This is a genomic window from Methylobacterium sp. Leaf104 (assembly GCF_001422885.1).
GTDB lineage: Bacteria > Pseudomonadota > Alphaproteobacteria > Rhizobiales > Beijerinckiaceae > Methylobacterium.
In genome coordinates, this window is the sequence record NZ_LMMZ01000040.1 from 57225 (window position 1) to 166287 (window position 109063).

A 109063-nucleotide genomic window follows, 5' to 3' on the forward strand; every position below is an offset into this window, starting at 1 on the left:
ACGACGGGACGGATGCCCGGCTGTTCCGTCCGGTGACGGGGTGAGATCGGCCTCGCTCATGGTCCTGAGATTTGCGGTCCGCGAAGCCAAGGGGCTCGTGACGGTACGGATCTTCGGAATACGCGCCGGTACGGACCCGGTGCTCCCGACGGTCGGGGTCTGCTCACGAGGATTGACAGCCGGACGCCCCCGCTTCGTCCTGCGGGCCAAATCTGCGAGGGCGACGACGATCGATGAAGACCATTCTCTACGTCCGGGTGTCCACCGGCGACCAGACCATCGCGCACCAGCAGGCCCAGGCGGTGGCGGCGGGCTTTGCCATCGACGAGGTGGTGGCCGATGACGGCGTGTCGGGACTGAGCATCGGCCTGCGCGAGCGACCGCAGGGGCGCCGGCTGTTCGATCTCCTGCGCCGGGGCGACGTCCTGGTGGTGCGCTGGGTCGACCGCCTCGGCCGCAACTACGCGGACGTCTGCGATACGCTGCGGGAGATGATGCGGCGCGGCGTCGTGGTGCGCACGGTCATCCATCGGCTCACCTTCGACGGCGCCGCCGCGGACCCGATGCAGCAGGCCGTGCGCGACGCGCTCATCGGCTTCATGGCGGCGACCGCTCAGGCCCAGGCGGAAGCCATGCGGGAGGCGCAGAAGGCCGGAATCGCCCAGGCGCGGGCGCGCAGCGATGCCTATCGCGGACGCAAGCCGAGCTTCAGCCGGGCGCAGTACGAGGCCGTGCGTGTCGCCCTCGGCGAAGGCCGGGGCATCTCCGCGATCGCCGCCGCGACAGGCCTCAGCCGGCAGACTATCTACCGCCTCCGCGACAACGCCGCGGAGGCGGAGGCGGCGCTGGCGCGCTGGGCCTGACGCCCGGGCGGGTGGGAGCGTCGAACGCGGCTTGGGTGCTGCTTCGTATGGTCGCCTCCCGTGCGCGGCCGCATGGGCTAGTCTGGCGGGCCTGGCCGATGCGGGATGACCATGGGCGCCGCCACTCTCCTCGGGCTGACCACGCTGGCGTTCCTGGCGCCGCTTCCGCCCGAGCGGTTCCATCCGCCGGAGCCGCCGCCTCGCGGCGTCGGCTGGGCGGTCTGCGCCGTGGTCGCCCTCCTGCTCGTGGTCACGGTGGTGCCCCTCAGCCTCGCGCTCGCCGACAAGTGGGCCATGGACGCGCATGTGGCCGAGTGCCGCGCCGCGGGCGGCCGCTTCGTGCCGGTCGCCTCGGTCAACGGGCGGGCCTATCGCTGCGACCAGCCGGAGCGTCCCCGCTCCTGACGGGGCACCCGAAGTTCAGAAATCCGCGTGGATGCGGGTGCCGAAGAAATCGGCCGGCCCGCGGTCGCGGTTGTAGGCCGGGTTCGCCACGTGCTGGTAATTGACCGACAGGGTCAGGGCCTTGTTCAAGGCGAAGGCGTAGTAGGCCTCGACCGCGCGCTCGGGCGCGTAGTTGAGCTGGCCGTCGCCGATGAGGAGGCCAACGCCGCCATTGGCGAAGAAGGCACGGTGACTGGGCGAGATCGCGTTCATCGAGGTGCCGAGGCCCACCGTGTCGCCGGGCCGACCCCAGGCGGTGCCCTTGAGCGACACGCCACCGGAGACGGAGCGGTCGATGTCGGTGAAGGACAGGCTCTCGGTGCGGCCGTCATTGGCGCTGAACCGGGCGAAGACGCCGAGGTCCGGCGTCACCGCCTGTTCGAGGTTCAGGTAGAAGCCGGTCTTGCGCCGCGCGGCCCGGGTGGCGGCGGCCGCGTCGTTGATGTCGCCGAACACCCCGGCCTGGGTCAGCGACACCACCTCGCGGAAATCGGCGGTGTTGCCGACATTGGTGAAGAAGCCGAGGCGCAGCTTGCCGGGCTGGTCGAGGCCCGGCAGCACGTGGCGCTCCTCGAACTCGATGGTGGTGCCCGCCCGCCGGAACACGCGCGGGTCGAGGACGTCGCTGGAGGGCTCCTTCGGCACCTGGGTGTAGGCGGCGCGGATGGCGAATTCGGCGCGGTTGTACTCGACCATCACGCCCTGGGTGAAGCCGGGCAGGTTGGCCGGGAAATCGTAGGCGCCCGAGGCCCAGATGCCCCAGTTCATGAAGTCGACCCGCGGGTCGTGCGCGTAGACGTTGCCGTCGAAATAGTCGCCGAGCGCGAACTTGCCCGCCACCACGGTGATCCGCTCGATGTCCCGCCGGGTCGCGACCTGGTTCGGGCCGTCCGGCACGTCCTCGGTCTCGCCGCCGAGGCCGAAGGTCTGGCGCACGAAGTAGCGGTTGGAGCGCAGCTTCGGGAACGGCGCGCCCGCCTTCTGCGCCTCGCCGTTGACGAAGCCGGCGACGCCGAGGGTCCGGCTCAGGCCGAAGCCCTGGGAGAATTCCGGGTTGTAGTAGAGTTCCGTGCCCTCGAAGAGCTTGAGCCCCAGGAAGGCGGTGGCGGTGGTGGTCGACTGGACCTGGCGGCCGATCAGGCTCGCCGGGCCGGTATAGGGCGCGCGGAAGCCCGGCACGCCCTGCGCGATGAAGGTGGTCTGGCCGTGGAGCGAGAAGCGGTCGCCGAAGCCGCCGCCGGGATCGTGCGGGGCGGCCTCGTCGGCCTCGGGCGGTAGCACGAAGCCGTTCGGATGCCAGGACAGGCGCGCCATCATCTGGTGCGAGGTGAAGGAATCCTGCCGCGTCGTCACCGGGCCGAGGCCCGGGATCGTGCCGAGGTCGAAGCGGCCGCTGCCGCCGAGGTCGAGGTAGCGGTAGTCGATCCCGAGGGCGAGGCTCTCGGTCACGGCGAACTGCACGCCGGCCCCCAGGGTGAAGCCGAGCGCGGAGAGGTCGCGCCGGGCGGCGGTGACGAGCCCGGTGCCGGGGTCGGGATAGCTCGCCAGGATGCGGGCATTGGCGCCCGCGAGCCCGAAGCTCGCATAGACCAGCGACCGCTCGAAAGCGTAGCCGAAACGCCCGCGCAGGGTGCCGTAGACGTCCGTCTTGGCCCGGATCAGGCCGAGGCCCGGATCGCCGTCGCCGACGAAGCCGGGCGTGGGCAGGAGCACGGGCCGTTTCAGGTTCGCACCCGCGACATCGGCCTCGATCCCGTAGAGCCAGGGGCCGGTCTGCCAGTTGTAGCCGCCGAACAGGCCGCCGACGGCGGTCGTCGCGTTGCGGCCGAGGTCCGACCGCCCGGTGGCGTCGCCCGTCCTGAACGCCCGGACCGGGCGACCGCCGACCGTGGTATCGCGAAAACCGTAGGCCCCGTAGGAATTGCCGGCGCTGCCTTCGATGCCGAGGTACGGGCCGGACCAGTCGACGAAGGCGGGCCCCGCGGGCGCGGGCCGGGACGGGGCGAGATCGGCGGCCTGCGCACCGGACACGGATGTCAGGGTGAGCAGGACGATGCTGGCGCCCAGCCCGCGGCTGTGTCCGCCGCGCCCATCGCGATCCGGTCTCGTCATGTCGCCCCCGAGCCTCCGTTCCGAAGACGCGGTATAGACGATGCTATAACTGTGACAATATGGTTTAATCCGAGCCTGCCCTGGATCGGCGCGACTGTTGCTCAAACAGCGCAAGCGCGGGTCCGCGGGGCGCGCACGGGTCCGTCCGGTGATCCGGGAGGCCATACCGGCGGGAAGCGGACCTTACGGCCGAGCCCGGTTCCTAGCCGGAATCTGCGAAGGCTCGATGACCGTCGCGACGCCCCCCATTTGGGGGATGCCGGGCCTCGGCGCACGGTTTAGCCTGAGCATCTCCAAGGTTTCGGACCGTCTCGGCCCGCGGGGCATCGCTCCAGCGGGCCGCTTTTTTGGTCGCGGCGACGGACGGCCCGGGCGCCGTCAGGCGTCGCCCGTCTCGATCTTCTCGATCAAGGCGGTCAATTCGCCGATCCGCAGGCGGAGACCTTCCCGGGTGCTCTCGTCCATGTCGCGCAGGGCGTAGCCGTCCTCGAACTGGCGCTTCTCCGTCTGCGCATCCTGTCCGAGCGCGGCGAGGTCCCGCATCAGGCGCTCGCGCTCGGCGAAGTACTGGGTCTTCCGGTCATCGGTCGTGGGCATGGTCGTTCCCTGGCGGATGGCGCGCGGCGCGTCCCGATCGCCTGACGGGGCAGGCTCGGCGGGGAAACGCGAACCTTCGGCCCGGAGTTCAGGCGGAGCGATCCGGAACCATAGCGCCGCCCGGCCGTTGCACCGGCGACCCAAGCTCGATGACCTCATACCCGCCCGGCTCCCGCCGCGGCGGGTTTTTTTCGCGTCGTTCCGCGCGATCGGCGTTGCCTTCCGCTCTCGGAGCGCCGGAACTCGTCACGTATTCTTGATCGAACGACTTGGCGGGATCGGAGGCCGATCTTGGCTGGAGAAAAGATCAGCGTGGATTGAGCAAGTAAATATAATTCTGGATTCTCGCTCTGCAGCGCAAATTGTGAGCACCGAGGAATCCTTAGCCAGCCTTTAAGCTTCCGATTCGTAGCATGACCACGAAATCACTTCGGAGATCTCCCGTGGCTCTGCTCGCGCGCTTCAGCATCATCACCAAACTGATCGCTGTGGTCAGTCTGATCGGGATCATCGTCAGCGGCTGCCTCTGGTACGCCACCACCCAGATGACGATGATCGACGGCGCCTACAGCCGCTTCATCTCCCACGACACCAAGGCGATCGCGGACCTGCGCACGGTCAACCGGCTGGTCTTCACGATGAGCTACTTCAACTTCCGCAACATCGCCGAGACCAGCCCCGGCGAGATGCAGCGGACCGACAAGGGGTTCGAGGAGGCCAGCGAGCGCCTGAACAAGGTCCTGGCGGAGCTGCGGGACGCGGCGCCCAGCTTCGGGCCGCGCATCGACGTGCTGAAGCAGAAGGTCAACCGCTTCATCGCCGACAGCTCCGAGGCGCGGACCCTGGCGAGCAGCGGCCTGAAGGCCGAGGCCGTCGCCCTGCTGCACCAGACCGTCGACCCGACCTTCGACGCCATGGTGGCGGAGGGAAGCGCCCTCGGCCGGGACATCCGCACCTTCGTCGACGACGGCGCGCGCGACCTCGCCGCGATGACGGAGCGGACCCGGACCAACACCCTGCTTCTCGGCGGCCTCGGCCTCCTCGCCGGCCTGGCGGCGGCCGGGCTCGTCGCCGTGTTCGGCATCACCCGGCCGATCGGCCAACTCGTCGAGGCCCTGCGCCGGATGGCACGCGGGGACAGCGATGCGGTGATCCTCGGGCGCGACCGGCGCGACGAGGTCGGTGCCGTGGGCCGCGCCGTGGAGGAGATCCGCGCCCTCGTCGCCCGCAAGGCTTCGGAGGAGGCCGAGCGCCGGCAGATCGCGGACACCGCGGCGGCGGCGGAGCGTCAGCGTACCATGCACGAGCTCGCCGACGGCTTCGAGGCGGCGGTCGGCTCGATCATCGCCACCGTCTCGGCCTCGGCCGGCGCGCTGCAGGTCACCGCCGAGGCGATGAGCACCAACGCGGCCCGCACCACCGACCGGTCGGTGACGGTGGCGGCCGCCGCCGAGGAGGCCGCCTCCAACGTCAACACCGTGGCGGCCGCGGCCGAGGAGCTCGGCTCGTCGGTGCAGGAGATCGGCCGGCAGGTCGACGGCTCGGCGAACCTCGCCCTGCGGGCGGTGGAGGAGGCGGCCCAGACCGCCGGGCTCGTTCAGGACCTCAGCTCCGCCGCCGCGCGGATCGGCGACGTCGTCGCGCTCATCACCACCATCGCGGGCCAGACGAACCTGCTGGCGCTCAACGCCACCATCGAGGCGGCCCGGGCCGGCGAGGCGGGGCGTGGCTTCGCGGTCGTCGCCGCCGAGGTCAAGGAACTCGCCAACCAGACCACGCGCGCGACCCACGAGATCGAGGAGCAGATCGGTCGCATCCAGGCCTCGACGGCGCAGGCGGTGGGGGCGATCCGCACCATCAGCGGCCGGATCGGCGAGATCAGCCAGGTGACGACGACGATCGCGGCGGCGGTGGAGGAGCAGGGTTCGGCCACCCAGGAGATCGTCCGCAACGTCGGCCAGGCCGCCGGCGGCACCAGCGAGGTCACCGAGAACATCTCGGGCGTGGCCCGCGCGGCCGAGGAGACCGGCGCCGCCGCCCGTCAGGTGCTGGTGTCGGCCTCGGATCTGACCGCCCAGTCGGAGCATCTCACCCTGCAGGTCACGCGCTTCCTGGAGACGGTCCGGGCGGCGTGAGGGCGTGGCCCGGCGTCGCGTGGCGCGAGGGCGGCCGGCTCACGGCCCGCGAGCCGGCGAGCAGGAAGCGCCAGGGCGTCTCCACCGCGCGGGAGATCCCGATCCGGCGATCGGCGATCCAGGCGGGCGCCGTTACGGGGGCGGTGAGCGCGAAGGGCGGCGCGTCGAGGGCCAGACCGTCCATCGCGAGGGTGACGGCGAGCGCCTGGCACAGGCGTCCGGGCCCGGCGCAGAGCCGGCGCGGATCGGACAGCCCGCGCCGCGCCGCCATCGTCTCGATCCCGTGGCGGGGCTCCAGCGCCCGGATCAGCACTGCGCTGCCCGGCTCGCAGACGAGGTTCAGGCACCAGTGCATGCCGTAGGAGCGGTAGACGTAGGCGTGCCCCGCCGGCCCGAACATGCTGGCATTGCGCCGGGTCGGGCCGTTGACGCTGTGCGAGGCCGGGTCGCCGCGATCGTAGGCCTCGGTCTCGACGATGGTCCCGCCGACCCCGTCCACGCGCAGGTCGCAGCCGATCAGGGCGACGGCCACGTCCGCTGCCGGGCGGGCGAAGAAGCCGGCCGGGAGGGACGTGCCGACGGGGTCGCCGGCCAGGCTCAAGGGGTGGGCGCGCCCTTCGCGCCCTTCGCGTCGCGCAGGTCGGCGCGGGCGCGCTCCAGCCCCTCGGGGCCGAGGTCGAGGGCGAGCCGGACCGCCCGCTCGACATAGGCCTGCGGCGTCAGGCCGGACGCCTTCGCGGCCCGCGACACCTCCAGGCCGAGGCCGAGATCGAGGGGAATCGCGCTCGTGCGCGCCGGAGCCGGCTCGGCCGCGGCGGGCGCGGTCGCCAGGGCCGCCTGGGACACGGCCGGGGCGGCGGCCGCGCGCAGGGCGGCGGTGCCGGTGAGCGGTGCCGGTCCGGTCTCCGGACGCGGCGGAAGGCCGAGGGCCTCGCGCCGCCCCTGCGCCGCCAGGCGGTCGGCGCGCTCGTTGCCGGCCTCGCCCGCATGGCCCCGCACCCAGGTCCAGCGCACGTCGCGCCGCGCCGCCAGGGCATCGAGCTCCTGCATCAGCTCGACGTTCTTCACCGGGCCGGTGGCGGTGCGCCAGCCCTTGGCCTTCCAGCCCCGCATCCACTCGGTCACCGACTTGATGACGTACTGGCTGTCGCAGCGCATCTCGATCTGCGCGCCCTCGGGGAAGTGGCGCAGGGCGTTGATCGCGGCCGTCAGCTCCATGCGGTTGTTGGTGGTGGCCCGGTCGCCGCCGCAGCGCTCGATCCGGCCGCTCTCGGCCTCGATCACCACGCCCCAGCCGCCGGGGCCGGGATTGGGATCGCATCCGCCGTCGGCATAGACGATGGTTCGCATGGGGCTCGCTTCGACCTGTTCACGACGGGCCGCCTCCGGGGAGAGGCGGCGCCGGGGCATCCGGGCGCCGCCCATAGCACGGGCGCGGGGCCCTCGGGCACCCGCCTCAGGCGCGGGCCGGATCGATGCGGTAGCGGATCGGCTTGAAGCTGTTGTTGTTCGATTGCAGGGCCGAGCAGGCGGTCAGCCCGATCACGAGGTCGCATTCCGCCTGGAAGGTGACGTGGTCGCCCGCCCGGCTCAGAGGAGGCTCGACCTTGAGCTCCCCCGTGCCGCCGTCGACGGTGACGTTCATGAACACGTTGAAGGCCACCGGGATCCGGTCCGGCACGACGCCGTAGGGCGCCAGCGCCGCCGCGAGGTTGCCGAAGCAGCCCCGGTGCGGATGGGTGTCGCCGTAGATGATCCGGAAGGTGTCGGCCGAGCACGGGGTGAGCAGGAAATCGTGCCGGCCCACCGTGTCCGCGACGATGCGCAGGAGCACGTTCGAGCGGTTGGAATAGATCGGGTCGCCCGTGGTGAGATAGATCCGGCTGGCATAGTCCAGGGTCCGGCCCGACGAGATCACCTCGTCGAGATCGCCGCGCACGAAGGCGAGGAGGTCGGCCACCTGCTCGCCCTCTGGGTCGATCACGGTGAGGCGTTCGCCCCTGTCGAGGGTGAAGGCGACGCCGGAGCGGGGCGCTATCTCGTGCAGGGTCGATGCGAGGGGGCTGGTCTCAGGCGGCATCCTGGGCCTCCGGCGCACGGCCCCGGAACGGGCAGACCCAGTCGGCCCCGACGGCGCGGCCGCTGTACTGGCGCGCCTCGGAGGCGTCGCCGTGCCGGGCCAGCATCGGGTTGATCGAGCCGGCGAGCGCCTCGTCGCGGGACAGGATCGCGCTGCGCAACTTCTCATAGCGGCCTTCCGCGCGCAGCTGCTCGAACTGGGCGCGCAGGTTGAAGACCAGGACCGGATGCGGGAAGCGCCGGGCGGGGCGGCTCGCGCCGGGATGCATGCCGACGACGAAGAACGCCTCGCCGCCGAAGGATAGCGAGAAGTGCGGATCGTTCGGATCGGCCTCGACGCGCGCGTCGTAGCGCTGGCCCAGGAACGCGTCCTTGTCCGACAGGGACTGCACGCGGTTCCAGAGGTGGCGCTCGAAGGCCTCCTCGCCGAGATCCGTCGGATCTTCGAAGATGACGGCGAAGCTCTGGAACAGGTCGGGCTTGGCGCGGTAGCGGCAGATGAAGGCGAGGAGCGCCGGATAGAGCCGGGGATCGTCCCAGCTCGACGCGATGCTGCGCGCCACGACGATCTTCATCTGGCCCTTGGAGAGGGCGGATTTCGCGCCGACGCAGGGGAAGGGCTGGCTTCGGATGAAGTCCTGGAACTGCACGGCCAGGGGATGGCCGCTGTCGTCGGTGGGGAGATGCATGGCGACTCGACGCTGACAGCACCCGGAACGCAGGGTGCCCGAGGTGAACCGGACCCGGATGGCCGGGTTCCGTTCGCGCGACGGCATGGCACCCCTGCGCCACAGCTTCGGGCGGGAGGGTGGCACAGGCTCCGCGCAGAACCTTTGCCGGCGCCGGGCATTGAACCGGCGATGCCGAGACGGGACCCGACCACGATGACGACCCAGCCATGACCGTCCGACAGGGGGCCGCCCGGTTCGCGAAGGGCAGCTTGCGGGCGCTGCGCCTGCTGGCCAAGCCCGTCCGCCGCTCCCAGGGCCGCGCCGGAACGGTGGTGGAGACCTATCGGGGCTACGGCTCGCGCGACGAGGTCTTCCTCATCGGACGGGTCTTCCGCCAGTCGCAACGGGCGGCCAACGCCCCCGACGAGGGTTGGGCGGCCGAACTGCGCGACATCCGGCGCCGCATCACCCGCCGCAAGGTGGCGGGCGCGGTTCTCACCGCGCGCTTCTTCGGCTGCGAGGAACAGGTCGTCACCGACCGGGACGGCTACTTCCGCGTCCACCTGCGGCCGAACCTGCCCGCGCCCCCGCAGGCCTCCTGGCACAGCATGGAGCTCGACCTGGCCGGCCCCGAGCCGGTGCGGGCGAAGGGGCAGGTGTTCATTCCCTCGGCCGATTGTCGGCGGGTGGTGATCAGCGACATCGACGACACGGTCATGCGCACGGGCGTCGCCAACAAGGTGAAGATGCTGTGGCGCCTGTTCGTGGAGGATGCCGAGAACCGCGTCGCCTTCCCGGGCGCCGCCGCCCTGTACCGGGCGCTCTATGCCGGTCCGTGCGGGTCGGAGGGCAACCCGATGCTCTACGTCTCGCGGGCGCCCTGGGGCCTCTACGACATGCTCAGCGAGTTCTTCGTCATGCACCGGATTCCCGTCGGGCCGGTGCTGTTCCTGCGGGAATGGGGCCTGTCCTGGACGAGCCCGCTGCCGCGCCGGGCCGAGGATCACAAGCGCCACCTCATCGACCACATGCTGGCGCTCTACCACGACCTGCCCTTCGTCCTCATCGGCGACAGCGGCCAGCACGATCCCGAGGTCTATGCGGAAATCGTCGCCGCCCATCCGGGCCGGGTGGCGGCGGTCTACATCCGCAACGTCTCGCGGGACGCGGGGCGGCTGGAGGAGATCGCCAAGCTCGCGGAGGCGGTGGAGGCCGCCGGCAGCAGCCTGGTTCTGGCCGCCGACAGCCTCGCCATGGCCGAGCACGCCGCCGAGCAGGGCCTGATCGCCCGCTCCGCCATGGCCGAGGTGGCGCGGGAATACGGCACCGTGCCGGAGACGCGCCGGCATGCCGGCCGCACCCGCGCCCGCGCCCTGCGCAAGGTGCTCGACGGCGCGGGTCCGACGCCGCCCAACGTCATCGTCGAGCCGGGCCGGTCCGACCCGCCGGCCTGAGCCTGGGTGGAGCCACACAACCTCGGATGTGGCTTCGAAGCCGCCCGGCACAGCCGCTCGGAGCGGCCCATGCGCCGTGCCTGCCTATACGCACGGCATTCTGCCCATGCCGTTTGCAATTTAGGCCTCGCCCTATAAGATCTCTCTGGTATACCAGAGTTGTCAGCCTGCATTTTCAGCGTTCGCCCGCCACATGGGCGCCGCGCGAGCGAGGGCAGAGGAATGTCCAACACCGCCGGTCCCGACCGCCGAGCCGACACCGTGTCCGGCTTCCGCCTGTTCCGGCCGATCCTGGCCGGCGCCACCCTGCGCGAGCGCCTGATCGGCTGCCTCGGGGCCCTCATCGGCATCGCCCTGACGGGTCTGGTGAGCGGCTGGATGGTCGGGCAGGGTCCGCACATCCCGCTCATCGTGGCGCCCATGGGGGCGACGGCGGTGCTCCTCTTCGCGGTGCCGGCGAGTCCCCTCGCTCAGCCCTGGCCGATCATCGGCGGCAACACGATCTCGGCCCTGATCGGCGTCACCGCCGCCCACTTCATCCCGAACCCGGTGCTGGCGATCGGGGTCGGCGTCTCGATCGCCATCGCGGTGATGTCCTTCACCCGCTGCCTGCACCCGCCGGGCGGGGCCGCGGCGCTCACCGCGCTCATCGGCGGGCCGGCCATCTCCTCCTCCGGCTTCCTGTTCCCGTTCGTGCCGGTCTGCCTGAACTCCATCATCCTGGTCAGCCTCGGCATCGCCTTCCACCGGATCTCCGGGCGCAAGTATCCGCACGTGCCGGCGCCGCCTCCGGCCAGCCCGCACGGGACGACCGACCTGCCGGCTCCGATCCGGGTCGGCTTCAACGCTCGCGACGTCGACGCGGCGCTTCTCAATCTTCACGAGACCCTCGACATCGACCGCAGCGACCTCGACCGGCTGCTGCGGGAGGTCGAGAGCCAGGCTCTCGTGCGGGCGCATGGCAGCCTGGATTGCAAGGCCGTGATGTCCCGCGACGTGATCACGATCGGCCTGAACGAGCCCCTGACGCGGGCGCGCGACCTGCTCCTCCGGCACAACATCCGCACCCTGCCGGTGGTGGACGCGGCGGGTCGGCTCGCCGGGACCCTGGGCCTGCGCGAACTCGCCCTGCGCGGAGAGGGCGACATCGCGCAGGTGATGTCGGAGGCGCGCACGGCCAAGGCGGCCGAGCCCGTGGTCAGCCTCGTGGAGCCCCTGACCAACGGCCGCACCCATGCGGTGGTGGTGACGGGCGAGAATGACACGATCCTCGGCATCATCACCCAGACCGACCTGCTCGCGGTGCTGACGCGCCTCGTCTCCAACAAGGCCTTCGACCCGAGCGCCGCCGAGGCCTCCTGAATCGAGGGGCCGGCGGCGCATCGCCCGGCCCGTGGCGCGGTAGTTGCTAGGCAGCGTGCTCCCTCGCACCGTAGCCCCACGGGTTCGAGCCGATGCACGACGCGCCGATTCTCCTCCACCTCCTCTACGCGACCTTGATGGTCGCGAGCATGATGCTGACCTGGCAGGTCCATCGGATGCTCGGGCGGGGCTGACCCCGCTTCGGACGCCGTCCAACCGGTCACCACCCCGCTCCCAGCCGCGTTGACGAGGACCGGCTCGGTTTCGCCGAGCCCGATCTCAGCCGGTACGCGAGCATGGGAGGGGAGAGGTGGGTGACGCCTTCACAGCATCGGAGACCTCCCGGCCGACCGGGTCCGACTGGCCGGCCATCCGGCAATGGCGTCGGGCGATGCGGGCCGAGCTCATCGCGCGGCGACAGCGCATCGACTCACGGGACCGAACCTCCTGGAGCGACCGGATCACCGAACGGCTGAAAGCGCTCCTCGCCGGGCGGACGAAGCCGCTGATCGGCTTCTCCTGGCCGTTCCGCGGCGAGTACGATGCCCGGGCCTTCCTGACAGGCCTTCAGGGGCAGGGCGTGCGTCTGGCCCTCCCTGTCGTGATCGCCAAGGCGGAGCCGCTCCAGTTTCGCGAATGGCGGCCGGGCATCGCCATGGCGCGCGGCGTCTGGGACATCCCGATCCCGGCGCAGGGCGATCCGGTCCTGCCGGACATCCTCCTCGCGCCGCTGGTGGGGTTCGACGGGCGCAACTATCGTCTCGGCTACGGCGGCGGCTACTATGATCGGACCATCGCGGCCATGCCGGCCAAGCCCCTCAGCATCGGGGTGGGCTTCAGCCTGTCGCGCCTCGCGAGCATCCATCCCCAGGCCCACGATCTGCCGATGGACCTGATCGTCACGGAGACGGACCCGGACTGACGAGGGAAACACCGCATGAGCCGCCTCGCGCGTGACCCCAACCTGCTCGCCGAACTGCCCGACGCTTCGGGGAGCGAGGTCTTCACCGAACTCCTCTCCCGGCCCGGATGCCGGATCGAGCGCATCGTCTCGCAGGGTCAGGTCACGCCCCCGGACCAGCCCTATCGGCAAGCCCATGACGAGTGGGTCCTGCTCCTGGCCGGTGCGGCGCGCGTCGCACTGGCGGGCGCGGAGACGGCGCTGGCGCCGGGCGACACCCTGTTCATCCCGGCCGGGACCGAGCACCGGGTCACCTTCACCGATCCCGCCCGGCCGACGGTCTGGCTCGCCGTCCATCTGGGCGAGATCGATCCGCCTGCGGGCGGGTAGGAGCTCAGATCGCGGCGGCCGGGTCGCCCCCGAGGGGGTTGCCCGCATCTTCGTTGCGTTCGTCCGCCGCGTGGCGCGCCCGGCGCGAGCGACCGCCCCGGTCGAGGAGCGAGCGGCCGAGTGCCCGGAAGGGGGCGGTCAGGCGGCGTGCGTCGTCGGCGCGCTCCATGAAGCGCTCGCCGTTGCGGATCTCCTTGTCGAGGCGCGCCATGGTGCGGGCCAGTGCCGGATCGTCGTCGTCGAGCCAGACCTCCACCGTGCGGGCGAAGGCGATGACCACGCCCTGGAGCTTGAGGCGACCCAGCGGTCCCTCGGTGTTGATGCCGGCGGCGGCCAGCATGAAGCGGTGCGAGTTCAGCGCGACCCCGTTCAGCGCCAGCATCGAGAGCGGATCGCCGCGCAGGGCGTAGGAGATCCGGCGCAGGGCGTCCTTGTAGGGCGTCATCGCGTCGAGGCGGCGCATCAGGACGTCGAACAGGCGCTCGCGGGTCGGCTCGTCGGCCAGATCCGCGTTGTCGCCCTCCAGAACCTTGCGGTCGATGAGGCGCGACAGGCCTCCGAGCACCGCCCCCTTGGACGGGAACAGGTCGCGGAATTCGGCGAGCGACAGGCCCGCCTCCCGGGCGATGTCGCCGACCTCGATGTCGTTCCACGGCTGCTCGGCGGCGAGCCGCATCAGCGCCTCGACGGCGGCCTCGCGCGGGGGCAGCTTCCTTTCCGGCGAGGCGACCGCCACCGGCAGAGTGTCGGCGGAATCCGTCTCGGTCCTGTGTGTCTCGGGCTCGTGTGTCTCGGGCTTGGGAGAGCCGGGGCGTTTGGCCATGGTCGTGCGATCCTCGTCCAATCAGGCCTTCATGTAGGGTCGGGCCGCCGGATCGTCAGGGCCGGTTCAGCCCGCGAGGGCTCCGGCGCGGCGCCGCGCCGCGTCCACGGCCTCGCGCATCAGGTCCGGAAGGCCGCCGCTGCGCATCAGCACGGCCAGCGCCTCGGCGGTGGTGCCGCCCGGCGAGGTCACGTCCCGGCGCAGGAGTGCCGCGTCGCGGGGATTGGCCTCGAGCAGCGCGGCGGCCCCCGCGACGGTGGACCGGGCGAGGCGCGCGGCCATGTCCGCGGGCAGGCCGGCGGCGACGCCCGCCTCAGCCATCGCCTCGGCCAGGAGGAAGACGTAGGCCGGGCCGGAGCCCGAGACGGCGGTCAGGGCGTCGATCAGCGCCTCGTCGTCGAGCCATTCCACGAGGCCGACGCTGGCGAGGAGCGCATGGGCCTGCGCCCGCTGCCCGTCATCGACCTCCGCGCTGGCCACGGCGCCGGTGGCGCCCCGTCCGATGCTGGCCGGGAGGTTCGGCATCGCCCGCACGATGGCGCCGGCGCCGGGCAGGCGGTCGCGCAGGTTGGCGATGGTCTTGCCCGCCAGGATCGACACCACCAGGGTCCGAGGCCCGACGAGCGGCGCCAGCGCGGGCGCCGCACCCTCGAGCCCCTGCGGCTTCATGGCCAGCACCAGGGTCTCGGAGCGTGCGGGCGCGGCCGGGTTCAGGGCGAGCCCGCGCGCCGCGCAGAGCGCCCGCATCTCCGGCGAGGGCTGGGGATCGAGGATGGTGGTGCGGTCCGGATCGAGGCCGCCCGCCAGCCAGCCGGCGAGCATGGCGCCCCCCATCTTGCCCGCCCCCACCAGGGTGAGGGAGGCGGGGAGGGCGGAGACGGGCTGCGCGCTCACGCCTCGCCTTCGGTCTCGAACAGCACCGCGTCGAGGGCCTCGCGGGCGGACTTGCCGGCCCAGAGCACGAACTGGAAGGCCTGATAGTAGCGCTCGCAGGCATCGACCGCCGATTTCAGCATCATCGTGCACTGGCCCTGGGTCGGGGCCGCGCCGCCGGTCAGCAGCAGCGAGTGGCGGAACATCACCACGTTGTCGGTGGACCAGAGGTCGAAATGGCCGACCCAGAGCTGCTCGTTGACCAGCGAGACCAGCGTCAGGATCTCGGTGCGGCGGCGCTCGGGCACCTTGAGGTCGAAGGCGGAGGCGACGTGCAGCGCCTCCACGTCCTCGATCCAGGTGAAGGCCACGTGATAGTCGGCCCAGCGCCCGGCCACGGAGACCGACATCTCGTCGGTCTCGGCCCGGTCGAAGATCCAGTCGCGCAGCGACGCGAGGCGCTCGACGATGTCCAGCGGATGCTCGTGCCGATCGTGATCTTCGATGTGGAGTTGGGTCATGGCGGTCCAGTGTGTCGATCTTCGAAAGATCGGCGAAGTCGTTGTGAAACTCGATTCCGAGACCGATGGCACCCTGTTCCGGACTTGCGCCGCACACACCCGGACGGGGTGCTGGCCGGCGGCGATTCTGTTCGGTTCAGGGCGCTTCGGGTCGGGAGCGAATCAGGTCATGACCCACTATAGACCGTGCTGGACTCGCGTTTCAAAGCGGCCCGCGAAGCCGGTGAACAGGAAAGCGACCGTCCACCGTTCCTTCCTGTGCACAAGCGTGGCGGGGCTGGAGCACCCGCGAATCAACCTGGAATCAGATCGCCTCGCTGGCTCCGGCCACGGGTTCGGTGCCGTGTTTCGCCTCGAGCGCGGTGACCCGGGCGGCCAGCGCGTCGTTCTGGACGCGGAGCGCCGAGACGAGGTCGCGCAGCACGTCGAGCTCCTCCCGGGAGGCGATGTCCATGTCGCGGATCAGGCGCTCGACCTGGGCCTTGAACACCGTCTCCGCCTCGCGGCGCACGCCCTGCGCGGCTCCGGCGGCGTCGGTCATCAGGCGGGCGAAATCGTCGAACAGCCGGTTCGAGCCTTGCATCGTCGTCTCCCGGAGCATTGAGGCCGCCATCCGTCCGTGACGGCCACGAGACCGGCGCCTTCGGTCCCGACATAAGAATCCCCGCGCGCTCCGGCAATCCGCGCCGAGGCGTCGGTGTCCGCAAGATGTCCCGGGCAAGATGTCCCGGGCAAGATGTCCCGGACAGGATGTTTCCGTTGATGTCCGGCGGCGGGGCGCGAAACAGCCATTTACAATTCCCTGCCGCGCCGGCCCTTCGAACTCCGCGCACCCGGGCGCATAGTCGCGCGTTGAGAGATCCGCACAGGGTCCGGGCCGCCGTCCCGGATGCGGAGGGAGCCGCGATGCTCGGGACCATGACGCAGACGACCACGACCCATCCGCACATTCTCCTCGTGGAGGACGACCGCGAGATCAGCGCCCTCGTCGCCCGTTACCTGCGCGCCAACGAGTGCCGGGTCAGCCTCGCCGGGGACGGCGCGGCCATGGACAAGGTGCTGGCCGATGCGCGGGTCGACCTCGTCGTGCTCGACCTGATGCTCCCGGGCGAGGACGGCCTCAGCCTGTGCCGGCGCCTGCGCGCCACGTCCCGCATCCCGATCCTGATGCTCACCGCCAAGGCCGAGGAGATCGACCGGATCATCGGGCTCGAGATCGGCGCCGACGACTATCTCGGCAAGCCCTTCAATCCGCGCGAACTCCTGGCGCGCATCCGCGCCATCCTGCGGCGGGGCTCCGGCACGGAGACCGAGGCGGAGGAGGGTGTGCGCCGCCTGCATTTCCTCGGCTGGACCCTCGACGTCTCCCTGCGCCAGCTCCTGAGCCCGGAGGATGCGCGCATCGCCATCACGGGGGCGGAGTTCGACCTGCTGCACGCCCTCTGCCTGCGTCCCGGCCGGGTGCTCTCCCGCGACCAGCTCCTCGACCTGACGCAGGGGCGCGCGGCCGGCCCGTTCGAGCGCAGCATCGACGTCCTGATCAGCCGCATCCGCCAGAAGATCGAGCAGGACCCGCGCAGCCCCGAGATCATCCGCACCATCCGCTCCGGCGGCTACCTGTTCACGCCCGAGGTCACCCGCACATGAGGACCCGCTGGAGCCGCCTGCGCGCCCTGCTGCCGTCGAGCGTCGCCGGGCAGATCGCCCTGCTCATCGTCGCCGCCGTGGTGCTGGCGCACGCCATGGCGACGCTGGCCTTCTTCACCCTGCGCGAGCCGTGGCGACCCGACGATCATCCCGGCGTCGCCGCCAACCGCCTCGCGACGGTGGCCCGCCTCCTCGACGGCGCCAGCCCGGCCGACCGTCCGGCGCTCCTCGCCAACGCCGCCCGGATGCTGCCGACCCTGCGGATCGAGCCCTGGGAGGAGACCGATGCCGGGACCGCCGCGCCCGAGCCGGCGGGCGACGACCGGATCGGCGACCATTTCGTGGTCCAGCGCCTGCGCGACGGCTTCGGCCGCCCCCTCGCCATCACCGACCTGTGGGGGGCCAGGCGGCCGGCGGATGCGCCCGCGGGCGTGCGCGTCGGCATCGCGACCCCGGACGGCGCGCGGCTCTCTGCCGTGGTGCCCGACGACGACCGCCCGCCGATGCGCCAGGGCGCCATCATCTTCACCTTCGTGTTCCTGGGAGTGGCCGTCTCGCTGATCTGCCTCTGGGCTACCCGGGCGCTCACCGCGCCCCTGGCGCGCCTCGCCGAGGCGGCGGACGCCTTCGGCACCCGCATGAACCTGGTGGACCTGCCCGAGAACGGTCCGCGGGAGGTCGTCACCCTGTCCCGGGCCCTCGACCGGATGCGCGCCCGCGTGCGCCGCCTCGTCGACGACCGCACCCAGATGCTCGCCGCGATCAGCCACGACCTGCGCACGCCGATCACCCGCCTGCGCCTGCGGGCCGAGTTCATCGAGGACGAGCACGCACGGACCATGACCCTGCGCGACCTCGACCAGATGAACGGCCTCGTGGAGGCGGCCCTGTCCTTCGTGCGCGACGGCCACGGCCCGGAGGGCGGTGCCAGGACCCTGGTCGATCTCGCCTCCGTGGTGCAGACCGTCGCGGACGAGTTCGCCGATATCGGCGCCGATGTCGGGGTCGCCGAGACCCGCCACATCCTGGTCCAGGCCCGGCCGGACGAGCTGCAGCGCGCGATCGTGAACCTCGTCGACAATGCGGTGAAGTACGGCGGCGCGGCGCGGCTCACGGTGACCCAGACCGAGCGCGGCGTCGCCGTGGAGGTGAGCGACGACGGTCCCGGCATCCCCGAGGCGGAGCGGGACGCGATGCTCCAGCCCTTCGTGCGCGGCGACCGGGCGCGCAACCTCGACACCGCCAGCGGCTTCGGCCTCGGGCTCTCGATCGTCCACGCCATCGTGGATTCGCACGAGGGCCGCTTCACCCTGCGCAACCGGACGCCGCGCGGCCTGACCGCGCGGATCGAGCTGCCGCGGGCCGTCGCGGCCCCGGCGAACCCGCCGCCCGTTGCGAGCGACACGGGCCACCGCGCCGCCGCCGAGTAGGGGGCGACGACGCGAAAAAGGCCCGGACCTCGCGGGCCGGGCCTTACTCCGATGCCGACGCGTCGCGCCGGCTCACCTCACCCCGTCAGGGCGTCAGCAGCGCGGACCGCCCGAGGTCTGGCCGTATTGCTGGACCGGGAAGTTCTGCTGGTTGGCGTTGCCCTGGCTCGCCGAATTGCCCGCGCAGCGACCCGGAACCGGGACGTCGTAGGAGCGGATCGAGCCCGTCGTGATGTCGTCGTAGACCGAGGCCGGCACATCGCCATAGGCCGGCACGACGCGGTCGCGCGCGAAGCTTCCGGTCGCCGGGGCCGCAACGGCAAGAACAGTCGCGGCAACGAGGGCGGAAAGACGATGTTTCATCGAAAGACGATCACTCCAATGTGAGACCGGGACTGTCTATCCCTGCGTCTCGACTGCGATGAGAGTGAAATGGGCAGCGCCCTACGCGGACGACGTGCCGCCGCGCACGCGGCCATGCGGCATGGGTTTCGAGGAACGCGAAGCCTCAGAACTCCATGTCGAGTTCCTCGATCTCCTCGGGCTCCCGTGCCGCCTCGGCCGCCCATTCCTCCATCAGCGGCCAGGCCAGGATGGTGTCGCGATAGGCCTCGGCCCGCCGCGGCAGGCTGACATCGTAGGTGCGGAAGCGCGTGCAGACGGGAGCGAACATCGCGTCGGCGAGGCTCGGGGTCTCGCCGAACAGGAACGGGCCGTCGTAGCGCCCCAGGCACTCGTCGACGATGGTGACGACCCGGTCGATGTCGCCCCGCGCGCCGTTGAAGATCTTGAAGTTGCTGTGGCGCGCCTTGAGGTTCATCGGCAGGGCCGAGCGCAGGTTGATGAAGCCGCCATGCATCTCCCCCGAGATCGAGCGGCAATGAGCCCGGGCCACGGCGTTTTGCGGCAGGAACCCGGCGTCCGGCCGGATCTCGTTGAGGTACTGAGCGATGGCGAGGGTGTCCCAGACGATGATCTCGCCATGGACGAGCCGGGGAACGAGGAACGAGGGCGACAGGTGCAGCAGTTCCGCCCGGGTGGAGGCGTCGTTTCCCGAGAGGAGTTCCGTCTCGAAGTCGAGCCCGGCCATGCGGCAGACCAGCCAGCCCCGCAGCGACCACGACGAATAATTCCGGCTCGAAATCGTCAGCGTTGCCGCAGGCATCGTGGACCTCCCTGGTATTTCCTCGCCAACACGTGATCCAAGACTCGTGCCGCCGGGGCAAGCCAAGATGCAGGATGTTTCCACTCGCCCCAGCTGCCGCTCGGCCGACACGGGAGCTTTTTCCCAGCACGGAGGTTGACCTTTCACAGTCACGACCTGCGGCGACACGATGCTCACCTGTTATTCCGATGCCACGCGCGACATTTCCCACATGATGCATCAGCACAACAGCCCCGGGATATCACACGATAAGGCCGTTGCGTCCGGGCCTCGCCTGCCGCAGCCTAGTTTTCCATCGTCGGCGGCGCAGCCGTCTCGCCCGCTCGCCGCGGACGTTCCGCGATTTGACCGTTCGCGTAGGAGTTCGGGCCGCATGCTCTATCGTGCCTTCGATGCCCAATCGGACCTCGCCGACCAGACGCGCGCCTGGGGGCGCCTCGTCCACGACGCCGTCTCGCCCTGGACGGCCGCCGGCTACCGGGAGCCCCTGAACTGGTGGTCGGCCGGTGCGCGCATGATGATGCGCGCCGGACTGACCTTCTCGCGCCCGGCCTACGGCATCGACAGCGTGACGGTCGGCAACCGCGAGGTGCCGGTGACCGAGGAGGCGGCGTTCGCGACCCCGTTCGGGACCCTGTTGCGCTTCAAGAAGGACATCGACACCGAGCAGCCGCGCGTCCTCGTGGTGGCGCCGCTCTCGGGCCACTTCGCCACGCTCCTGCGCGGCACGGTGCGCACCCTGCTGCCCGACCACGACGTCTACATCACCGACTGGCACAACGCCCGGGACGTGCCGCTGAGCGCCGGCGCGTTCGGATTCGACGACTATGTCGACCACCTCGTGCAGTTCCTCCGCGCGATCGGGGAGGGCGCGCATCTGGTCGCCGTGTGCCAGCCGGCCGTGCAGGCGCTGGCCGCCGCTTCCGTCATGGCCCATTCGAGGGACCCGGCGCAGCCGCGCAGCATGACCCTGATGGCCGGCCCGGTGGATTGCCGGATCTCGCCGACCTCGGTGAACCACCTGGCCACCTCGAAGCCGATCGCGTGGTTCGAGAAGAACCTGATCACCACCGTGCCGGACCGGCACAAGGGCGCCGGGCGGCGGGTCTATCCCGGCTTCATGCAGGTCTCGGCCTTCGTCTCGATGAACGCCAAGCGCCACATCCAGGGTCACGCCGACCTGTTCTGGCACCTCGCCAACGGCGAGACCGAGAAGGCGCGCCAGATCGAAGGGTTCTACGACGAGTATTTCGCCGTCCTCGATCTTGCCGCGGAGTTCTACATCGAGACCGTCAAGACGGTGTTCCAGGACTACACCCTGGCCAAGAACGAGCTGACCTATCGCGGCAACCCGATCGACATGGCGGCCATCCGCAAGACCGCGCTGATGACCGTCGAGGGTGAGCGCGACGACATCTGCGCCGTGGGCCAGACCATGGCGGCGCACGACCTCTGCACCAGCCTGCCGCATCACATGAAGAGCCACCACCTCCAGGCCGGCGTCGGCCATTACGGGGTGTTCTCGGGCCGCAAGTGGGAGAGCCAGACCTACCCGCTGGTGCGCAACTTCATCCAGTCGCACAACTGAGCTGTCGTCGGACGGCCGCGCTCCGCTCTCCCGCGCGGCGCTCCCGTCCGACGCCCGACCGCCGCTCCGGGGCGCCGTCGGCGAGCCCGGACCCGGACGCACGGATTCCTGGAGAGAGGGTGAGGGGCACCCGGACCGGCCCCACCTGCGACGCGTCCCCGCGAACGCGAGAGATCCTGGGCCGGCCCGAGATCCGTCGGACGAGGCTACACGCGGCGCGGGTGCGCTGCGCTCCGGGCCTCAGGCGGCGGCCAGCGCCATCGACATCGATTCCTTCTTCATCAGCTCGCGATAGAAGCCGTCGAGATGGGTCAGCTTGTCGGGCGAACCGTCCTGGATGATCCGGCCGCCTTCCAGCACCACGATCCGGTCGAAGTCCCTCAGGGTCGAGAGGCGGTGCGCGATCGCGATGACGGTCCGGCCCTTCATCAGGTTGGCGAGGGCGTGGCGGATCGCTTCCTCGGACTCGGCGTCGAGGGCCGAGGTGGCCTCGTCGAGGAGCAGGATCGGCGAATCCTTCAGGATGGCACGCGCGATCGCGATGCGCTGCCGCTGGCCGCCCGAGAGCTTCACGCCGCGGTCGCCCACGATGGTGTCGAAGCCCTCGGGCAGGGCCTCGATGAAGTCCGTGCAATGGGCCGCCGCGGCGGCCTTCCAGACATCCTCGTCCGAGGCGTCGGGCCGGCCGTAGCGGATGTTCTCCCGCAGGGTGCGGTGGAACATCGAGACGTCCTGCGGCACCACCGTGATGGCCTCGCGCAGGGATTCCTGGGTGACGCGCTGGATGTCCTGGCCGTTGATCAGGATGCGTCCGCCCTGCGCGTCGTAGAAGCGCTGCAGCAGGGAGAACAGGGTCGACTTGCCGCCGCCCGACTTGCCCACGAGGCCGACCCGCTGGCCCGGCTGGAGGACAAGGTCGAAGTCTGTGAAGACGCTCCGGCCGTCCGGGTAGGCGAAGGCGACGTGGTCGAAGGTGATCTCGGCGCCGGTGCCGGTGAGCGGCTCCGCCTCCGGGTGGTCGATGAGGTCGTGCGGCTGCAGCAGGGTGTGGAGCGCCTCCGCGAGCCGGGCGGTGTGCTGGGTCGCGTCCACCAGGGCGACGGCGAGGTCGCGGGTCGCGGCCAGGATGCGGATGCCGAGGGTGCAGACGAGCACGACCTGGCCGTTCGTGGCCTGGCCGGCCTCCCACATGGTGATCGCCCAGTAGAGCAGGCCGAGCACCGCCAGCACCGTGAGGATGGCGTGCACGATGCGCAGCTTCTCGAGGTAGAGCAGGGAGGAGCGGCGCGAGCGCATCTCCTGGCCGATCGTCCCGTCGAAGCGGGTGTATTCGCGCTTGAAGGCCGAGAAGGCGCGCACCAGCGGCATGTTGCCGACGAGGTCGACCATCTCGCCGTCGACGGAGGCGGCCTTGGCGGCGAAGTCGTGGTGCAGGGGTTTTCCGGCGGCCGCCATCTTGAACATCAAGAGCACGACGGCCGCGAAGATGCCGGCGAGCACCAGGGCCATCGTGAGGTTGACGGTGCCGATGTAGAGGATCGAGCCGAAGGCGGCGACGCAGGGGGGCATCACGTTGAACACGAACATGTTCTCGACCGTGAAGATCGCGTTCGAGGTCGCGGTGATGCGCGAGGCCAGGGTGCCGGGCTGACGGTCGGCGAAGAAGGTCGGCGAGTGCCCGGTCATGTGCCGGAACAGGTCGCGCCGGATGTCGCCGGTCACGCCCACGAAGGTGAACGAGCCGACGAGGCTCGCCACGCGCCAGAGCATGTTGTCGGCTGCGATGAAGGCGATGAGGAGGGCGAGCGCGCCCCAGATCAGGCCCGCCTGCGGACCCTTGCTGAGCGCGTCGACGACGCCCTTCAGCGCGTAGTCCGTGCTGACGGAGAAGCCCACGGCGCCGAGGACGGCGCACAGGATGACGATGTGCGGCAGGGCGCGTCGGCGCAGATAGCGTCCCACGAAGGCGAACGGCCTATCGGCATAAACGCAGAGGTCTTCCATCGCGGTGACCGTCCCGGTTTCGAGGGTCCGCCCGGAATGGGGGTGGACCGGCTTCTGTTAAGGCATCCTCGCGGACCCTGGTTTCCCGCGCGTGCCCCACACACGATCTTGAGCCCCCCGGACTCGCAACGCGAAGCGGACGCAAGCGTTGCAGTGTCTGGCAGAGGTTTGCGCGTTTTAGCGTGCAAACCTGAACATCGCTTGAGCGGCAAGCGAATTCGGTGCCGCCCGAGTTTCGGTTCTTCGCGTCACGCCGCGGGAGCGCGGCGCGTCTCCGGCATGATGAGCACAACGAGGGCGAAGGCGGCGAAGCCCACGATCGCGAGGCCGAGGAAGGCGGTGTGGCTGCCGAGCCGGTCCGCCATCACGCCGGCGAGCGAGGTCGACAGGGCGGCACCGATGCCCATGGCGGTGCCCACGGCACCCAGGGCGAGGTTGAAGTGCCCCGTCCTGCGGGTGGCGTCCGAGACCACGAGCGGCACCATCACGCCGAACACCGCCGCCGAGATGCCGTCGAAGACCTGCACCGCCACCAGGAGTTCGGGGCTGTCGACGTAGGCGAAGAGCAGGCCGCGGATCGGCAGGGCGGCGAAGCCGAGGAGCAGCAGCGGGCGCCGGCCCCAACGCTCGGCCAGGCGCCCGACGGTGGGCGCCGACACCGCCAGCACGACCTGAGGCACGACGATGCAGGCGGCGATCAGGGCGGTCGCGGTCTCGCTGGCCCGCAGGGTCAGCATGCTGCCCACCAGCGGCAGCATCGCCGCGTTGGCGAGGAAGAACAGGGTCATGCAGGCGGCAAAGCACAGGAGCGCGCGGTTGGAGAGGAGGGCGCGCAGGCCGGCCCCGCTCTGCGGCGCATCGGTGTCTCCGGTGGGCTTGGCCTGGGCCGGGGCGTCGATCTCCTCGGACCGGATCCGCGACAGCGCGATCAGGGTCGGCACCATCAGGGCGGCGGTGAGGTAGAACACCGCGTCGTTCGAGAGATAGTAGCCGCAGGCCCCCATCCCGGCGGCGGCCACCGCGTTGCCGAGGGCCGAGAAGCTGGCATTGCGGCCCAGGCGCTCACCCGCCCGGGCATGGCCGACGAGGCCGATGCTGATCGCCGCGATGGCGGGGGTGAGGATGCAGCTCGCCGCCGAGTGCGCGGCCATGGCCAGCAGCACGACGAGGAAGTTCGGCCACATGGCGAGGGCGAAGGCGCTCAGCGCGATGGCCACGACCGAGAAGCCGGCGGCGAAGCGGCGCGAGCGCACCGCGTCCACGAAGGCGCCGCCGGGCACCTGGCCGAGCAGGCTGACGAGGCTGCCCACGGTGAGGGCGAAGCCGATGTCGGACTGCGTCCACTTCGCCTGGGTGAAGTACACCGCCAGGAAGGGACCGAAGCCGGTCTGCAGATTCGCCACGAAGAACGCGAACCCGTCGAGGCCGCGCGTGCTCCGGCGCGAGATCACCTTCATGTCGGCCGGGTTCTCCGCTGCCGTCGCCGGCGGGACGTCGTCCGTGAGGGCATCGCGGCGCGGGACCGGACGCGGCCGGAACTCCGGACGCGCCACCTCCCGCGGCTTGAGGGCCCGGCGATCTTTCGGGAGCGGAACCGTCATCGATCCGGCGACTTCTCGGCCGGCTTGTCCGGCGCCTTCTCGGGAGCCGGCGCGGCCGTGGGGGCCGGCACGGGCGCGGCAGCCGGCGGAAGGGCCGCGGGCGAAGGAGCGACCGCCGCAGGGGGCGCGACCGGCCCCTGGACCGGGGCGGCCGCCTGCTCGCCCTCGGCGGGCGCGGCCGGGCTCGCGGGGCCGAGCACCACGATGGGGTCGCCGGGCTTGTACTCGGGCGAGACGCGGACCTGGTTGCGGCTGAGCTGGAGCACGGGCCGGCTGGCCTTGCCGTCGTTGGTGAATCGCATGGCGCGCCAGTCCACCGCGATCTTGCGGGAGCCGACGCCGAGGAAGCCGCCGAAATCGATGATCGCGGCGCGCGGACGCCCGTCCTTGTCGAGGATGATGTCGATGATCCGGCCCATGTCCTCGCCGGTCGAGCTGCGCACCGCCTTGCCGAGGACGCCCTCGTAATCCTGGGTGTCGAGCACGGTGGCGGGCGTGCCCGTCGCGGGAGCGCCCGGGGCGGGAGACGGCGTGCCGGCGACGGGCGGCGTGCCGGGGGCGGCCGGTGCGGTCGGCTGGGCCGGTGCGTTGACCGGCGCCGGCTGAGCCGGGACCGGCGCCGCGGGCGGCGTCGGCGCGGGCGAGCCCGTCGTCACCTCGCCGGGGCCCGGCGCGGCGTCCTTGCCCGGCGCGGCCGGGGTCTCGGCGGCCGCGGAAGCGGCCAACAGGGTGATCGTCGCGGCGGCGATCATCCGGACAGTTCTGAACACGCGCGTTCCCCGAGTGGTGCGTCTCGCCGGCCTGACACAATGGCAGCTTGGGCGGCGGGTTCCGCCTGAAGGGCGGGTCCGGCCTCATTGCGCGTGGACCAAGGCGAAGTTGTGGATGGACGAGAGGACTGGACGCGCGGGCGGCGACCGCCTCCGATCGCCGATGCCGGGGAGACCCGGCCCCGGCGAAAGCAGGACGTCGCCACGTCGCGCACGACGGTCGCGCAAGAAATGGACCGGGTCGGCGCCGGTCGCGGTTCCTGGCGCGGCACTCTGGCACCGGGCCAAGCGTGGCCGCAATCCCCCTCGCGCACCGGAGCGTGTCTGGTTTTCGACAAAACCCCGTCGTACAGAGGCGGATAGGTTGAGTGGGCGTCCCGTTGCGGTCGCCGGTGTTTTTCCGAGGACCAGAGCCGATGTCCCTTCCGTCCAGAGCCTGCGCCGTCGCGCTCGTTGCCGCCGCGCTCGCCGGGTGCCAAGCGCTCGGCGGCGGTGGCGGCGTGATGCCCGAGACGGAGATCGGGCCGCCCCCGTCGATGCGCGGCTCGGTGCCGGCGCCCCAGCGCGGCCGTTCCGCCGCGGCCGATCCCGATGCCGCCCCGCTCCAGACGGCTCCGACGCGCCGGCTCAACGTGCCGACCGCCGGTGGCGGCCAGACCCGCGCGGCGGCGAACGAGGAGCGTCGCATCCGTCGCGAGGACATCGAGGGCGAGACGGCGTCCCGCTCGAGCTCCGGCGGCCTCGCACCCCAGATGGGCCAGAGCGGCAGCGTCGGTCTCGGCGGCAAGTTCTAAGCCGCGATCCGCGATCCCCGACTCGAACGACCCGCCGGACCCATGGCGGCGGCACGCGCGCGACCCGGCCGGGTCCTGCGCGCGCCGGCGCGTCGGGTCTGCGCCGCGCGGCGGCCTGCCCCAGGCTCACGGGCCATTCTTCCCTTCATCTCGATTCGACCAGTTCCCGGCCGGGCGCCGAGCATTCCGGTCCCCGGAATGGCAGTCTTCGGCATTTCTGCGCTGTCTGTAAATTTGATCGGTCCTCATTGTTGCTGGCGACTGACAGTCGTGGCATGCTCGAATATTGCGCGGGTCTGAGTCCCGCGCGCAAATTTCGATCTCGCGTCGTGCCGAGCGGTGGCGGCGAACCCGCCCTGGGATGAGCGCCTCGCGGACGCACGAGCGGGAGGCATCGTCATGGATCACGATACGATGCGGCGGGCGACCGCCGAGTTCTTCGGCACCTTCTGGCTGACCTTCGGCGGCTGCGGCGCCGCAATCCTGTCGGCGGCCTTCCCGGAACTGGGGATCGGCTTCCTGGGGGTCGCCCTGGCCTTCGGCCTCACCGTGCTCACGATGGCCTACGCGGTCGGGCACATCTCCGGCGGTCATTTCAACCCGGCCGTGACCCTCGGGCTGTGGTCGGCACAGCGCTGCGCCAACCGGCACGTCCTGCCCTACATCGTCGCGCAGGTGGCGGGCGCTCTCCTGGCCGCGGGCGTTCTCTATTCCATCGCGTCGGGCAAACCCGGCTGGGTGCCGAACGGCTTCGCGGCGAACGGCTACGGGGAGCTCAGCCCGGGCAGGTACAGCCTCGCCGCCTGCCTCGTCACCGAGGTCCTGACGACGTTCTTCTTCCTCGTCATCATCGTCGGGACCACCTCGAAGGGCGCCGCGACGGGCTTTGCCGGCATCCCGATCGGGTTCGCCCTGGTGCTGATCCACCTCGTCTCGATCCCGGTGACCAACACCTCGGTCAACCCGGCGCGCAGCACCGGCCCGGCCCTGATCGCGGGCGGCGACCATGTCGGGCAGCTCTGGCTGTTCTGGCTGGCGCCGATCGTCGGCGCGATGGCGGCGGGTGCGATGGCACGCTGGCTCTACGAGCCCGCCGACGTCGTCGACACGCGGGTGATCGAGAAGGGAAGCGCGATCTGACGGAGGGCGGGGCCGAAGCGTTCGCGGGCCGGAAGGCTCCCGCGGAACGCAGGGCTCCCGTGCCGACCCCGGCGGTTCCACGGCGCGCCGAAGCGCCCTAGATCGCGGGCGTACGGAGGCCCTGCGTCCTCCGGGAGTCCGCCGCGCCCGCGATGTCACCGTCCCCCGCCAACTCTGCAACGCCCAAGGCCGCCGGTCGCGCCGAGTCCGCTGCTGTTCCCGGCTCCGTCCCGGAGGCCGGCCCGCGCCGGCGGATAGCCGCGGCCGCCTTCCTGCGCGGTCGCGGGACGCTCACCAATCCGGGGCTGGACCTCACGCGCCTGCCGATCGGCCTCGATCCGCGCGGTCTCAGCCTCGTCGACGGGGTGCGGGCGGCCCTGGCCTTCGGCCTGGTCATCCTGCTGCACGAATGGTTTCCCTGGCCGCCGCTCCTCACCGTGGCGCTCGCCGCGAACCTCGCGTGCTTCGCCGATGCGGGCGGGCCGATGCGCTCGCGCCTCCTGGTGCTCACGGTCTTCTCGCTGCTCGGTGGGGTGATCTGGGGGCTGTTCGGCCTGATGCAGCCGCTCGGGCCGGTGCCGGTGGTGCCGCTGGCCGGCATCGTCATCTTCGGCTGCACCTATGCGCGGGTCTGGGGGGTACAGGCGCAGGCCGCCGGCAACGTCCTGGTCCTCGTCCTGTGCTTTGCCCTCGACCGCCCGCTCACGCCCGACCAGGCCCTCGTGGCCGGGCTGGTCTTCACCGCCGGGGGGCTGTGGGCGACCCTGCTGGCGCTGCTGCTGTGGCGCCTTCACCCCTATCGCCCGACGCATCGCGCGGTGGCCGAGGTCTGGCGCCGCCTGACCCGCCTGTGCGACGACCTCGAGGACCTCGCCTCCCTGGCCTGGCCGGAGAAGCCCGAGACGAGGAGCGCCGGCGGCGGGGCCCGCCAGATCTTCGATCGTCAGACCTTCGATCTCCAGGCCTTCGACCGGCATGCCCGCGCCCACCGCCGGGGCGTGCGCGAGGCGATCGAACAGGCCCGCACGGTGATCGTCGACCTCGCCCGCAGCCGCGAACGCATCTCGGACCGCACCGCCCAGGCCCTGATCCGCCTGGAGGCGGCCGAGCAGATCTTCGCCGCCCTCATCGCCCTCTCGGACCTCATCGAGGGCGAGCCGGACCCGCGCCGCCGCCGGATGGCGCGCCGCTTCCTGCGCCGCCTCCGACCGCTGCTGGGCGTCATCGCCCGGGCGATCCGCGACGACAGCGCGATCGACCTCGCCCGCCTCGAGCGGGCGATCGACCGCAGCAGCCGGCGCCTCGCCCACGACCGAGGCCTGCACGACCTCGCCACCCGTATCCTCGACCGCGTCCGGATCGGCGCCAAGCTCTCGACGCCGGACGGCTACCGGCCCGGAGGCGCCCTGCTCGGGCGGGCGAGCCTGCCCCTCGGGACCCGGCTGCTCGGCCCGCTCAGCACGAACTTCACCTTCGCGTCGGCCAACCTGCGCCACGCCGTGCGCGCCACCGTGGTGGCGGCACCCGCGCTGTGGGCGACGCTGGTCTGGGCGGGGCCGTTCGCCCACTGGCTCACCATGACGGTGGTGCTGACGATGCAGCCCTTCTACGCCGCCACCTGGCAGCGGGCGCTGGAGCGGATCGGCGGCACCGTGCTCGGCGGCCTGATCGGCGCCATCCTCGCCGGCTTCGCGACCTCGCCCCTGGCCCTGGCGGCCCTGGTCTTCCCCCTGAGCATCGTCGGCTTCGCCGCCCGCCAGGTCAGCTACGGCGTGTTCATCGCCTGCCTGACGCCCCTCGTCGTCCTCCTCGTCGAGGTGGTGGAACCCGGCCACGGCTCCTGGGAGGTGGCGGGCATGCGCGCGCTCCTCACGCTGCTGGGCGGCCTCATCGCGGTGGCGAGCGCCCTCGTGCTCTGGCCGATCTGGGAGCCCGACCAGGTGCGTCTCGAGCTGCGCAAGGCGATCCGCGCCCACGCCGCCTTCGCCCGCGCGGTGCTCTGCGCCGGACCCGAGGCGGAGGTCACCGGCGTCCGCGCCCAGGCGGCCCGGGGCGCCGGCCTCGCGCTGAACGACCTCGAGGCCGCGCTCGCCCGCGCCCTGCAGCAGCCCCGGGCCGGGCGCCACCCGCAGGTGGAAGCCGCCATGGTGGCGGACGCCACCCTGCGGCGGATCTCGGCGCGGCTCACGGCCCTGCGCTACGCCGTCGACACCGCGGAGCCCGAGGCCCTCGCGGCCTGGAGCGGCTGGATCACCGCGACCCTGACGAGCCTCGGCGGCGAGGGCGCGCCGCCGCCGATGCCCTCGGTTCCCCGCAGCGACGGGCTGACCCGCCTCGTCGCCCAGATCGAACTCCTGGGCGAGACCCTGGCCCCCGCCGCGACGCGGACCGCCCGGGGCTAGGCATCGGCCCGGCGGCCCGGTCCCCGACGAAATCCCTGGTTTGCCTGGGGATCGACGCGCCGAGGCGTCGGCCACCCCGTGCGATTCGCGCGATGCCGGTCGTACCGAGCCGATGCCGAAACCGTGATCGATCTGCCACACCGGACTCGGACGAGGAGGTCGCCGGCCTCCGGGCGGGCCGAAAAACGGCCCGGGATCACAGGACGACGGACCGCTTAATTCAAAATTAACCATTTCCTTAAAGAAACATTTCCAACGCAAAGCGACGGACGGCAGCGACTACATCCCCCAAAGAGATGTCGCTGCGAAGTCATCATCAAGTAAAACCTGGATGCCAAGGGCGAACAACGAAGTCGCTCCGCTTTCAAGGTGATCGTCAAGTCGGCTTGCACAACAGTTCGTTTTCGGCGGGGCGCTGAAATGTATATCGTTGTCGATGAGCGGCAGGCGGTTGCCGCCGAGTACGTGGCGGGTTTCAAGGCACAGGCTGTTCCGGCGCGCGGCAGTCGCGCCGACGACTTCCTGACCTGGCTCGCCGGGAACCCGGCCGACGCCCTGCAGGGGATCGTGCTCGGCGAATGCGCCGATCGCGCCAGCCGGACCGCCGCGATCCGCAGCCTGTCCCAGGCGCCGATCATCGCCCTCAACGAGACCCGCTCCCTGGAGCAGACCCTCGACCTCTTCACCGCCGGCATCGACGACGTCGTGCGCCGCCCCGTTCATGTCCGCGAGATCCTGGCCCGGGCCGAGGCGATCCGCCGCCGCGGCATCCGCGGCGAGGTCCAGGCGCCCGCCGCCCAGGACCGCAGCGGCCGTCTCAAGGTCTTCTCCGACGGGCGAGACCCGGAGATCGACGGCGCCAGCCTGATCCTGCCGCGCCGCGAGCGGCACATCCTCGAGTTCTTCGCCGGTCAGCGCGGCCGCCAGCTCAGCCGGACGCAGATCTTCAACGCGGTCTATGCCGATCACGGCACCGACGTGGAGGAGAGCGTGGTCGAGGGCCACATCAGCAAGCTGCGCAAGAAGCTGCGCCTGCGCCTCGGCTACGACCCGATCGAGGCCAAGCGCCTGGCCGGCTACACCTTCGTCGGCTGATCCAGACCGTCGCCGACCCACGAAAACCCCCACGCTCCGGCCGGAGCGTGGGGGTTTTCGCTTGCGTGATCGGAGCGGATCGCGTCGCCGGGCCGTCAGCCCGACGACGCGGGTCCGGCCTTACCGGAAGAGGGAGAGGACGTTCTGGCTGGACGAATTGGCGATGCTGAGGGCCTGCACGCCGAGCTGCTGCTGGGTCTGCAGGGCCTTGAGCTTCGTGGACTCCTCCTCGATGTCGGCATCGACGAGGGTGCCGATGGCGCGGTCGTTGGACTTCATCAGGGTGTCGATGAAGGTCTTCTGGCCGTCGACCTGGGTCTTGTTCGCGCCGAGCTTGGTGCCTGCCGTGGTGACGGCGGCAATGGCCTTGTCGACGGTGTCGATGTAGCCCTGGAGCGTGGCATCGGTGGTCGAGCTGCTGATGGAGAGCTGGGCCACCGAGGCTGTGCCACCCTTGTCCAGGATGCCGCCGCCGCTGCCGGTGCCGGCCGCCGTGCCCGCGCCGCTGTAGACCGTGGCGGGGACGATACCGAAGCCGATGTTCACGGCGTTGGTCGCGGAGGCGATGTTCACGGAGACGGAGTTCGCGCCCGCTGGGGTCTCGAACTGGATACGGCCGGCCGAGTCGAGGGAGGCGGTCACGTTGCCCTTGAGCGTCGTGTTCGAGGCGATCGAGTTGTTGATCGCCGTGACGAGCTCGTCCTTCGTGACCTTCGTGAGGTCGGCGACGTGCGCGGTCAGGCTTGCGGCCGTCAGGGTGATCGTCTGGGCGCCGCCGGTGGCGAGGGTGACGGACAGCGTGCTCTGGTTGGTGCCGCTGAAGTCGAGGGTACCGGTGACGGCGCTGCTGGCGGTGACCTTGGCCGTCGTCGCGGCCGAGCCGGTCAGGGCTTTGTCATAAAGCTGGATGCTCTTGACGTCGATGTCGACCGTCGAGAAGCTGATATGGCCGGTGGCGTCGCGGGAGAAGCCGGCGACCACCTTCTGCGTACCGGAGTTGTAGCCGGTCGCCGAGGAGTCCACCGAGAGCCAGTTCTGGCCACTCTGGGTCGAGGAGTCGGCCGTCGACTTCATGTTGCTCTGGAGCGATGCGATTTCGGTCTGGACCTTGTTGCGGTCGACACCGGGCTGAAGGGCCGTCTGAAGTTTGGTGCGGATGTTCTGGAGGTTGGTCAGGACGCTGGTCAGGCCGTTATAGGCCGTATCGACCGCAGCCGAACCGAGGCCGAGGGAGTCCTTCACAGCGCCGAGCGCCAGGTTGTCGGTCCGGACCGTGGTGGCGATCGACCAGTAGGCGGCGTTGTCCGCGGCGCTGGAGACGCGCTGGCCGGTCGAGACGCGATTGCTGGTGCTGTCGAGCTGGGCGTTGATGCTCTTGAGGGTCGTCAGCGCCGTCATGGCGGCGTTGTTGGTCAGCAGGCTGGTCATTGCGAGGATGTCCGGTTGACAGGAATTGCAAGGAATTCGTGTGTGTGGCCGAGCAATACGCCGCGCGGGCTAAAGGCCTCTTTGCGTAGAGATCCAGTATTGCTTCATACATCCCGGATTTTCACCGGACCGGTGGGACGACATCATGTCTATAGGTCCACGAAACCTATCCACCGCGTTCGCATCGAGGGGCTTCCGTCCCGATCGGGGACAGTCGCTTGCCGATGGAGCGACTATGCCCGGTCCGGCTTAGCAGGAGCTTAAGGCCGACGGTCCGGGCCTGTGCCCGGATGCGCCGCATCCCATCGGGGTGCCGCGCCGCGCGGCCGCGCGTCAGTCCCGAGGCAGGAAGGTGACGCCGGCGAAGTCGGCGCGCTGCCAGCGCAGCTGGACCGCGACGGTGCGCAGTTCGTGACCGGCGATGACGAGGTCGAAGCGCTCGGGCAGGGCGGTCGGCCGGGGCAGGCGCAGGCTGGCGCCCCTGGGCGAGAGGTCCCGGACGATGCAGGGCAGCAGGTGCTCGGGGCCGAGGACGATGCGGCCCTGCTGCATCACGCGGAAGCGCTTCGGCGAGGGCGTGCGCGCGGGCCGGTCCCCCCGGGATACCGCCTCTCGCCAATCCGCCATCGCCCCGCCGATCCGTCCGTGACCCGCGGGCAGGCTTAACAGCGGGTTTCCGCCCTGTCGATCCGGACCGGATCTTAAGGTCTTGGTAACTATAACAGGGGAGAGTTTCGGCTCGTCCGCCGGCTTCTCTCTGCGATGGCCATGACCACGACCTTCCCCCGTCGCGCCGCAAACCCGCTCTCGCCCCGTCCGGGCTACACGCGACCGTCCGCCGGGGCCGAGCTCCTGCGCCGGTCCCGGGCGGCCGCCGTGGAGCGCGCGGCCGTCGGGATCTGCCTCGGCCTCGCCGTGGTCTCGGGCAGCTTCGCGGCCTATTCGATCACGGGCGCCTCGAACACCTACTCGGTCCAGCCGTTCCTGCCGGCGGTCGGCGGCGGCTTCGCCTGGAAGCGGCCCGCCGCGCCGACGCGCGAGGCCGCCCTCGACCTCGACCCGACCACCACGGGCGCGCTGCCCGATCCCGTGGCGCCGTCCTCCGAGGCGGAGCGGAGCGAGACCGCTCCGAAGGCGCGCAGCTACGTCCTGCGCCGGGTCACCGAGGGGGCCGCCCTGGTGGAGGGCCCCGAGGGTCTGCGCCAGGTGGTGCCGGGCGCCGTCCTGCCGGGCGCCGGCCGCATCCTCTCCATCCGCGCCACCGGGTCCGGCTGGGTCGTGATCACCTCGGAGACGATCATCGGGCCGACCCCGCTGTGACGACCGCGCGCCGCCCGGTGTCGGCACCAGCCTGCCGCAAGCCATTCGGCCTAGACCGGAGCGGTCCCGCGCCGGCTCCCGGCGCCGCGGCCCTTCGCACCCGACCGTCCCACCCGTCCTTCCCGGATCCGGCGATGCCGCCGCGCCGCACGACCGATCGCGCCCTGCCATGACGAGCACCTTCACGAGCTACGCCCTGCTGACGCGCGACCTCGACGCGACCCTGGCGCGCAAGGCCGCGCAGCCCGACGTCGCCCGCGAGACCGCCTACTACAAGGCGAAGATCGGCAGCGTGACGTCGATCGACGAGTTCCTCGCCGACCGCCGCCTCTACGCCTACGCGATGAAGGCCTACGGCCTCGAGGACATGACCTACGCCAAGGCCTTCATGCGCAAGGTCCTGACCGAGGGCGTGGCCGACTCCACCGCCTTCGCCAACCGCCTCGCCGACGACCGCTACGTCGCCTTCGCCAAGGCCTTCGACTTCAACACCAACGGCGCGGCCACCACGACCCTGGCCGCGGCCACCACCGACACCACCGCCGCCTACCTGCGCCAGAGCGTGGAATCCGACGCGGGCAGCGACGACACCGGCGTGCGCCTCGCCCTGTACTTCGCCCGCGTGGCTCCGACCGTCTCCTCCGGCTACGGCGTGCTGGGCGATCCCGCCCTGTCGCAGGTGATCAAGACCGTCCTCGGCCTGCCCGACGGCTCCTCCGCGGAGGGGATCGCCAACCAAGCGGCGATCATCGAGAAGCGCGTGGATTTCGCGGACTTCCAGGACCCGGACAAGCTGCGGCGTTTCGTGCAGCGCTTCACCGCGATCTGGGATGCCAAGAACAACGCCGCCTCGGCGCCCATCCTCACCCTGTTCGCCGATTCCACCACGCCGGGCCTCGACGCGAGCCTGCTCCTCAGCCTCCAGCGCATCCGCACCGGGAGCTGAGCCGCCATGCAGAACGCCCTCTACGTCTCGCTGTCGGCCCAGATCGCGATGGACAAGCGGCTGAACGCGGTCGCCAATAACGTCGCGAACCTGTCCACCAGCGGCTACCGCGCCGAGGACACCAAGTTCACCGCGCTCCTCGCGCAGGCGACGAAGGGCGCCGTCGCTTTCGCCTCCGCGGGCGACACCTACATCTCCCGGCGCGCCGGTCCGACGATCAAGACGGACAGCCCCCTCGACGTCGCGGTCCAGGGCGAGGCCTGGTTCGCGGTGCGGGGCGCCAATGGCCCCGTCTATACCCGCGACGGCCGCATGACGATGGATGCGCTGGGGCAGCTGCGCAGCCTCACCGGGCAGCCGATGCTCGATCCCGGCGGCGCGCCGATCCTACTCGATCCGCAGGCCGGTCCGCCCACCATCGGGCGCGACGGCAGCGTCTCGCAGGGCATCAACCAGGTCGGGGCCATCGGGCTCTTCACCCTGGATCCGAAGAGCACGCTCACCCGGGCCGAGCCGAACGGCGTCAGCACCAGCCTGCCGGCGATCCCCGTGCAGGACTTTACCCGCACGGGCATGGTTCAGGGCTACGTCGAGGGCGCCAACGTCAATCCGGTCCTGGAGATGACGAAGCTCATCACCATCCAGCGCGCCTTCGAGAGTGCGGCGACGCTCACCTCGGAGACCGAGAACACCTTCTCCGGGGCGATCCGCTCCCTGAGCCCGCAGGGCTGAGCCGATGCGCGATGTCCTCGACCGTCTCGGCGCGGCCCTGGCGACGGGCCGCGAGGTCCTGCCCCTGGTGCGCGTCGGGGGACCGATCCAGGAGGTCACGGCCAGCGCCGCCCGGGTCGCGGGCGTCGCGCCGTTCATGACCCTCGGCGACCGCATGGGCTTCCTGGCCAACGGCCGCGAGCAGGTCGGCGAGGTCGTGCGGGTGGATGCGGCCGGCGTGACCGTGAAGCCCTTCGATGCCCGGATCGAGGCCGGGATCGGCACCCTGGCCTATCGCCTCGGCGACCCGACCCTGCGGCCGGACCCGAGCTGGAAGGGCCGGGTGATCGATGCCCTCGGGCGTCCCATCGACGGCCTCGGCGACCTCGTCCCCGGCGCCCGGGCCGTCCCGCTGGAGGCCACCCCGCCCCCCGCCATGGAGCGGGCGCGGGTGACCAAGCCCCTGCGCACGGGGGTGCGCGCCCTCGACCTGTTCACGCCCCTCTGCCTCGGCCAGCGCATCGGCATCTTCGCCGGCTCCGGCGTCGGCAAGTCGACCCTGCTGGCGATGCTGGCCGGGGCCACCGGCTTCGACAGCGTCGTGGTCGCCCTGGTCGGCGAGCGCGGCCGCGAGGTGCGCGAGTTCCTGGAAGGCGCGATGGCGCCCAACCGGGCCCGCGCCGTCATCGTCGTCTCCACCGGGGACGAGAGCCCGATGATGCGCCGCCAGGCACCGAAGATGGCGCTGGCCATCGCGGAATCGTTCCGCGATGCCGGCGAATCCGTCCTGCTCATCGTCGATTCGGTGACGCGCTACGCCCATGCGGCCCGCGACGTCGCCCTGGCGGCCGGCGAGCCGGCGGTGGCCCGGGGCTATCCGCCGAGCGTGTTCTCGGACCTGCCCCGCCTCCTCGAGCGGGCCGGCCCCGGCCTCGACGGCGCCGGCACCATCACGGGCGTGTTCTCGGTGCTGGTGGACGGGGACGACCACAACGACCCCGTGGCGGACTCCATTCGCGGCACCCTCGACGGGCACGTGGTCCTCGACCGCGCCATCGCCGAGCAGGGCCGCTACCCCGCCGTGCACCTCCTCGGCTCGATCTCGCGCCTGGCCGCCGAGGTCTGGACGCCCGAGCAACGCGAGCTGGTCCGGCGCCTCCGGGCCATGATGGCGCGGTTCGAGGAGACCCGCGACCTGCGCCTGATGGGCGGCTACCGCGCCGGCGAGGACGCCGAGCTCGACCAGGCCATCCTGCTCGTGCCGCGGATCTACGAGGCCCTGCGCCAGGAGCCCGGCATGGCGGCGAGCGAGGATGCCTTCCTCGAACTCGCCCAGTCCCTGCGGAGCTGAGGCGAGGATGGCGCCCGTCTCCCACGACCCCCGGTTTCGCTCCGGCGGCGCGAGGCCACCCAGCCCCGCGCAAGCCTGCCTTCTTCTAGTGCCCGCCAGCCCTTCGCGCCGTGCCGCGATCTCCGTTTCCGAGGTGACGTCATGAGTCTCATCAGCGTTTTGCGCACCGGCGTCTCCGGCATGAACGCGCAATCGAACCGCATCTCCACGGTCGCCGAGAACGTCCAGAACTCGAGCACCACCGGCTACAAGCGCTCGGCCGCCGAGTTCTCCTCGCTGCTCATCGAGGGCAGCTCCACCGCGAACTACACGTCCGGCGCGGTCGAGACCACGGTTCGCCGGTCCATCGGCGCCGAGGGCCCGATCACCTTCACGTCGTCGAAGACCGACCTTGCGATCCAGGGCAACGGCTTCTTCGTGGTGCAGGACGCGAACAAGGCGCCCTACCTGACCCGGGCCGGCAACTTCGTCGTGGACGGGCCGACGGGCAACCTCGTCAATGCCGGCGGCTTCGCCCTGCTGGGCTACAGCCTCGTCGACGGCCAGGACCCGAATCCCGCCCTCAACAGCACCGACGGGCTCGTCCCCGTGAACATGGCGAGCCTCGGCCTGCGGGCGACGCCCTCCACCAAGGCGGCGGTGACCGGCAACCTGTCCGCCGACAGCGCCGCCCTGAGCGGTACCCTGTCGCCGACGAACTTCTCGAAGAAGAGTTCGCTCGTCACCTACGACAAGCTCGGCAACAGCGTCACCCTCGACATCTATCTCGGGCGGTCCGCGGCGAGCCCGGGCGACCCGACCGCGGTCCCGCCGGTTCCCGCCGTCTCGGCCAACACCTGGACCGCCTCGGTCTATGGCCCGGGCGGAACCGCCCTGACCGCGCCGCCGGTGACCCTCGTGTTCGACACGGACGGCAAGCTGAGCGGTGGCGCCAGCGCGAGCTTCACGATCCCCGGGGGCGAACCCTTCACCCTCGACATGAGCGGCATGACGCAGCTCGCCGGGGCCTACGACCTGAAGGGCGCCGCCAACGGCAAGGCGCCCTCGGCCGTGACCGGGACCGAGTTCGGCTCCGACGGCCTCGTCTACGCGACCTACGCCGACGGCACCCGCCTCGGGGTCTTCAAGATCCCGCTGGCCGAGGTGAAGAGCCCGGACAACCTCAATCCGCGCGCCGGCAACGTCTTCCAGACCACGCTCGATTCCGGAGACCTCCAGGTCGGCTTCGCCGGCCTCGGCGGCCTCGGCACCGTGAAGGCCAGCGCCTTGGAGCAGTCCAACGTCGACGTCAGCACCGAGCTGACCACGATGATCGAGTCGCAGACCGTCTACACCGCCAACTCGAAGGTGTTCATGACCGGCAACGAGCTGCTCGAGACCCTGATGAACCTCAAGCGCTGAGCCGCGCCGCGCTCCGGCGCGGCCCCCGAACCCGTCCCGCCGCATCGCCCCGATGCGGCGGCCTGCGCCCCCCGCGCCCGCCTGCCAGGACTTCGCCGATGGGCCTCTCCCTCGCCCTCAACACCGCTCGCTCCTCGCTCATCGCGACCTCGACGCAGATCGCGGTCTCGGCCCGCAACACGGCCGGGGCGAGCGATCCGTTCTACACCCGCAAGATCGCCAACCTCGTGGCGGCGGGCGGCGGCAGCGCGGTCTCGATCCAGCGCGCCACCGACGTCGCCCTGTTCGACCGCAAGCTCGCCGGAACCGCCTCGGCGGCGGCGAGCGAGGCCGTGCTCGACGGCCTCGACACGCTCCAGGGCACCATCGGCGACACCGGCGACGGCACCTCGGCCGCCGCGCGCCTCGGCGCGCTCAACGCGGCGCTGAAGGCGGCGGCCAACAAGCCGGACGACGCGGCCCTGGCCCGCGATGCGGTCGACCGCGCCCGCGACCTCGCCACGAGCCTCAACACCGGGGCGGCCGCCGTCCAGACCGTCCGCGCCCAGGCGGATGCCGGCCTCGCGGATTCGGTCGCGACCATCAACGACCTCCTGGCCCAGTTCGAGGCCGCCAACCGCGTCGTGACCAGCGGGACCGCGGCCGGCACCGACGTGACCGATGCCCTCGACGACCGGGACCGCATCCTCGCCGGCCTCTCGCGCGAGATCGGCATCTCCACGGTGATCCGCGCCGGCAACGACGTCGCGATCTACACCGACAGCGGCGTGCCCCTGTTCGAGCGCAGCGCCCGCCGGGTCGCCTTCAGCCCCACCGCCCCCTACTCGGCCGGTACCACGGGCGGCGCCGTCATGGTGGACGGCGTCGCGGTGACGGGCGCCAATTCGCCGATGCCGGTACATTCGGGCCGCATCGCGGGCCTCGCGGAACTGCGCGACGGGGTCGCGACCCGCTACGAGTCCCAGCTCGACGGCATCGCCAACGGACTCATCGACGCCTTCGCCGAAACCGGCACCGACGCCGGCGGCCAGGCGGTGCGCGCGGCGGGCCTGTTCACCGCCGGGGCGGGCGCGCCGGTCCCGAACGGAACCACCGGGGACCAGACGGGCCTCGCCGCCCGGATCCGGGTGAGCGCCTCGGTCGATCCGCAGCAGGGCGGCGACGTCACCCTCCTGCGGGACGGCGGGATCGCGGGCGCGATCTTCCGGTCGAATCCGGCCGCATCGGGCGACACCGCCTTTCCCGACCGCCTGCGGGCGCTCGCCTCCGTCCTGACGGCGGACCGCGCCTTCGACCCGGCCTCGGACCTCGCGACCCAGAGCAACCTCCAGGATTTCGCCACGGCCTCCATCGGCTGGCTCGCGGGCAAGCGGCAGGCCGCCACGGCGGAATCGGCCTACCAGGCGACGCTGCTCGCCCGCGCCTCCGACGCCTATTCCAACGCCACCGGCGTCAACGCCGACGACGAGACGGCGGCGGCCCTCGACCTCGAACGGTCCTACACTGCCTCGGCCAAGCTGCTGACCCTGGTGAACGACCTCCTGAAAACCCTGATGGACGCGGTGCGATAGACCCCATGCGGACCAACGCCCTCTCCACCCTGAGCTTCTGGAACGCGCCGCGCATCGGCGTGTCCCGCATGCGGTCCGACATGGCGCAGGCCAGCCAGGAGCTCGTCACCGGCCGCTACGCCGATGTCGGCCTCGCCCTCGGCAGCCGCAGCGGCCTCGCCGTCGGGCTGCGCCAGAAGATCGCCGAACTGGCGGCCCTGCGCGAGGGCAACAACGCCGCGACGCTGCGGCTCGGCACCACGCAGGCCGTGCTGAAGCAGATGCAGGCCGGGGCCGACGCCACCCTGACGGCGCTCACCGGGACGCCCGAGGCCAGGCGCGCCGGCGTCCTCAAGGACATCGCGGCGAGCGGGCTCGTCACCCTGACGGCGCTCCTCAACACCTCCGCGGGCGGCCAGTTCGTCTTCGGCGGCACCCGGACCGCCGAGGCGCCGGTGACCGCCTACGCGGGGAGCCCGGCCTCCCCGGCGAAGACCGCCGTCGATGCGGCCTTCCAGGCGGCCTTCGGGATGTCGCAGGACAGCCCCGGCGCGAGCGCGATCACGGCCGCCGACATGGCGAGCTTCCTCGACGGGCCGGCCTTCCAGGGCCTGTTCGACGCCGGCGCCTGGAGCACCGACTGGTCCGGGGCCGGCAGCGCGCCCCTGACCAGCCAGATCTCGCTGAGCGAGACCGTGACGACCTCGGTGAGCGCCAACGCACCGGCCCTGCGCAAGCTCGCCATGGCCTACGTGATGGCCTCCGACCTCGGCGCCCAGAACCTCTCGGCGGCGGCGCAGAACGTCCTGACGACCCGGGTTGCCGGGCTGCTCGGCCAGGCGAGCCAGGGCCTGATCACGCTCCAGGCCGATCTCGGACGCTCGCAGGCCGCGATCACCGGCGCCAACACCCGGCTCGAGTCCCAGCAGACCCTGCTCCAGTCGCAGATCGGGGAGATGGAGGGCGTGGACACCGCCGAGGCCAAGACCCGGAGCGACCGCCTGTCGACGCAGGTCCAGATCTCCTACGCCCTCACCGCGCAGCTGCGCCAGCTCAGCCTCGTCAACTACCTCTAGGGCGGCGCCGGCCCGGGCGGCCGGACACCGCGACGACCCGGCGGCGGGGCCTCGACCCCGAGGGACCCCGCCGGCCCCAACGGCTCATCGGCCCGCTCCGCGCCTCGGCGCGGCGGGCCGCGGATACACGGGACAGGACCGATATGTACCAGTTTTCCTATGCCGAGATCCTGGAGGAGGCTCCGGCCATCGCGCGCGAGCGCGAGCGCGCCGCCTTCGACCAGGCCCTCGACCTGCTGCGCCTCGCCGACCGGCCCGATGCCCAGCAGACCGACCGCGCCACGGCGGCCGGCTTCCTGCAGAGCCTCTGGGGTGTGCTCATCGAGGACCTGCGCAGCGAGGATAACGGCCTGCCGCCGGAGCTGCGCGCCGACCTCGTCTCCATCGGCCTGTGGAGCATGCACGAGGCCAACGCGGTGATCGCCGCGCCCGACCGGACCCTGTCGGCCCTGATCGCGGTGAACACCTCGATCCGGGACGGCCTGCGGTGAGCCGGCCCATGCGCCTGTCCCTGCGCGCCGGCGAGCGCGTGTTCGTGAACGGCGCGGTCCTGCGCGTCGATCGGAAGGTCTCCCTGGAGCTTCTGAACGACGCCACCTTCCTGCTCGAGACCCACGTGCTCCAGGCGGAGGCGGCGACGACGCCCCTGCGCCAGCTCTACTTCGCGATCCAGGCGATCGTGATCGAGCCGGCCGGCGCCGAGCGCGCTCGGGACCTCTGCCGCACCCTGCAAGCCGGAATCCTCGATGTCGTCGCCGATCCGGAGATCCGCGAGGGCGTCCTCGGCGTCGGCCAGCTTGTCGAAGCCGGCCGGCTGATCGAGGCGCTCAAGCTGCTTCGCGGACTCTATCCGCACGAGGCCGCCCTGCTGGCGGCCACCCCGCAGGCGGGTGCGGGCGCCCTCGAGGCCCTGCCCGGCCTCCCGGCCACATCCACGAAATCCCACACCCACCCGGCCTGACCCGGCCATCGAACCAGGAGGCCCGCCGATGAGCGTCGCCAGCGTCACCAGCACGGCCACATCCCAGACGGCCACCACCGCCGCCGCCGCCAAGACGGCGACGGGCATCGCCGCCTCGATGAACGCCGACACGTTCCTCACCCTGCTGATGACGCAGCTGAAGAACCAGGACCCGACCAAGCCGATGGATTCCACGGCCTATGTCAGCGAACTGGCGACCTTCTCGCAGGTGGAGCAGGCGACGAAGACCAATTCGAAGCTCGATTCGCTCCTGTCCTCGAGCTTCCTCTCGCAGGCCGACCAGATCATCGGGCGCACCGTCACCTCCGCGGACGGCACCACCACCGGCCAGGTCCAGTCGGTGAAGATCACCAGCGACGGCGCGCTCGCCCGCCTGACCAGCGGCCAGGACGTGCTCCTCACCGAGGGCATCTCGCTGTCGCAGTGACGGGTTCCGGGCTAGACAGGCCCGACCCTTCCACAGGATGAGGCAACCCACCGGATGAACGAGGTCGACGCCCTCGAACTCGTGCGCGCCGCGATCTGGACCGTGATCGTCGCCGCCGGTCCCGCGATCGCCGCGGCGATGCTGATCGGCATCGCCGTCGCGCTGCTGCAGGCGCTCACGCAGATCCAGGAGGTGACGCTCACCTTCGTGCCCAAGATCGTCGTGATCCTGCTGGTGCTCCTCGTCACGAGCTCGTTCATCGGGGCGCAGATCTACACCTTCGCCGAAGCCACCTACGGGCGCATCGTCACCGGGTTCTGACCGAGGCCCCGGAGGACGATCCCGGCCTCCTCCAGCCGCGCCCGTACCGCCCGCGCCATCGAGACCGCGTGCGCGCTGTCGCCGTGCACGCAGACCGAGTCGATCCGCGTCGGCAGCAGCGTGCCCCGAGCGGTGAGGATGCCGCCGGCCTGCACCATCGCCAGCACCCGGTCCGCCGCCGCATCGGCCTCGGCGATCAGCGCTCCGGTCTGGCCGCGCGGGATCAACTGACCCGCCTCGGTGTAGCCGCGGTCGGCGAAGATCTCCGCATGGACGGCGAGGCCCGCCGCCTCGCCGGCCGCCACCTGCTCGGTGCGGGCGATGGCGAGGAGCCCGAGCTTCGGGTCGACGGCCCTGACCGCCCGCGCGACGGCATCGGCCACGTCCCGCTCCGCCGCCGCCCGGTTGGCGAGCGCCCCGTGCGCCTTGACGTAGGCGAGGCGGTGGCCCGCCAGGGCGGCCAGGGCCTGCGCGGCGCCGACCTGATAGGCGACCTGCCGCTCGATCTCGGCCGGGCCGAACGGCATCGGCCGGCGGCCGAAGCCGGCGAGGTCGGGAAAGCCCGGATGCGCCCCCACGGCGACGCCCCGCGCCAGCGCCAGGGCGAAGGTCTCGGCCATGATCTCGGGGTCGCCGGCATGGAAGCCGCAGGCGACGTTGGCCGAGGTCACGAGGTCGAGCATCGCCGCATCGTCGCTGCAGCGATAGACGCCGAAGCCCTCGCCGAGATCGGCATTCAGGTCGATGGTCGGCATCCTGGCGCATCCCGGCTCGGCGCGGCCCGGCGGCCGCTGGCGGCGCGATCCTAGCCGACCACGCCGCCGATGAGATTGGTCCCGAGCAGGAATTCCGAGGGAAAGTCGGTGCGCAGCACGGGCTGGCGCGCGATGGCCGGGACCAGGGCCTCGCGCTCCGCCCGCCGCGCCGCCACCGCCTCGGCGATCTCGACGGCGGCGAAGCGCAGCCGCGTGCCCGTCCGGGCCTGGGCGAGGCGGCCGAGATCGGCGCCGATCACCGTGGCGATCTTCGGGTAGCCGCCGGTGGGCTGGCGGTCGGCCATCAGCACCAGCGGCTGGCCCGAGCCCGGCACCTGGATCGACCCCATGGCGATGCCGTCGGAGACGATGTCGTGGGTTCGCGCCCGGATCGCGGGACCTTCGAGGAAGCAGGCCATGCGGTCGCCCCGGGGACCGATCCGCCAGGGACCGGCCAGGAAGGCGTCGCGGCTGGAGGCCTCGAGCAGATCGTCCTGCGGCCCCCAGACGACGCGGATCACCTCCGGCGGTCGGTGCAGCCACGGAACCGCGAGGCGCGCGGGCTCGCCGACCGAGGCGCGCGGATGCGCCACCGGGAGGCTGTCACCCGCCTCCAGGCCGCGTCCGCGGAGGCCCCCGAGCCCGGAACGGGTGTGGGTCGCCGTCGAGCCCAGCACCGCCGCCACGGCGATCTCGCCCCCCACCGCGAGGCTGCACCAGGCCCCCGTCTGTCCCGCCCGGAGGGTCAGCCGGGCGCCGGGCCGCAGGGTCAGGGCGACGGCCGAGGGAAGGGGCCGCCCGTCGAGGTCGATGCGCAGGTCGCCGCCCGCCAGGGCGACGTCGACGGCGGCCTCCGCCACCGTGAGCGCGAGGCCGCCGAGGGAGACCTCGACGGCGGTGGCGCTGAGGGGGTTGTCGAGGGCGCGGTTGGCGGTGGCGTGGGCGAGAGGGTCCATCGGCCCGGCCGGCGTGATGCCGTAGCGCAGGAAGCCGTGCCGGCCGGCATCCTGCAGGCTGACGCCGCCCCCCGCCGTGAGGATCCGGAGCGTGGCCTCGGCCGTCACGGGCTCCTCCGCGCGAGGACTTCTCCCGCCTCCGCCCGGGCATCCAGGGCGGCGAAGGTCGCCGCGTCGACGGGCTCGAAGCGAAGCGCGTCGCCGGGCTCGATGAGGAAGCCCCCCGGCCGCGCCTCGGAATAGAGCCGCTCCGGCGTGCGGCCGACGACGTACCAGCCCGTGGGCATCGGGACGGTCGCCACCGCCGCGAGGCCGCCGCCCACCAGGAGGGCGTTGGCGGGATGGGGCGGGCGCGGGGTCTGGCGGCGGGGAATCGCCAGGGCGTCGGCCAGGCCGCCGAGATAGGCGAAGCCGGGCGCGAACCCGTACATGTAGACCCGGTACGACCCCTGGGCGTGGCGCTCGGCGACGGCGGAGGCCGTCAAGCCGGCGCGGTCGGCGACCGCCGCGAGATCCTCCGCATGGACCGGGTCGTAGCAGCAGGGCAGCGTCCAGCTGCGCCCCGTGCGCGACGGTGCCGCGGTGCGGCCGAGACGATCGGTGACCCGCGCCACCAGGACATCCCGGCCGAGAACCAGCGGGTCGTAGTGGATCATCAGCGAACGGTAGGTCGGCACCGTCTCCAAAAGGCCGGCGATCGGGTCCTCCGCCAGCGCCGCGTCCAGGGCGAGCACCCGCGCATTGAGATCCGGATCGACCCGGGCGCCGAACTCGACGACCAGGGCCGCCTCGGCGGCGTCGAGAAACCGGACGGTGTCTGCCTCGGCCTGCGGCACGGCGTGATCCTGGTTCGCGTCGGCGAGCGGCCGGTGCCGCCGGCCCCTTAGCGGTTGGACTTCTTCTCGCGCTGGTAGGTCCGGATCGCCCGAGCGCAGTCCGGCGAGAGCTTGCGCAGGTTCTGACGGAAGCAGGCCTCGACCTCCGGTCCGCCGGGCGGATGCATGCTGCAATGCTCGAGATAGTCCCCCGTGCAGGAGAGCTTGAGCAACTCGCGGATCGGCGTGGGTTCGGCGGATGCGATGCCCGGAACGAGCATGGCGGGGAGGAGGAGAGCAAGTCGAAGCTTGGACATGGGTCGATCGCGGCTTTCACAGGATACGATACAGGCGACGCGCGGTGGGTGCGAAGTCCCAACGCGCGCCGCCGACGCAGACAAAGATCTTAGCACGCGCGCACCCGCGCGGCGGAGTCGTCGGTATTCCAACGCGCGCCGTGCCCGTTCGGTCGCCTCCCCGGCGCCAGGCGACCCTCGCGCAAGCTTGCGGAGCGACAAGCCCGTGGAGATTCACGGGGGTTGAGTATCCGCCATGGCGGCAAGCGCCACGATCGCAGGAGAGCGCCGCTCCCAGAGGGACATCGGGTTCGCGGCGGGCATCGTCGCCATCCTGGCGATCCTGTTCCTGCCGGTGCCGGCGATCCTGCTCGACATCGGCCTCGCCTTCTCGATCGCCCTGTCGGTCCTGATCCTGATGGTGGCGCTCTGGATCAAGAAGCCGCTGGAATTCTCGGCCTTCCCCACCGTCCTGCTGATCGCGACCCTGCTGCGCCTGGCCCTCGGCATCGCCACCACCCGGCTGATCCTGGCCAACGGCCAGCACGGCGTCTCGGCGGCCGGCCACGTCATCCAGGGCTTCTCGCAGTTCGTGATGAGCGGCGACTTCGTCATCGGGATCGTGGTCTTCCTGATCCTGATCACGGTGAACTTCCTCGTCATCACCAAGGGCGCCACCCGCATCGCCGAGGTCGGCGCGCGCTTCACCCTCGACGCCATCCCCGGCAAGCAGATGGCGATCGACGCCGATCTCAACGCCGGGCTCATCGACGACAAGGAGGCCCAGCACCGCCGGCGCGAGCTGGAGGAGGAGAGCGCCTTCTTCGGCTCCATGGACGGCGCCTCGAAGTTCGTGCGCGGCGAGGCCATCGCCTCCCTCATCACCATCGCCGTCAACGTGTTCGGCGGCATCATCATCGGCACCACCCGCCACGGCATGCCGCTGGGCCAGGCGGCCGACGTGTTCACCAAGCTCTCGGTCGGCGACGGCCTCGTCTCGCAGATCCCGGCCCTGATCGTCTCGCTGGCCGCCGGCCTCCTCGTCTCGAAGGGCGGCACCCGGGGCACCGCCGAGCAGGCGGTGATGGGCCAGCTCGGGGCCTATCCGCGCGCCCTCTCGGTGGCTGCGGCCCTGATGTTCCTGTTCGCCCTGGTGCCGGGCCTGCCCTTCCTGCCCTTCATGGTGCTCTCCGGGCTGATGGCCTTCACCGCCTACGCGATCCCGCGGAAGCTCGCCGCCCAGAAGGCCCTCGTCGACGCCAAGGCCCTCGCGGAGGAGGAGAAGAAGCAGATCGCGGTCCGTGAATCCGTCAAGGAATCGCTCAAGACTCCGGAGATCGAGCTCTGCCTCGGGCGCCAGATCTCGGCCCAGCTCCAGGGCGCCCAGTCCGAGCTCTCGCACCGGGTCGCCAAGATGCGCCGCAAGTTCGCGCGCCAGTACGGCTTCGTGGTGCCCGACATCAAGCTGACCGACAGCCTCGCCGTGCCGCCGAAATGCTACCAGATCCTCATCCACGGCACCGTGGTGGCGACCCAGGAGCTGCGGCCGGGCGAACTCCTCGTGGTGGTCGGCGACGGCCCCGTGCCGGACGTGCCGAGCGACGAGGTTCGCGAGCCCGCCTTCGGCATGAAGGCGCGCTGGGTGCTCGACGCCTATGCGGGCGAGGTCCGGCGCGGCGGGTTCGAGCCCATCGACGGCTCCTCGGTGCTGCTGACCCACCTCTCCGAGGTCATCCGCAACAACCTGCCCACGCTGCTGTCCTACAAGGACATGCGCAACCTGCTCGACCGGCTCGATCCCGAGTACAAGCGCCTGCTCGACGAGATCTGCCCGTCGCAGATCTCCTATTCGGGCCTGCAGGCGGTGCTGAAGCTCCTGCTCTCCGAGCGGGTGTCGATCCGCAACCTGCACCTCATCCTGGAGGCGGTGGCCGAGATCACGCCCCATGCCCGCCGGGCCGAGCAGATCGCCGAGCATGTCCGCATGCGCATCGCCCAGCAGATCTGCGGCGACCTCGCCGAGAACGGCGTGCTCGCGGTGCTGCGCCTCGGCAGCGCCTGGGACCTCTCGTTCCACCAGAGCCTGAAGCGCGACGGCAAGGGCGAGGTCATCGAGTTCGACATCGACCCGCGCCTCGTGGAGCAGTTCGGCACCGAGGCCTCGGAGGCGATCCGCAAGCAGATGCGCGAGACCCGCAACTTCGCCCTCGTCACCGCGCCGGACGCGCGCCCCTACGTGCGCATGATCATCGAGCGGCTCTATCCGACGCTGGCCGTCCTCTCGCACCTGGAGATCGCGCGCGGAGTCGAGATCCGCTCCCTCGGGACCATTTCGTGACGGCTCCGCTCCTGGCCGTGCTGGGCCCCGAGAGCTTTCTCGGGGTGTTCCTGATCTTCTGCCGGGTCGGCGCCTGCCTGCTCATCGTCCCGGGCTTCTCGAGCCCCCGCGTGCCCGCGCAGGTCCGCCTCCTCATCTCGCTCGCGGTCACGCTCGCCCTGACCCCGCTGCTGCTGCCGCTGTTCCAGGGCAAGCTCGCGGCCCAGGACCCCGGCGCCACCTTGAGCTGGATCGTCACCGAGAGCCTGACCGGCCTCGTCCTCGGCTTCCTCGGCCGGGTCTACTACGTCGTCCTGGAGACCGTCGTGAACGCCGCCGTCACCATGGTGGGCTTCGGCGGCATGCCGGGCTCCGTCGCCGAGGGCATGGACCCGGTGCCGGCCGTCGAGGCGATGATCATGATGGCGGCAGCCGCCCTGCTGTTCGCCGCCGACCTGCACTGGGAGCTGTTCCGCGGCCTGATCGATTCCTACGCGCGCATCCCGCCCGGCGAGGGCATCGGCTCGCAGGCCGCCCTGGTGCGCATCGTCGACCAGGTCACGACCGCCTTCGTGCTCGGCCTGCGCATCACCGCGCCGTTCCTCGTCTACGCCGTGGCGGTGAACCTCGCCGCCGGCTTCATCAACAAGCTCGTGCCGCAGATCCCGGTCTACTTCATCGCCACGCCGTTCATCATGGCCGGCGGGCTGCTGCTGCTCTACGCCATCAGCAACGAGTTCATGATGCAGTTCGTCATGGGCTACTTCGACTACCTGCGCCGGGGCTGAGCCGATGACCACCCGCCTCCGGCTCGTCCGCGCCCAGCGCCTGCTCAGGGTCCAGGAGCAGATGCGGGGCATCGCCGAGCGCGACCTCGCCGCCAACCGCGCGCAGGCCGCCAAGGTCGAGGCCGATCGGGCCGCCATGCTGGCCACCCTCGCCGGCGAGACCATGCACGGCCTGTTCCTCGACGCCGCCGCGCGGCGCCTGCGCGCGCTCGCGGCCGAGGCGACCGAACTCGGCGCGACCTCGACACGACTGTCTGAAATACTGCGCGCCCGCGGTCTCGCCGAGAAGCGCGCCGAGCGCCAGGCCGACGGCCTCCTGAAGCTGCGCGAGCGTGAGCGCGAGCAGCGCGCCCTGCTCGAACAACTCGACCTCATGGCCGCGCGCGGCGCCCACCCGCCGGACTGACGCCCGAGGCCTCGATGCAAGCCTGCCGAAAGCCACGGGGCCTATTCCTCCGGGCTACCGGCTCCTCGAACCCGCCGAAACGCCCGCCATGAGCATCTCGCCCCCCACCGACATCGTCCTCGACGTGGCCCGCGCCGCCGATCCGGGCCGCGTGCAGGAGGCCGCCGCCAAGCTGTCGGCCCCCGGGACCGATCCGGCGGCGTTCGGCGACGCCTACCGCATGGCCGGGGTCTCGGTACACATGCCCCTCGACGCCCCAGGGACCCTCACCGCCCTGCAGACCGACAACGCGGTCTCCGGCGCCGGCAAGTCCGGCGATCCCTACAAGCAGTTCGAGGCCTTCGTCCTGCGCCAGTTCGTCGAGACGATGATGCCCTCGAAGGCCAGTGCCGTCTTCGGCAAGGGCAATGCCGGCGGGATCTGGAAGTCGATGCTCGCCGATCAGGTCGGGACCGAGGTCGCCAAGGCCGGCGGGGTCGGCATCGCCCGGATGCTGGAGGCGGCCCGTCCGCTGAATTCGCCCGCGGCCGCCATCGCCCCGTCGACCAAGACCTCTGAGAGCTGAGACCGCATGCTGCTCGAATCCCTGAAGCGCCTGGAAGCCACCGTCACGGCGGAGACCGAGGCGCTGCTGGCGCACCGCCCCGTCGACCAGGAGGCGGTGAACCGGCGCAAGAGCCAGAGCCTGCTCGAACTCACCCGCCTGACGCGCGGCCTCGACCCCGCCGAGCTCGCGCCGCCGCTGCTCGACCAGCTGCTTCGCCTGCGCGGCGCCCTGGAGCGCAACCAGGATGCGGTCGGTCTGCACCTGCGGGCCGTCGAGGAGATCTCCGGCATCGTCGCGGATTCGATCCGCGAGTCCGAGTCCGACGGCACCTATTCCGGCCATCTCCGGCGCTGAGGCCCGTTCCCCATCATGCGCATCCTCGTCACCGGCCTGTGGATCTGCGGCCTCACCATCCTGTCCTGCTACGGCGCAGTGACCTGGGGTGCGGGATTGTTCGCCAAGAAGACCGAGCCCTACCTCGAAGGTCTCCAGTACCAGAAGCTGCCGCCTATCAACGTCCCCATGGTCGTCGACGGCAAGGTGCAGGGTTACATCGTCGCCGTCCTAGTTTTCACTGCCGATGCGCGACTGATGCACACGCTCTCCGTGCCACCCAACGCCTTCGTGGTCGATGAAACATTCCGGCAGATCTACACGGATCCGGCGATCGATTTCAAACGTCTGTCCCGCTACAACGTCACCCAGCGCCTCGCCGAGATCCGCAAGCAGGTGAATGCCCGCCTCGGCTCCGACGTGGTGAAGGACGTTCTGGTGGAGGAGTTCAACTTCGTCGCCAAGCGCGAAGTGCGCTCCTGAGAGCGAGCCCTACGCCTCCGTGAGCAGGCGCGCGAAGGCGGCCTCGCCGAGGAGCGCGGTCAGTCGCCGGTCGGCATCCGCGTCCGCCGCGAGGGCGAGGCCGCCGCAGACCGTGCCCTGGCCGGCAAAGGCGTAGCCGAGCACGCTGGTCGGCTGCAGGCCGCCGGAGGGCGCGGCGACGAAGCCCCGCAGGGCGCCCGGATGGGCGTTGCAGCCGTTGCGGATCGTCAGGCCGGCGCAGCGCCCCGTCACCGCCAGGGGCGAGAGCGAGAGCCGGTGGCGCCCGGCCTGGGCCATCGCCCGGCGCGGGCCCGCCAGGGCCAGCAGGATCTCCGGCGACAGGTGGACCGTGCCCTCGAAGCCGAGGGCGCCCGGCCCGGCGAACCGGTCGAAGACCGCCAGCCCGGAGAGATCGTCGAGGACGAGGAAGACCCGCCGGTGGGCGATCTCGGGGCCGTAGGCCTGCGTGGCGAGGCGGTGGGCGGTGGCGCCGATGAGGCGCTGCGCCCCGAGGTAGAGGGCCGGGCCGGCCATGGGTTCGCGCTGGTCGAGGGCCGCCACGTTGTGGCCGGCGCCCGAGAGCAGGTGGTGGCGGGCGGCGCCGGTCTCGACCTGGCTCGACCCGCCGGCCTCGACGATCCAGCGCACCCCTTCGCAGGCGTAGACGAAGGAGCCGACGTCCCGGTGGCCGGGACCCTGGCTGGCGAAGGTGCAGGCGAAGTGGCCCCAGCCGCGGCCGGGGGCGTCGTGGCGCTGCGCGATCATCCCCGAAATCGGGTCGACGCGGCCCGCGGCGGGCTCGAGGGTGACCCGCGGTATACCAGGACGGTCGCGTCGAGGTCGTGGGGTTTCGGACCAGCGCTCGGCGCTGAGCGCGCGTCCCGCATCCGCGCCGAGGCGTCCGATCCAGCCGGCGGCATCCTCGCCGGCGGGGGCGTCCCCGAACGGCGGCAGGCGCCCGGTCGGATCGAGGAGGCCGGCGACCGCCGGGAGCCCGGCCGCGACGAGCCGGTCGAGCCGGGCCTTGAGCGCCGATTCGGCGGGATCGTCGGTGTCGAGGCCGAGGCCGAGGGCGCGCAGCAGGGTCAGGAGTTCGAGGCGCTGGTGCAGGGCCGGGTCGGAGAACCGCCCCTCGGCATCGAGGAGCGGCGCGAGGCCGGCCGCGAGGGCGGCGTCGGCCAGGGAGCGCCAATGGGCCGAGAGCGGCAGCAGCGGCAGGGCGCGGGCGACCATGCGCAGGGTCGCCGCCGCCTGGAGCTGGTGGATCGAGCGGCCGAAGGTGTTCTGGCCGAGGATCTCGGCGAGCGCGAAGCCGTGGCGCACCGCCTCGCCCGTGAGGGTGAGGGAGGCCGGGCCGCCGGGCTTGCCGGCCCGGGCGAGGAGCCGCAGGACCGTCTCGGTGCGGGCGGCCAGGGCCGCCGGGTGCAGGGCGAGGCCGTCGGTGGGCGCCCCCCAGGGGTTGGCCCGTGACCAGGACAGGGCGAGGCCGACGGCCGTGGCCGCGCCGCCGGGGGCCTCGGCGAGCGCCCCGAGCCAGGCCAGGGACTGGTACTCCAGGCGCCAGGGCACCGAGCGGAACGGGTCCTCGGTCCAGTCCGGCGCCTCCGGCAGGGTCCAGGCCGGCTGGCCGGCGAGGCGCAGGGTCCGGTCGAGGCCGGCGGCGCGGTGGCCCTCGCCGCGCTGGATCGCCCGGGCGCGGGCGAGCACCCCCGGCAGGGCGGCCGCCGCCTCGGGCTGCGGGCACCAGCCGGCGAAGGCGGCCCCGGGCAGGGACAGGCGCTCGGCGAGGCGGGCGAGGAAGTCCGGGGCGGCGAGGAGGTCGTCGGCGCAGAGGCTCTCCAGGCGCATCCGGTCCGCGAGGGCCACCTCCGGCGGGGCGAGGAGTTCCGCTTCCGGCCCGTCCGCCTCCCAGGTGGCGAAGCCGACCGCCACCCGCGCCGCCCCGGCGGGGGGCTGGAGCTCCAGGGTGAAGCGTCGGGCCTGCTGGTGGGCGGAGAGGTCGACGAGGGCGCCGAGGCCCGGCACCGAGATCGTGCCCGGATAGGGCGGGTCGAGCTCCGCCCCGTCCCGGTCGCGGTAGACGATGCGGGCGAGGGCGGCGTGGGAGCCCGGCCGCGGCGTGTGGAGCTGGCCGCGCAGCACGAGGCCGCAGCCCGGCACCAGGGCGTGGTCGCGCCAGGCCGGCTCCGGCCCGAGCCGGTGCCGGATCCGGGGGATCAGGGCGGGCGCCGGGGCCAGGTCCGCCCCCTGCGTCAGGCGGGCCTCGGCCACCGCGAAGGGGTGGCTGTTGCGCCAGGAGCGGATCGTCACCGTGAGGCGGGTGGCCGGCGCGGGCACCCGGAAGGCGAGGTGGATGCGCCCGGCCCGCGCCCCCTGCGTCTCCGGCGGCAGGGCGGACGGGCCGGCGATCCAGCTGCCCTGCGGGTCGAGGAGCGTCCGGTCGAGGCCCGGCACGTGGTCGAAGTCGAGGCTCGAGCCGTCCTCGGCCAGGAAGTCGATCCCCACCAGGGCGAAGTCGAGGGCGGCGCCGGCGGTCTCCGCCTCCGCCCAGGCGAGGCGGAAGCCGAGGCTGCACCACGCCTCCGGCACCACGCCGTCGAAGGGCAGCACCACCCGCGACCAGCGGTTCTTGGCCGGAACCCAGTGCTCGGTCTCCCCCGGCCCGATCCCGGCCCCGCCGGCATAGCGGGCCGCCTCCGGCAGCAGGACCCGGATTTCGGGTGCGTGCGGCGCGCTCACGAGGCGGATCGGGCGGAGGCGGGGGGCGGGGCGATCGGCAAGGCGGGGCGCGGGGTGCGGGTCAGGGGACGGTCTGGCCGATGTCTGGGTCGCCCGGGGCGTGTCGGGGTCCGGGCACTGAGGCGGGCGCGTCGGTCCGTGTCAAGCAGACGCCGCCGCAAGGGGCTTTCGGTCCCCATCGGAAGGGGCGCCGAAGCGATCCGCACGCTCCGATCGAGGCGTCCCGGCCTTCGGCGCGCCGGGGCGGCTCCGAAGGAGCGGATGCGGACCGTCGCTCCTCGAAGCATCTGCGCGCTGGCTGCCTCCCGAGCCGAATGGCCGCGAGCCTTCCTGTCACGGATGCCGGGATTGCGTCCGGATCGGCGTCGCCCGCCGAAATGGCCCGTGCCGACCGCAGGCGACCCCCGATGATGATCGTAGATGCCAAGCTGAGAGGTTTCGTGGAGTCCGTTCCCCCGCACAGCGTGGCATCGTTCAACATTCGGCGGATCGGAAACGGTATCGAAACCGCGCCTGCACAGACATCGGTCCATATTCGGTTTACAAGCTTGTGCGTTTATAAATATTGTGCGCGCTCGATCGCCGCACGCGAGAGGCCTGCGCTATGCTGAATAGGAAGCTCTCGCCTCTGCCGCTCGCATGGACATTGTGTAGCCTTGCTGCGCCCTCCCTTGCCGAAATCCATATCGATGGTGCGAAGATCACGGCCGGGGAATTGTGGGTCCTTGGATCCGTCGACGAACCAAGTGCCGAGATCATGCTCGATGAAAAATTTACGCGCTGGACCGATGCCAAAGGCAACTATGAATTTCGTGTGATCTATCATCCCCCAACCTGCATCATCAAACTTCGGACACCGAAGCAAGTCCGCGAGGTCGTCGTCGGAGAATGCGGACAGCAGGGTCCTCAGGGGCCGGCTGCCGTCGGTCCGCCCGGACCCATGGGCTTGATGGGGCCGAAAGGTGAGCAGGGCCCATCCGGGTCGCCAGGGCGACCCGGGCCACAGGGCAACCCCGGATCCGATGGCGGGACGGGCCTTCCCGGCCCGGAGGGGCCTCAAGGGCCGAGCGGGCCACGCGGCGAAGCGGGACTCGCTGGAGCGATGGGGCCGGCCGGCCCTCAGGGACCGCAAGGGCCGGTCGGTCCGGCGGGACCTCGCGGTCCGGCAGGACCACAGGGAGAGCCGGGGCGTCCGGGCGTCGCCGGTCCGCCCGGACCGATCGGCAGGACGGGTCCGCCCGGTCCTGCGGGAAAGACAAGTCCGCCGCCCCCTGCAAGGCCGCAGAACACCGCTCCCTTGCCCGCCAGGAGGGACCAGCGTCCAGCGGAACAACCCGAGGAGGGGGCAGGAGGCGGTCCCAACGAAGCGGATCGCTATTAGTGTTCAGCTCTGTCCTGCAGCGTGAGGATGCCTGGCAAACGTTCGTCTCGCTGACAGCCATGGTTGCATGCGACATGGTCCGAGGCGGGTGCGGGCGGACCTTGGCCTTGCTTCCGGAGACCTTGCTTCCGGAAGCGGACGTTCCTCATCCGACCCGAGCCGGAGATTCCAATCGTCGTGGGTGTTCCCCGAAAGCGGTCGTTCGCCCGGTCCGGTCGATGTGTTGCGCGAGCAACAAGCGAGCTTAAGGAGACCTTCGTTTGCAACAGTTCTAAAAACAGGCTGACCGAGCTTCGAAAGGCTACAAACTAGGCTTGTCGAGAGGGGCCATCCACGAACTTGACCGTGTATGTTTCTGGGTTGTAACGGCCGATCGCTGCTCCAAGTCGGTCTCTGTGCGTGATTGCGTCAAAGATAAATTTTAAAAGCAATGGGGTCCTCGCCGTATCGGTGGCCGTTGCAGTCATAGGGCAGTCAGGCTCTTTCGTGAGCTTCGGACCGAGCCCCGCCTTGGCCCAGGTTGCGGCCGACGCATCGCAAGAGGTGCAACTCGACGAATTGTCTGTGGCCGGCAACGGCAGTCCCGCCAATGGGCCGGCCAACAGGACGGATGGCTACCTCGCCAAGGGTAGTGTCAGTGCCACGCGAACCGATACACCGCTGCGCGAAGTGCCCCAGACGGTGGTTGTCGTGCCGGATAGGGTTCTTCAGGACGCCGCCGCGACGCGGGTCGACACCGCCCTCGACCTTGCCGGCGTCGGCCGCGCCAACAATTTCGGAGGCCTTGGCCTGACGGAGTTCACCATCCGCGGCTTCAACACGGGCGAGTACTACCGCAACGGGTTCCCGATCAACCGGGGCTATCCGCCCTCGCCGGACGTGGTCTCCATCGAGCGGATCGAGGTGCTGAAAGGCCCCTCGGCCTTCCTCTACGGCCGCGGCGACCCGGGCGGGACCTTCAACATCGTCACCAAGCAGCCATTGGCCGAGCGTGCCCTCGCAATCGGCACGCAGTTCGGTAGCTTCAACCAGAAGCGCAGCACCTTCGACGCAACCGGCGCCCTCGACGAGGATGGCCGAGTACTCGCTCGCGTCACGGGCGCCGTCGAGGACAACGGCAGCTTCCGCGACTTCGTGCACGGAGACCGCTTCTACATTGCCCCGGTCGTCGCCTGGAAGCCGACAGCCGACACCACGATCACCCTAGAGGGGGAGTTCGCAAGCACCGCAGCGACCTTCGACCGAGGCGTCGTACCGATCTCCGGTAACATTCGCGCCTTGCCCCGCAACCGCTTCATCGGCGAGCCCGACATCCCGCCGGTGCGCAACAACAACGCCCTCGGCCAACTCCGCATCGAGCACAAGCTCGATCAGAACTGGGTGGTAACTGCCGGCGTCCAGGCGCTAGGTGGTCGCCTCTTCGGCGATGGCGTAGGCGCAATGAACGTCCTCAGCGACGGACGCACCCTGCGCCGAACGTTCGAGCGTCGAGACCTGAACTGGTCTGACCTCGACCTCCAACTCAATCTTGCGGGCAAGTTCGAGACCGGCCCCTTCCGTCATACCCTGCTCACGGGCTTCGAGTACGACACGTACCGGTACCGGGAGGTCTTCAGCCGCTCGAACGCAAACCTCTTCCCGTTCACTCTCGACCTTCTCGCGCCCCGCTACGGACAATCCGCCCAGCCGCCTCTCGCCGCGATCACCAACTTCCTGCAGAACACCGAGAGCTTTGGCGGCTACGTCCAGGACCAGATCGACCTCACACAGCGCCTCCATGCCCTTCTGGGCGTACGGGTGGAGAACCTCGGCCTCGTCTCAACCGACTACCGCACCGGTCGCACCACGAGCTTGCACGACACGGTCGCGACGCCGCGCTTTGGCCTCACCTACGACCTCACCGACGAGGTCTCGGTCTATGGCAGCTACGGCCGCTCCTTCTTGCCCAATACCGGTACGGATCGCTCGGGACGGCCGTTTGCCTTCCAGCAGGGCGAGGGCTACGAGGTCGGCACCAAGGTCAGCCTGCTCGACGGGCAACTGAGCGCCACTGCGGCTTTGTTCGACATCCGGCGCACCAACGTCCTCACGGCCGATCCGATCGATCCGAACTTCAGCGTTGCGGCCGGCGAGGTGCGCAGCCAGGGCTTCGACCTGACCGTCGCCGGCTATCTGGCGCCTGGCTGGCGGGTGATCGGCACCTACACCCATGCCGATGCTGCTGTAAGCCGCGACAACACTCTGCCGGTGGGTACGCGGATCGCCAACATCCCTGCCGACACCCTTGCCCTTCAGAGCGTCTACGAGTTTCAGGGGGCGGAGTTGCGCGGCCTCGGCCTCGGCGGAGGCGTAACTCATGTCGGTCAGCGCGTGGCTGGGACCGCTCTCTCGACCTTCCGCCTGCCGGACTACACGGTCTTCAACCTGATCTCGTACTATTGGATCACCCCGCAGGTGCGGCTTTACCTCAACGTCGACAACTTACTCGACACGACCTACTACGACCGCGCCTTCCAGAACCGCTACGCTACACCGGGCGTCCCACGGACGATCCTGGGTGGGGTCGCAGCACGATTTTGATAGTCGTCGCTGCAGCGAAGGGGAGAGGTCCGGAGTGGATCACCGCCTGTGAGGAAGATGCGTGCGCTCTAACGTTTGCGCTGCTCCAAAGCGGACTGGGGAAATCCACCCGACCCAATCGTTCGAAGCGACGGCTCGAGAACTTGAGAGCGGACGTTCACACAATGCGCAAAGGGCCGAGAACAACCTGAACGATGTGCCTTTTACCCCATCGTCTTCCCGGCACCCAGAAGTTCGCCTTGCGTCACCGAATGTTGCCAGGCCCGAACCTGCCGGGAAAAGGCGACCGGATTCGTCATGTCGGAGAAACCCGAGCGGTCGGCAGGGCCGATACACGCGGGGCTAACCTCGAACAGGGTCCAGGCCGCGGACAGGTCGTGTCTGGCCAAACCTGACCCCGTGCTCGCGTACGGGTCACCGCCCGTTCGCGACCTCCGTCCGGAAGCCCGCACGCATCCCGCCCCCCGTCAGCCTCGGACAAGATAGTCGCCCTAAAGCTCCGGTCATGAACGATTGGGACCGGAGCCGGCCGTGACAGGCGTCTACCTCTTCGACCTGGCCTCGCAGCAGGCGCGCTACCTCGCGGTGCGGCAGGCGACCATCGCGAGCAACGTCGCGAACGCCAACACGCCCGACTACAAGGCGCGGGACGTGGTGCCCTTCTCCGAGGTGATGGCGCGCACGGCCTCCATGGGCATGACCATGACGGAGAGCGCCCACGTCACTTCCGGCGAGGGCCGCATCCCGGTCAAGCCGGTGACCGCCGGGGAGGCCTGGGACGCGCTCTCGACCTCGAGCTCGGTGAGCCTGGAGCAGGAGATGCTCAAGGCCGGCACGGTCAGCCGCGAGCACAACCTCAACATGGGCATCGTCAAGGCCTTCGACCGGATGCTCAAGGCGGCGGTGCGGGGCAGCTGATGATCGACCCGCTCACCGCCTCCACCCGTCTCGCCTCCGCCGGCATGGAGGCGCAGTCCCTGCGCCTGCGCATCGCCGCCGAGAACGTCGCCAACGCGCAATCGGTGGGCGACGCCCCCGGGGCGGACCCCTATGCCCGCAAGACCGTGACCTTCCGGTCCGCCCTGGACCGGGCGGCCGGCGGCCCCAGCGTGGCCCTGCGCCGGATCGGCACCGACGACGCGCCCTTCCGCGTCGAGCGCGACCCCGGCAACCCGGCGGCCGATGCCGAGGGCAACGTGAAGATGCCCAACGTCAACGTGCTGGTGGAGATGGCCGACATCCGCGAGGCCAACCGCTCCTACGAAGCCAACGTCCAGGTGATCAAGCAGGCCCGCGCCATGGTCGCCAGCGTCATCGACCTCCTGAGGACCTGAGACTGAGCGATGATCGAAGCCCTCACCTCGCTCGCCGCCTTCGACCGGGCCGCCGGCATCACCCGCACCGACAGCGCCGCGCCCCTGGCGCGCACCAGCTTCCCCGTGCTGCCGGCGGCCTCCACGGCCGCGCCCGGCACGGATTTCGGCGACGTCATGGCCCAGCTCGCCGGGGGCCTGCGCACCTCCCTGCGCACCGGCGAGGCCGCCGCCATCTCGGGCATCCAGGGCAAGGCCTCGACGCAGCAGGTGGTCGAGGCGGTGATGTCCGCCGAGCAGAGCCTGCAGACCGCCATCGCCGTCCGGGACAAGGTGGTCGCCGCCTATCTCGAACTCAGCCGCATGCCGATCTGACCTTCGGCCGATCCGACGAACCGACGGGACCGTGACACCATGAGAGCGCTCGCCATCGCGGCCACGGGCATGAACGCCCAGCAGATGAACCTCGAGGTCATCGCCAACAACATCGCCAACCTGAACACCACCGGCTTCAAGGGCGCCCGGGCCGAGTTCACCGACCTGCTCTACCAGGCCGAGCGCCAGCAGGGCGTGCCGAACCAGGCCGGCCAGGAGCCGGTGCCCGAGGGCGCGATGCTCGGCCTCGGCGTGCGCACCGCCGCCATCCGCAACCTGCACCGGCAGGGGCCGCTCGCCAACACCGCCAACCAGCTCGACCTGGCGGTGAACGGCCGGGGCTACTTCCAGATCACCAACCCCAACGGCGAGATCAACTACACCCGCGCCGGCGCCTTCAACCGCAACAACACCGGCCAGATCGTCACCCTGGAGGGCTACGCCCTCGACCCGGCGATCCTGATCCCCAACGGCGCCGTCGACGTGGTGATCAACCAGTCGGGCCAGGTCTTCGCCAAGGTGGACGGGCAGGTGCAGGCGCAGAATCTCGGCCAGATCACGCTGGCCAACTTCGCCAACGATGCCGGCCTGGAGCCCCTCGGCAACGGCCTCTACCGCGAGACCGCGGCCTCCGGCGCCCCCGTCACCGGCGTGCCCGGCGACCCGAGCTTCGGCAAGCTGCAGCAGGGCTATCTCGAGAGCTCGAACGTCGATCCCGTCAAGGAGATCACCAACATGATCACGGCCCAGCGCGCCTTCGAGATGAACTCGAAGGTGATCCAGGCCGCCGACGAGATGGCCGGCACGGTCTCCAAGGGCATCCGCTAGTCCGAAGGGCATCCGCTCGTCCGAGGGGCTCCGCTGAGCCGGATCGGCGGCGGCGCCCGACCTCGACATCCCCGACCTCCGCGCGGCGGCGACGGGCGGCACCGGCTCCCCGCCGGCGGCCGCGGCCGCCCGTCCGGGCCTCCTTCCAAGGGCGCGACCACCTCATGGGCACTCACCTTCCGGGCTCCTCCCTGCGCAGCCGGTGCCGCCTGGCGGCCCTCGGCCTCGCGCTGCTGGCCGGGCCGGCCGCCGCCGAGGACCTGCTGCTGCCGGTGCCGACGGTGACGATCTATCCCGGCGACACGATCAAGGCCGCGATGCTGCGGGTCCAGGCCTATCCGGACACGTTCAAGGCGCGCACCGCCGTGGTCGACGCGCCGATGGCCATCGTCGGCCGGGTCGCGCGGCGGATGCTGCTGCCGGGCGAGCCGGTGCCGGTCAACGCCATCGACGACCCGCGCCTCGTCAGCCGGGGCACGCCGACGCAGATCGTGTTCGAGGAGCAGGGCCTGCTCATCACCGCCGTCGGCGCGCCGCTGCAGAACGGCGGCCTCGGCGACGTCATCCGCGTGCGCAACACCGACACCAACCGCATCGTGCTGGGCACCGTGATGGCGGACGGGCGAATCCGGACCGGGGACCGCTGATGCGCCGTTTCCTGGCGATCCTCGTCTCCCTCGCCCTCGCCCTGCCGACCCCCGCCCTGGCCGGTACCCGGATCAAGGACATCGCCACCCTGAAGGGCGTGCGCGACAACCAGCTCGTGGGCTACGGCCTCGTCACCGGCCTGCAGGGCACCGGCGACACCCTGCGCAACGCCCAGTTCACCGAGCAGTCGCTGCAATCGATGCTCGACCGCATGGGCATCAACGTCCGCGACGCGCGCCTGCGCACCCGCAACGTCGCCGCCGTGATGGTGACCGCCGACCTGCCGCCCTACACCGGCACCGGCTCGCGCATCGACGTCACCGTGACCTCGCTCGGCGACGCCACCTCGCTCAAGGGCGGCACCCTGCTGATGACGCCGCTGATGGGCGGCGACAGCCTCACCTACGCGGCCGCGCAGGGGCCGCTGGCGGTCTCCGGCTTCAGCGTCGGCGGCCAGGCCGAGACGGTGACGCAGGGCGTGCCGACCGCCGGGCGCATCCCCAACGGCGCCCTGATCGAGCGCGAGGTGCCGGGCACGTTCCGCGACCTGCCGGAGCTCGTGTTCGAGCTGAAGAACCCCGACTTCAAGACCGCCACCATGGTGGCCGACGCCATCAACGCCTATGCCCTGGCGCGCTTCAACCGCCGGGTCGCCGCCCCGCGCGACCAGCGCGCCATCGCCCTGATGCGCCCGCACAACATCGCCCAGACCCGGTTCGTGGCCGAGATCGGCGACCTCACCATCAACCCCGACACCCCGGCCCGGGTCGTCGTCGACCAGCGCACCGGCACGGTGGTGATCGGCCGCAACGTCCAGATCTCCACCGTGGCGGTGACGCACGGCAATCTCACGGTGCGGGTCACCGAGGCGCCGGAGGTCTCGCAGCCGGCCCCGTTCTCCAACGGGCAGACGGCGGTGGTCCCGCGCACGGAGGTGGCGGTCAACGAGCAGGCCGGCCGGATGGCGATCATCGGCGGCTCGGATCTCCAGACCCTGGTGCGCGGCCTCAACAATGTCGGGCTGAAGCCCAGCGACATCATCTCGATCCTGCAGGCGGTGAAGACCTCCGGGGCGCTCCAGGCGGAGCTGGTGGTGCAATGAGCGCGACGAACGGCCTTCCGCTGCCGGGCGAGCCGGCCCGTCTCGTGGTCCAGAGCCGTCCGCCGGCGGGGCCCGGGCGCTGGCTCGCGCTGATGGCCCTGCGGGTGCTGCTCTTCGTCGGCGCCCTGGCCCTCGCCTCGTTCGGCCTCGGCCCGGCCCGCGCCGTCGAGGGCGGCCGGCCCGCGATCTCGGGGCTGAACCCGGGGCCGTTCCCGAAAGCCGCCCCGAAGCCGGCGGCCCCCCGCCTCGCCGTCGCGGCCAAGCCGGTGACGGATCCCGCCGTCACGGTGGTGTCCCAGCCGATCGAGACCACGGGGGCGATCGACGCCAAGGGTCCGGAGGCCAAGGGTCCGGAGGCGCAGGTCGCCGAGGTCCGGGCACCCGAGGCGGAACTGGCCAAGCCCGATGTGGCGAAGCCCGCACCGAAGCCGCCGGCCTATTGCGCCAGCATCGCGGATGCCGCCGCCGATGCCCGCTTCGCCTGGCAGAAGGAGCAGCTGGCCGCCCTGGAGAAGCAGGTCGAGGAGCGGATCGCCGCCCTGGAGGCCAAGCGCGCCGAGTACGAGACCTGGCTCGCCCGCCGCGACGCCTTCCTGGCCAAGGCCGACGAGGGCGTGGTCGCGATCTACACCAAGATGCGGGCCGATGCCGCCGCGCTCCAGCTCGCCAACATGCCCGACGAGGGCGCCGCCGCGATCCTGACCAAGCTCAACGCCCGCACGGCGAGCGCGATCCTGAGCGAGATGGAGGCCGCGCGCGCCGCGCAGCTGGCCCGCATGATGACCGAGATGGGCAAGACCGGCGCGGCCAAGGCCGACCCGGCCAAGAAGCCCCGCACGAGCGAGAAATCCTGATGTCTTCCAACACGTTCCGGGCCGGCCTGATCCTGGCGCTGGCGGCGCCCGCCCTCGGCGCCTGCAACACCCCGGTCGACCGGATCGGCCAGGCGCCGCTGCTGACCCCGATCGGCACCGGCCTGCAGCCGCCCCGCGAGGCGCTGCCGACCACCTACGGCTCCCTCGGGCGCCGCACCTACCACTCGACCTGGGCCCCGGGCAGCGCCGAGATGTTCCAGGATCCGCGCGCCCGCAACATCGGCGACGTGATCACGGTCTCGATCCTGATCGACGACAAGGCGCAGTTCGGAAATTCGAGCGACCGCTCGCGCAGCCAGAAGTCGGGCCTGGGCTTCGATTTCGGCTACGGCGTCTCGGGCCTGAAGGATTCCGCCACCGCCGATACCGGCATCCGCTCCTCCACCGAGACCAAGGGGGCGGGCAACATCGACCGCTCGGAGGTGCTGCGCCTGCAGGTCGCCGCCATCGTCACCGAGCAGATGCCCAACGGCAACGTCGTGATCAGCGGCTCGCAGGAGGTGCGGGTCAACAACGAGGTCCGCGTCCTCACCGTGGCGGGCATCGTCCGGCCGCGCGACATCTCGCGCAAGAACACCATCGACTACGACAAGATCGCCGAGGCGCGCATCTCCTATGGCGGGCGCGGCCGCATCTCCGACGTGCAGGCGCCGACCTTCGGCCAGCAGGTCTTCGAGACCCTGGCGCCGTTCTGAGACCTCGCGAGCGGGAGCGGAGCCATGGCGGCCAAGACCGGCGACAAGGCCGACGACAAGAAGACGGGCGGCGGCAAGGGCTGGATCCTGGCGCTCGCCCTGACCAGCCTGGTCGCCATCGGCACCGGCGGCGGCCTGGGCATGTACCTCCTCTCCACCGTCGAGAAGGCGGTGGACGTCAAGAAGAAGGACGAGGAGGACAAGGCGGTCAAGGTGCTGAAGTACACCGGCGATCTCGCCCTGCGCAGCGTCGGCTCGGTGGTGACCAACCTCGCCGACACCAACGACGCCTGGATCCGCCTCGAATCCTCGGTGGTGTTCAAGACCGGCGCCGTGCCGAACCCGGACGTGGCCTTGGCCGAGATCCGCTCCGACATCGTCGCCTACCTGCGCACCGTCTCCCTCAAGCAGCTCGAGGGCGCCAGCGGGCTGCAGCACCTGCGCGAGGACCTCAACGAACGGGTGGCCCTGCGCACCAAGGGGCAGGTGCGCGAGCTGATCGTCGAGATGCTGGTGGTGCAGTAGGGCGCCGTCGCCGGAGCCCCGTCCCCCTCGGCTGCTGGGAAGAACCATGAAACCGCTCACCACCGCAGGCCTCGCCCTCGCCGCCGGACTCGTCGCCGGCCTCGCCCTCGCGGGGCCGGCGCTGGCCCAGTCGGCCACGGGGCTGCCGGCCCTCGACGCCCTGCTGCCGGCCGGCAACGGGGCGGCGAGCGGGCGCATCCTGCAGCTCGTGGCGCTCCTCACCGTGCTGTCGCTGGCGCCGGGCCTCCTCGTCATGGTGACGAGTTTCACCCGGTTCGCCATCGCGTTCTCGTTCCTGCGCTCGGGTCTCGGCCTCCAGAGCACGCCGGCCAACATCTTCCTCGTCAGCCTGTCGCTGTTCATGACGTTCTACGTCATGGCGCCGACCTTCGACCGGGCCTGGAACGAGGGGGTCAAGCCGCTCACCGAGAACCGGATCTCCGAGGAGGAGGCGATCCCCAAGCTCGTCGAGCCGTTCCGCGAGTTCATGGTCCAGCACGTGCGCCCGAAGGATCTCCAGACCTTCACGGATCTGGCCAGCCGCACCATTCCCAAGGCCGAGGGCGGCGAGAAGATCGACCTGCGCATCCTGATCCCGGCCTTCATGATCTCCGAGCTGCGCCGCGGCTTCGAGATCGGCTTCCTGATCGCGCTGCCGTTCCTGGTGATCGACATGATCGTCTCCACCATCGTCATGTCGATGGGCATGATGATGCTGCCGCCCACCGTGATCTCCCTGCCGTTCAAGGTGCTGTTCTTCATCCTGATCGACGGCTGGAACATGCTGGTGGGGGGACTTGTGCGGTCGTTTTTCTGACGCGGCGGCCACGTCGACCGATCGTTTCCTGCGGAACGACGCTCCTCACCTCTGAATACAGGGCCGGTTCGTTCGCATAACGAGATGAAAAGGCTGATTCACAGGATACGGCGGAAGCTCTGTTTTTCGCGCACTTGATCAGCGCGGTCATGTATCGTGCGATCTGTGCGGTCGGACTTCGGAGATAGTCGATGGTTCAGTCCTGTTCCTGTTCGGTGGACCATTCCGGCGACTGCGCGGGACCGGGCGACCTGGGCCGGCGCGCCTTTCTGGCGAGTGCCGTCGGGGTCGGGATGTCCCTGGCCGTGGCACCCGGAGCCGTCGCGCAGGCGGCCCCGGTTCCCCCCGGCCGGAAGGCCTTCATGGAAGAGGCGACCCGGCTCGCGATCGAATCCGTCGAGAAGGGGTGGGGCGGGCCGTTCGGAGCCGTGATCGTCAAGGACGGGGAAATCATCGGGCGCGGCCAGAATCGTGTGCTGCTGACCGGCATTCCGGTCTTCCATGCGGAGATCACCGCCATCATGGATGCCTCCGCCCGGCTCAACCCGAAGGCCCTGCTCGGCAGCGATTACGGCGCGGGCACGATCCTGGAGATGATCCCGCGTGAGCCCGGCTCCCCCGATCCGGTGGCCGAGCGGGCCAAGATGCTCAAGGGCTGCGAGATCTACATCAACGGTGCGCCTTGCCCGATGTGCATGAGCGCCATCTACTGGTCGCGGATCGACCACGTCTACTTCGCCGCCAGCCTCAAGGACACGAGCAGGATCGGCTTCGACGACGCCTTCCAGTACGAGGATTTCGCCAAGCCCTGGGACCAGCGCCGCATTCGGGTCAGCGAGAACTTCGAGCGCGAGACGGGGCTGAAGGCCTACGAAGCCTGGACGAAGAAGGCGGACCGCCACCCCTACTGATCGCTCCGCGGCGGCGGCGCAATCTCCGCGCAAGGCTGGCGGGCGATGGGACGCTATCGGATCGCGGATCCGGAGCGGAGCAGCCCACCGAATGTCCGGTCTTCAGCACGCCGAACGGCTCTGGAACAACATCCTCGCGCTCGGCGGCCGGCGGATCGCCGCGCTGTCGCTGATCGGCGTGGTGGTCTTCCTCGCCGTCGGCCTCGGGGCGCTCTACCTCAGCCGTCCGGCGCAGGAGACGCTCTATACGGGCCTCAGCCGCGAGGATGTCGGCCGCATGGGCAGCGTGCTCAAGGACGCCAACATCCCCTTCGACGTCAGCGCCGACGGCGCGGCCGTGCTCGTCGCCTACGGCCACACCGCCCAGGCCCGGATGCTGCTCGCCGAGAAGGGCCTGCCGCAGAGCGCGAAGTCCGGCTACGAGCTGTTCAACGACCTCGGCTCCCTCGGCATGACCTCGTTCATGCAGGAGGTGACCCGGGTGCGCGCCCTGGAGGGCGAGATCGCCCGCACGATCCAGGGCATGAAGGGCGTGAAGGCCGCCCGCGTCCACATCGTGCTGCCCGACCGCGGCTCGTTCCGCCGCGACCAGCAGCCCCCGTCCGCCTCCGTGGTGGTGCGCACCGAGCCGGCCGACGACGTCAGCGGCGCCCAGTCGATCCGCCACCTCGTCGCCTCGGCGGTGCCCGGCATGAAGCCCGACCGCGTCACGGTGATCGGCTCGGACGGCTCGCTCCTGCTCTCGGGCGACGATGCGAGCGCCGTGCCCACCGGCAAGATGGCGACCCTGGAGAAGACCATCGGCCACGAGGTCCAGGACAACATCCGCCGGACCCTGACCCCCTATCTCGGCGTCGGCAACTTCGAGGTCAGCGTCGCGGCGCGCCTGAACACCGACAAGACCGTGCAGAACGAGACGATCTTCAACCCCGACCAGCGGGTGGAGCGCTCGACCCGCGCCGTGCGCGAGACCGAGAACTCGCAGAACCGCAACGCCTCGCAGCGCCCGACGAGCACGCAGCAGAACCTGCCCGACCAGCGCGCCCGCTCGGACGGCAACGACACCGCCAGCAACGAGACGCAGAAGCGCGAGGACCTCACCAACTACGAGATCTCCTCGAAGACGATCCAGACCGTGAGCGACGGCTACAACATCAAGCAGATCTCGGTGGCCGTCCTCGTCAACCGCGCCCGCCTCGCGGCCCTGGCCGGCCCGGATGCCAGCAAGGCCGCCATCGACGCCCAGGTGGCCGAGATCGAGCAGCTCGTGGGTTCGGCCGCCGGCTTCAACAAGGACCGCGGCGACAACGTGAAGGTCGCCGCCGTCGGCTTCGTCAACGACGGGCAGCCCCTGGAACCGGTGGCGCCCCTGAGCCTCACCGACGTGCTGATGCGTCAGTCGGCCACCCTGATCAACGCCGGCACCATCCTGCTGGTCGCCGGCCTGCTGATCTGGTTCGGCCTGCGCCCGGCCATGCGCGCCATCCTGGAGATCCCGGCCGCCCAGCAGGAGGAGGCGCGCGCCCTGGCCGCCGCCGCGGAGGCCCAGGCGCTGACCGGCGCTGCCGCGAACGCGGCCCTCGCCGGCCCGAACGTCACCGCGCTCGGCGCCGATCCGGACGCCGTCCCGAGCCTCGCCGGCCCCGGCCAGAACCCGGTCGCCAGCATGATCGAGGACCTCACCGAGAAGCTGAACCGCTCGCCGCAGAAGAGACTTGAGCAGATGATCGAGGCCGACGAGGCGCAGGCCGCCGAGATCCTGAAGCGCTGGCTGATGCGTGAGGCCGCGTGATGGCACCCGCGATCGCCCGCTTCCTCCCCGACTTCTCCGACGCCGTGGTGCCGGTGCGGGGCGCCCCCGCACCCCGGGCCGCCGCTTCCGCCCCCGCCGCCGCGCCGCCGCCCCGTCCCCCGGAAGGGCTCGCGGCCCTGCTGCGCAAGCCCGCCGAGCCGCCCGAGGACCGCGAGGCCCTGCTCCGCGCCGCCGAGGCCCGGGGCCTGGAGCGCGGGCGCGCCCTCGGCCGTGCCGAGGCCGGGGCCGAATCCGCCTCGGTGCTCGCCTGCCTGCAGGCCGACCACGACGCGCGCCTCGTCGAACTGCGCCAGGCCTGGTGCGCAGAGGAGGGCGACCGCCTCGCGGCCGGATTCGCCGATGCGCTCCAGGCCCTCGGCGCCGGCCTCACCGACCGGGTCGGGCACCTCCTCGTGCCGGTCCTGACCGAGGCCCTGCGCCGCCAGGCCGTCGACGAACTCGCCCAGAGCCTCGCCCGCATCCTCGGCGACGCCCGCGCTCCGGTCCGAGTGAGCGGCCCGGCCGACCTCCTCGACGCGGTGTCGGGCAAGCTCGGCCCCTTCGACGCCGCCGTCGCGTTCCAGCCCTCGGAGGCCGTCGACGTCTCGGTGCAGGCCGACCAGACCGTGATCGAGACCCAGCTCGGCGCCTGGGGCCGCCTGATGACCGCAGCGGTCCGGGGAGCCTGACCCGATGGCGGACGAGGGCCACCACGAGATCATCATCATCAAGCGCCACGGCGACCACGAGGACGGTCACCACGGCGGCGCCTGGAAGATCGCGCTCGCCGACTTCATGACCGCCATGATGGCGCTGTTCCTGGTGCTGTGGCTGATCGGCTCCACCACCAAGGAGACGAAGTCGGCCATCGCCGAGTACTTCAACCCGGTGAAGCTCGCCGATGTCAGCTTCGACCGGAAGGGCCTGCGCGACCCCCAGAACAAGCCCGGCGAGCCCACGCCGGACGAGGGCCGACCCGACGGCGGCACCGGCGACAGCGCCACCGAGGGCAAGGGCGGCAAGGCGGACGCCAAGTCCGAGGGCAAGGCCGACGGCAAGGGCGGCTCCGGCCCGCCGGGCAGCCGCGCCCGCGAGGCGGCCCTGTTCCAGGATCCCTACGCGGTCCTCGCCAAGCTTGCCGCCGAACTCGAACCGGGACCGGAGACGGCCTCGGCCGACGCGGTCGCCACCGAGACCGGCGAGCCCGGCATCAAGGGCGGCGAGGCGGCCCGCGACCCCTTCGACCCCCTCTACTGGCAGGTCGCGCCGCTGGCCAAGACCCGCACCGCGCAGGCCGGATCCACCGGCACGGTGACGCCGCTGCCGCAGGAGACCCGCCCCGACGTGCGCGCGGCCGCCCAGGGGGCGAAGCCGGCGGCGATCAAGGTCGCCTCGGCGCTGCCGGGCGAGTCCGACGCCAAGGTCATGGCCCTGCTGGCCAAGGCCGAGGCGCCTAAGGACCCGAAGGCGGAAGCCAAGGCGGCCGTGGAAGCGAAGGCGGCCGCGGAGGCCAAGGCGACCGCGGAGGCGAAGGCGGCCGAGGCGAAGTCCGTCGAGGCCAGATCGGCCGAAGCGCGGGCGGCCGATGCCGCCGAGGCGGCGGCGATGGCCGAGATCAAGGCCGAGATCGCCAAGGTCCTGCCGATGGAGGGCGGCGCTCCGGCGCCCCGGACGGAGGTCCGCCGCACCGGCGAGGGCATCCTCATCAGCCTCACCGACGAGACGAACTTCGCGATGTTCAGCGTCGGCTCGGCCGAGCCGCAGGCCAAGGTGGTGCGCGCCCTGGAGCAGGTCGCGCGCATCCTCAGGGACCGGCCCGGCCGGATCGTCGTGCGCGGCCACACCGATGCGCGCCCCTTCCGCTCGGAGGTCTACGACAACTGGCGCCTGTCCTCGGCCCGGGCGCAGATGGCCTCCTACATGCTCGTGCGCGGCGGCGTGCCCGATGCGCGCCTGGAGCGGATCGAGGGCTATGCCGACCGGCAGCCGCGCAACCCCGCCGATCCGAAGGCGGCGGAGAACCGCCGCATCGAGATCCTGCTGCGGGCGCGGCCCGAGTGATGCGGGCCGCCGTGACGCGCCGTGTGGGCCGCCTGCTCGCCCGTGTCCTGCTCGCCGGACTCTGCGCCGTCCCGGCCGCCCGGGCGGCGGATTCCCACGGCGGCGGCGACCACGGCGCGGCCCCGGCCGCACCGGTCGAGCCGCTGCCGGTCGCCCCGCGCCCGCTGCCGGTCGAGCTCCTGCGCACCCTTCAGCTGCTCCAGGACCGGATCGCCCAGGGCTCGGCCCAGGCCCATCACGGCCAGCGCGCCTTCCTGTCCCTGGCCGAGTCGCGCATGCTCGGCCTCGCGCCCGAGGCCTGGGCCGATCCGGTCAGCGTGCACGCGGCGGTGACCTTCGCGCTGGGCGGCGGCGGGCCGGCGCTGCTGCGCCACCTCGTCGCCTCGGGCAAGGTGCCGGAGGCCGAGCGCCCGGTGGTGTTCGGCGCGCTGGCCTATCTCGAGGGACGCGAGAAGGAGGCCCGCGCGCTCCTCGTGAAGATCGACCCGCTCGTGGTGCCGGCGAGCCTCGGCGCGCAGCTCGCCCTGGCGCAATCCGCCCTGGTGGTGCGCGACGACCCGACCCAGTCGATCCGCCTCCTCGACCTCGCCCGCCTGCTCGCCCCCGGCACCCTGGTGGAGGAGGGGGCGCTGCGCCGCGAGATCTTCGTGCTGGCCCAGGCCAACGACCTGACCAAGTTCGAGTCCCTGGCGGTGCAGTACCTGCGCCGCTTCCGCCACTCGGTCTATGCCGGCAACTTCCGCCAGCGCTTCGCCGCCGCGCTCACCCGCCTCGACTTCGCCGGCGACGAGGCCCGCTTCCTGCGCCTCCAGGCCATGCTCGACGAGATCGAGCCCGAGGGCCGGCGCGAACTCTACCTCCTCGTCGCCCGCGCCGCCCTCGACCAGGGCAAGACCGCCACGGCGGTGTTCTCGGCCGAGCGCGGCGTCACCCTGGCGGAGCCCGGCTCGGCGGAGGCGGTGCGCGCCCGCCTCTACCGGGCGGCGGCCCTGGTCGTGGTGGACGGGCGCTTCGAGGAATCCGTCGAGACCCTGCGGATGACCGATCGCACGATGCTCGAGCCCGCCGACCGCGACCTCCTGGACGCCGCGCTGTCGACGGCCCGGGAGATCCGGGCCGGGGCGCCCGCACCGGTTCCCGTCCCGGCGGCGCCGGACGGCCCCCGCGTGCTGCCGGTCGCCCCATCCATCGCCCGGGCGCAGGACGCCATCGGGCGCGTCGACGCGATCATGCGGAGGAGCGAGCGTTGAACACCCTCGGTGCCACCAGTCCCGGCCCCCGCGCCCTGCCGGATGCGCTCGGCCCCCGCGGCGCGGGCGCCGACGCGCCGGATTCCGAGCGCGACGCCTTCGGCACGGTGCTGGGCGCCCTGTCGGGTCGGGGCCGGCCGGATTCGGCCACGCCCGAGGCCGACCGGCCCGGCCGGCGCCGCGACGACGAGGCCGAATCCTCCACTACGCGGGCCACCAGCGAGGAGACGGACCCGCTCGCGCTCCTCGCCCTCGTGGTGCCGGCGGCGGCCCCCGCCGGAATGCCGACGCCGAAGCCGGAGGCGATCTCCCTCGAAGCCCTGGTCGCCCGCGCCGCGCCGGCCCAGGCGTCCGGACCCGCGGGCCAGGCCGCCGCCGCGTCCGCGGCCGGCGCGCCGGACCTCATGGCCGGGACGGACCCGGCCGTCGCCGGGCTCGTGCCGCAGCCCGCGACCGCCGAGGCGCGGACCCGCGTCGCCGTGCTCCAGCGCGAGACCCACTTCGCGCCGGTTCTGCCGAGCCTCCTCGGCGGATCGTCGGAGCCCGCGCCGGCCGCCGGGCCGCCGGCTCCGGCAAATGCTCCCGTCCCGGGCTCTCCCGGGCTGGCGGCCGGCGCGGCGCTGCCGCCCGGTGCCGCCACGCTCCAGGCCTCCGGCCCATCACCCGCGCCGAGCGGGGCGGGGCTCTCCGCCCTGGCGGCACCCCCGGCCATGCCGCCGGTGCCGCCCGCCGCCGAAACGCCTCGGCTGGAGCTCACGAACACGACGGTCCCGGCGAACCTCGCCGCGCCCGTCCTCGCGGCCCAGGCCGCGCCCGATGCTGCGGCGGCCGTCGCGGCCTCCGTGCCGGGCATCCCCGCCGCCGCGGCCGGCGACCGGAGCCGTCCGCCGGGTTCGCCTCGGCGCGACGCGGCGGCATCCGCGCCCGAGTCGGCCGCCGGGGTCGCGGAGCCGGCGGCGATCGAGCGGGCCGCCGCGACGCCGCGCCCGATCCTGCGCGCCGAGCCGGTCCCGGCCTCCGGCGATGCGGCCACGCGCGCGGCCGGCACCCCGCCCGAGCCGGTCCAGGCGAAGGCCGCCGAAGCGAGCCTGCCCGCCGGCTCCCTGCCGGGTCCGGCCTCCGCGCCGGCCCAGCAGGTGGCCGCGGCCGTCCTGGCGGAACTGCCGCGCGGGCCGGCCGGTGCCGTGGCCGGTACCTTGGCCGGTACCTTGGCGGGTGCGCTGCCCGGAGCCCCGGCCGGGGAGGGCCCCCTGAAGCTCCTCACCCTGCAGCTCCATCCGGCCGATCTCGGGACCGTGCTGGTGCGGATGCGCCTGCGCGACGGGCAACTCGAGCTGAGCCTGCAGGCCAGCCGCGAGGACTCGGCGCGCCTGCTCCGCGAGGGCGGCGCGGTGCTCGACGACCTCCTGCGCCAGGGCGGCTACCGCCCGGAGAGCGTGACCGTCACGGTCGCGTCGAGCGCGGCGGACGGCCGGGGCGCGCAGGGGAATCCAGGCTCGCAACAGGGACAGGGCGCACAAGGCTTCCCGAGCCAGGGTGAATCCGGCGCCAATCAGGGCCGGGCCACCCCGGACCAGGCCGGAGGCCGGTCCTCCCGGGGCGGCGATCCGTCCGCCCCCGATCTCCACGAGCGGATGCATGAGAGCGCTTCGAACAGCCCTGACCGCAGCGGCGTTTATCTCTAGCCTCAGCCTGAGCTTCGCCAACAGCGCGCCCCCGGCGCCGGGCAAGGCCGCGGCGCTGCCGGCTTCGGCCAACATCTGCGAGCGCGAGATGGCGGGGGCCTCGGCCAAGCACGGCGTGCCCCTGGGCGTGCTCTACGCGGTGGGCCTGACCGAGAGCGGCAAGCGCGGCTCGCTGCAGCCCTATGCCATGAACATCCAGGGCCGCGCCTATTTCGGCACCAGCGCCGCCGACGTGATGAGCCAGCTCGCCCAGGCCCGGGCGAGCGGGATCAAGCTCGTCGACCTCGGCTGCATGCAGATCAACCACCATTACCACCGCGAGAAATTCGCTACCCTGGAGGCGATGATCGACCCGCGCCAGAACGTCGAGTACGCGACCCTGTTCCTCAAGCAGTTGAAGGCACGGGAAGGCAGCTGGACCCTGGCGGTGGCCCGCTACCATGCGGGGCCCAACAACAATCCGGCCCAGAAGCAGTATGTCTGCCGGGTGATCACCAACATGGTCGCCACCGGCTTCGGCGCCTGGACGCCGGGCGCGCGCAGCTTCTGCCAGTAGGGGCGGGCGCGTTCCGGGATCCGCGGGGCTCGGACGGTCTCCGGGGGCGTCCACGAAGCAGCGCGCGTCCCGGCTCAGGAAGGAACCCCGATGGCCTTCGTCTGCACCATTCCGGCGGTTGCCACGGTCCAGCAGGACGACGCGACCCTGCGCATCACGCGGTGGGATTTCGCGCCCGGCGCCGTCACCGGCTGGCACGCCCACGGATGGCCCTACTTCGTCGTGATGCTGGTGGCGGGAACCCTGCGGGTCCACGATGGCGATCATGTCACCGACACCGCGTTGGAGGCCGGACAGGCCTATGGCCGCCCGGCCGGCATCCGGCACGATGTGATGAACGGCTCCGACCACCCGATCGCCTTCGTCGAGATCGAGGTGAAGCGGCCGGATGCTCTGATCACGGAGCCGCTGTCCGGAGCGGAGCTCCCCGCCCCGGCGCAATCCGCAACGAGCGGTCGGAGCCCGGCCGGTTCGCGCTAGGCGGAGGCCGCGCGCCTCTCCTGCCACGCCTCCTGGATCAGGTGCATCGATGGGGGCAGACCGAGAACGCGGCGATAGACGGCGATGCGCCGCAACGCAGCGCGGTTCGCGTCATGCCCGTCATCCAGTTGGGCGCGATACAGCCGTTCCACGGAACAGAGGAGCATGTCTGCGTCGCGGGCTGGCAGGGCCGCCAGGGTATGGAGCGCGCGGAGAGCCGACCGAGACATCCGCATGTCGGAGGAACGCCCGGACCGAGCGCTTCGGACCCTCACGGCTGCGTGAGCGCGCCGTCATGGTGAACGGCGTGTCGACGAGGGCCGGCCTTTCGCACCGTGTATGGCGGGCCGCTGTCGGACGACCTCGAAATCGAACGTCGATGATGGGAGCCGGATTCTCGAGCAACGGGCGGTCTTGCCGAGACGAGAACAGCAGATGTGCCGAATCTCACCGGACATCGTCAAAATACACTTGAGATGCTCGAAAATTTAATTTGCACGGCCGAATCCGACTTTTCGACGCTATGCGCTGATAACATGGCAATGGCTGATGGAAGCGCGATCTCCTCCTCTGGAGCATGCGCTATAGTGGGTGAAATCTTCCGACGACGCATTATGGTGCGTTGCAAAATGAGCAATCCGCAGCGCACAAAAATATGGTTCTCTGGTCTCAACGGCGGGCCTGTCGCCCGCCAAACCGGAGAATTCAGATGCGCGCCACCCGCCTCCTCGCCTTGACCGTCCTCGCTTCCGCGACCCTCGCCACCGGCGCGGCCATGGCGGGCGAGGCCCTCTACCTGACGCCTCCGCTGTTCCGTGAGCAGGCGCGCGAGACCCAGCAGGTGCGCAGCGTCAGGGACCTGACCACCACCCCTCAGCCCGTCTCCTCCGCAAAGCCCGTCGCCGCCCCCAAGACCGCCGCTGTCGGTGGCGAGGTCGAGACGACCGGTTCTTTCTGAGCGGCCGAAGACCGCGACGGCGGACCGACAGCGCCGAACAGGCTGATCGAGCGATCCCTTCGGGGATCGCCCTGGGCGCGCAGTCGGGTCCGGCCCGCCTCAGCCGATGAAGGTGTAGCCCATGAAGCGCTTGGCCTCGATCGGATCGTAGCCGAGGCGCTGGCTGAGCTTCTTGCGCAGCTTGCTGACGTGGCCCTCGATCACGCTTTCCTCGACGCCGTTGCTGTAGACGCCGTAGACGATGTTGTAGATCTGCGACTTCGTCATCCGCCGGCCTCGGTTGCGGACCAGGCATTCGAGGATGTGGCGCTCGCGGCGCGGCAGCGGCAGCACCTCCCCGTCGACCTCGGGGTCGCGCCCGTCGAAATGCACCTTCAGGCGCTCGGGTTCGGGCGCCGCCTCGCGGGGCGGGGTCGCCTGGGCGTTCACCCGGCGCCAGATCGCCTCCGAGCGCGCCAGGATCTCGCGGATATGGACGGGCTTGGGCAGCACGTCGTCGATGCCGGCCTCGAAGAGCTGCAGGGTCTGGTCGAGGGAGCGCACGTCGCTGAGCGCGATGATGGGCGCGCGCGACAGCTTGCGGATCAGGGTCGCGCATTTCGCCCGGCCCTCGAAATCGCCCAGCAGGAAGCCCTGGATCGCTTCACGGTCGACCCGGGAGGAGGACTGGAACCACTGGGTGAATTCCTGCGGGTCGAGGCCGAGGGAGGAGATGCCCTCACGGTCGAAGCTCGCCTTGTAGCCGGAATTCACCGACGGCCGCTCGTCGACCAGGACATACATCATCAATCTCCGGATGATCTTGCGACGGTCTGGGTGTGTGCTGGATAAGGCTCGGGTTATGGGACAAGCGTAGGTCGTGCCGGCGGAACGACTTCGCCATCCGACGTAAAAGTCGGACCGATCGAGTCGCCTATCATTCAGCAATGTCGGGCATCGCCGATGGCGTCAATGACGTTCGTGACACACGCGGATGTGATCGCGCCGTCCGTGCCCGGCAAACTGTCACAGTTCGTGCCGGCACCGGCGCGGATGGGTTCGCGGGCGGTGGCGGCCTGCCGCCGCTCAGGCGGCGGCGCGGGTCAGGCGTGCCTCGGCGAGGGCGGTCTCGAAGCCGTGCAGGCAGAAGTCCGGACCCTTGTCGGCCAGGATGCGCTGGATCGCGACGCCGACATAGACGCCGTCGAGGATGAGCTTGAAGAACACCGTCACGGGCTCGGTCACGAACTCCATGTCGAGCACCACGGTCAGCGAGCGGCCCCAGTCGAAGCACACGTCGGCCCCGTCCGCGTACGCGATGGTCGCTTCCTTGAAGAAGGGCTCGGCGGAGGAGGCGACGAGGTCCGCGATGTTGCCGTGGCGGGCGGCCTGAACCCAGCCGATCAGGATGCCGCCGTCGAGGAGGCAGAGTTCCGCGATGAAGTCCCGGATCGCGTTGGCGAACACGCGCTCGGCATCGGCGAGCACGTCCGGGACGTCCACGGACGGGGCTCCGGTCGGGGAGGACGCCTCGGTCATCAGCGGGCCTTCGAGAACAGGAAGAACAGGATCTGAGCCACTGCGCTGTAGAACTCCGCGGGAATCATCTGGTCCACCTCGACACTGTCGTACAGGGACCTTGCGAGAGGCTTGTCTTCCACGACCGCAATGCCGTTCGCCTCGGCGATTTCTCGAATTCGCAGCGCCACGAGATCCTTGCCCTTGGCCAGAACGAGCGGTGCGGGCTGCTCATCTCGCGCATACCGGAGGGCGATAGCGTAGTGGGTCGGGTTTGCTATGACCACGGTGGCCTGCTTCACGTTCGCGAGCATGCGCTTGCGCGAGCGGTCCTGCGCCAGGGAGCGCAGGCGGCTCTTCACGAGGGGATCGCCCTCGGTCTGCTTGTGCTCGTCCTTGACGTCCTGCTTCGACATCCGCAGGGAGCGCTGCCAGCGCAGGCGCGACCAGACCAGGTCGGCCGCCACGATGACGATGGTGGCGACGCAGACGACCGAGATGAGCCGGATCGAGACGGCGAGGATGAGATCCGGGATCTGACTCGGGTCGGCGAACATGGCACTCACGGCTTTGCTGCCCTCCGAACGGAGGAGCAGCAGGGCGACGAGACTGATGCTTAAAAATTTAAGGACCGATTTCAGGAACTCGACCTGACCCGACTTTCCGAAGATTCGTCCCCAGCCCGCCGCCGGCGAGACGCGCGACCATTGCGGGCGGATGCGCTCGCCCACGAAGCTCGGCACGTTCTGGACGAGGGCGGAGACGAGGCCGCAGAGGCCGAGGATCAGCACGACCGGGATCAGAAAGCGCGCGGCCGCGATCGCGGTTCCTTCGAGGATGCGGGCGACGTCCTGATTGTTCTCCAGGGCGAAGTCGCGGGGATGGTCGAGGAAGGGCGCGAGCGCCTGCATCAGCGGGGTGACCGCGTCGCGCACCACGAAGCTGAGGGCGATGAGCAGGCCGAGGATCGAGGCGAAGACCGGCGCCTCGCGGGAGAACGGGACGTCGCCCTTCTCGACCGCCTCGCGGATCTTCCGCTCGGAGGCGGCTTCGGTCTTGCTCTCCTGATCGTCGGACATCGCGCGCGCCGGGCCGGGCCGCCGTCCCTAGCGGACGAGGGCTTCGGCCTCGTCCCCGGCGTTGATCTCCAGTTCGCCGCGCCCGGCCATCTCGAGGGCGAGGTCGGTGATGCTGCGGCGCGCCTCGGTCACGTCCTTCTGGGCCGCCGGCTCGCCGCCGTTCAGCTCGTGCTCGACCATCCGGCGCACGCGGGCGGACAGCGCGCTCAGGATGACGCCGCGGAACTCCGCGTCGGTGCCCTTGAGGGCCAGGACCAGCCGGTCGTTCGGCACGGCGTCGAACAGGGTCGTGCGGGCGCGGGGCTGGAGCTTGACGATGTCGTCGAAGGTGAAGAGCAGCCCCTTCAGGATCTCCACCGATTTCGGGCGCGATTCCGACAGGCTGGTCAGCACCTCGTCGATCTGGGTGCGCTCCATCTTGTTGATGATGTCGGCCATCTTGGCGTGGGTGTCGGCCCCCGAATTGCGGGCGCCGCTGGCGAGGAGGTCCTCGTGGAGGGCCTGCTCGACGGTGGCGATCACCGCGTCGCAGACCGGCTTGAAGCTGAGCATCCGCCGCATCACCGTGTTGCGGGTCGGCTGGGGCAGGTGGGCCATCACCTTGGCGGCCGCCGCCGGCTTGAGGCGCGACAGCACGAGGGCCGCCGTCTGCGGGTGCTCCTTGACGAGGTAGCTCGCGATCACACCCTCCGAGACCGTGGTCAGGCGCTCCCAGACCGAGCGCGTGGTATCGCCCCGCACGTCGGCCAGGATGTCGGCGACCTGGTCGGCGGGCAGCAGGCCGGTGAGCAGCTTCTCCACCTCCGCGGCCGTGCCGACGAGGCGGCCGTCGGCGGCGAATTCGTGCGAGAACATCTCGACGATGTCGTCGAGCTGGTGGGCGCTGACGGTGCCGAGCTGCGTCGCCGAGCGCGTGATGCGCTTGATCTCCTCGGAGTCGAAGTACTTCAGCAGGCGGCCGGCGGCCGGCTTGCCCATGGCGAGCAAGAGGGCCGCGACCTCGTCCACGGGGTTGAGGTGCCGGTGGACGCCCTGCGCCCGGTGGGGGATCGGCACGCTCGCCACGGGTCCGCCCTCAGCCGTTCTGGCCGGCATCGGCCGGACCCACGATCTCGGTCAGGGAGACGCCGAAGCGGGAATTGTCCTCCTCGACCACGACGATCTCGCCCCGGGCCACGACCCGGCCGTTGACCGTGACGTCGACGGGCTCCCCGACCCGGTGGTCGAGGGGCACGATGGCGCCGCGTCCGAGCTTCATCAGGTTGGCCACCGGCATCGTCGCCGAGCCGAGCACCACCTGGATCAGCACCGGGATGCGCAGGATCGAATCGAGGTTGCGGCCGTCGCCGATCCGCGCCTCCGCGCCCTCCTGTCCCGCGGCGCCGGCGGGCGAGGCGGTCGGCGAGACGGTCGGAAAGACCGGGGCGGTGCCGGCGGACGCGAGGTCCGCATCGTCGAAGGGGCTGTTGCTCATCGTCCGCTCGTCAGGGGCTGCAATCGAACGTCAGGGAGGAGTCGGCCGGCAGCGGAGGGAAAAGGATCGGGGAAAGTCGGGCGGGGCGCAAGCGGATCGGCGCGCCTCAGCCGCGCTGGATGCCCTGCGCGGCCACTTGCGGCCCGCGTGTGGCCGAAGCATCGCGCCGGGCGGCCTCCAACTCCGCGAGGAGGTGGCGCGCCTCGCCGAGGCGCTGGTCCAGCGCCTCCAGGATCTCGCGGCCCTCGGTGCTGAAGCTGCGCACCGCGTCGCCGGCCTGGGCCAGGGCGTGGCCGGACTGCGTCAGGATGCGGCCGTACTCGGCCTGGGTCCGGTCGAGGCGCTTCAGCTTGAGGTACATCGGCACCACGCAGGCGCTCGTGGCCACGAGGGCCACGAGGAGGATGGTGTCAACCCACGGTGTCATCGGTCGTGCCTTCCTTGTCCTGTGCGATGGCCTCGTCGACCCGCAGCACGTAGGAGCCCTGCGCCTGGCCCATGTGGCACCAGAACAGCGGCCGGTCGTTGCCCTCGAGCTTCACCCGCGTGGACGGCGTCGCGTCGAGGCCGATGATCTGGCCGACCTTGAGCTCGGCGATCTCGCCCAGCGTCAGCAGGCGCTCCTCGAGCACCGCCCGCAGGGTGACCTCCGCCTTCTGCACCTCGGCGGCGATCTGCTGCGTCCATTTCGGGTCGCGGGCGGCGGTGTCGCCCGTGAGCACCTTCGACAGGGCCGGGCGCATCGGGTTGACCACCGACTGGGGCAGGATGAGGAACATCTCGCCGCTGCGGTTCAGCGCCTGGATGGCGAACTTGGCCTCCACGGCCTTGTTGTTGCGTCCGCCGATCACCGCGAATTCCATCCGGGTCTCGGTCCGCTCCAGGCGGAACGGCGTCGCCGAGACCAGGGAGAACGAGGATTCGAGCGCCCGGCCGACCTGTTCGAGGATGGTCTGGGCGAGGCGGATCTCGAGGCCCGAGAAGGCGCGCTCGTCCTCGACCGGCGGCTCCGCCCCGTCGGCCCCGAACAGGGCCTCCACCATGGTGAACAGGAAGTCCCGGTCGAGGCCGACGAGGATGTGGCTGTCCCATTCGGGGGCGTGGAAGATGCCCGCCACCGCGTTGTTCTCGTAGGCGTCGAGCATCTCGCCGAAGCGGCCGCTCCCGAAGCCGCCGAAGGAGAAGTAGACCGGCGAGGCGACCAGCGGCTTGAGGTTGTCCGAGCAGGCCGAGGTGAGCCGGTCGAACACCACGTTCAGCATCGGCATGCGGTCGAGGGACAGACCCCCGGCCTCGATCAGGCGGGCGCGGATGTCGGCGGCGTTCCCGGCGGGTCCGTCCATGCTCAGGCGGCCTCTCGCTGCGCGCCGCCGTTGACGGTGGCGTTCTCGACCTCGTCGATGGTCGGCCGGTCACCGAGGGAGATGCCCTTGCGGCCGTGCTCGACGGCGATCTGCGGCACGGCTCCGCTCATGTAGGCGATCAGGCTCTGCTTCACGATGATGTAGACGTGGTTCTGCTTCTCGCGGATGGTCTTGATCTTGATCGCGAAGGGCGCGAGCACGCCGTAGGACATGAACACGCCGAAGAATGTCCCCACGAGTGCGGCGCCGATGAGGCCGCCGAGGATCTGCGGCGACTGGTCCAGGGCGCCCATCGCCTTCACGATGCCGAGCACCGCCGCCACGATGCCCAGCGCCGGCATCGCCTCGGCTACCGTGGTCACGGCGCCGTAGGGCTTGAGGCGGTCCTTGCGGTAGCCGCTGATCTCCTCGTCCATCAGCGCCTCGATCTCGTGGGCGCGGGCGTTGCCGATCAGGATCAGCCGGGCGTAGTCGCAGATGAACAGAACGAGGTCGGCGTTCTTGGCGACGTCCGGATAGGCCTTGAAGATCTCGGAATTGGCCGGGTCGTCGAGGTGCGGCTCGACCTCGTTGCGGGGCTTGGTCTTCAGCTCGCGCATCAGGGCGTGCAGCAGGCCGAGCAGCGCGAGGTAGTCCTTGCGCTTGGGCACCTTGCCGGTGAGGGCGTCCATGCTCGCCTTGCCCGTATCGACCACCGTCTTCATCGGGTTGGCCATGACGAAGGTGCCGGCGCCCATCCCGCCGATGATGACGAACTCCCAGGGCTGCCAGAGCACGACGAGGTGGCCGCCCATGGCGACGAAGCCGCCGAGCATGCAGCCGATTGCGATGACGAGGCCGATCAGAACGCCCAAGGCTCAACGCCTCCAATGGGGGTGAGGAATCCGATGCAGCGGACCTACGCAGGATGGCTTGCGCGGGGCTGGACGGCCGTTCGGGCGCAGAACGCACCGGCGGCGGCCTCCGCGCGTTAGGCAGGGAGCCGACCCCGCAACGCGAGACCGCCATGAGCAGCACCCCGTCCGACAACGACCACGAGCCGGCCACCGTCAACGTCTCGGAGCCCTGGACCCTGGCCTACTGGGCCCGCCGCTTCGAGGTGCCGCGCGAGGCGGTCGAGGCCGCCGTCGCGGCGGTCGGTCACGAACCCGCGAAGGTCGCCGCACAGCTCGGCCGGCCCTGGCCCTTCGAGGGCAGCGGGATCGTGTGAGGCCCGCGCCTCAGCGGCGCCCGGTGGAGCCGAAGCCGCCGGTGCCGCGTGCGCCGGCCTCCGTTCGCGGGGCCGCGTCGGAGCCGTCGCGGATCGTGAACGTCGGCCGGGTGACGCGGGTGAAGACGAGCTGGGCGATGCGGTCGCCGGGCGCGATGCGCAGGGCGGATCCGCCGGGGTTGCGGTTCCAGGCCGAGATCAGCAGCGGACCCGCGTAGTCGGCGTCGATCACGCCGGTGCCGTTGCCGAGGACGAGCCCCTCGCGATGGCCGAGCCCGGAGCGCGGGAAGACGAGCCCGCACCAGGCCGGGTCGCGGATCGCCAGGCGGAAGCCGGCCGGGATCAGGGCCGGCGGCCCCTGGGGCGGCAGATCCAGCGCCTCGTCGAGGCAGGCATGGAGGTCGAGGCCCGCGGCCTCGGCCGAGCCCCAGCGGGGAAAGCCCCAGCCGGAGAGGCGGGCGTCGAGGAGGTCGATCTCGACGGCGAGGTCGGGAGTCACGGCGTCCGGGCCGCGACGGCCTCGGCCAGGGCCACGGTGCGGCTCGCCTCGGCCGCGTGCAGGCGCTCCACCATCTTGCCGTCGAGGCCGATGACGCCGCGGTTGCGGTTCTCCGGCTCGGCGAAGGCCGCGAGCACGCGCCGGGCCCAGGCGACCTCGTCCGCGCTCGGGCCGAAGGCGGCGTTGGCCGGGGCGATCTGGTCGGGGTGGGTCAGCATCTTGCCGTCGAAGCCGCAATCGCGCCCCTGCGCGCACTCGGCCGCGAAGCCCGTCGCATCGCGAAAATCGTTGTAGATGCCGTCGACGGCGTCGATCTCGTAGGCGCGGGCGGCCGCGATCACGCTCATCAGCCAGGGCATCAGGGCCGGCCGGCCCGGCACGCCGAGGCGCAGCCGGCTGGCCTTGGCGAGGTCGTTCGGCCCGACCATGAGGCAGGCGAGGCGGGTGTCGACGTCCCGGGCCGAGCTCGCGATCTCGGCGAGGTGCAGGATCGCCATCGGGCTCTCGATCATCGCCCAGGTCCGGGTCCGGTCCGGCGCCCCGAGGCGGCGCAGGCGCGAGCCCACCGCCACCAGGGCGTCGGCGCCCGTCACCTTCGGCACCACGATGGCGTCGGGCCCGGCCGGCGCGATGGCGGCCAGATCCGCCTCGCCGTAGGGCGTGTCGAGGGCGTTGATCCGGACCACGACCTCGCGCGGGCCGAAGCCGCCCTCGGACACCGCCCGGGCGACGGCCTCCCGCGTCGCGGCGCGGGTCTCGGGCGCGACCCCGTCCTCGAGGTCGATCATCACCACGTCGGCGGGGAGGGTGCGGGCCTTCTCCAGCAGGCGCGGGTTCGATCCCGGCATCGCCAGGACGCTGCGGCGCGGGCGGATCTCGGTCATGGCGCATCCCTTGGCTGAGAGAGTCGGGCGCCGCACGACCGCACCCGGCAGCGGGGCCGTCCCGGTCCCGGGCGGACGCGACTCACCCTCGGACCCGGCGATAGCCTCCCGCGGATTCCGATTCAAGGCGCGGGTCTTGCCTGCACCTGGGCGCCGGTTCCCGTCCGGCCATCCCCGGCAAACTGCTCAGATCGCGCCCGGTCGCCCTGGGGCACGGCCGTATGTCATCGAACTGTCGCGCAATCGTCATACCGCCTTGGTCCAACCCGCCGTATGGCGCGGTGCACAACGGCGCGGGGGCTGCGGCTCCCCGTGCCGATGCACGCTCCCCCAGGAGACCAGCACATGAAATTCACGACCCTCGCCGCCCTCGTGGGCCTCGGCCTCGCCACCCTCGCGCCGGCCCAGGCGGCCGACATCACCGGAGCCGGCGCGACCTTCCCGTTCCCGGTCTACTCGAAGTGGGCCGAAGCCTACCGCAAGGACAGCGGCATGGGCCTCAACTACCAGTCGATCGGCTCGGGCGGCGGCATCAAGCAGATCCAGGCCAAGACCGTCGATTTCGGCGCCACCGACGCGCCGCTCAAGGGCCCGGCCCTGGAGAAGGACGGCCTCGTCCAGTTCCCCACCGTCATGGGCGGCGTCGTCACCGTGGTGAACATCCCGGGCGTCGAGCCGGGCAAGCTCAAGCTCACGGGCGAGATCATCGCCGAGATCTACGCCGGCAAGATCGCCAAGTGGTCCGACGCCAAGATCGCCAAGCTCAACGAGGGCCTGAAGCTCCCCGACGCCAACATCACCCCAGTCTACCGCTCGGACGCCTCCGGCACGACCAACATCTTCACCACCTACCTCTCCCAGGTTTCCGAGCCCTGGAAGAAGGAGTTCGGCGCGGCCACCACGGTCAGCTGGCCGGTGGGCCAGGGCGGCAAGGGCAACGAGGGCGTCACCGCCACCGTCAAGCAGGTCCCCAACGCCATCGGCTACGTCGAGTCCGCCTACGCCAAGCAGAACAAGCTCAGCCACACCCTAATCCAGAACAAGGCCGGCAAGTTCCCGCAGCCCGACGACAAGGCCTTCCAGGCCGCCGCCGCCAGCGCCGACTGGAAGTCCGCCCCCGGCTTCGGCATCTCGCTGACCGACCAGGCCGGTGAGAACGCCTGGCCGATCACCGCCGCCACCTTCATCCTCGTCCACAAGGACCCGGCCGACGCGGCCAAGACCGCCGACGTGCTGAAGTTCTTCGACTGGGCCTACAAGAACGGCGACAAGCTCGCCACCGACCTCGACTACGTGCCGCTGCCCGACGCCGTCGTCGGCCAGATCCACGACGCGTGGAAGGAGATCAAGGGCAAGGACGGCAAGCCCGTCTTCAACATGTGAGCCGATCCCTCGCGGGCCTCCGGCCCGCGAGACCCCGGGGGCGAGCCACCGCGCCCCCGCGACCGCGACGGACGAGACCGGCGCCACGGCGCCGGTCTCCCCTCGCCACCCCCTTTGGCAACGATCCGGTGATCCCCCCCTCGCGCCGGCGACCGGCGCAGGGTAGGACGCCGCCCGGTGAAGAGAAGACATTCGGATGGCCGCCTTGACTGACCAGATCGCCCTGACGCGCGACCGCGCCTCGGCCCGGAAGACGCCCGGCGGACTCGGCGACAGCCTGTTCCGCGCGGCCTCCTACGGCTCGGCGCTCCTGGTGCTGTTCGTGCTCGCCGGCATCCTCGGCTCCATCGCCTACGGCGCCTGGCCGGCCTTCAACGAGTTCGGCTTCGGCTTCATCACCTCCAGCGCCTGGAACATCGGGCAGGAGCAGTACGGGGCCTTCGTGGCCATCGTCGGCACCCTGGCCTCCGCCTTCCTCGCCCTGCTCATCGGCGTGCCGCTCTCCCTGGGCATCGCCGTCTATCTGACGCAGCTCTGCCCCGGCTGGGCGCGCAAGCCGGTCTCGATGACCATCGAGCTCCTCGCTTCGGTGCCGAGCATCATCTACGGCATGTGGGGCCTGTTCGTGTTCGCGCCGCTCTTCGCCCGCTTCGTGCAGGTGCCGGTCTCGAACGTGGTCGAGGGCATGCCGATCGTCGGCACCCTCTTCTACGCCCGCGTCCCCTCGGGCGTCGGCATCCTCACCGCCGGCATCATCCTGGCGATCATGATCGTGCCCTTCGTGGCCTCGATCACCCGCGACATGCTCGACCAGATCCCGACCGTGCTGCGCGAGAGCGCCTACGGCATCGGATGCACCACCTGGGAGGTGGTGCGCCACGTCCTGGTGCCCCAGGCCTCGGTCTCGATCATCGGCGCGATCATGCTCGGCCTCGGCCGGGCGCTCGGCGAGACCATGGCGGTGACCTTCGTCATCGGCAACGCCAACCGGCTCTCGGGCTCGGTCTTCGACCCGGGCTCCACCATCGCGTCGCGCATCGCTAACGAGTTCAACGAGGCCGACGGCCTGCAGCTGAACTCCCTGATGGCGCTCGGCTGCATCCTGTTCGTGATCACCTTCTTCGTCCTGATCATCGCCCGCATCCTCACCCGCCGCGCCAAGGTCGCCTGAGGCCGCATCGCCCCGGCCCGCCTCGAGACGTCAGGAACCCATCATGGACGCCGCCAACCCCCTCGCCACCACCGCCGCGCCGGCCCGGATCAGCCGGGTCCGCCCCGGCCGCCGGATCGCCGACAAGACCCTGATCCTGGCGAGCACGCTCGCCACCCTGATCGGCATCGTCGTCCTCGGCTCGATCCTGTTCATGCTGGTGGTCGAGGGCATCAAGGGCTTCTCGCCGACCCTCTTCACCGAGCCGACGCCGGGCCCCGGCTCCGAGGGCGGCGGCATCGCCAACGCGATCCTGGGCAGCCTGGTGCTGACCTTCCTGGGCATCCTGGTGGCGACCCCGGTCGGCGTGATGGCCGGCACCTTCCTGGCCGAGTACGGCCGCAACTCGAAGCTCGCCGACGTCATCCGGTTCCTCAACGACATCCTGCTCTCGGCGCCCTCGATCCTCATCGGCCTGTTCGTCTACACGCTGATGGTGCGCCCGATGGGCTCCTATTCCGGCTGGGCCGGCGCGGTGGCGCTCGCCATCATCGCCACCCCGGTCATCGTGCGCACCACCGAGGACATGCTGCGCCTCGTGCCCTCGACCCTGCGCGAGGCCGGCGCGGCCCTGGGCGCCCCGCCCTCCATCGTGATCAAGAGCATCACCTGGCGGGGGGCCAGCGCCGGCATCGTCACCGGCATCATCCTGGCGCTCGCCCGCATCGCCGGCGAGACCGCGCCGCTGCTCTTCACCGCGCTCAACAACAACAGCTGGTTCCGCTCCGACCTGATGGGCGGCATCCCGAACCTTCCGGTGATGATCTACCAGTTCGCGCTCTCGCCCTACCCGAACTGGCAGCAGCTCGCCTGGGCCGGCGCCCTCCTCATCACCGTCACGATCCTCGCCCTCTCGATCGTGGCCCGATTCGTGATCAAGACCGAGCGCTCGCGCTGATCTCCGGCGCGCCGCACCTCCCCGCATTCCGACCGACAGGATCTTGAACCGATGAACGCCGCCCCCGGGATCACGTCCGCGCAGCTCACCGGACGCCACAAGGCCGACGAATCCTCACCGGTCCGCATCGCCGTGAAGGACCTGAACTTCTACTATGGCAGCTTCCATGGCCTGAAGTCGGTCAACCTCAACTTCCACGACCGCCAGGTCACGGCGCTGATCGGCCCCTCGGGCTGCGGGAAGTCGACCCTGCTGCGCACCTTCAACCGGATCTACAGCCTGTATCCGGACCAGCGCGCGGAGGGCGAGATCCTCCTCGACGGGCAGAACGTCCTCGATTCCAAGGTCGACCTCAACGAGCTGCGCTCGCGCATCGGCATGGTGTTCCAGAAGCCGACCCCGTTCCCGATGTCGATCTACGACAACGTCGCCTTCGGCCTGCGCCTCTACGAGAAGCTGCCCAAGGCCGACCTCGACGTGCGCGTCGAGGAATCCCTGCGCAAGGCCGCCCTCTGGGACGAGGTGAAGGACAAGCTCAAGCAGTCCGGCATGGGCCTCTCGGGCGGCCAGCAGCAGCGCCTCTGCATCGCCCGCACGGTGGCCCAGCGTCCCGAGGTGATCCTGTTCGACGAGCCGACCTCGGCCCTCGACCCGATCTCCACCGGCCGCATCGAGGAGCTGATCGAGCAGCTGCGCTCGGAATTCACCATCGTGATCGTCACGCACAACATGCAGCAGGCCGCGCGCATCTCGCAGTTCACCGCCTTCATGTACCTCGGCGAGCTGGTGGAATTCGGCCCGACGACGCGCATCTTCATGAATCCGGAGAAGCGCCAGACCCAGGACTACATCACCGGCCGCTTCGGCTGATCCTCGGCAGGCCGGAACCGACCCGCGCGGGCCGGTGGCGGCCCGCGCCAGACACCATCAGGGCGGGCACCGGACAGGAGGCCCGATCGAGGAGCACACCCATGCCCGACCACATCGTCACCTCCTACGACACCGACCTCGAAGATCTGCGCCGCTCGATCTCCGAGATGGGCGGCATCGCCGAGAAGATGATGACCGAGGCCGGAGAGGCCCTGGTGCGCCGGGATTCGCCCCTGGCCCAGGCGGTGATTTCCGCCGATACCCGCCTCGACACCCTCCAGCGCGAGATCGAGGAGCGGGCGATCCTGCTCATCGCCCGGCGCCAGCCCCTGGCGATCGACCTGCGCGAGACCGTGACGGCGATCCGCGTCTCGAACGACATCGAGCGCATCGGGGATCTGGCCAAGAACGTCGCCAAGCGCGTGGTCGCGATCGCCGACCAGATCCAGCCGCAGAAGATCGTCATCGGCGTCCAGCACATGAGCGACCTGGTGCAGGAGCAGCTCAAGGACGTCCTCGACGCCTATGCCAGCCGGGACATCAAGGCCGCCCTCGACGTGTGGGAGCGCGACGACGCCATCGACGCGCTCTACAACTCGCTGTTCCGCGAACTCCTGACCTACATGATGGAGGATCCGCGCAACATCTCGTTCTGCACGCACCTCCTGTTCGTGGCCAAGAACATCGAGCGCATCGGCGACCACACCACCAACATCGCCGAGACGATCCACTACCTCGTCACCGGCGAGAACCTCCTGGCCGAGCGCGAGCGCCCGAAGAACGACGCCTCCAACTACGCCACCGTGGACATGCCCGGCGCGGCCTGAACCCGTGCCGGTCTGATCGAAAGCGCACGATGAGTACGCGTATCCTGATCGTCGAGGACGAGGAGGCCCTGACCCTCCTCCTCCGCTACAACCTCGAGGCCGAGGGATTCATCGTCGACTCGGCCGCGCGCGGCGACGAGGCGGACCTGCGCCTGCAGGAGCAGGTCCCCGATCTCGTGCTGCTCGACTGGATGCTGCCGGCCCTGTCGGGCATCGAGCTCTGCCGCCGCATCCGCGCCCGGCGCGAGACCGAGCGGCTGCCGGTGATCATGCTCACCGCCCGCGGCGAGGAGGGCGACCGCATCCGCGGCCTCGGCACGGGGGCGGACGACTACATCGTGAAGCCGTTCTCGGTGCCCGAGCTCCTCGCCCGGGTCCGTGCCCTCCTGCGCCGGGCCAAGCCCGCCCATGTCGCCAACCTGCTGGTGGCCGGCGACATCGAGCTCGACCGGGTCAGCCACCGCATCCGCCGGGAAGGCCGCGAGATCCATCTCGGGCCGACGGAGTTCAAGCTCCTCGAATTCCTGATGCAGAGCCCCGGCCGGGTGTTCTCCCGCGAGCAACTCCTCGACGGCGTCTGGGGCCACGACGTCTATATCGACGAGCGCACGGTCGACGTCCATGTCGGGCGCCTGCGCAAGGCCCTCAACCGCCCGCGCCAGAGCGACCCGATCCGCACCGTGCGCGGCTCGGGCTACTCCTTCGACGAGATGTTCGAGGCGGAGGCCGAGTAGCTCAGCCGAGTAACTCGACCGAAGAGCCGGCCCCGAACGGCCGATTGCAGTCGGCGCCCGGGTTCGCCCTCAGGCGAACAGCATCGTGTCGGTGGGCAGGTGGACGGTGAAGCCCTTGCCCTCGTCGACCCAGTTCGGGCCGGCGGCGCCGTGGTTGATGCCGTTGGCCTCCTCGGCACTGCCGGCGAAGTGATGCTGGCCGGTCTGGGTGTTGTAGAAGCGCTCCAGAGTCAGTCCGCCCGACGCACTCGCATCCGCATAGGCCTCGAAGGCCACGCCCTCGTACTTGTAGCTCGGCGCGGTCTTCAGGACCTGGTCGCGCTCGGCGACGCTCGTCGTGAAGAAGTGGGCGTTCGAGACCGTGTCGAAGAACCGGAACACGTCGACGGTGTCGGCGCCCTTGGCCGGAGTCGCCCACGGGGTGCCCTCGTAGGTGAACCACGGCAGCGTCTGCTGGATCTGCAGCTTCTCCGCTGTGCTCGTCGTATAGAAGTGATCGCCCGTATGCGTGTCGTAGAAGCGGTACACCGCCGTGACGGCGCTGGTGACGGGGCTGGCGGTGACGGGGGCCGCCGGGGTCGCCGGGGTCGCGACGACCACCGCCGGGGCGCTCGGCGCGCCGTAGAGAGCCTGGATGCCCGCGATGTCGCCGGCGCCGAGGGTGGTGATGGCGGGATTGAGGACCGCGTTCATCACCTCGGGCTTGGCATTGTAATGGTCGAGCCCGAGGGCGTGGCCGATCTCGTGCAGGGCGACGACGGCGAGGTCGACGTTCTGGTTGCTGATCACGCGGGCGCCGGAGGCGTGCCAGCCCTCGCCGGTGTCGAAGGTCACGGCGGCGGATTGCATGCGCTGGCCGCTGTAGGAATAGTTGGCGTAGCCCAGGGTGTTGCCGAGGCCGTCGATGCCGCCGAGGGTGAAGTCGATCTGAGCGGTCGCCGTCGAGGCGACTTGCTGGAACGCGATGTTCGCGGCGGCGGCCCAGGTCGCGAAGGCGCCCTGGAGGATGCCGAGGAAGGTGGTCGGGATCGTGCCGTCGACGGCCCAGGTCACGGTGCCACCGCCCGTTCCCGCCGCGCCCGCGCCCCAGCGCGGACCCTCCAGCGCATAATCCCCCATCGGCTCCCCTCCCGTCCGTTCGGGCCAGGGTCGGTCGGAGAGCTTACGATTGCCTTAACCGCACCCGCCGGTGCAGTCCCTCACACGATGCTGCGGACGACGCCGCCATCGACGCGAAGCGCCGCGCCGCTGGTGGCGCTGGCGGCCGGGCTGCAGATGTAGGCGACCATGCTGGCGACCTCCTCGACGGTGGCGAGGCGGCCGATCAGCGAGGTCGGGCGGTGCTCGGCGACGAAGGCGCGGCCCGCGGCGTCGAGGTCGACCTCGCCTCCCGTTCCCGCCTGACCCTGCGCCATGCTCTTCATGAACTCGGCCACGCCCTCCGACAGGGTCGGGCCCGGCAGCACGCTGTTCACGGTGACGCCGCTGCCGGACACGGTCTCGGCGAGGCCGCGGGCGACGGCGAGCTGCGCGGTCTTCGTCATTCCGTAATGGACCATCTCCACCGGGATGTTCACGCCGGATTCGGAGGAGATGAAGACCACACGGCCCCAGCCGCGCGCCACCATGCCGGGGGTGTAGGCCCGCGACAGGCGTACGCCGCTCATCACGTTGGTGTCGAAGAAGCGATGCCAGTCCTCGTCCGGGATCTCGAAGAAGGGCTTGGGCTCGAAGATGCCGGTGTTGTTCACGAGGATGTCGACGTCCGGCAGACCCGAGACCACGCGGGCCGCGCCGTCCGGGTTGGCGACGTCGCCGGGCGCTCCGATGAAGCCGGCATGGCCGGTCTCCCGCTTCAGGCGCTCGACGGCGTCGCGGACGCGGTCCTGGGTGCGCCCGTTGATCGCCACGTTGGCCCCGAGTTCGCCCAGCGCCTTGGCGATGGCGTAGCCGATGCCGCTGGTGGATCCGCTGACGAGGGCGCGCTTGCCGGACAGGTCGAGATGCATGGGATCGTCCTTCGTGAGGGTCTCGGCCCCCGTGCGGCCTGTGCCCGCCCACGGGCCGGGGCCATGGGTGGCCTTCGTGCGGATCAACGCGCGGGACGGGTCCTGGTGCGATCACCCGCCGCTTCAGCCCTCCGGCCGCCGCCGCAGGACGCTCGTCACCGCGCCGAGGCTCGCGAGACCGACGGCGCACCACAGGGTCGCGGCCACCGGGCCGGCCGGCGCGCTTCCGTGGTGCAGCCCGAAGATCACCGCCACCAGGGCGGCGCCGAAGGACTGGCCGGTGAGGCGCGCGGTGGATTGCATGCCGCTCGCCCCGCCGCTGCGGTCGCGCGGGGCGCTGGTGATGATGACCTTGTTGTTGGGGGACTGGAACAGGCCGAAGCCGAGGCCGCACAGCGTGAGGCGCCAGGCGATGTCGAGGTGCGAGGCGCCCTCGGGCAGCAGCGCGGTCGCCGCGAGGCCGGTGGCCATCAGGGCGAGGCCGAGGCCGCCGAGCAGCCCCGGGGCGTAGCGGTCGGCGAGGCGCCCCGAGATCGGCGCCATCAGGGCGATGGCGATCGGCCACGGCGTCATCAGGAAGCCGGTCTGCGTCTCGGAGAGGTGCAGCACGTCCTGGAAGTAGAAGGGCAGGGCGACGTAGGCCATCATCTGCGCCGAGAAGGAGGCGATCGAGCTCGCCATCGACAGCGCGAAGGCCGGGATCCGCAGGAGGTCGACGGGCAGGAGCGGGCGCGCCATCCGGGTCTGCGTCCAGACGAAGACCGCGCCGATCGCCAGAGCCGCACCGATCTCCGCCAGCGCCACCCCCCGCGTCGCCGGGTCGCCGAGGCCGTCGACGCCGATGATGAGGAGCCCGAAGGTCAGGGCGTTGAGGACGGCGCTGCGGAGGTCGAAGCGCCCGCCGCTCCGGGGCGTCACCGGGAGGGTGCGGGCGCCCACCGTCAGCGCGACGAGACCCACCGGCAGGTTGACGAGGAACAGCCAGGGCCAGGTCGCCACGGACAGGATCGCGGCCGCCACCGTCGGCCCTGCGGCGGAGGCCATCGCCACCACGAGGGCGACGTTGCCGACGCCGCGCCCGATCAGCCGGTGCGGGTAGATGAAGCGCACCAGGGCGATGTTCACGCTCATGATCCCGGCCGCCCCCAGTCCCTGGGCGATCCGCGCCGCCACCAGCCAGTCGAGGGTGGGGGCGAAGGCGCAGGCCACCGAGGCCGCCGTGAACAGGACGAGGCCGGTGAGATAGACCCGTCGATAGCCGAGGATGTCGCCGAGGGACGCGAGCGGGAGCAGCGCGGCCGTCACCGCGATCTGGAAGCTGTTGGTCACGAAGATCGCCGCGGAGGGCTCGACCGCGAGATCCTTGGCGATCACCGGCAGGGCGACGTTGACGATCGCTCCGTCGAGCACCGCCATGGTCATGGCGAGGCCGATCGCCAGGAGCGCCAGCATGCGCTCGCGCACCGGCAATCCGTCCGTCACGGGCTCTGCCGCGGCGCTGGGGGCATGCTTCGTCATGGGCGGACCCGTGGGACGCTGCGGCGGGTTTCGCAAGGGCCGGCGCGACTCGGCGTGTCCTTTGTCACCTCGATCCGGCGGTCCGCGGCCGGAACCTGCGCTATGTCGAACGGGACGCGCCCGACCGCGCGCCGCTGCCGGGAACCCACATGGACGCGCTCCTCAAGATCTCCGCCCTCCTGCTGGCGGCCCAGATGTCCCTGGCGCCGGTCTCCGCCCAGACCGCCGGGACGGACGCCGCACCCCTCGGCATCGGGCTCGAGGGCTTCGCCTATCCCTATCCGGTCTTCTTCCTCGAGCGGATGCGCGACGGCGAGCGCCAGCGCCTCGCCTACATGGACGTGGCCGCCGAGGGCCAGGCCAACGGGCGCACCGTCCTCCTCCTGCACGGGCGCAATTTCCCGTCGAGCTACTGGCAGCCGGTGATCCAGGCGCTCACCCGCGCGGGCTACCGCGTGGTCGCTCCGGACCAGCTCGGCTTCGGCAAGTCGGCCAAGCCCGTGGGGGCCTACACCTTCGACGCGATGGCGGCCGACACCGTGGCGCTGCTCGATTCCCTGAGCCTGCCGCGGGTCGACGTGGTGGCCCATTCCATGGGCGGCATGCTGGCGGTGCGCCTGACCCGCAACGCCCCGACGCGGGTCAACAGCCTCGTGCTCGAAGCACCGATCGGCCTGGAGGATTACCGGTTCACGGTGCCGCCGGTCTCCGACGCCACCCTGCTGCGCCTGGAGGGCGACGCCACCGCGGAGTCCTACCGGCGCCAGCTCGTGACCAACTACGCCCTGTCGCTGCCGGCCTCGGCCATCGAGCCCTTCGTGTCCCTGCGCGAGCGGGTGAAGGGCTCGGGCGAGTATCCGCGCTGGCTCCAGTCCTTCGTCAATTCCTACCAGGCGATCTGGGGCCAGCCGGTGGTGCACGAGCTCCCGCTGATCCCGGTCCCGACGCTCTTCGTCATGGGCGAGAACGACCACAACGCGCCCGGCAAGCCCTTCGCGCCGGAAGCCCTGCGGGCGGGAATGGGACGCAATGCCGAGCATGCGCGGACGCTGGCCGGCCAGATGCCGAGCGGCCGCGCCGTGGTCCTTCCGGGCATCGGCCACCTCGTCCACATGGAGGCGACGGACCAGTTCAACCGCCTGACGCTCGAATTCCTCGACGGGCAATGAGCGCCGGGCCACCGCAACGGGAGACACGTCATGGGCATGGATGTCGGGATGATCGGCCTCGGCCGGATGGGCCGCGGCATGGCGGCGAGCCTGGTCCGGGCCGGGCACAGGGTGCGGGTCTGGAACCGCTCGGCCGGCGCGGCCGACGGGCTCGCCGGGGTGACGCCGGTGGCGCGCGCCGCCGAGGCCTTCGCGGGGGATGCGGCGATCACCATGCTGGCCGACGACGCGGCCCTGCGCGCGGTGATCGTCGCGGGCGGCCTCCTCGACGGCGGGACCCGCCCGGGCCTCCACCTTTCCATGAGCACGATCTCGGTGGCCCTGGCCCAGGACCTCGCCGCGATCCACGCCCGGGCCGGCGTGCCCTACATCGCCGCCCCGGTCTTCGGACGCCCCGACGTCGCCGAGGCCGGCGCCCTGAACATCGTGGCCGCCGGAGACCCGGAGGCGGTGGCGCGGGCGCAGCCGCTCCTCGACGCGATGGGCGCCCGGACCTGGGGCTTCGGATCGGAGCCGCACCGCGCCAACGCGGTCAAGCTCGCGGGCAACTTCATGCTGATCTCGGCGATCGAGGCAATGGGGGAGGCAGCCGCCCTCGCGGAGGGGCATGGGGTGCCGGGGGCCGACCTCCTCGAGCTCCTGACCGGCACCCTGTTCGCCTCGCCGGTCTACAAGAATTACGGCGCCCTCATCGCCGCCCGGCGCTACGAACCGCCGGGATTCAACCTCAGGCTCGGCGCCAAGGATGTCGGGCTGGCGCTGGCCGCGGCCGGGGCGGCCGGCGTGCCGATGCCCTTCGCCAGCGTCCTGCGCGACAACCTGATCGAGGCGATCGGCCACGGCGATGCCGACAAGGACCTCGCGGCCCTGGCGGAGGTCGCGCGCCGGCGCGGCCGGACCGGCTGAGGCTCGAAATCTGCCCGCTCAGCGGCTGAAGACGAACAGGGACACGCCCACCACCACCGGCACCAGGGCGGCGACGCCGATGAACAGCGGCATGATCCAGCCGCTGCCGCTCTCGGGCTTGGCGGCCTCCCGCGCCTTCGGCGGCGCGGCCTCGGTCTTCCGGGCGAGCGCGATGCGGTCATGCGAGGGCGCGTTGCCGGCCGCCTCGTCGTCGGTGCCGAGCTGCGACAGGCCCGGGTCGTACTGGGCGATCTTGTCCCCGGTCCGGCCGCTGTCGATGTCCGCCTTCAGCATGGCGGTGGTCGGCCGCTCGGACTCGGACGGTGTCGCGACCGCGAGGTTGCCCGGGGTGGGGGGTGTTTCGGATCGTAGGGTCATGCGGGGGCTCCGTCGCTTGGGGCGCATCTGTGAGGGAGCAACGCGCCATGGCCTCGCCCGTTCGCCGCCCGCTCTGACGCAGGAACGCTCGATGCTTCGGAGCCCCGGACATCGCCAGGAGCCCCGCTTCGAGAAGATCCGGATGCGACTCCGGTCAGCGGCCGCCGCCTCCACCGCCGGCGCTCCCGTTCGGGATCGCGCGCTCGGGCAGGTTGGCGTTGCCGCCGGCGGCCGAATCCGTGGTGATGGTGTCGGCACCGTTCGGGCCGCGGGCGATCACCACGTCCGGATCGTTGCCGGTGGTGTTCGTCTGGCCTTCGACGATAGCGCCGCGTCCGCCGGGGCCGCGCTCGGGCGCCAACCCGGTCTGAGCCGAGGCGGACAGCCCGAAGGCCGACAGGATGAAGGCGGACGCGATCAGGGGCTTGACGAGCTTCATGAATTTTTCCGTGTCTGGGATCTGTAGCGGCAACCTGGCGTGATGCAGCCCGTTCCGAAGTAAATGTATGCGGAAGATCTCCGTGCTGATCCGTACGTTCGATCATCAGGCGTCGGAATGCTTTCGGGGAACAGTGCTGATCGGCCGAACTTCTTTAGAGGACGGAGATCTTGGAACCCCAGAGCAGGCTGCTGCAGACGAGACATCCCAGGAGAGAGTTATGCCCCACGACGAGCCGACCAAGCCCGGCGACGAGGCGACGCCCGGCGCACCGGGAACCGGCGAGAATCTCTGCCGCCGCTGCCACGGGACCGGGACCTTCGAGGCCAAGCCCTGTCCGGACTGTCAGGGCACCGGCAAGATCACCAGCGGCATCGGCGGCGGCTAGCCGGCGATGCCCCGACGCGGCGGGAAAGAATCGGAGATCGCGTCGCTCGCTTGAGTGATCGGGACCGCGATCGGTAGGCCGGCGGCGATCCGCCCAGAGTGGTCGAGCGCGCCCGTGACGACGGATGGTTTCCGGTCACAGCGTCTCCAGGTGGCACGGCGCTCCTTTGGGCTGGCGCCGCGAGGTTCCGTTCGGACCTCGCGGCGCCGGCTCATGGCGTCAGTGGAGCAGGGCGGTGAGGCCGACGGCCAGGCCGGCACCGACGATGGCGAGACCGAGCAGGACGATGCTGCTGAGCTGGTCGAGCTGATTGACCGTCTCGCCAATCTGGCCGCGGCCGTCGCCGAGGGTCTCCACGGTGGTCCGCAAGGGCGGGATCGGGATCGTGGGAGCGGGCATCGTGGGCGCGGTCATCGGGGCTTGTCCTGGCGCCCGAGGCTGCCCTGAGCGCCCGCCAGATCGGTCTTGGTGTTGGCAAGCCCGGTGGTGTTCCCGGCCGGACCCGACGCGATCGCGTCGGGCGGAATCTCGCGGTTGGCCGCGTGGTCCTGATACTGTTCGGTCTGGACCATCTTGCTGTCGAGGCCGCGCTCGTCGTTGTGACGAGACTTGTCGCGGTTGCTCAGGACCATGTTCTCTTCCAGGATCCCCTCGGGCAGGTCCGTCATCGCACCGGTGCCCGTGCCCTTGCCCTGCGCGGCCGAGCCCATCTTGTGTCGATCGGCGTTCGCCATCCTGGCGTCTCCCTGGCTGTGTGTCCGAACGGAATCCGCCTCAGTGTGAACGGGCGGCGGACTTGCTGTCCGTGTCGTGGGCATGGTGGCGGTCACGCTCGCCGCCGCCACCGGAGACGTGCGAGCGGGTGTCGTTGGCGGGGCTGCCCGGAATCGGGCCGTCCTGCCCCTGCGCCTGAGGCTTCGAGCCGTCCTGGTGGCTGCTGCCGGGGCCGCCATGGTGACGGTCGGCCGCGGGCGTCTTCTTCGAGGTGCTCATTAGCGATCCTGCTGATAGCCCTGGTTGGTGGTGTTCACCTTGGAATTGCCCGTCTGCCCGATTTTGTCCGGATCGTGCGTCTGGCCTGAGCCCTTTGGTCCGCTGGCGACGGGCGCCTCCGGCGCGCTTCCGGGACCCTTGTGAGACTGGTTGGCGGGAGGAACGGGCGGTGGCTTCGCCGTCATACCGGGCTCCTGTCAGTGATGGTGGGGAGTGAACCAACAATCTCGCCGGGTTGCGCCTGTTCCGGTTCAGTCGAAATTTGACGAAGCCAGGCTATAGATTGCGAATTTTGTCCTCGATACGCTCAGCTTCCGCCTCATTGACCTGAATCGGTCGGCCGCTGTCGTCGGGAAGACCCTCGCCGGTCTGGGCGATGGTGGTTTCGCGTGGGCACGCATTCGGACCGGTGGAGTCCGGTCGGTCGGCGGGCGGTGCGTTGGTCTCACGGTCCATAAGGGGCTCCGGGGCGGCGTTGCGATCTGGTCCGGCGGGCTTCCAGGTCAGGCGGGTCGCTCGTGCGCGCCGGGACGAGACCGACAGGAGGGCGATGCGGGCGGGGTGGAATCACCGCGGCCTGCCATCCCGGTCGGGATGGTTCGAGCGCCTAGCCCTTCGGTGTCGGGCTCGGGTCCGAGATGCGGCGCAGGTTCTCCGGTGGGGTCGCCGCTTCGACCGCCTCGACACTGGCGACCGACCCGCCCGCGATGGCATCCTGGCGCGGGAAGTCGGAGGCGATCCGCGCGGCTTCCGCCGGCCAGCCCGGATCCGATTGCAGCGTGTGCTGCAGGCGGTCCGGCAGACCGACGTCCCGGGCCTCGTCCTGGCCCAGACCCTGACCGTTGCGGTCGGTGTAGGGGTCGAAGTCGCGCAGGTTCGGACGCGAGGGGGCTTCGGACGGCTTGCGGGGGTCGTTCATCTCGGGTCTCCGGGTTCGAGAGAGGCGGATCACAGGATCCAGGGATCGAAGGACGGGCAGGATCACAGGATCGGCTTGCCGTCGGTGACCGCGATGATCACGCCGGTGACGTCGTTCGATTCCGCGCAGTCCTGCATGACATCGGGCCGGCGTTTCGGCGGTGACGCGAGGCCCCGGCAGATGACCTCGAAGTCATCGGCTTCGGGATCCGCGCTGCGTGGCAGGCGACGACCAGCGCCGGTTGTCCGGGATCTCGCCTGCCGGGATCGGTTCCGAGACGATAACCCCGGCCAGACCGCATTGTTTCGCGATTTTCCGCACCGGGCGGCATGGCGGCCCAGGGGGGCATGGCCCGGTCGCTGCCGTCCGCGCGTCGTGACGGACCGCGGCGCTAGGGAGCGTCAGGCGGCGCCGCGCGCCCAGGCCTCCCCGATCGGCCGGCCCTGCGCGGCCTGGACGGTGACCTGGTTCCGGCCATTGTGCTTGCTGCGGTAGAGCGCGGCATCGGCGCGGGTCACCAGGCCGTCGCTGGTCTCGCCCGGCCGGAGCGCGGCGACGCCGAAGGAGCAGGTCCGGGTGCCGACGACGGGCAGGGCCGTCGTCGCGATCTGCCGGCGCAGGTGCTCGGCGAGGGTGGCCGCCGCGTCGACACCGGTCCTCGGGCAGACGATCATGAACTCCTCGCCGCCCCAGCGCCCGATCGTGTCGGCCGGGCGCGCGCCCTCTGCCAGGACGGCCGCGAGGGCGACGAGCACGCGGTCGCCGATCTTGTGTCCGTGCCGGTCGTTGATCGCCTTGAAGTGGTCCACGTCGGCCAGGATCACGCAGACCTCCGTGCCGTCCGCCTCCGCTGCGGCGATCGCCGCCTCAAGGGCGGCGTCGAGCCGGCGCCGGTTGTCGAGGCCGGTGAGCAGGTCCGTGTTGGCGAGGCGCTCGAGGTCCTGGGTGCGCTCGGCGACGCGGGCCTGCAGCGAGGCGTTCATCTCGCGCAGGTCCTGCATGAGCCGGGCGTTCTCCTCGAAGGCCCGGCGCAGGCGGCGGATCATGGTGTTGAGTGCGTTCGTCAGCGCATGCAGCTCGTGGCGCCCTTCGGCCGCCAGCGTCAGGGGGCCTGCGCCCAGCGTGTCGGCATCGAGCTGGGCGAGGAAACGGCTGATCTGGGCCAGGGGCCGGCCGACCATGTGGCGGATCACCACGAAGAAGATCAGCCCGAGCACCAGGGACTTCAGCGCCGAGTTGATCAGGATCACGATGAGCGTGTTCTTCACCTGGTCGATGGCGATGGCGTCGTTCGAGTGGAGCGTCCAGGAGCCGGTCGGGTAGCGCTGCCCGTTGCGCTCGGTGTGGACCAGGGCGAAGGTGCGGCTGATGGCGCGGCCGAAGGCGGGCGTGGCCGCGGTCTCGGCGCCGTCGCGCGCCACCTGCACGGTGCGACCGTCCGGCCCGGTGATGGTCCCGAGGGCCTGGACGCGCCGGCCGTTCTCGTCACGCACCTCGACGCCGAGCACGGCGGGCAGTTCCGTCATGCCGGTGAGGATGCCGGTGAGCACCGCGGCGTTGAAGCGCCACAGGGCATCCTCGAGCCCGGGGCTGAAGGTCCGCTCCATCGCGGACAGGTCGTCCCGCAACCGGTCGCTGGCGCGCCGGTACTCGATCGCCATCTGGACCCCCGTGAGGGCGATCGCCACCATGATGTAGCAGCCGAAGATGACCCGCATCAGCCGGGTGGCGAGGGCGCGGGTCGGGATCGGCATCTCGGTGCCCCGCCCGGGGCCGGCGGACCCGGGCGTCCGGAAGCGGAAGAGCGATCTGGGCATCCGCGGCGCTACTCGCTCGACAGGAAGGACGAATCGTAGACGGCGCGAAGCTTGGGCAGGTCTTCCGGGGCGGACCAGGCCTCGATGATCCGCCGATACTCCGCCGTCGGGCGCACCTCCGACAGGACGGCGTCGATCCGGTCGATGACCGCCCGGCCCCACGGGGTGCGCGAGCACATCACCCGGCTGAACACCGGCTCCGGGTCCTCGGCCAGCGACAGCCCGACCCAGGGCCTCGGCTCGCCCAGGGCGGCGGCGTAGTAGGCCGCGATATCGGCATACTCGACGAGGTAGTCGAGCCGGCCGTTCTGGAACATGCGGAAGGCTTCGTCGAACTCGGAATGCAGCTGCGGCGCCCCGGCATCCCGGAGGATCGGGTCGATCGCGGGACCCATCGAGCGGTTGCGCAGGATGCTGGTCCGCAGGTCCGGATGCTCCGCGAGCAGGCTCCGCAGGGAGAGGGGGGCGAGGGCCTCGAAGCGGGCGCGCTGTCCCTCCCGGACCATGATGCGCAGGGGATAGAACATCCCCGTGGGGCGCGAGAAATACGCGAAGGCCTCACGCTCCGGCGTCCGCACGCCGCCGACGAAACACCAGTCCGCGCCCTGCTTCAAGGCGCTGACCACGCGGGGGAACGGCGCGTTGATCGTGTGATGGGCGTAGTCGTCGAGGCGCTTCATCAGGATGTGCCTGACGCGGTCCGCGATCCCGCCATCGGCCTGCGGGCCGTCGGTGATCATGTAGGGGGCGGCGGTGTAGAGCGTCCAGGTCACCTGCTTGCCGTGCGCTTCGGTCTTCGCGGGCGCGTCGGTCTCGGCGGGCGCTTCGCTCGCCCTGGCTCCGGCCGCCAGGGCCAGACACAGGGCGCCGGCGCCGACGAGGTGCGCCGGGCGGAAACCGCGACCGGATCGGGCGTGGCGGGACATCGGGGGCTGCTACGCAGCGCTGGCCGCGGCCGGACGGCCCGGCGCGCCGGGCATCGCGGCGACGGTGGCGCCGATGCGGGGATCGCATCGGCGATGGAGGCCTTGCGGCATGGTCGGCGTCCTGTTCTTGCTCCAAGAGTGTTGTGCACCGGAACGCTCAACAACGGGTTAATCCGGATAAGAAGGCCGGTAACTCACAACGGTAAACAAGCAGACAGTGGAGGCACGGAGGCAAGGAAATCCGATCTTTCGTAAAAATACATTGGAAAAACGGTCGTCATTTTCGGTTCGTCGTCCATTTGGCTTGTCATCGATCGCCGATGTGAGGCGATCTGCAGTAACCTGAAGCTTCGGGAACAGTGTCGATTTCGCCGTTGAGCTCGAGCAGATCCCGAATCCGCAACGGGCCGCAGGCGGCCTTGCGCGCTCGCCGGCTGGAATGCCCGCGGCGCGGTCGTGTCCCCTACGAGCACCGGCGTCTGGAACCGGCCGGGGTCTTCGACCACGACGCGCAGCACGGCGTCGGCTTCGGCACTCATCCGGTCGCACGTGATTCCCCGGGGCCGGTGGCGGATCGCGTCGTCGAAGGCCCTGGATCCGCTCCGGGGCTACGCGCCTCCTCGCGATGCGGACGACCCGGTGACCGCCAGCCCGAGGGCCGGCGGGGCCTTGCGCAACCCCAAGCGACGGCACAGGAACCCGTCTGGTCCCGCTCGTGCTTCCGAACCGTCGGGAACGTTGCGGGAGGAATCGGGACGACATGCGGGACGAGGTGCGGGACGACGCGACGCGGGTGGAGAGCCGGGACCGGGTGGGTTCGATCTGCCGCTCCCTGCGCCGGGCGATCGTCGAGCGGGCGATCATGCCCGGTGACCGGTTGCCGGAGGATGCGCTCGGCGAGCGCTTCGGCGTCAGCCGCACCATCGCGCGCCAGGCCCTCGGGCAACTGGCCGGGGAGGGGCTGGTGGAATTGCGGCGCAACCGCATCGCGGTGGTGGCGACCCCGAGCTGGGCGGAGGCGCGGGACACCTTCGACGTGCGCATCAGCCTGGAGCGCCTCGTGGTCGCGCGCCTCGCCGGGCGGCTCACGCCGGAGCAGCAGGCGGCGCTGAACGCGCATATCGGCCAGGAGGAGGCGGTCCAGGGCGGCGCGGACGGCGCCTCGATCCGGCTCGCCACCGAGTTTCACCTGCTGCTCGCCCAGATGACCGGCAGCCCGGTGCTGGAGCGCTACGTGGCCGAACTCGGCTACCGCTGCGCCCTGGTGCTCTCGCTCTACAGCCGGCCGCATTCCGCCGAGTGCGGGGTCAGCGAGCACCGCGCCCTGGTCGCCGCCCTGATCGCGGGCGACCCGGAGCGGGCCATGGCGCTGATGGACCATCACCTCGACGCCGTGGCCGAGCGAGCCCGGATCGTCGCGGCCCCGCCGCGCGAGCGCGACCTCGGACGCCTGCTCGCGCCCTATATCGAGCCGGTGGGCGCCTGAGCCCGCCTCAGGTGTTCAGGCCGTGCTGGCTGAGGATGCGCTCGGCGCTGTCGTTCCAGACCTCCATGGTCACGATCAGGCCGTCGCGCACCGTGAAGCGGTCGACGTAGCGGTTGCCCTCGAAGGGCGTCCCGTCCGGCCAGGCGCCGTAGAGGGTGCCGAGGCTGTAGACCGTGGTGACGCCGTCGCCCGGCACCACGTCGAGCCGCTCCATCTGCTTCTTCACCCAGGCGTAGCGCCCGGCATTGAAGGCCGTGACCTCGCGGGGATGCGCGAAGGTGCGGCCGCCCGTGAACACGATGGTGATGCCCGGCGCCATGTAGGTGGCCGCCCGCTCGGGGTCGGGCACCATCGAGGCTTCGAGATAGGCGGTGACGTTGGCGGCATCCCGGGCGGTGGTGTCGGTCATGAGCGGATCTCCTGGGCCAAGCCCATCCCTGCCGCAAACGCCGCCAAAGTGCATGCAACAAGTGTATGCACTTTGGCGCATCGGGAGGCAGTGCGACGGCTGTTCGCAAAATTTATCCAGCAAGTTCAAGGCCGAAGCCGGTGGCATAGGGGTTGCGGACTGGATCTCGACGCATCCGCCGGAGACAAGTCCATGCGCAGCCGCCCGACGCCGCACCTGACCCGCCGCCTCGCCCTGGGCGCCTGCCTGCTCCTCGGGTTGCCCTTCGCGGCCACGGCCCGGGCCGAGGAGCCGATCCGGATCGGTCTCGTCACGGCGCTGAGCGGGCAGTCGGCGAAATCCGGCGAGGCGATCTCTCGCGGGATCGGCCTCGCCATCGACGAGATCAATGCCGGCGGCGGCGTGCTCGGGCGGCCCCTGGAACAGGTGGCGCGGGACGACGAGGCCAACCCATCGAAGGGCGTGCTCGCCGCCCGCGAGCTGATCCAGCGGGTCGGCGTGGTGGCCCTGGTGGGCGGCCTCGACACGCCGGTCTCGATGGCGCTGGTGCCGATCGCCAACCAGATGAAGGTGCCGTTCCTCGGCCCCTGGGCCGCCGGCACCGGCATCACCCGCAACGGGGCGGCCGACAACTACGCGTTCCGGGTCTCGGCGGTCGACGCCCTGGTGGACGAGGCCCTCGTCGCTTACGCGGTGAAGACCCACGGAGCGAGGAAGCCCGGGATGATCCTCGTCAACAACGCCTGGGGCGAGTCGAACCAGCAGGGCCTGACGGCGGCGCTCAAGGCCGCCGACCTGCCCGCCGCCGGCATCGAGAAGTACGAGGCGGCCGATCTCGACATGGTGCCCCAGCTCACCCGCCTGCGGGAGGCGGGCGCCGACACCCTGTTCCTCGTCGGCAATGTCGGACCCTCGGCCCAGGTGGTGAAGTCCCTCGACCGGATGGGCTGGAGCGTGCCGGTGGTCTCGCACTGGGGGCCGGCCGGCGGGCGCTTCGACGAACTCGCCGGGCCGAGCGCGGCCAAGGTCCACTTCATCCAGACCTTCACCTTCGCGGGCAACACCAGTCCCAAGGCCCTGGCCGTCCTCGACGCCCTCAAGACGAAGTATCCGGCGATCAAGTCGATGGCCGACGTGACCCCGGCGGTGGGCATCGCCAACGCCTACGACGCCACCCACCTGCTCGCCCTGGCGATCAAGGCCGCCGGTTCGACCAAGGGGCCGGAGGTGCGCGACGGCTTCTACAAGGTCGCGACCTATCCGGGCCTGATCAAGACCTACGACAAGCCCTTCGCGCCGGGCCGGCACGACGCCCTCGGGCCGCAGGACTACGTCTTCACCCGCTTCAAGGACGGCGAGATCGTCGCCGTCACCCATTGACGAGGCGGGGCCGATGCTCACGGGAACGCTCATCACAGGCCTCGGCCTCGGCAGCATGTACGGTCTGGTGGCGCTCGGCTTCCACATCACCTACGCGGTCTCGGGCACGGTGAACTTCGCGCAGGGGAGCGCCGTCACCCTCGGGGCGGTGCTGGGCTACACGCTGGGGGTGACTTTGGGCTGGCCGATGCCGGCGGCGATCCTCGGGTCGCTCCTGGGCTGCGCGCTCCTCGGCCTCACGGTCGAGCGGCTGCTGGTCAGGCCCTTCGTGGAGAAGGGCTCGGATGCCTGGCTGCTCGCCACCGTGGCGGGCGGCATCGTCCTCGACAACGCGGTGCTGTTCACCTTCGGCAAGGAGCCCCGCAGCCTGCCTTCGTCCCTGGCGGTGACGCCGGTCGAGATCCTGGGCACGGGCATCTACCCGCTCCAGCTGCTCATCCCCGTGGTGGGGCTCTCGGCGGCGGCGGCGATCCAGACCCTGTTCCGCCGCACCGACCTCGGCCGGGTGCTGCTGGCGGTGGCGCAGAACGCCGACGCCGCGCGGCTGATGGGCATCGACGTCCGGCGCACGGTGGCCTGCGCCTTCGCGCTCTCGGCGCTGCTGGCCGGGGCCGCCGGCCTCCTCATCGCACCCTTGTTCTCGGTCTCGGCCGAGATGGGGGCGCTGTTCGGGATCAAGGCCTTCGCGGTGGCGATCCTCGGCGGCATCGGATCGGCCACCGGCGTGGTGCTGGCGGGCCTGCTCTACGGGCTCGTCGAGGCCGGGGTCACCGCGACGCTCGGCTCCACCTACACCCAGCTGGTGGTGTTCTCGGTGATCATCCTGGCCCTGGCGCTCCGCCCCGACGGCCTCCTCGGCCGCGCCGCGATCAACAAGGTCTGAGCCCGATGCACCGCTTGCGCGCTCCGGCCGCGATGCCGCTGACGATCCTGGCCCTGACCCTGGCGGGCCTCGCCCTGGTCGGGCTGACCGGGGGCTACAGCCACTTCGTCATCGCCCTCGTGGCCCTCACCACCGTGGCCGGGACGGGGCTCAACGTCCTCCTCGGCCTGACCGGGCTGATCTCCTTCGGGCATGCGGGCTTCTACGCCATCGGCGCCTATGCGAGCGCGATCCTCACCGGGGCCGGCCTGAGCTTCTGGCTCGCGGTGCCGGCCGCCGGCCTCTTGTCCGGGCTGGTCGGGGCCGGGCTCGCGGTGCCGGCCATGCGGGTGAAGGGTCCCTACCTCGCGATGATCACCATCGCGTTCGGCTTCATCATCGAGCATGCGCTGATCGAGGGCGGGTCGCTGACCGGCGGCCAGAACGGCCTCGTGGTCACCGCCGGGCCGAGCCTGTTCGGAGTTCCCTTCGCCGAGCGCGAGCTGGCGTTCCTCGCCGTCCTCGCCGCGGGCCTCGGCCTCTACGGCTTCCACCACCTCGCCCGCAGCCGCCTCGGCCGGGCGATGCGGGCGGTGCGCGACGCCGACGTGGCGGCCGCCTCCCTCGGCTTCGACCCGGTCCGGGTGAAGACCCTGGCCTTCGCGCTCTCGGCGGCGCTGACGGGCCTCGCCGGGGCGGTGCTGCCGCCGCTGATGCTGTTCATCGCCCCGAGTTCGTTCCCGTTCTCGCAATCGATCCTGTTCGTGCTCTCGGTTGTGGTCGGCGGGGCCGGCACGGTTCTCGGCCCGCTGTTCGGCGCCCTCGTCACCGTGCTCCTGCCCGAGACCCTGGCGGGGCTCGCCGAGTACCGCCTGCTGTTCTTCGGCCTCGCCACCCTGGTGGTGCTCTGGCTGGTGCCGTCGGGGATCGTCGGCACCGCGGCGCGGCTGCTGCCCCGGCCGCGAACCGGCGCCGCTCCCCCTGCCGTCGATTTCGGCCGGCTCATCGGGCAGCGCGGGGCGCAAGGCCTGGTGGTCGAGGGCATCGGAATCAGCTTCGGCGGCATCCGCGCGGCCGAGGGCGTCTCCGTCCGGGCGGAGGCCGGGGCGGTGACGAGCCTGATCGGCCCCAACGGCGCCGGCAAGACCACCGTGCTCAACATGATCTCGGGCTTCTACCGGCCGCAGGCCGGGGCGATCCGGTTAGGGAAGCGGGACCTCGCCGGCGCCCCGGCCCACGTCATCGCCCGGGCCGGCATCGCCCGCACCTACCAGACCACGCGCCTGTTCGGCTCGCTGGGCGTTCTCGACAACGTCGCCCTCGCGTTCGAGCCGGGCCGCCTCTGGCGCCGCTCCGGCAAGGGCGACCGCGCCGCCGCCGCGTCCCTGCTGCACTTCGTCGGCTACGCGGGCGACCTCGACCGGCCGGCCGCGGAGCTGCCCCATGTCGACCGCCGCCTCGTGGAGATCGCCCGGGCGCTGGCCGGCCGGCCACGCATCCTCCTCCTCGACGAGCCCGCCGCCGGCCTGACCCGGGCCGACACCGACGCGCTGGGCGGGCTCCTCCGCCGGATCGCCGCGCAGGGCATCGCCGTGGTGCTGGTCGAGCACGACATGCCCCTGGTGATGGGCGTCTCCGACGCGATCCTGGTCATGGATGCCGGGCGTCCGATCGCAAACGGGAATCCGGCCACGATCCGTCGCGACCCGGCGGTGATCCGTGCCTATCTGGGCGGGGCCGACACGCCCGCGCGGCCCCGCGCCGCCGCCTGGACGCCGCCGGCCGACGCGGTGCTCTCCACCCTGGGGCTCACCGCCGGCTACGGCGCCGCCCCGGTCCTCGACCGCGTCGCCCTCGAGGTCCGCCCCGGCGAGACCGTGGCGCTGCTGGGCGCCAACGGCGCCGGCAAGTCGACGACCCTGCGGGCGCTCGCCGGCCTGCTCCGGCCCGTCTCCGGCGGGATCGTGCTGGAGGACCGGGCCATCGCGCAGCTGCCCGCCCACACCATCGCCCGCCTCGGCCTCGCCCTGGTGCCGGAGGGCCGGCAGGTCTTTCCCGAGCTCACCGTGATCGAGAACATCCGCCTCGGCGCCCATGGCCGCACGGCGCCCATCGACCCGGCCGAGATCGAGGCGCTGCTCACCCGCTTCCCGCGCCTGCGCGACCGGGCGACGAGCCGGGCGGGCCTGCTCTCCGGGGGCGAGCAGCAGATGCTGGCGATCGCCCGCGGGATGATGGCGCAGCCGCGCATCCTCCTCCTCGACGAGCCCTCCCTCGGCCTGGCGCCGGCGATGATCAACGCCCTCTACGCCGTGTTGGCGGACCTGCGCGACCAGGGCGTCACCATCCTGATCGTCGACCAGATGGCGGCCCTCGCCCTGACGGTGGCCGATCGCGGCTACGTGCTGGAGCAGGGCCGCGTCGTCACCGCCGGCACCGCCGCCGAACTCAGCGCCGATGCCGGCCTGGAGGCCGCCTATCTCGGGGCCGCCTGACGCGGCGACCGGAGCACACCGCAGACCGTAGAAGTCAAAATGATCAAGCGCTACAGCATCTTCGCCGACTACCATCAGTTTTATCTGTGGGATCACGGGGCGACTCCGGATGCGCCGACCCAGTACACCGAGGCGGATACGGTCCGCCGCATGAAGACGGCGCCGTTCGTGGTCGTCGTTCAACCCGAACGCAACATGGATGTGCCGGTCGAAGTCGAGATCGCGGACGGACCGCCCGAGCCGGACCTCGACGCCTGGGATCATGTCGTCGAGGCCAGCCTCGACCTCCCGTCAGGCAGGCTCGAAATTCACGAATGCACCGGAGGCTCGATCGACGTTCTGGACGTTGCGTCGGGCACGTACCGGGTCAGGGCCCATCACGGTGGGTTGAGGACCTTGAGCGAAGACCGTCTCGACGGCGACGATCACTATCGGATCGTGCTGTGGCCTGCGCCCTTCGCGAACCTCGCCGTCCTGAAGCAGTACACGGATCCGCACGTGACCGAATAGGCGAACGTTGATGCGGGCGAAGGACCGCATTCAGGGGCTGCGGAGATCGCTCGTGAATGGCGAAGGCGGGGCGGAGGCGGGATGTCCGCTTCGGGATAAAGGGCCAAGGTCCGGCCGCGACCTCAAGAGCTTATTCCACATCGCGCCTCCGCTCGCATGCCGTGCCAAAACCCCGCCTGCGCAAAGTGCATAGCTTGGCCTTGTTGGGTCTCCGATCGTTCTCCTTGCGGCATGACCGGTTGAGCCGGACCGTATGTTCTCAGCGGCTTGAAGGCTCAGGCTTCGCAGGGGTGTCGGTCTTTTCTAAGCGCTGCTCGCGGATGGATGTGTCGGTTCCGCCGACGACCCAACTCCCACGGCGGAGGATGCTGTCCGGCTTGAATCCCCCGGTTCGGCGTGAGGGGCAGGCCGCCGCCGCAGGAGCCTGCGTGGCCTCACATCCTCCGAGGCCATCTGAAAGGTCTGGTCCGCCGCGTTCCGTCGCTTCGGGTCAAATCCGCTCCACCTAATACCGGGAGCACACACGTGATGATCCTCTGGCCACAGCTCTAAACTCGTCGTTAACCTTAATCATCAATTTGTCGATGAATGAGTGGCGTCGCGAGGGCTGTCCCTGCCCCGCGTGAGGATGGCAAATCATGCGGCTGACCATCGGTGCAATCGTCGTCTTCGCCTGCGTCTTCGGCAGCTACGCGGCGATGGGTGGCCACCTGGAAGTCCTGTGGCAGCCGTTCGAGTTTGTCATCATCCTCGGGGCAGCCATCGGTGCCTTCATCATCGGCAACACCGGGTCGGTGCTCAAGGCTGTGCCGGCCATGTTGGGCACGATGGTGAGGGGTCCTCGATACAGACAGCAAAGCTATGTCGAGCTGCTGGGGATGCAGTATTCCTTGTATAAGCTTGTGAAGCAGAAGGGCATGATGGCGCTCGAGCCGCACATCGAAAATCCGAGCGAGTCGACGCTGTTCAACGCCTTCCCGACCTTTGCGGCGAACGATCACGCGGTCGAGTTCGTCTGCGACTACATGCGCATGCTGATGCTGGGCGCCAACAACGCCTACGAGATAGAAGCTCTCATGGACGAGGAGCTGGAAACACACCACGAGGAGCAGGAGCAGGTCGTTTCGTCCATGCAAGCGCTCGCCGACGGAACGCCCGCGCTCGGCATCGTCGCCGCCGTGCTTGGCGTGATCAAGACGATGGGAGCGATCAAGGAGCCGCCGGAGGTGCTGGGACATCTGATCGGCGGCGCGCTCGTAGGCACCTTCTTCGGCGTGTTCGTCGCCTATGGCTTCTTCGGGCCAATGGCGCAGTCGCTCAAGAGCCTCCTCAAGGCCGAATCCAAGTACTATCTTTCACTCAAGGTGGGCCTCATCGCCCATATCAGCGGCCAGCCGCCGGTGATGTCGGTAGAATTCGCCCGCAAGGCTCTGATGAGCGACGTCCGCCCGACCTTCAACGAAGTGGAAACGGCAACCGCCGCTCTGCCCGCCTAGATTTGACGCAATCTCGAGCAGGGACTCGACGGCCATGGCCCTCCAGCCGATCATCGTTATCAAGAAGGTCAAGAAGGCCTCCCACGCCCACCACGGTGGGGCCTGGAAGATCGCCTATGCCGACTTCGTGACCGCCATGATGGCGTTCTTTCTGCTGATGTGGCTGATCAGCATGACTACGGAAGAGCAGAAGATCGGTTTGGCAGAATACTTCGCGCCGGCGGCCATGAGCCCTCAAACCAGTGGCGCCGGGGGAATGCTGTACGGCACCGCCCTGGACACCTCCGGCAACAAGCCGGCCATTCCGCGCGAACCGGCGCGGGGCTCCGCAGACACGTCCGGCGACAAGGCGTCCTCGCGGCGCGACGCAGCCAGGGGCTCTGCCGAGCAGGAGGACAAAACGCGCCTGATGAGGCCCAGTGACCTCGATCCCAGCCGTCCGGCCGTCACCGAGCAGGCCAGTTCCAGCGCCGCCGCCAGCCTCCGGCAGGCGCTCCAGAAGATGCCCGAGATCGCCGAACTGTCGCGCAACATCGTGATCGAGCCTAGCAAGGAGGGCGTGAACGTTTCTCTCGTGGACCAGGATGGCCGCTCCATGTTCCGCGAGGGCTCCGTCGACCCCTACGAGCGCACCCGTCGCGTGCTGGAGGCACTCGCGCCCGCCCTGCGCCGGCTGCCCAACAGCCTGTCGATAACCGGCCACACGGCCGCTGCGCGCCCGGGCTCGGCGCCGGCCGGCGAACCTTGGAACCTCACCACCGGGCGTGCGCTCGCCGTGCGCGAGATCCTGGTGGGGGCCGGGGTTCCCAACAACAACTTCGCTTCCGTCGTGGGACGCGCCGACACCGAGCCGGTTTTCCCCGACAATCCCTACATCGCGCCGAACCGACGGGTGACGATCACCCTGCTCAATGCGAGCCCGCCGGCGCCCCCCAACCTCTTTCGCTGACGACGAGGCGCCTCGGCGCCTTCGAAGGGCCTGTCGCAAGCCGGGACGTGGGTCGCAGGGGCCTGTCGCAAATGCGCGGCGTTTAACCCCCTGTCGACCGTCTGGCCGCCCTGATCCTGTCCGCCGCCGCCGCCAAGCTCGAGCGGCGCTCCAGGGCCGAGTGTCGAGGCTCGCGCCAGGAAGCCGCCCTGACCACCGATCGTTCTCCCGACATTTGGCCTCGCGTGCGGTATTCCGGCCGTTCGTGAGCTGAACCGTCCGTTTCCGACCCTCCGCGGACCCCTGGAAGGTCTGCTTCGCGGCAGCCTGGTGGAGGATGACCCACGTCCGGGTCGGGTGGCTTCCTGCCTGTCCGGTGTCAGAACGTCGATACCCTGATGCGCCGGGTACCGACCGACTCGTACGATGCATCGGCCGCGCCGCGCGGGCTGTCCGTCACGACGG

Annotated in this window: 115 protein-coding genes and 1 pseudogene (1 of these 116 running past the window's edge); 68 read left to right on the forward strand and 48 right to left on the reverse strand. The window is 70.9% G+C overall.

Features of this window, described 5'->3' with window-relative positions; genetic code table 11:
• Positions 1 to 233 precede the first annotated feature (233 nt).
• Both ASF49_RS20845 and ASF49_RS20850 read left to right on the forward strand, forming a co-directional pair.
• Positions 234 to 863, forward strand: a complete 630-nt coding sequence (locus tag ASF49_RS20845) for a recombinase family protein (RefSeq protein WP_056477632.1) — start codon at positions 234 to 236, stop codon at positions 861 to 863.
• Positions 864 to 974: 111 nt separating this feature from the next.
• Positions 975 to 1268, forward strand: a complete 294-nt coding sequence (locus tag ASF49_RS20850; protein WP_156653136.1) for a hypothetical protein — start codon at positions 975 to 977, stop codon at positions 1266 to 1268.
• Between the two features lie 15 nt (positions 1269 to 1283).
• On the opposite strand, the gene ASF49_RS20855 is transcribed toward ASF49_RS20850, so the two are convergent.
• Both ASF49_RS20855 and ASF49_RS20860 read right to left on the reverse strand, forming a co-directional pair.
• Positions 1284 to 3419: a carbohydrate porin gene (locus tag ASF49_RS20855; protein WP_056477636.1), complete on the reverse strand. Its 2136-nt coding sequence runs from the start codon at positions 3417 to 3419 to the stop codon at positions 1284 to 1286.
• 378 nt (positions 3420 to 3797) lie between these two features.
• A complete protein-coding gene (locus tag ASF49_RS20860) occupies positions 3798 to 4016 on the reverse strand; it encodes a hypothetical protein (protein ID WP_056477637.1) in 219 nt (72 codons plus the stop codon).
• Positions 4017 to 4459: 443 nt separating this feature from the next.
• On the opposite strand from ASF49_RS20860, the gene ASF49_RS20865 reads away from it, so the two are divergent.
• Complete coding sequence (locus tag ASF49_RS20865; protein WP_243214834.1) at positions 4460 to 6151, forward strand: methyl-accepting chemotaxis protein; 1692 nt, start codon at positions 4460 to 4462, stop codon at positions 6149 to 6151.
• Here ASF49_RS20865 and ASF49_RS20870 read toward each other — a convergent pair.
• The 4 genes from ASF49_RS20870 to gntA all read right to left on the reverse strand — a co-directional run bounded on the left by ASF49_RS20870 (position 6117) and on the right by gntA (position 8919).
• Positions 6117 to 6752: a DNA-3-methyladenine glycosylase gene (locus ASF49_RS20870; RefSeq protein WP_243214832.1), complete on the reverse strand. Its 636-nt coding sequence runs from the start codon at positions 6750 to 6752 to the stop codon at positions 6117 to 6119. The genes ASF49_RS20865 and ASF49_RS20870 overlap by 35 nt on opposite strands.
• Positions 6749 to 7501, reverse strand: a complete 753-nt coding sequence (rnhA, locus tag ASF49_RS20875; RefSeq protein ID WP_056477937.1) for a ribonuclease HI — start codon at positions 7499 to 7501, stop codon at positions 6749 to 6751. Before rnhA ends, ASF49_RS20870 begins: the two co-directional genes overlap by 4 nt.
• Before the next feature lie 106 nt (positions 7502 to 7607).
• Positions 7608 to 8231: a DUF1989 domain-containing protein gene (locus tag ASF49_RS20880; RefSeq protein WP_056477641.1), complete on the reverse strand. Its 624-nt coding sequence runs from the start codon at positions 8229 to 8231 to the stop codon at positions 7608 to 7610.
• The gene (gene gntA / locus ASF49_RS20885) at positions 8221 to 8919 is read right to left on the reverse strand and encodes a guanitoxin biosynthesis heme-dependent pre-guanitoxin N-hydroxylase GntA (RefSeq protein ID WP_056477643.1); all 699 of its coding nucleotides are present in this window, start codon (positions 8917 to 8919) and stop codon (positions 8221 to 8223) included. Before gntA ends, ASF49_RS20880 begins: the two co-directional genes overlap by 11 nt.
• A gap of 590 nt (positions 8920 to 9509) precedes the next feature.
• On the opposite strand from gntA, the gene ASF49_RS20890 reads away from it, so the two are divergent.
• The 4 genes from ASF49_RS20890 (at position 9510) to ASF49_RS20905 (ending at position 13008) form a co-directional block, all read left to right on the forward strand.
• A complete protein-coding gene (locus ASF49_RS20890; protein WP_442919041.1) occupies positions 9510 to 10355 on the forward strand; it encodes an App1 family protein in 846 nt (281 codons plus the stop codon).
• Between the two features lie 222 nt (positions 10356 to 10577).
• Positions 10578 to 11717 (forward strand): HPP family protein, encoded by a 1140-nt coding sequence (locus tag ASF49_RS20895; RefSeq protein WP_056477647.1) that lies wholly within the window; start codon positions 10578 to 10580, stop codon positions 11715 to 11717.
• Positions 11718 to 12027: 310 nt separating this feature from the next.
• Complete coding sequence (locus tag ASF49_RS20900; RefSeq protein WP_056477649.1) at positions 12028 to 12639, forward strand: 5-formyltetrahydrofolate cyclo-ligase; 612 nt, start codon at positions 12028 to 12030, stop codon at positions 12637 to 12639.
• A gap of 15 nt (positions 12640 to 12654) precedes the next feature.
• Entirely contained in the window at positions 12655 to 13008 is a 354-nt protein-coding gene (locus tag ASF49_RS20905) for a cupin domain-containing protein (protein ID WP_056477651.1), read from the forward strand.
• 4 nt (positions 13009 to 13012) lie between these two features.
• On the opposite strand, the gene ASF49_RS20910 is transcribed toward ASF49_RS20905, so the two are convergent.
• From ASF49_RS20910 to ASF49_RS20925, 4 genes are all read right to left on the reverse strand, one after another.
• Positions 13013 to 13831: a TetR/AcrR family transcriptional regulator gene (locus ASF49_RS20910; RefSeq protein ID WP_243214830.1), complete on the reverse strand. Its 819-nt coding sequence runs from the start codon at positions 13829 to 13831 to the stop codon at positions 13013 to 13015.
• A 66-nt stretch (positions 13832 to 13897) separates the two neighbouring features.
• Entirely contained in the window at positions 13898 to 14725 is an 828-nt protein-coding gene (proC, locus tag ASF49_RS20915) for a pyrroline-5-carboxylate reductase (protein WP_056477653.1), read from the reverse strand.
• The gene (locus ASF49_RS20920) at positions 14722 to 15225 is read right to left on the reverse strand and encodes a YbjN domain-containing protein (RefSeq protein ID WP_055957499.1); all 504 of its coding nucleotides are present in this window, start codon (positions 15223 to 15225) and stop codon (positions 14722 to 14724) included. The genes proC and ASF49_RS20920 overlap by 4 nt, the downstream gene beginning before the upstream one ends.
• A 304-nt stretch (positions 15226 to 15529) precedes the next feature.
• Positions 15530 to 15808: an accessory factor UbiK family protein gene (locus ASF49_RS20925; protein WP_056477941.1), complete on the reverse strand. Its 279-nt coding sequence runs from the start codon at positions 15806 to 15808 to the stop codon at positions 15530 to 15532.
• Between the two features lie 335 nt (positions 15809 to 16143).
• On the opposite strand from ASF49_RS20925, the gene ASF49_RS20930 reads away from it, so the two are divergent.
• Positions 16144 to 16872: a response regulator gene (locus ASF49_RS20930; RefSeq protein WP_056477943.1), complete on the forward strand. Its 729-nt coding sequence runs from the start codon at positions 16144 to 16146 to the stop codon at positions 16870 to 16872.
• Entirely contained in the window at positions 16869 to 18302 is a 1434-nt protein-coding gene (locus ASF49_RS20935) for an ATP-binding protein (protein ID WP_056477655.1), read from the forward strand. The genes ASF49_RS20930 and ASF49_RS20935 overlap by 4 nt, the downstream gene beginning before the upstream one ends.
• A gap of 93 nt (positions 18303 to 18395) precedes the next feature.
• Here ASF49_RS20935 and ASF49_RS20940 read toward each other — a convergent pair whose 3' ends face one another.
• Together ASF49_RS20940 and ASF49_RS20945 are read right to left on the reverse strand one after the other, a co-directional pair.
• Positions 18396 to 18665: a hypothetical protein gene (locus tag ASF49_RS20940; RefSeq protein WP_056477657.1), complete on the reverse strand. Its 270-nt coding sequence runs from the start codon at positions 18663 to 18665 to the stop codon at positions 18396 to 18398.
• A 145-nt stretch (positions 18666 to 18810) separates the two neighbouring features.
• The gene (locus tag ASF49_RS20945; RefSeq protein WP_056477659.1) at positions 18811 to 19467 is read right to left on the reverse strand and encodes a glutathione S-transferase family protein; all 657 of its coding nucleotides are present in this window, start codon (positions 19465 to 19467) and stop codon (positions 18811 to 18813) included.
• Positions 19468 to 19840: 373 nt separating this feature from the next.
• Between ASF49_RS20945 and ASF49_RS20950 the strand changes: the two genes are divergently transcribed.
• Positions 19841 to 21055 (forward strand): polyhydroxyalkanoate depolymerase, encoded by a 1215-nt coding sequence (locus ASF49_RS20950; protein ID WP_056477661.1) that lies wholly within the window; start codon positions 19841 to 19843, stop codon positions 21053 to 21055.
• A 240-nt stretch (positions 21056 to 21295) separates the two neighbouring features.
• Here ASF49_RS20950 and ASF49_RS20955 read toward each other — a convergent pair whose 3' ends face one another.
• The 3 genes from ASF49_RS20955 to ASF49_RS20965 all read right to left on the reverse strand — a co-directional run bounded on the left by ASF49_RS20955 (position 21296) and on the right by ASF49_RS20965 (position 25430).
• Positions 21296 to 23059: an ABC transporter ATP-binding protein gene (locus tag ASF49_RS20955; protein ID WP_056477664.1), complete on the reverse strand. Its 1764-nt coding sequence runs from the start codon at positions 23057 to 23059 to the stop codon at positions 21296 to 21298.
• Between the two features lie 248 nt (positions 23060 to 23307).
• Positions 23308 to 24660 carry an MFS transporter gene (locus ASF49_RS20960; RefSeq protein ID WP_056477666.1) on the reverse strand — a complete coding sequence of 451 codons (1353 nt, stop codon included), beginning with the start codon at positions 24658 to 24660 and terminating at the stop codon, positions 23308 to 23310.
• A complete protein-coding gene (locus tag ASF49_RS20965; RefSeq protein ID WP_431739910.1) occupies positions 24657 to 25430 on the reverse strand; it encodes a PRC-barrel domain-containing protein in 774 nt (257 codons plus the stop codon). Before ASF49_RS20965 ends, ASF49_RS20960 begins: the two co-directional genes overlap by 4 nt.
• Positions 25431 to 25846: 416 nt before the next feature.
• On the opposite strand from ASF49_RS20965, the gene ASF49_RS20970 reads away from it, so the two are divergent.
• The 4 genes from ASF49_RS20970 (at position 25847) to ASF49_RS20985 (ending at position 30861) form a co-directional block, all read left to right on the forward strand.
• On the forward strand, positions 25847 to 26224 hold the full coding sequence (locus ASF49_RS20970) for a hypothetical protein (protein WP_056477669.1): 378 nt from the start codon (positions 25847 to 25849) through the stop codon (positions 26222 to 26224).
• Positions 26225 to 26623: 399 nt separating this feature from the next.
• The gene (gene aqpZ / locus ASF49_RS20975; RefSeq protein WP_056477671.1) at positions 26624 to 27364 is read left to right on the forward strand and encodes an aquaporin Z; all 741 of its coding nucleotides are present in this window, start codon (positions 26624 to 26626) and stop codon (positions 27362 to 27364) included.
• Between the two features lie 152 nt (positions 27365 to 27516).
• Positions 27517 to 29766, forward strand: a complete 2250-nt coding sequence (locus ASF49_RS20980; protein WP_082511453.1) for an FUSC family protein — start codon at positions 27517 to 27519, stop codon at positions 29764 to 29766.
• Positions 29767 to 30186: 420 nt separating this feature from the next.
• The gene (locus tag ASF49_RS20985) at positions 30187 to 30861 is read left to right on the forward strand and encodes a response regulator transcription factor (RefSeq protein WP_056477675.1); all 675 of its coding nucleotides are present in this window, start codon (positions 30187 to 30189) and stop codon (positions 30859 to 30861) included.
• A 120-nt stretch (positions 30862 to 30981) separates the two neighbouring features.
• Here ASF49_RS20985 and ASF49_RS20990 read toward each other — a convergent pair whose 3' ends face one another.
• The gene (locus tag ASF49_RS20990) at positions 30982 to 32289 is read right to left on the reverse strand and encodes a flagellin N-terminal helical domain-containing protein (RefSeq protein ID WP_056477677.1); all 1308 of its coding nucleotides are present in this window, start codon (positions 32287 to 32289) and stop codon (positions 30982 to 30984) included.
• A gap of 333 nt (positions 32290 to 32622) precedes the next feature.
• Positions 32623 to 32916, reverse strand: coding sequence for a PilZ domain-containing protein (locus ASF49_RS20995; RefSeq protein ID WP_056477679.1), 294 nt, complete (start codon positions 32914 to 32916; stop codon positions 32623 to 32625).
• A 141-nt stretch (positions 32917 to 33057) separates the two neighbouring features.
• Here ASF49_RS20995 and ASF49_RS21000 point away from each other — a divergent pair, with 141 nt between their 5' ends.
• The 11 genes from ASF49_RS21000 (at position 33058) to ASF49_RS21050 (ending at position 42374) form a co-directional block, all read left to right on the forward strand.
• Positions 33058 to 33609 (forward strand): hypothetical protein, encoded by a 552-nt coding sequence (locus ASF49_RS21000; protein ID WP_243214828.1) that lies wholly within the window; start codon positions 33058 to 33060, stop codon positions 33607 to 33609.
• 169 nt (positions 33610 to 33778) lie between these two features.
• Complete coding sequence (locus ASF49_RS21005; protein WP_056477683.1) at positions 33779 to 34555, forward strand: DUF1217 domain-containing protein; 777 nt, start codon at positions 33779 to 33781, stop codon at positions 34553 to 34555.
• A 6-nt stretch (positions 34556 to 34561) separates the two neighbouring features.
• Positions 34562 to 35287 carry a flagellar basal-body rod protein FlgF gene (flgF, locus tag ASF49_RS21010; RefSeq protein WP_056477686.1) on the forward strand — a complete coding sequence of 242 codons (726 nt, stop codon included), beginning with the start codon at positions 34562 to 34564 and terminating at the stop codon, positions 35285 to 35287.
• A gap of 4 nt (positions 35288 to 35291) precedes the next feature.
• Positions 35292 to 36617 (forward strand): flagellar protein export ATPase FliI, encoded by a 1326-nt coding sequence (fliI, locus tag ASF49_RS21015; protein ID WP_056477687.1) that lies wholly within the window; start codon positions 35292 to 35294, stop codon positions 36615 to 36617.
• 141 nt (positions 36618 to 36758) lie between these two features.
• A complete protein-coding gene (locus tag ASF49_RS21020) occupies positions 36759 to 38018 on the forward strand; it encodes a flagellar hook protein FlgE (protein WP_056477689.1) in 1260 nt (419 codons plus the stop codon).
• Between the two features lie 98 nt (positions 38019 to 38116).
• Positions 38117 to 39589 carry a flagellar hook-associated protein FlgK gene (flgK, locus tag ASF49_RS21025; RefSeq protein WP_056477692.1) on the forward strand — a complete coding sequence of 491 codons (1473 nt, stop codon included), beginning with the start codon at positions 38117 to 38119 and terminating at the stop codon, positions 39587 to 39589.
• Positions 39590 to 39594: 5 nt separating this feature from the next.
• Complete coding sequence (locus tag ASF49_RS21030) at positions 39595 to 40644, forward strand: flagellar hook-associated family protein (protein WP_056477693.1); 1050 nt, start codon at positions 39595 to 39597, stop codon at positions 40642 to 40644.
• A gap of 143 nt (positions 40645 to 40787) precedes the next feature.
• A complete protein-coding gene (flaF, locus tag ASF49_RS21035) occupies positions 40788 to 41135 on the forward strand; it encodes a flagellar biosynthesis regulator FlaF (protein WP_056477695.1) in 348 nt (115 codons plus the stop codon).
• A gap of 8 nt (positions 41136 to 41143) precedes the next feature.
• Positions 41144 to 41605 (forward strand): flagellar biosynthesis repressor FlbT, encoded by a 462-nt coding sequence (gene flbT, locus ASF49_RS21040; RefSeq protein WP_056477697.1) that lies wholly within the window; start codon positions 41144 to 41146, stop codon positions 41603 to 41605.
• Between the two features lie 28 nt (positions 41606 to 41633).
• Entirely contained in the window at positions 41634 to 42053 is a 420-nt protein-coding gene (gene flgD, locus ASF49_RS21045) for a flagellar hook assembly protein FlgD (protein WP_056477699.1), read from the forward strand.
• A 54-nt stretch (positions 42054 to 42107) separates the two neighbouring features.
• The gene (locus ASF49_RS21050) at positions 42108 to 42374 is read left to right on the forward strand and encodes a flagellar biosynthetic protein FliQ (protein ID WP_056477701.1); all 267 of its coding nucleotides are present in this window, start codon (positions 42108 to 42110) and stop codon (positions 42372 to 42374) included.
• Here ASF49_RS21050 and ASF49_RS21055 read toward each other — a convergent pair.
• Genes ASF49_RS21055 through ASF49_RS21070 form a run of 4 tightly spaced genes read right to left on the reverse strand, consistent with a single transcriptional unit; the run spans position 42347 to position 45217 of the window.
• A complete protein-coding gene (locus ASF49_RS21055) occupies positions 42347 to 43129 on the reverse strand; it encodes a 5-oxoprolinase subunit PxpA (RefSeq protein WP_056477703.1) in 783 nt (260 codons plus the stop codon). The two genes, ASF49_RS21050 and ASF49_RS21055, sit on opposite strands and share 28 nt — an antisense overlap.
• 50 nt (positions 43130 to 43179) lie before the next feature.
• Positions 43180 to 44193 (reverse strand): biotin-dependent carboxyltransferase family protein, encoded by a 1014-nt coding sequence (locus ASF49_RS21060; RefSeq protein ID WP_056477705.1) that lies wholly within the window; start codon positions 44191 to 44193, stop codon positions 43180 to 43182.
• On the reverse strand, positions 44190 to 44921 hold the full coding sequence (locus ASF49_RS21065) for a 5-oxoprolinase subunit B family protein (protein ID WP_056477707.1): 732 nt from the start codon (positions 44919 to 44921) through the stop codon (positions 44190 to 44192). Before ASF49_RS21065 ends, ASF49_RS21060 begins: the two co-directional genes overlap by 4 nt.
• Positions 44922 to 44968: 47 nt before the next feature.
• A complete protein-coding gene (locus tag ASF49_RS21070; protein ID WP_056477709.1) occupies positions 44969 to 45217 on the reverse strand; it encodes a hypothetical protein in 249 nt (82 codons plus the stop codon).
• 235 nt (positions 45218 to 45452) lie between these two features.
• Here ASF49_RS21070 and flhA point away from each other — a divergent pair, with 235 nt between their 5' ends.
• From flhA to ASF49_RS21100, 6 genes are all read left to right on the forward strand, one after another.
• Entirely contained in the window at positions 45453 to 47534 is a 2082-nt protein-coding gene (flhA, locus tag ASF49_RS21075) for a flagellar biosynthesis protein FlhA (protein ID WP_056477711.1), read from the forward strand.
• Positions 47531 to 48301 (forward strand): flagellar biosynthesis protein FliR, encoded by a 771-nt coding sequence (gene fliR, locus ASF49_RS21080; RefSeq protein ID WP_056477712.1) that lies wholly within the window; start codon positions 47531 to 47533, stop codon positions 48299 to 48301. Before flhA ends, fliR begins: the two co-directional genes overlap by 4 nt.
• A gap of 4 nt (positions 48302 to 48305) precedes the next feature.
• Positions 48306 to 48707, forward strand: coding sequence for a hypothetical protein (locus tag ASF49_RS21085; protein ID WP_056477716.1), 402 nt, complete (start codon positions 48306 to 48308; stop codon positions 48705 to 48707).
• An 88-nt stretch (positions 48708 to 48795) separates the two neighbouring features.
• Complete coding sequence (locus tag ASF49_RS21090; RefSeq protein WP_056477718.1) at positions 48796 to 49272, forward strand: rod-binding protein; 477 nt, start codon at positions 48796 to 48798, stop codon at positions 49270 to 49272.
• Between the two features lie 6 nt (positions 49273 to 49278).
• The gene (locus ASF49_RS21095; RefSeq protein ID WP_056477719.1) at positions 49279 to 49608 is read left to right on the forward strand and encodes a hypothetical protein; all 330 of its coding nucleotides are present in this window, start codon (positions 49279 to 49281) and stop codon (positions 49606 to 49608) included.
• Positions 49609 to 49623: 15 nt separating this feature from the next.
• Positions 49624 to 50070, forward strand: coding sequence for a hypothetical protein (locus tag ASF49_RS21100; protein WP_056477721.1), 447 nt, complete (start codon positions 49624 to 49626; stop codon positions 50068 to 50070).
• A 9-nt stretch (positions 50071 to 50079) separates the two neighbouring features.
• Here ASF49_RS21100 and ASF49_RS21105 read toward each other — a convergent pair whose 3' ends face one another.
• Positions 50080 to 52809, reverse strand: coding sequence for a heparinase II/III domain-containing protein (locus ASF49_RS21105; RefSeq protein ID WP_243214826.1), 2730 nt, complete (start codon positions 52807 to 52809; stop codon positions 50080 to 50082).
• 1891 nt (positions 52810 to 54700) lie between these two features.
• Between ASF49_RS21105 and ASF49_RS21110 the strand changes: the two genes are divergently transcribed.
• The 19 genes and pseudogenes from ASF49_RS21110 to ASF49_RS21200 all read left to right on the forward strand — a co-directional run.
• Entirely contained in the window at positions 54701 to 56770 is a 2070-nt protein-coding gene (locus ASF49_RS21110) for a TonB-dependent siderophore receptor (protein WP_243214824.1), read from the forward strand.
• A gap of 531 nt (positions 56771 to 57301) precedes the next feature.
• Positions 57302 to 57688: a flagellar basal body rod protein FlgB gene (gene flgB / locus ASF49_RS21115; protein ID WP_056477949.1), complete on the forward strand. Its 387-nt coding sequence runs from the start codon at positions 57302 to 57304 to the stop codon at positions 57686 to 57688.
• Entirely contained in the window at positions 57688 to 58104 is a 417-nt protein-coding gene (gene flgC, locus ASF49_RS21120) for a flagellar basal body rod protein FlgC (RefSeq protein WP_056477725.1), read from the forward strand. The genes flgB and flgC overlap by 1 nt, the downstream gene beginning before the upstream one ends.
• Before the next feature lie 9 nt (positions 58105 to 58113).
• Positions 58114 to 58458: a flagellar hook-basal body complex protein FliE gene (locus ASF49_RS21125; protein ID WP_056477727.1), complete on the forward strand. Its 345-nt coding sequence runs from the start codon at positions 58114 to 58116 to the stop codon at positions 58456 to 58458.
• A 39-nt stretch (positions 58459 to 58497) separates the two neighbouring features.
• Positions 58498 to 59286: a flagellar basal-body rod protein FlgG gene (flgG, locus tag ASF49_RS21130; RefSeq protein ID WP_056477728.1), complete on the forward strand. Its 789-nt coding sequence runs from the start codon at positions 58498 to 58500 to the stop codon at positions 59284 to 59286.
• 164 nt (positions 59287 to 59450) lie between these two features.
• Positions 59451 to 59933 carry a flagellar basal body P-ring formation chaperone FlgA gene (gene flgA / locus ASF49_RS21135; RefSeq protein WP_082511455.1) on the forward strand — a complete coding sequence of 161 codons (483 nt, stop codon included), beginning with the start codon at positions 59451 to 59453 and terminating at the stop codon, positions 59931 to 59933.
• Positions 59933 to 61036: a flagellar basal body P-ring protein FlgI gene (flgI, locus tag ASF49_RS21140; protein ID WP_056477729.1), complete on the forward strand. Its 1104-nt coding sequence runs from the start codon at positions 59933 to 59935 to the stop codon at positions 61034 to 61036. Before flgA ends, flgI begins: the two co-directional genes overlap by 1 nt.
• A 287-nt stretch (positions 61037 to 61323) precedes the next feature.
• Positions 61324 to 61890 carry a MotE family protein gene (locus tag ASF49_RS24825; RefSeq protein ID WP_056477953.1) on the forward strand — a complete coding sequence of 189 codons (567 nt, stop codon included), beginning with the start codon at positions 61324 to 61326 and terminating at the stop codon, positions 61888 to 61890.
• Complete coding sequence (gene flgH, locus ASF49_RS21150) at positions 61890 to 62606, forward strand: flagellar basal body L-ring protein FlgH (RefSeq protein WP_056477731.1); 717 nt, start codon at positions 61890 to 61892, stop codon at positions 62604 to 62606. The genes ASF49_RS24825 and flgH overlap by 1 nt, the downstream gene beginning before the upstream one ends.
• Before the next feature lie 24 nt (positions 62607 to 62630).
• Positions 62631 to 63131 (forward strand): flagellar basal body-associated FliL family protein, encoded by a 501-nt coding sequence (locus ASF49_RS21155; protein ID WP_056477733.1) that lies wholly within the window; start codon positions 62631 to 62633, stop codon positions 63129 to 63131.
• A 46-nt stretch (positions 63132 to 63177) separates the two neighbouring features.
• On the forward strand, positions 63178 to 63948 hold the full coding sequence (gene fliP, locus ASF49_RS21160) for a flagellar type III secretion system pore protein FliP (RefSeq protein WP_056477735.1): 771 nt from the start codon (positions 63178 to 63180) through the stop codon (positions 63946 to 63948).
• 191 nt (positions 63949 to 64139) lie between these two features.
• On the forward strand, positions 64140 to 64859 hold the full coding sequence (locus ASF49_RS21165; RefSeq protein ID WP_082511456.1) for a nucleoside deaminase: 720 nt from the start codon (positions 64140 to 64142) through the stop codon (positions 64857 to 64859).
• 91 nt (positions 64860 to 64950) lie between these two features.
• A complete protein-coding gene (gene fliF / locus ASF49_RS21170) occupies positions 64951 to 66651 on the forward strand; it encodes a flagellar basal-body MS-ring/collar protein FliF (protein WP_056477737.1) in 1701 nt (566 codons plus the stop codon).
• Complete coding sequence (locus tag ASF49_RS21175; protein ID WP_056477738.1) at positions 66651 to 67340, forward strand: hypothetical protein; 690 nt, start codon at positions 66651 to 66653, stop codon at positions 67338 to 67340. Before fliF ends, ASF49_RS21175 begins: the two co-directional genes overlap by 1 nt.
• A 4-nt stretch (positions 67341 to 67344) precedes the next feature.
• The gene (locus ASF49_RS21180; RefSeq protein ID WP_056477741.1) at positions 67345 to 68712 is read left to right on the forward strand and encodes a MotB family protein; all 1368 of its coding nucleotides are present in this window, start codon (positions 67345 to 67347) and stop codon (positions 68710 to 68712) included.
• Between the two features lie 11 nt (positions 68713 to 68723).
• A complete protein-coding gene (locus ASF49_RS21185) occupies positions 68724 to 69962 on the forward strand; it encodes a chemotaxis protein MotC (RefSeq protein ID WP_243214822.1) in 1239 nt (412 codons plus the stop codon).
• The gene (locus ASF49_RS21190) at positions 69959 to 71647 is read left to right on the forward strand and encodes a flagellar hook-length control protein FliK (RefSeq protein WP_056477745.1); all 1689 of its coding nucleotides are present in this window, start codon (positions 69959 to 69961) and stop codon (positions 71645 to 71647) included. Before ASF49_RS21185 ends, ASF49_RS21190 begins: the two co-directional genes overlap by 4 nt.
• Positions 71601 to 72203 (forward strand): transglycosylase SLT domain-containing protein, encoded by a 603-nt coding sequence (locus ASF49_RS21195; protein WP_082511457.1) that lies wholly within the window; start codon positions 71601 to 71603, stop codon positions 72201 to 72203. The genes ASF49_RS21190 and ASF49_RS21195 overlap by 47 nt, the downstream gene beginning before the upstream one ends.
• A 90-nt stretch (positions 72204 to 72293) precedes the next feature.
• A pseudogene (locus ASF49_RS21200) lies at positions 72294 to 72599 on the forward strand (cupin domain-containing protein); the annotation flags it as partial.
• Between the two features lie 80 nt (positions 72600 to 72679).
• On the opposite strand, the gene ASF49_RS21205 reads toward ASF49_RS21200, so the two are convergent.
• Entirely contained in the window at positions 72680 to 72850 is a 171-nt protein-coding gene (locus ASF49_RS21205) for a hypothetical protein (RefSeq protein ID WP_156653138.1), read from the reverse strand.
• Between the two features lie 542 nt (positions 72851 to 73392).
• Between ASF49_RS21205 and ASF49_RS21210 the strand changes: the two genes are divergently transcribed.
• Positions 73393 to 73641, forward strand: a complete 249-nt coding sequence (locus ASF49_RS21210; RefSeq protein WP_056477753.1) for a hypothetical protein — start codon at positions 73393 to 73395, stop codon at positions 73639 to 73641.
• Positions 73642 to 73740: 99 nt separating this feature from the next.
• Here the strand turns inward: ASF49_RS21210 and ASF49_RS21215 are convergent, their stop codons facing one another.
• The 8 genes from ASF49_RS21215 to motA (ASF49_RS21250) all read right to left on the reverse strand — a co-directional run bounded on the left by ASF49_RS21215 (position 73741) and on the right by motA (ASF49_RS21250) (position 79909).
• On the reverse strand, positions 73741 to 74424 hold the full coding sequence (locus ASF49_RS21215; RefSeq protein ID WP_056477755.1) for a response regulator transcription factor: 684 nt from the start codon (positions 74422 to 74424) through the stop codon (positions 73741 to 73743).
• A 282-nt stretch (positions 74425 to 74706) separates the two neighbouring features.
• The gene (locus tag ASF49_RS21220; RefSeq protein WP_243214821.1) at positions 74707 to 75123 is read right to left on the reverse strand and encodes a hypothetical protein; all 417 of its coding nucleotides are present in this window, start codon (positions 75121 to 75123) and stop codon (positions 74707 to 74709) included.
• Positions 75124 to 75158: 35 nt separating this feature from the next.
• A complete protein-coding gene (gene flhB, locus ASF49_RS21225) occupies positions 75159 to 76217 on the reverse strand; it encodes a flagellar biosynthesis protein FlhB (protein ID WP_056477760.1) in 1059 nt (352 codons plus the stop codon).
• A 27-nt stretch (positions 76218 to 76244) separates the two neighbouring features.
• Positions 76245 to 77312 carry a flagellar motor switch protein FliG gene (locus ASF49_RS21230; RefSeq protein ID WP_082511459.1) on the reverse strand — a complete coding sequence of 356 codons (1068 nt, stop codon included), beginning with the start codon at positions 77310 to 77312 and terminating at the stop codon, positions 76245 to 76247.
• Complete coding sequence (gene fliN / locus ASF49_RS21235; RefSeq protein ID WP_056477764.1) at positions 77293 to 77691, reverse strand: flagellar motor switch protein FliN; 399 nt, start codon at positions 77689 to 77691, stop codon at positions 77293 to 77295. Before fliN ends, ASF49_RS21230 begins: the two co-directional genes overlap by 20 nt.
• Before the next feature lie 106 nt (positions 77692 to 77797).
• Positions 77798 to 78118, reverse strand: coding sequence for a hypothetical protein (locus tag ASF49_RS21240; RefSeq protein WP_056477766.1), 321 nt, complete (start codon positions 78116 to 78118; stop codon positions 77798 to 77800).
• Positions 78102 to 79034: a flagellar motor switch protein FliM gene (locus tag ASF49_RS21245; RefSeq protein WP_056477768.1), complete on the reverse strand. Its 933-nt coding sequence runs from the start codon at positions 79032 to 79034 to the stop codon at positions 78102 to 78104. Before ASF49_RS21245 ends, ASF49_RS21240 begins: the two co-directional genes overlap by 17 nt.
• Positions 79035 to 79036: 2 nt before the next feature.
• Complete coding sequence (gene motA / locus ASF49_RS21250) at positions 79037 to 79909, reverse strand: flagellar motor stator protein MotA (protein ID WP_056477769.1); 873 nt, start codon at positions 79907 to 79909, stop codon at positions 79037 to 79039.
• Positions 79910 to 80061: 152 nt separating this feature from the next.
• Between motA (ASF49_RS21250) and ASF49_RS21255 the strand changes: the two genes are divergently transcribed.
• Positions 80062 to 80265 (forward strand): DUF3606 domain-containing protein, encoded by a 204-nt coding sequence (locus ASF49_RS21255; protein WP_056477771.1) that lies wholly within the window; start codon positions 80062 to 80064, stop codon positions 80263 to 80265.
• Between the two features lie 10 nt (positions 80266 to 80275).
• On the opposite strand, the gene dut is transcribed toward ASF49_RS21255, so the two are convergent.
• Together dut and ASF49_RS24655 are read right to left on the reverse strand one after the other, a co-directional pair.
• A complete protein-coding gene (gene dut, locus ASF49_RS24650) occupies positions 80276 to 80764 on the reverse strand; it encodes a dUTP diphosphatase (protein WP_056477773.1) in 489 nt (162 codons plus the stop codon).
• A complete protein-coding gene (locus ASF49_RS24655) occupies positions 80761 to 81648 on the reverse strand; it encodes an HpcH/HpaI aldolase/citrate lyase family protein (RefSeq protein WP_056477775.1) in 888 nt (295 codons plus the stop codon). The genes dut and ASF49_RS24655 overlap by 4 nt, the downstream gene beginning before the upstream one ends.
• A gap of 345 nt (positions 81649 to 81993) precedes the next feature.
• Between ASF49_RS24655 and pstS the strand changes: the two genes are divergently transcribed.
• From pstS to phoB, 6 genes are all read left to right on the forward strand, one after another.
• The gene (gene pstS, locus ASF49_RS21270) at positions 81994 to 83031 is read left to right on the forward strand and encodes a phosphate ABC transporter substrate-binding protein PstS (protein ID WP_056477778.1); all 1038 of its coding nucleotides are present in this window, start codon (positions 81994 to 81996) and stop codon (positions 83029 to 83031) included.
• Between the two features lie 196 nt (positions 83032 to 83227).
• Positions 83228 to 84202 carry a phosphate ABC transporter permease subunit PstC gene (gene pstC, locus ASF49_RS21275; RefSeq protein WP_056477780.1) on the forward strand — a complete coding sequence of 325 codons (975 nt, stop codon included), beginning with the start codon at positions 83228 to 83230 and terminating at the stop codon, positions 84200 to 84202.
• 43 nt (positions 84203 to 84245) lie between these two features.
• The gene (gene pstA / locus ASF49_RS21280) at positions 84246 to 85139 is read left to right on the forward strand and encodes a phosphate ABC transporter permease PstA (protein WP_056477783.1); all 894 of its coding nucleotides are present in this window, start codon (positions 84246 to 84248) and stop codon (positions 85137 to 85139) included.
• A gap of 51 nt (positions 85140 to 85190) precedes the next feature.
• The gene (pstB, locus tag ASF49_RS21285; protein ID WP_055957279.1) at positions 85191 to 86009 is read left to right on the forward strand and encodes a phosphate ABC transporter ATP-binding protein PstB; all 819 of its coding nucleotides are present in this window, start codon (positions 85191 to 85193) and stop codon (positions 86007 to 86009) included.
• Between the two features lie 101 nt (positions 86010 to 86110).
• Positions 86111 to 86836: a phosphate signaling complex protein PhoU gene (phoU, locus tag ASF49_RS21290; protein ID WP_056477785.1), complete on the forward strand. Its 726-nt coding sequence runs from the start codon at positions 86111 to 86113 to the stop codon at positions 86834 to 86836.
• A 29-nt stretch (positions 86837 to 86865) separates the two neighbouring features.
• On the forward strand, positions 86866 to 87570 hold the full coding sequence (gene phoB / locus ASF49_RS21295) for a phosphate regulon transcriptional regulator PhoB (protein ID WP_056213308.1): 705 nt from the start codon (positions 86866 to 86868) through the stop codon (positions 87568 to 87570).
• Between the two features lie 69 nt (positions 87571 to 87639).
• Here phoB and ASF49_RS21300 read toward each other — a convergent pair whose 3' ends face one another.
• From ASF49_RS21300 to ASF49_RS21310, 3 genes are all read right to left on the reverse strand, one after another.
• On the reverse strand, positions 87640 to 88689 hold the full coding sequence (locus ASF49_RS21300; protein ID WP_056477787.1) for a matrixin family metalloprotease: 1050 nt from the start codon (positions 88687 to 88689) through the stop codon (positions 87640 to 87642).
• A gap of 80 nt (positions 88690 to 88769) precedes the next feature.
• Positions 88770 to 89579 carry an SDR family NAD(P)-dependent oxidoreductase gene (locus tag ASF49_RS21305; RefSeq protein WP_056477958.1) on the reverse strand — a complete coding sequence of 270 codons (810 nt, stop codon included), beginning with the start codon at positions 89577 to 89579 and terminating at the stop codon, positions 88770 to 88772.
• Positions 89580 to 89702: 123 nt separating this feature from the next.
• Entirely contained in the window at positions 89703 to 91097 is a 1395-nt protein-coding gene (locus ASF49_RS21310; RefSeq protein ID WP_056477788.1) for an MFS transporter, read from the reverse strand.
• A gap of 149 nt (positions 91098 to 91246) precedes the next feature.
• Between ASF49_RS21310 and ASF49_RS21315 the strand changes: the two genes are divergently transcribed.
• Together ASF49_RS21315 and ASF49_RS21320 are read left to right on the forward strand one after the other, a co-directional pair.
• On the forward strand, positions 91247 to 92266 hold the full coding sequence (locus tag ASF49_RS21315; protein ID WP_056477790.1) for an alpha/beta fold hydrolase: 1020 nt from the start codon (positions 91247 to 91249) through the stop codon (positions 92264 to 92266).
• A gap of 36 nt (positions 92267 to 92302) precedes the next feature.
• A complete protein-coding gene (locus ASF49_RS21320) occupies positions 92303 to 93172 on the forward strand; it encodes an NAD(P)-dependent oxidoreductase (protein WP_056477960.1) in 870 nt (289 codons plus the stop codon).
• Positions 93173 to 93190: 18 nt separating this feature from the next.
• Here ASF49_RS21320 and ASF49_RS21325 read toward each other — a convergent pair whose 3' ends face one another.
• On the reverse strand, positions 93191 to 93550 hold the full coding sequence (locus ASF49_RS21325) for a hypothetical protein (RefSeq protein WP_056477792.1): 360 nt from the start codon (positions 93548 to 93550) through the stop codon (positions 93191 to 93193).
• A gap of 154 nt (positions 93551 to 93704) precedes the next feature.
• Entirely contained in the window at positions 93705 to 93989 is a 285-nt protein-coding gene (locus tag ASF49_RS21330; RefSeq protein ID WP_056477795.1) for a hypothetical protein, read from the reverse strand.
• 220 nt (positions 93990 to 94209) lie between these two features.
• On the opposite strand from ASF49_RS21330, the gene ASF49_RS24290 reads away from it, so the two are divergent.
• Positions 94210 to 94377 (forward strand): hypothetical protein, encoded by a 168-nt coding sequence (locus ASF49_RS24290; protein WP_200930097.1) that lies wholly within the window; start codon positions 94210 to 94212, stop codon positions 94375 to 94377.
• 219 nt (positions 94378 to 94596) lie between these two features.
• Here the strand turns inward: ASF49_RS24290 and ASF49_RS21335 are convergent, their stop codons facing one another.
• From ASF49_RS21335 to ASF49_RS21365, 8 genes are all read right to left on the reverse strand, one after another.
• Positions 94597 to 94791 carry a hypothetical protein gene (locus tag ASF49_RS21335; RefSeq protein ID WP_056477797.1) on the reverse strand — a complete coding sequence of 65 codons (195 nt, stop codon included), beginning with the start codon at positions 94789 to 94791 and terminating at the stop codon, positions 94597 to 94599.
• Positions 94788 to 95111 (reverse strand): hypothetical protein, encoded by a 324-nt coding sequence (locus tag ASF49_RS21340; protein WP_056477799.1) that lies wholly within the window; start codon positions 95109 to 95111, stop codon positions 94788 to 94790. Before ASF49_RS21340 ends, ASF49_RS21335 begins: the two co-directional genes overlap by 4 nt.
• A gap of 40 nt (positions 95112 to 95151) precedes the next feature.
• The gene (locus tag ASF49_RS21345; RefSeq protein ID WP_056477800.1) at positions 95152 to 95370 is read right to left on the reverse strand and encodes a hypothetical protein; all 219 of its coding nucleotides are present in this window, start codon (positions 95368 to 95370) and stop codon (positions 95152 to 95154) included.
• Positions 95370 to 95555 (reverse strand): hypothetical protein, encoded by a 186-nt coding sequence (locus tag ASF49_RS24660; protein WP_056477801.1) that lies wholly within the window; start codon positions 95553 to 95555, stop codon positions 95370 to 95372. Before ASF49_RS24660 ends, ASF49_RS21345 begins: the two co-directional genes overlap by 1 nt.
• Before the next feature lie 91 nt (positions 95556 to 95646).
• Positions 95647 to 95826, reverse strand: coding sequence for a hypothetical protein (locus ASF49_RS23365; protein WP_082511460.1), 180 nt, complete (start codon positions 95824 to 95826; stop codon positions 95647 to 95649).
• A 151-nt stretch (positions 95827 to 95977) separates the two neighbouring features.
• Entirely contained in the window at positions 95978 to 96289 is a 312-nt protein-coding gene (locus ASF49_RS21355) for a hypothetical protein (protein WP_056477802.1), read from the reverse strand.
• A 401-nt stretch (positions 96290 to 96690) separates the two neighbouring features.
• Complete coding sequence (locus tag ASF49_RS21360) at positions 96691 to 98106, reverse strand: GGDEF domain-containing protein (RefSeq protein WP_056477803.1); 1416 nt, start codon at positions 98104 to 98106, stop codon at positions 96691 to 96693.
• Between the two features lie 8 nt (positions 98107 to 98114).
• Complete coding sequence (locus ASF49_RS21365; RefSeq protein WP_056477804.1) at positions 98115 to 99032, reverse strand: transporter substrate-binding domain-containing protein; 918 nt, start codon at positions 99030 to 99032, stop codon at positions 98115 to 98117.
• A 760-nt stretch (positions 99033 to 99792) separates the two neighbouring features.
• On the opposite strand from ASF49_RS21365, the gene ASF49_RS21370 reads away from it, so the two are divergent.
• Positions 99793 to 100518 (forward strand): GntR family transcriptional regulator, encoded by a 726-nt coding sequence (locus ASF49_RS21370; protein ID WP_056477805.1) that lies wholly within the window; start codon positions 99793 to 99795, stop codon positions 100516 to 100518.
• A gap of 7 nt (positions 100519 to 100525) precedes the next feature.
• Here the strand turns inward: ASF49_RS21370 and ASF49_RS21375 are convergent, their stop codons facing one another.
• Complete coding sequence (locus tag ASF49_RS21375) at positions 100526 to 100927, reverse strand: nuclear transport factor 2 family protein (protein ID WP_056477806.1); 402 nt, start codon at positions 100925 to 100927, stop codon at positions 100526 to 100528.
• A 192-nt stretch (positions 100928 to 101119) separates the two neighbouring features.
• On the opposite strand from ASF49_RS21375, the gene ASF49_RS21380 reads away from it, so the two are divergent.
• From ASF49_RS21380 to ASF49_RS21405, 6 genes are all read left to right on the forward strand, one after another.
• Positions 101120 to 102307 carry an ABC transporter substrate-binding protein gene (locus tag ASF49_RS21380; protein WP_056477808.1) on the forward strand — a complete coding sequence of 396 codons (1188 nt, stop codon included), beginning with the start codon at positions 101120 to 101122 and terminating at the stop codon, positions 102305 to 102307.
• Between the two features lie 13 nt (positions 102308 to 102320).
• Complete coding sequence (locus ASF49_RS21385) at positions 102321 to 103190, forward strand: branched-chain amino acid ABC transporter permease (protein WP_056477809.1); 870 nt, start codon at positions 102321 to 102323, stop codon at positions 103188 to 103190.
• Between the two features lie 5 nt (positions 103191 to 103195).
• Positions 103196 to 105664, forward strand: a complete 2469-nt coding sequence (locus ASF49_RS21390; RefSeq protein ID WP_056477810.1) for a branched-chain amino acid ABC transporter ATP-binding protein/permease — start codon at positions 103196 to 103198, stop codon at positions 105662 to 105664.
• A gap of 39 nt (positions 105665 to 105703) precedes the next feature.
• A complete protein-coding gene (locus ASF49_RS21395) occupies positions 105704 to 106174 on the forward strand; it encodes a hypothetical protein (RefSeq protein WP_056477811.1) in 471 nt (156 codons plus the stop codon).
• A gap of 638 nt (positions 106175 to 106812) precedes the next feature.
• Positions 106813 to 107670 carry a flagellar motor stator protein MotA gene (gene motA / locus ASF49_RS21400; RefSeq protein ID WP_056477812.1) on the forward strand — a complete coding sequence of 286 codons (858 nt, stop codon included), beginning with the start codon at positions 106813 to 106815 and terminating at the stop codon, positions 107668 to 107670.
• 34 nt (positions 107671 to 107704) lie between these two features.
• Complete coding sequence (locus ASF49_RS21405) at positions 107705 to 108619, forward strand: flagellar motor protein MotB (RefSeq protein WP_056477813.1); 915 nt, start codon at positions 107705 to 107707, stop codon at positions 108617 to 108619.
• 358 nt (positions 108620 to 108977) lie between these two features.
• Here the strand turns inward: ASF49_RS21405 and ASF49_RS24105 are convergent, their stop codons facing one another.
• Positions 108978 to 109063 carry the end of a hypothetical protein gene (locus ASF49_RS24105; protein ID WP_056477814.1) on the reverse strand. It continues 100 nt past the right edge of the window, so the window shows 86 of its 186 coding nt (coding positions 101–186); its start codon lies beyond the right edge, outside the window — the gene reads right to left on this strand; it ends in the stop codon at positions 108978 to 108980.

What these genes read in the sequence shown, in the direction of transcription:
- ASF49_RS20980 (WP_082511453.1), top strand. Translation starts at nt 27,517, where the DNA reads ATGTCACCGTCCCCCGCCAACTCTGCAACGCCCAAGGCCGCCGGTCGC.
- pstS (WP_056477778.1), top strand. Translation starts at nt 81,994, where the DNA reads ATGAAATTCACGACCCTCGCCGCCCTCGTGGGCCTCGGCCTCGCCACC.
- ASF49_RS21155 (WP_056477733.1), top strand. Translation starts at nt 62,631, where the DNA reads ATGGCGGCCAAGACCGGCGACAAGGCCGACGACAAGAAGACGGGCGGC.
- ASF49_RS21380 (WP_056477808.1), top strand. Translation starts at nt 101,120, where the DNA reads ATGCGCAGCCGCCCGACGCCGCACCTGACCCGCCGCCTCGCCCTGGGC.
- ASF49_RS21070 (WP_056477709.1), bottom strand. Translation starts at nt 45,217, where the DNA reads ATGTCCAAGCTTCGACTTGCTCTCCTCCTCCCCGCCATGCTCGTTCCG.
- ASF49_RS21230 (WP_082511459.1), bottom strand. Translation starts at nt 77,312, where the DNA reads ATGCCGGCCAGAACGGCTGAGGGCGGACCCGTGGCGAGCGTGCCGATC.
- flbT (WP_056477697.1), top strand. Translation starts at nt 41,144, where the DNA reads ATGCGCCTGTCCCTGCGCGCCGGCGAGCGCGTGTTCGTGAACGGCGCG.
- ASF49_RS20920 (WP_055957499.1), bottom strand. Translation starts at nt 15,225, where the DNA reads ATGACCCAACTCCACATCGAAGATCACGATCGGCACGAGCATCCGCTG.
- ASF49_RS21315 (WP_056477790.1), top strand. Translation starts at nt 91,247, where the DNA reads ATGGACGCGCTCCTCAAGATCTCCGCCCTCCTGCTGGCGGCCCAGATG.
- ASF49_RS20935 (WP_056477655.1), top strand. Translation starts at nt 16,869, where the DNA reads ATGAGGACCCGCTGGAGCCGCCTGCGCGCCCTGCTGCCGTCGAGCGTC.
- ASF49_RS24290 (WP_200930097.1), top strand. Translation starts at nt 94,210, where the DNA reads ATGCCCCACGACGAGCCGACCAAGCCCGGCGACGAGGCGACGCCCGGC.
- ASF49_RS21210 (WP_056477753.1), top strand. Translation starts at nt 73,393, where the DNA reads ATGCGCGCCACCCGCCTCCTCGCCTTGACCGTCCTCGCTTCCGCGACC.
- ASF49_RS20990 (WP_056477677.1), bottom strand. Translation starts at nt 32,289, where the DNA reads ATGACCAGCCTGCTGACCAACAACGCCGCCATGACGGCGCTGACGACC.
- phoB (WP_056213308.1), top strand. Translation starts at nt 86,866, where the DNA reads ATGAGTACGCGTATCCTGATCGTCGAGGACGAGGAGGCCCTGACCCTC.
- ASF49_RS20860 (WP_056477637.1), bottom strand. Translation starts at nt 4,016, where the DNA reads ATGCCCACGACCGATGACCGGAAGACCCAGTACTTCGCCGAGCGCGAG.
- rnhA (WP_056477937.1), bottom strand. Translation starts at nt 7,501, where the DNA reads ATGCGAACCATCGTCTATGCCGACGGCGGATGCGATCCCAATCCCGGC.
- ASF49_RS21215 (WP_056477755.1), bottom strand. Translation starts at nt 74,424, where the DNA reads ATGTATGTCCTGGTCGACGAGCGGCCGTCGGTGAATTCCGGCTACAAG.
- ASF49_RS20880 (WP_056477641.1), bottom strand. Translation starts at nt 8,231, where the DNA reads ATGCCGCCTGAGACCAGCCCCCTCGCATCGACCCTGCACGAGATAGCG.
- pstB (WP_055957279.1), top strand. Translation starts at nt 85,191, where the DNA reads ATGAACGCCGCCCCCGGGATCACGTCCGCGCAGCTCACCGGACGCCAC.
- fliI (WP_056477687.1), top strand. Translation starts at nt 35,292, where the DNA reads ATGCGCGATGTCCTCGACCGTCTCGGCGCGGCCCTGGCGACGGGCCGC.
- ASF49_RS21095 (WP_056477719.1), top strand. Translation starts at nt 49,279, where the DNA reads ATGCTGCTCGAATCCCTGAAGCGCCTGGAAGCCACCGTCACGGCGGAG.
- ASF49_RS24655 (WP_056477775.1), bottom strand. Translation starts at nt 81,648, where the DNA reads ATGACCGAGATCCGCCCGCGCCGCAGCGTCCTGGCGATGCCGGGATCG.
- gntA (WP_056477643.1), bottom strand. Translation starts at nt 8,919, where the DNA reads ATGCATCTCCCCACCGACGACAGCGGCCATCCCCTGGCCGTGCAGTTC.
- ASF49_RS21205 (WP_156653138.1), bottom strand. Translation starts at nt 72,850, where the DNA reads ATGCTCCTCTGTTCCGTGGAACGGCTGTATCGCGCCCAACTGGATGAC.
- ASF49_RS20890 (WP_442919041.1), top strand. Translation starts at nt 9,510, where the DNA reads ATGGAGCTCGACCTGGCCGGCCCCGAGCCGGTGCGGGCGAAGGGGCAG.
- ASF49_RS21085 (WP_056477716.1), top strand. Translation starts at nt 48,306, where the DNA reads ATGACCACCCGCCTCCGGCTCGTCCGCGCCCAGCGCCTGCTCAGGGTC.
- ASF49_RS21175 (WP_056477738.1), top strand. Translation starts at nt 66,651, where the DNA reads ATGGCACCCGCGATCGCCCGCTTCCTCCCCGACTTCTCCGACGCCGTG.
- ASF49_RS20995 (WP_056477679.1), bottom strand. Translation starts at nt 32,916, where the DNA reads ATGGCGGATTGGCGAGAGGCGGTATCCCGGGGGGACCGGCCCGCGCGC.
- ASF49_RS21395 (WP_056477811.1), top strand. Translation starts at nt 105,704, where the DNA reads ATGATCAAGCGCTACAGCATCTTCGCCGACTACCATCAGTTTTATCTG.
- ASF49_RS20930 (WP_056477943.1), top strand. Translation starts at nt 16,144, where the DNA reads ATGACGCAGACGACCACGACCCATCCGCACATTCTCCTCGTGGAGGAC.
- ASF49_RS21055 (WP_056477703.1), bottom strand. Translation starts at nt 43,129, where the DNA reads ATGCCGACCATCGACCTGAATGCCGATCTCGGCGAGGGCTTCGGCGTC.
- ASF49_RS21355 (WP_056477802.1), bottom strand. Translation starts at nt 96,289, where the DNA reads ATGAACGACCCCCGCAAGCCGTCCGAAGCCCCCTCGCGTCCGAACCTG.
- flaF (WP_056477695.1), top strand. Translation starts at nt 40,788, where the DNA reads ATGTACCAGTTTTCCTATGCCGAGATCCTGGAGGAGGCTCCGGCCATC.
- ASF49_RS21180 (WP_056477741.1), top strand. Translation starts at nt 67,345, where the DNA reads ATGGCGGACGAGGGCCACCACGAGATCATCATCATCAAGCGCCACGGC.
- ASF49_RS20855 (WP_056477636.1), bottom strand. Translation starts at nt 3,419, where the DNA reads ATGACGAGACCGGATCGCGATGGGCGCGGCGGACACAGCCGCGGGCTG.
- fliP (WP_056477735.1), top strand. Translation starts at nt 63,178, where the DNA reads ATGAAACCGCTCACCACCGCAGGCCTCGCCCTCGCCGCCGGACTCGTC.
- ASF49_RS21365 (WP_056477804.1), bottom strand. Translation starts at nt 99,032, where the DNA reads ATGTCCCGCCACGCCCGATCCGGTCGCGGTTTCCGCCCGGCGCACCTC.
- ASF49_RS21340 (WP_056477799.1), bottom strand. Translation starts at nt 95,111, where the DNA reads ATGGCGAACGCCGATCGACACAAGATGGGCTCGGCCGCGCAGGGCAAG.
- flgH (WP_056477731.1), top strand. Translation starts at nt 61,890, where the DNA reads ATGTCTTCCAACACGTTCCGGGCCGGCCTGATCCTGGCGCTGGCGGCG.
- fliN (WP_056477764.1), bottom strand. Translation starts at nt 77,691, where the DNA reads ATGAGCAACAGCCCCTTCGACGATGCGGACCTCGCGTCCGCCGGCACC.
- ASF49_RS21240 (WP_056477766.1), bottom strand. Translation starts at nt 78,118, where the DNA reads ATGACACCGTGGGTTGACACCATCCTCCTCGTGGCCCTCGTGGCCACG.
- ASF49_RS21020 (WP_056477689.1), top strand. Translation starts at nt 36,759, where the DNA reads ATGAGTCTCATCAGCGTTTTGCGCACCGGCGTCTCCGGCATGAACGCG.
- ASF49_RS21370 (WP_056477805.1), top strand. Translation starts at nt 99,793, where the DNA reads ATGCGGGACGAGGTGCGGGACGACGCGACGCGGGTGGAGAGCCGGGAC.
- ASF49_RS20950 (WP_056477661.1), top strand. Translation starts at nt 19,841, where the DNA reads ATGCTCTATCGTGCCTTCGATGCCCAATCGGACCTCGCCGACCAGACG.
- ASF49_RS20940 (WP_056477657.1), bottom strand. Translation starts at nt 18,665, where the DNA reads ATGAAACATCGTCTTTCCGCCCTCGTTGCCGCGACTGTTCTTGCCGTT.
- ASF49_RS20910 (WP_243214830.1), bottom strand. Translation starts at nt 13,831, where the DNA reads ATGGCCAAACGCCCCGGCTCTCCCAAGCCCGAGACACACGAGCCCGAG.
- flgG (WP_056477728.1), top strand. Translation starts at nt 58,498, where the DNA reads ATGAGAGCGCTCGCCATCGCGGCCACGGGCATGAACGCCCAGCAGATG.
- ASF49_RS21390 (WP_056477810.1), top strand. Translation starts at nt 103,196, where the DNA reads ATGCACCGCTTGCGCGCTCCGGCCGCGATGCCGCTGACGATCCTGGCC.
- ASF49_RS21300 (WP_056477787.1), bottom strand. Translation starts at nt 88,689, where the DNA reads ATGGGGGATTATGCGCTGGAGGGTCCGCGCTGGGGCGCGGGCGCGGCG.
- ASF49_RS21335 (WP_056477797.1), bottom strand. Translation starts at nt 94,791, where the DNA reads ATGACCGCGCCCACGATGCCCGCTCCCACGATCCCGATCCCGCCCTTG.
- ASF49_RS21100 (WP_056477721.1), top strand. Translation starts at nt 49,624, where the DNA reads ATGCGCATCCTCGTCACCGGCCTGTGGATCTGCGGCCTCACCATCCTG.
- ASF49_RS20970 (WP_056477669.1), top strand. Translation starts at nt 25,847, where the DNA reads ATGTCCCTTCCGTCCAGAGCCTGCGCCGTCGCGCTCGTTGCCGCCGCG.
- ASF49_RS20905 (WP_056477651.1), top strand. Translation starts at nt 12,655, where the DNA reads ATGAGCCGCCTCGCGCGTGACCCCAACCTGCTCGCCGAACTGCCCGAC.
- ASF49_RS21360 (WP_056477803.1), bottom strand. Translation starts at nt 98,106, where the DNA reads ATGCCCAGATCGCTCTTCCGCTTCCGGACGCCCGGGTCCGCCGGCCCC.
- flhA (WP_056477711.1), top strand. Translation starts at nt 45,453, where the DNA reads ATGGCGGCAAGCGCCACGATCGCAGGAGAGCGCCGCTCCCAGAGGGAC.
- flgD (WP_056477699.1), top strand. Translation starts at nt 41,634, where the DNA reads ATGAGCGTCGCCAGCGTCACCAGCACGGCCACATCCCAGACGGCCACC.
- ASF49_RS20925 (WP_056477941.1), bottom strand. Translation starts at nt 15,808, where the DNA reads ATGCAAGGCTCGAACCGGCTGTTCGACGATTTCGCCCGCCTGATGACC.
- ASF49_RS21375 (WP_056477806.1), bottom strand. Translation starts at nt 100,927, where the DNA reads ATGACCGACACCACCGCCCGGGATGCCGCCAACGTCACCGCCTATCTC.
- ASF49_RS21050 (WP_056477701.1), top strand. Translation starts at nt 42,108, where the DNA reads ATGAACGAGGTCGACGCCCTCGAACTCGTGCGCGCCGCGATCTGGACC.
- ASF49_RS20850 (WP_156653136.1), top strand. Translation starts at nt 975, where the DNA reads ATGGGCGCCGCCACTCTCCTCGGGCTGACCACGCTGGCGTTCCTGGCG.
- ASF49_RS20960 (WP_056477666.1), bottom strand. Translation starts at nt 24,660, where the DNA reads ATGACGGTTCCGCTCCCGAAAGATCGCCGGGCCCTCAAGCCGCGGGAG.
- flgF (WP_056477686.1), top strand. Translation starts at nt 34,562, where the DNA reads ATGCAGAACGCCCTCTACGTCTCGCTGTCGGCCCAGATCGCGATGGAC.
- ASF49_RS21165 (WP_082511456.1), top strand. Translation starts at nt 64,140, where the DNA reads ATGGTTCAGTCCTGTTCCTGTTCGGTGGACCATTCCGGCGACTGCGCG.
- ASF49_RS21310 (WP_056477788.1), bottom strand. Translation starts at nt 91,097, where the DNA reads ATGACGAAGCATGCCCCCAGCGCCGCGGCAGAGCCCGTGACGGACGGA.
- flgC (WP_056477725.1), top strand. Translation starts at nt 57,688, where the DNA reads ATGATCGACCCGCTCACCGCCTCCACCCGTCTCGCCTCCGCCGGCATG.
- ASF49_RS21345 (WP_056477800.1), bottom strand. Translation starts at nt 95,370, where the DNA reads ATGAGCACCTCGAAGAAGACGCCCGCGGCCGACCGTCACCATGGCGGC.
- ASF49_RS21405 (WP_056477813.1), top strand. Translation starts at nt 107,705, where the DNA reads ATGGCCCTCCAGCCGATCATCGTTATCAAGAAGGTCAAGAAGGCCTCC.
- ASF49_RS23365 (WP_082511460.1), bottom strand. Translation starts at nt 95,826, where the DNA reads ATGGACCGTGAGACCAACGCACCGCCCGCCGACCGACCGGACTCCACC.
- ASF49_RS21305 (WP_056477958.1), bottom strand. Translation starts at nt 89,579, where the DNA reads ATGCATCTCGACCTGTCCGGCAAGCGCGCCCTCGTCAGCGGATCCACC.
- ASF49_RS20985 (WP_056477675.1), top strand. Translation starts at nt 30,187, where the DNA reads ATGTATATCGTTGTCGATGAGCGGCAGGCGGTTGCCGCCGAGTACGTG.
- ASF49_RS20945 (WP_056477659.1), bottom strand. Translation starts at nt 19,467, where the DNA reads ATGCCTGCGGCAACGCTGACGATTTCGAGCCGGAATTATTCGTCGTGG.
- ASF49_RS21320 (WP_056477960.1), top strand. Translation starts at nt 92,303, where the DNA reads ATGGATGTCGGGATGATCGGCCTCGGCCGGATGGGCCGCGGCATGGCG.
- phoU (WP_056477785.1), top strand. Translation starts at nt 86,111, where the DNA reads ATGCCCGACCACATCGTCACCTCCTACGACACCGACCTCGAAGATCTG.
- ASF49_RS20955 (WP_056477664.1), bottom strand. Translation starts at nt 23,059, where the DNA reads ATGGAAGACCTCTGCGTTTATGCCGATAGGCCGTTCGCCTTCGTGGGA.
- ASF49_RS21245 (WP_056477768.1), bottom strand. Translation starts at nt 79,034, where the DNA reads ATGGACGGACCCGCCGGGAACGCCGCCGACATCCGCGCCCGCCTGATC.
- ASF49_RS21000 (WP_243214828.1), top strand. Translation starts at nt 33,058, where the DNA reads ATGACCACGACCTTCCCCCGTCGCGCCGCAAACCCGCTCTCGCCCCGT.
- ASF49_RS21325 (WP_056477792.1), bottom strand. Translation starts at nt 93,550, where the DNA reads ATGACCCTACGATCCGAAACACCCCCCACCCCGGGCAACCTCGCGGTC.
- ASF49_RS24660 (WP_056477801.1), bottom strand. Translation starts at nt 95,555, where the DNA reads ATGACGGCGAAGCCACCGCCCGTTCCTCCCGCCAACCAGTCTCACAAG.
- pstA (WP_056477783.1), top strand. Translation starts at nt 84,246, where the DNA reads ATGGACGCCGCCAACCCCCTCGCCACCACCGCCGCGCCGGCCCGGATC.
- ASF49_RS21005 (WP_056477683.1), top strand. Translation starts at nt 33,779, where the DNA reads ATGACGAGCACCTTCACGAGCTACGCCCTGCTGACGCGCGACCTCGAC.
- ASF49_RS20845 (WP_056477632.1), top strand. Translation starts at nt 234, where the DNA reads ATGAAGACCATTCTCTACGTCCGGGTGTCCACCGGCGACCAGACCATC.
- ASF49_RS21330 (WP_056477795.1), bottom strand. Translation starts at nt 93,989, where the DNA reads ATGAAGCTCGTCAAGCCCCTGATCGCGTCCGCCTTCATCCTGTCGGCC.
- flhB (WP_056477760.1), bottom strand. Translation starts at nt 76,217, where the DNA reads ATGTCCGACGATCAGGAGAGCAAGACCGAAGCCGCCTCCGAGCGGAAG.
- ASF49_RS21255 (WP_056477771.1), top strand. Translation starts at nt 80,062, where the DNA reads ATGAGCAGCACCCCGTCCGACAACGACCACGAGCCGGCCACCGTCAAC.
- flgI (WP_056477729.1), top strand. Translation starts at nt 59,933, where the DNA reads ATGCGCCGTTTCCTGGCGATCCTCGTCTCCCTCGCCCTCGCCCTGCCG.
- ASF49_RS21030 (WP_056477693.1), top strand. Translation starts at nt 39,595, where the DNA reads ATGCGGACCAACGCCCTCTCCACCCTGAGCTTCTGGAACGCGCCGCGC.
- ASF49_RS20895 (WP_056477647.1), top strand. Translation starts at nt 10,578, where the DNA reads ATGTCCAACACCGCCGGTCCCGACCGCCGAGCCGACACCGTGTCCGGC.
- flgA (WP_082511455.1), top strand. Translation starts at nt 59,451, where the DNA reads ATGGGCACTCACCTTCCGGGCTCCTCCCTGCGCAGCCGGTGCCGCCTG.
- fliF (WP_056477737.1), top strand. Translation starts at nt 64,951, where the DNA reads ATGTCCGGTCTTCAGCACGCCGAACGGCTCTGGAACAACATCCTCGCG.
- ASF49_RS21125 (WP_056477727.1), top strand. Translation starts at nt 58,114, where the DNA reads ATGATCGAAGCCCTCACCTCGCTCGCCGCCTTCGACCGGGCCGCCGGC.
- ASF49_RS21090 (WP_056477718.1), top strand. Translation starts at nt 48,796, where the DNA reads ATGAGCATCTCGCCCCCCACCGACATCGTCCTCGACGTGGCCCGCGCC.
- pstC (WP_056477780.1), top strand. Translation starts at nt 83,228, where the DNA reads ATGGCCGCCTTGACTGACCAGATCGCCCTGACGCGCGACCGCGCCTCG.
- ASF49_RS21195 (WP_082511457.1), top strand. Translation starts at nt 71,601, where the DNA reads ATGAGAGCGCTTCGAACAGCCCTGACCGCAGCGGCGTTTATCTCTAGC.
- motA (WP_056477812.1), top strand. Translation starts at nt 106,813, where the DNA reads ATGCGGCTGACCATCGGTGCAATCGTCGTCTTCGCCTGCGTCTTCGGC.
- flgK (WP_056477692.1), top strand. Translation starts at nt 38,117, where the DNA reads ATGGGCCTCTCCCTCGCCCTCAACACCGCTCGCTCCTCGCTCATCGCG.
- aqpZ (WP_056477671.1), top strand. Translation starts at nt 26,624, where the DNA reads ATGGATCACGATACGATGCGGCGGGCGACCGCCGAGTTCTTCGGCACC.
- ASF49_RS21385 (WP_056477809.1), top strand. Translation starts at nt 102,321, where the DNA reads ATGCTCACGGGAACGCTCATCACAGGCCTCGGCCTCGGCAGCATGTAC.